The sequence below is a fragment of the Serratia silvae genome (assembly GCF_023282985.1).
GTDB classification, from domain to species: Bacteria; Pseudomonadota; Gammaproteobacteria; order Enterobacterales; family Enterobacteriaceae; genus Chania; species Chania silvae.
Genome location: NZ_JAGQDC010000018.1, coordinates 1 through 115,343, shown reverse-complemented (window position 1 = coordinate 115,343; position 115,343 = coordinate 1). Strand labels below are relative to the sequence as shown.

97 protein-coding genes and 3 tRNA genes are annotated in these 115,343 nt (G+C 54.8%); 65 read left to right on the top strand and 35 right to left on the bottom strand.

Translation table 11 applies throughout. The features are described from left to right. Positions 1–248 precede the first annotated feature (248 nt). Positions 249–1,901 carry a multidrug ABC transporter permease/ATP-binding protein gene (locus tag KAJ71_RS19360; RefSeq protein ID WP_248947169.1) on the top strand — a complete coding sequence of 551 codons (1,653 nt, stop codon included), beginning with the start codon at positions 249–251 and terminating at the stop codon, positions 1,899–1,901. A gap of 223 nt (positions 1,902–2,124) precedes the next feature. After that, complete coding sequence (locus KAJ71_RS19355) at positions 2,125–2,295, top strand: YciX family protein (protein WP_248947168.1); 171 nt, start codon at positions 2,125–2,127, stop codon at positions 2,293–2,295. Here KAJ71_RS19355 and KAJ71_RS19350 read toward each other — a convergent pair. Beyond that, positions 2,266–3,480, bottom strand: coding sequence for a CynX/NimT family MFS transporter (locus KAJ71_RS19350; protein WP_248947167.1), 1,215 nt, complete (start codon positions 3,478–3,480; stop codon positions 2,266–2,268). The two genes, KAJ71_RS19355 and KAJ71_RS19350, sit on opposite strands and share 30 nt — an antisense overlap. Positions 3,481–4,177: 697 nt before the next feature. On the opposite strand from KAJ71_RS19350, the gene agaR reads away from it, so the two are divergent. From agaR to agaF, 6 genes are read left to right on the top strand one after another with little or no spacing between them, the layout of a single operon-like run. Further along, positions 4,178–4,954 carry a transcriptional repressor AgaR gene (gene agaR, locus KAJ71_RS19345; RefSeq protein ID WP_248947166.1) on the top strand — a complete coding sequence of 259 codons (777 nt, stop codon included), beginning with the start codon at positions 4,178–4,180 and terminating at the stop codon, positions 4,952–4,954. Positions 4,955–4,974: 20 nt separating this feature from the next. Further along, positions 4,975–6,258, top strand: coding sequence for a D-tagatose-bisphosphate aldolase, class II, non-catalytic subunit (locus tag KAJ71_RS19340; RefSeq protein WP_248947165.1), 1,284 nt, complete (start codon positions 4,975–4,977; stop codon positions 6,256–6,258). Between the two features lies 1 nt (position 6,259). Further along, positions 6,260–6,736: a PTS N-acetylgalactosamine transporter subunit IIB gene (gene agaV, locus KAJ71_RS19335; RefSeq protein ID WP_248947164.1), complete on the top strand. Its 477-nt coding sequence runs from the start codon at positions 6,260–6,262 to the stop codon at positions 6,734–6,736. Positions 6,737–6,750: 14 nt separating this feature from the next. After that, the gene (agaW, locus tag KAJ71_RS19330; RefSeq protein WP_248947163.1) at positions 6,751–7,530 is read left to right on the top strand and encodes a PTS N-acetylgalactosamine transporter subunit IIC; all 780 of its coding nucleotides are present in this window, start codon (positions 6,751–6,753) and stop codon (positions 7,528–7,530) included. After that, positions 7,520–8,413, top strand: coding sequence for a PTS system mannose/fructose/sorbose family transporter subunit IID (locus KAJ71_RS19325; RefSeq protein WP_248947162.1), 894 nt, complete (start codon positions 7,520–7,522; stop codon positions 8,411–8,413). The genes agaW and KAJ71_RS19325 overlap by 11 nt, the downstream gene beginning before the upstream one ends. Before the next feature lie 10 nt (positions 8,414–8,423). Further along, positions 8,424–8,858 carry a PTS galactosamine/N-acetylgalactosamine transporter subunit IIA gene (agaF, locus tag KAJ71_RS19320; RefSeq protein ID WP_248947161.1) on the top strand — a complete coding sequence of 145 codons (435 nt, stop codon included), beginning with the start codon at positions 8,424–8,426 and terminating at the stop codon, positions 8,856–8,858. A gap of 64 nt (positions 8,859–8,922) precedes the next feature. Here agaF and KAJ71_RS19315 read toward each other — a convergent pair whose 3' ends face one another. The 3 genes from KAJ71_RS19315 to KAJ71_RS19305 form a co-directional block, all read right to left on the bottom strand. Continuing rightward, positions 8,923–10,650, bottom strand: a complete 1,728-nt coding sequence (locus KAJ71_RS19315) for an ABC transporter ATP-binding protein/permease (protein ID WP_248947160.1) — start codon at positions 10,648–10,650, stop codon at positions 8,923–8,925. 237 nt (positions 10,651–10,887) lie between these two features. Then, positions 10,888–11,526, bottom strand: a complete 639-nt coding sequence (locus KAJ71_RS19310; protein ID WP_248947159.1) for a DsbA family protein — start codon at positions 11,524–11,526, stop codon at positions 10,888–10,890. A gap of 20 nt (positions 11,527–11,546) precedes the next feature. Continuing rightward, complete coding sequence (locus KAJ71_RS19305) at positions 11,547–12,431, bottom strand: MBL fold metallo-hydrolase (protein WP_248947158.1); 885 nt, start codon at positions 12,429–12,431, stop codon at positions 11,547–11,549. Positions 12,432–12,540: 109 nt separating this feature from the next. On the opposite strand from KAJ71_RS19305, the gene KAJ71_RS19300 reads away from it, so the two are divergent. After that, positions 12,541–13,449 carry a LysR family transcriptional regulator gene (locus KAJ71_RS19300; protein WP_248947157.1) on the top strand — a complete coding sequence of 303 codons (909 nt, stop codon included), beginning with the start codon at positions 12,541–12,543 and terminating at the stop codon, positions 13,447–13,449. Here KAJ71_RS19300 and KAJ71_RS19295 read toward each other — a convergent pair. Next, a complete protein-coding gene (locus tag KAJ71_RS19295; protein ID WP_248947156.1) occupies positions 13,446–14,369 on the bottom strand; it encodes a LysR family transcriptional regulator in 924 nt (307 codons plus the stop codon). The two genes, KAJ71_RS19300 and KAJ71_RS19295, sit on opposite strands and share 4 nt — an antisense overlap. 122 nt (positions 14,370–14,491) lie before the next feature. Here KAJ71_RS19295 and lysA point away from each other — a divergent pair, with 122 nt between their 5' ends. Beyond that, on the top strand, positions 14,492–15,748 hold the full coding sequence (gene lysA, locus KAJ71_RS19290; protein ID WP_248947155.1) for a diaminopimelate decarboxylase: 1,257 nt from the start codon (positions 14,492–14,494) through the stop codon (positions 15,746–15,748). A 7-nt stretch (positions 15,749–15,755) separates the two neighbouring features. On the opposite strand, the gene KAJ71_RS19285 is transcribed toward lysA, so the two are convergent. Continuing rightward, positions 15,756–16,766 carry a LacI family DNA-binding transcriptional regulator gene (locus KAJ71_RS19285; protein WP_248947154.1) on the bottom strand — a complete coding sequence of 337 codons (1,011 nt, stop codon included), beginning with the start codon at positions 16,764–16,766 and terminating at the stop codon, positions 15,756–15,758. 182 nt (positions 16,767–16,948) lie between these two features. Here KAJ71_RS19285 and KAJ71_RS19280 point away from each other — a divergent pair, with 182 nt between their 5' ends. Continuing rightward, entirely contained in the window at positions 16,949–17,404 is a 456-nt protein-coding gene (locus KAJ71_RS19280) for a GNAT family N-acetyltransferase (RefSeq protein ID WP_248947153.1), read from the top strand. Here KAJ71_RS19280 and galR read toward each other — a convergent pair. Then, positions 17,401–18,420 (bottom strand): HTH-type transcriptional regulator GalR, encoded by a 1,020-nt coding sequence (galR, locus tag KAJ71_RS19275; protein ID WP_024485039.1) that lies wholly within the window; start codon positions 18,418–18,420, stop codon positions 17,401–17,403. The genes KAJ71_RS19280 and galR overlap by 4 nt on opposite strands. Before the next feature lie 467 nt (positions 18,421–18,887). Between galR and aas the strand changes: the two genes are divergently transcribed. Beyond that, positions 18,888–21,041, top strand: coding sequence for a bifunctional acyl-ACP--phospholipid O-acyltransferase/long-chain-fatty-acid--ACP ligase (aas, locus tag KAJ71_RS19270; protein ID WP_248947152.1), 2,154 nt, complete (start codon positions 18,888–18,890; stop codon positions 21,039–21,041). Further along, on the top strand, positions 21,041–22,231 hold the full coding sequence (gene lplT, locus KAJ71_RS19265; protein ID WP_248947151.1) for a lysophospholipid transporter LplT: 1,191 nt from the start codon (positions 21,041–21,043) through the stop codon (positions 22,229–22,231). The genes aas and lplT overlap by 1 nt, the downstream gene beginning before the upstream one ends. A gap of 36 nt (positions 22,232–22,267) precedes the next feature. Here the strand turns inward: lplT and KAJ71_RS19260 are convergent, their stop codons facing one another. From KAJ71_RS19260 to mutH, 3 genes are all read right to left on the bottom strand, one after another. Further along, on the bottom strand, positions 22,268–23,308 hold the full coding sequence (locus tag KAJ71_RS19260) for an NADP(H)-dependent aldo-keto reductase (protein ID WP_248947150.1): 1,041 nt from the start codon (positions 23,306–23,308) through the stop codon (positions 22,268–22,270). A 316-nt stretch (positions 23,309–23,624) separates the two neighbouring features. Then, entirely contained in the window at positions 23,625–23,843 is a 219-nt protein-coding gene (locus KAJ71_RS19255) for a YgdI/YgdR family lipoprotein (protein WP_021179865.1), read from the bottom strand. Positions 23,844–23,967: 124 nt separating this feature from the next. After that, the gene (mutH, locus tag KAJ71_RS19250) at positions 23,968–24,648 is read right to left on the bottom strand and encodes a DNA mismatch repair endonuclease MutH (RefSeq protein ID WP_021806136.1); all 681 of its coding nucleotides are present in this window, start codon (positions 24,646–24,648) and stop codon (positions 23,968–23,970) included. 696 nt (positions 24,649–25,344) lie between these two features. Here mutH and rppH point away from each other — a divergent pair. From rppH to recD, 12 genes are all read left to right on the top strand, one after another. Further along, complete coding sequence (gene rppH, locus KAJ71_RS19245; protein WP_021179868.1) at positions 25,345–25,872, top strand: RNA pyrophosphohydrolase; 528 nt, start codon at positions 25,345–25,347, stop codon at positions 25,870–25,872. A gap of 12 nt (positions 25,873–25,884) precedes the next feature. After that, positions 25,885–28,134: a phosphoenolpyruvate--protein phosphotransferase gene (gene ptsP, locus KAJ71_RS19240; RefSeq protein ID WP_248947149.1), complete on the top strand. Its 2,250-nt coding sequence runs from the start codon at positions 25,885–25,887 to the stop codon at positions 28,132–28,134. Positions 28,135–28,329: 195 nt separating this feature from the next. Beyond that, a complete protein-coding gene (gene lgt / locus KAJ71_RS19235) occupies positions 28,330–29,202 on the top strand; it encodes a prolipoprotein diacylglyceryl transferase (protein ID WP_248947148.1) in 873 nt (290 codons plus the stop codon). Positions 29,203–29,208: 6 nt separating this feature from the next. After that, a complete protein-coding gene (gene thyA / locus KAJ71_RS19230) occupies positions 29,209–30,003 on the top strand; it encodes a thymidylate synthase (protein ID WP_248947147.1) in 795 nt (264 codons plus the stop codon). Between the two features lie 214 nt (positions 30,004–30,217). Continuing rightward, the gene (locus tag KAJ71_RS19225; protein ID WP_248947146.1) at positions 30,218–30,715 is read left to right on the top strand and encodes a prepilin peptidase-dependent protein; all 498 of its coding nucleotides are present in this window, start codon (positions 30,218–30,220) and stop codon (positions 30,713–30,715) included. Next, positions 30,703–31,275, top strand: coding sequence for a prepilin peptidase-dependent protein (locus KAJ71_RS19220; RefSeq protein ID WP_248947145.1), 573 nt, complete (start codon positions 30,703–30,705; stop codon positions 31,273–31,275). Before KAJ71_RS19225 ends, KAJ71_RS19220 begins: the two co-directional genes overlap by 13 nt. 2 nt (positions 31,276–31,277) lie before the next feature. After that, on the top strand, positions 31,278–31,724 hold the full coding sequence (locus KAJ71_RS19215; RefSeq protein WP_248947144.1) for a YgdB family protein: 447 nt from the start codon (positions 31,278–31,280) through the stop codon (positions 31,722–31,724). Next, entirely contained in the window at positions 31,711–32,067 is a 357-nt protein-coding gene (locus KAJ71_RS19210; protein WP_248947175.1) for a prepilin-type N-terminal cleavage/methylation domain-containing protein, read from the top strand. The genes KAJ71_RS19215 and KAJ71_RS19210 overlap by 14 nt, the downstream gene beginning before the upstream one ends. Positions 32,068–32,252: 185 nt before the next feature. Continuing rightward, the gene (gene recC / locus KAJ71_RS19205) at positions 32,253–35,624 is read left to right on the top strand and encodes an exodeoxyribonuclease V subunit gamma (RefSeq protein ID WP_248947143.1); all 3,372 of its coding nucleotides are present in this window, start codon (positions 32,253–32,255) and stop codon (positions 35,622–35,624) included. Positions 35,625–35,914: 290 nt separating this feature from the next. After that, positions 35,915–38,806 (top strand): pitrilysin, encoded by a 2,892-nt coding sequence (gene ptrA, locus KAJ71_RS19200; RefSeq protein ID WP_248947142.1) that lies wholly within the window; start codon positions 35,915–35,917, stop codon positions 38,804–38,806. Then, positions 38,803–42,354, top strand: a complete 3,552-nt coding sequence (recB, locus tag KAJ71_RS19195) for an exodeoxyribonuclease V subunit beta (protein ID WP_248947141.1) — start codon at positions 38,803–38,805, stop codon at positions 42,352–42,354. The genes ptrA and recB overlap by 4 nt, the downstream gene beginning before the upstream one ends. Continuing rightward, positions 42,351–44,201, top strand: a complete 1,851-nt coding sequence (recD, locus tag KAJ71_RS19190) for an exodeoxyribonuclease V subunit alpha (protein ID WP_248947140.1) — start codon at positions 42,351–42,353, stop codon at positions 44,199–44,201. Before recB ends, recD begins: the two co-directional genes overlap by 4 nt. A gap of 120 nt (positions 44,202–44,321) precedes the next feature. Here recD and argA read toward each other — a convergent pair whose 3' ends face one another. Continuing rightward, positions 44,322–45,647: an amino-acid N-acetyltransferase gene (gene argA, locus KAJ71_RS19185; RefSeq protein WP_248947139.1), complete on the bottom strand. Its 1,326-nt coding sequence runs from the start codon at positions 45,645–45,647 to the stop codon at positions 44,322–44,324. Positions 45,648–45,875: 228 nt separating this feature from the next. Here argA and amiC point away from each other — a divergent pair, with 228 nt between their 5' ends. Then, positions 45,876–47,126 (top strand): N-acetylmuramoyl-L-alanine amidase AmiC, encoded by a 1,251-nt coding sequence (gene amiC, locus KAJ71_RS19180; protein ID WP_248947138.1) that lies wholly within the window; start codon positions 45,876–45,878, stop codon positions 47,124–47,126. Between the two features lie 104 nt (positions 47,127–47,230). On the opposite strand, the gene KAJ71_RS19175 is transcribed toward amiC, so the two are convergent. From KAJ71_RS19175 to KAJ71_RS19165, 3 genes are all read right to left on the bottom strand, one after another. After that, a tRNA-Met gene (locus tag KAJ71_RS19175) sits at positions 47,231–47,307 on the bottom strand. Positions 47,308–47,370: 63 nt separating this feature from the next. Beyond that, positions 47,371–47,447: transfer RNA gene (locus KAJ71_RS19170), tRNA-Met, on the bottom strand. Positions 47,448–47,512: 65 nt separating this feature from the next. Continuing rightward, a tRNA-Met gene (locus KAJ71_RS19165) sits at positions 47,513–47,589 on the bottom strand. Positions 47,590–47,826: 237 nt separating this feature from the next. Here KAJ71_RS19165 and mltA point away from each other — a divergent pair. Beyond that, positions 47,827–48,972, top strand: coding sequence for a murein transglycosylase A (mltA, locus tag KAJ71_RS19160; protein WP_248947137.1), 1,146 nt, complete (start codon positions 47,827–47,829; stop codon positions 48,970–48,972). Between the two features lie 85 nt (positions 48,973–49,057). Further along, positions 49,058–49,864, top strand: a complete 807-nt coding sequence (gene tcdA / locus KAJ71_RS19155) for a tRNA cyclic N6-threonylcarbamoyladenosine(37) synthase TcdA (protein ID WP_024484294.1) — start codon at positions 49,058–49,060, stop codon at positions 49,862–49,864. On the opposite strand, the gene csdE is transcribed toward tcdA, so the two are convergent. Then, entirely contained in the window at positions 49,855–50,289 is a 435-nt protein-coding gene (csdE, locus tag KAJ71_RS19150; RefSeq protein WP_248947174.1) for a cysteine desulfurase sulfur acceptor subunit CsdE, read from the bottom strand. The two genes, tcdA and csdE, sit on opposite strands and share 10 nt — an antisense overlap. A gap of 19 nt (positions 50,290–50,308) precedes the next feature. Further along, complete coding sequence (gene csdA / locus KAJ71_RS19145; protein ID WP_248947173.1) at positions 50,309–51,514, bottom strand: cysteine desulfurase CsdA; 1,206 nt, start codon at positions 51,512–51,514, stop codon at positions 50,309–50,311. A 193-nt stretch (positions 51,515–51,707) separates the two neighbouring features. Here csdA and KAJ71_RS19140 point away from each other — a divergent pair, with 193 nt between their 5' ends. From KAJ71_RS19140 to rlmM, 4 genes are all read left to right on the top strand, one after another. Next, a complete protein-coding gene (locus KAJ71_RS19140) occupies positions 51,708–51,932 on the top strand; it encodes a YgdI/YgdR family lipoprotein (protein ID WP_248947136.1) in 225 nt (74 codons plus the stop codon). Positions 51,933–52,456: 524 nt separating this feature from the next. Further along, positions 52,457–53,374, top strand: a complete 918-nt coding sequence (locus tag KAJ71_RS19135) for a transcriptional regulator GcvA (RefSeq protein WP_024484298.1) — start codon at positions 52,457–52,459, stop codon at positions 53,372–53,374. A 52-nt stretch (positions 53,375–53,426) separates the two neighbouring features. Then, positions 53,427–53,822, top strand: coding sequence for a DUF423 domain-containing protein (locus tag KAJ71_RS19130; protein ID WP_248947135.1), 396 nt, complete (start codon positions 53,427–53,429; stop codon positions 53,820–53,822). After that, complete coding sequence (rlmM, locus tag KAJ71_RS19125; RefSeq protein WP_248947134.1) at positions 53,815–54,918, top strand: 23S rRNA (cytidine(2498)-2'-O)-methyltransferase RlmM; 1,104 nt, start codon at positions 53,815–53,817, stop codon at positions 54,916–54,918. Before KAJ71_RS19130 ends, rlmM begins: the two co-directional genes overlap by 8 nt. 30 nt (positions 54,919–54,948) lie before the next feature. Here rlmM and xni read toward each other — a convergent pair whose 3' ends face one another. The 3 genes from xni to queF all read right to left on the bottom strand — a co-directional run bounded on the left by xni (position 54,949) and on the right by queF (position 58,337). Further along, the gene (gene xni, locus KAJ71_RS19120; protein ID WP_248947133.1) at positions 54,949–55,707 is read right to left on the bottom strand and encodes a flap endonuclease Xni; all 759 of its coding nucleotides are present in this window, start codon (positions 55,705–55,707) and stop codon (positions 54,949–54,951) included. A 235-nt stretch (positions 55,708–55,942) separates the two neighbouring features. Further along, complete coding sequence (ppnN, locus tag KAJ71_RS19115; protein WP_248947132.1) at positions 55,943–57,307, bottom strand: nucleotide 5'-monophosphate nucleosidase PpnN; 1,365 nt, start codon at positions 57,305–57,307, stop codon at positions 55,943–55,945. A 184-nt stretch (positions 57,308–57,491) separates the two neighbouring features. Then, positions 57,492–58,337: an NADPH-dependent 7-cyano-7-deazaguanine reductase QueF gene (gene queF, locus KAJ71_RS19110; protein WP_248947131.1), complete on the bottom strand. Its 846-nt coding sequence runs from the start codon at positions 58,335–58,337 to the stop codon at positions 57,492–57,494. Positions 58,338–58,400: 63 nt separating this feature from the next. Here queF and syd point away from each other — a divergent pair, with 63 nt between their 5' ends. Further along, positions 58,401–58,949: a SecY-interacting protein gene (gene syd / locus KAJ71_RS19105; protein ID WP_248947130.1), complete on the top strand. Its 549-nt coding sequence runs from the start codon at positions 58,401–58,403 to the stop codon at positions 58,947–58,949. Between the two features lie 619 nt (positions 58,950–59,568). On the opposite strand, the gene KAJ71_RS19100 is transcribed toward syd, so the two are convergent. Continuing rightward, positions 59,569–60,807: an MFS transporter gene (locus KAJ71_RS19100; protein WP_248947129.1), complete on the bottom strand. Its 1,239-nt coding sequence runs from the start codon at positions 60,805–60,807 to the stop codon at positions 59,569–59,571. 152 nt (positions 60,808–60,959) lie between these two features. Between KAJ71_RS19100 and KAJ71_RS19095 the strand changes: the two genes are divergently transcribed. The 4 genes from KAJ71_RS19095 to pbpC all read left to right on the top strand — a co-directional run bounded on the left by KAJ71_RS19095 (position 60,960) and on the right by pbpC (position 70,353). Continuing rightward, a complete protein-coding gene (locus tag KAJ71_RS19095; protein WP_248947128.1) occupies positions 60,960–61,286 on the top strand; it encodes a YqcC family protein in 327 nt (108 codons plus the stop codon). 136 nt (positions 61,287–61,422) lie between these two features. Next, positions 61,423–61,866 carry an inner membrane protein YidI gene (gene yidI / locus KAJ71_RS19090; RefSeq protein ID WP_248947127.1) on the top strand — a complete coding sequence of 148 codons (444 nt, stop codon included), beginning with the start codon at positions 61,423–61,425 and terminating at the stop codon, positions 61,864–61,866. 71 nt (positions 61,867–61,937) lie between these two features. Beyond that, complete coding sequence (locus KAJ71_RS19085; RefSeq protein WP_248947126.1) at positions 61,938–67,934, top strand: alpha-2-macroglobulin family protein; 5,997 nt, start codon at positions 61,938–61,940, stop codon at positions 67,932–67,934. 55 nt (positions 67,935–67,989) lie between these two features. Further along, on the top strand, positions 67,990–70,353 hold the full coding sequence (gene pbpC, locus KAJ71_RS19080; RefSeq protein ID WP_248947125.1) for a penicillin-binding protein 1C: 2,364 nt from the start codon (positions 67,990–67,992) through the stop codon (positions 70,351–70,353). On the opposite strand, the gene KAJ71_RS19075 is transcribed toward pbpC, so the two are convergent. Beyond that, the gene (locus KAJ71_RS19075) at positions 70,350–71,627 is read right to left on the bottom strand and encodes an alpha/beta fold hydrolase (protein ID WP_248947124.1); all 1,278 of its coding nucleotides are present in this window, start codon (positions 71,625–71,627) and stop codon (positions 70,350–70,352) included. The two genes, pbpC and KAJ71_RS19075, sit on opposite strands and share 4 nt — an antisense overlap. Positions 71,628–71,914: 287 nt before the next feature. Here KAJ71_RS19075 and truC point away from each other — a divergent pair, with 287 nt between their 5' ends. Then, positions 71,915–72,673 carry a tRNA pseudouridine(65) synthase TruC gene (gene truC / locus KAJ71_RS19070; protein WP_248947123.1) on the top strand — a complete coding sequence of 253 codons (759 nt, stop codon included), beginning with the start codon at positions 71,915–71,917 and terminating at the stop codon, positions 72,671–72,673. 33 nt (positions 72,674–72,706) lie between these two features. After that, entirely contained in the window at positions 72,707–73,156 is a 450-nt protein-coding gene (locus tag KAJ71_RS19065; protein WP_248947122.1) for a flavodoxin, read from the top strand. A gap of 50 nt (positions 73,157–73,206) precedes the next feature. Here KAJ71_RS19065 and KAJ71_RS19060 read toward each other — a convergent pair whose 3' ends face one another. From KAJ71_RS19060 to map, 5 genes are all read right to left on the bottom strand, one after another. Further along, on the bottom strand, positions 73,207–73,929 hold the full coding sequence (locus KAJ71_RS19060) for a 6-phosphogluconolactonase (RefSeq protein WP_248947121.1): 723 nt from the start codon (positions 73,927–73,929) through the stop codon (positions 73,207–73,209). A gap of 217 nt (positions 73,930–74,146) precedes the next feature. Beyond that, positions 74,147–74,536, bottom strand: a complete 390-nt coding sequence (locus KAJ71_RS19055; RefSeq protein WP_021179904.1) for a DUF3461 family protein — start codon at positions 74,534–74,536, stop codon at positions 74,147–74,149. Positions 74,537–74,782: 246 nt separating this feature from the next. Then, on the bottom strand, positions 74,783–75,607 hold the full coding sequence (gene dapD / locus KAJ71_RS19050; RefSeq protein ID WP_021179905.1) for a 2,3,4,5-tetrahydropyridine-2,6-dicarboxylate N-succinyltransferase: 825 nt from the start codon (positions 75,605–75,607) through the stop codon (positions 74,783–74,785). A gap of 42 nt (positions 75,608–75,649) precedes the next feature. After that, the gene (gene glnD, locus KAJ71_RS19045) at positions 75,650–78,313 is read right to left on the bottom strand and encodes a bifunctional uridylyltransferase/uridylyl-removing protein GlnD (protein ID WP_248947120.1); all 2,664 of its coding nucleotides are present in this window, start codon (positions 78,311–78,313) and stop codon (positions 75,650–75,652) included. A gap of 60 nt (positions 78,314–78,373) precedes the next feature. After that, positions 78,374–79,168, bottom strand: coding sequence for a type I methionyl aminopeptidase (gene map / locus KAJ71_RS19040; RefSeq protein WP_248947119.1), 795 nt, complete (start codon positions 79,166–79,168; stop codon positions 78,374–78,376). Positions 79,169–79,527: 359 nt separating this feature from the next. On the opposite strand from map, the gene rpsB reads away from it, so the two are divergent. The 22 genes from rpsB to KAJ71_RS18930 all read left to right on the top strand — a co-directional run bounded on the left by rpsB (position 79,528) and on the right by KAJ71_RS18930 (position 105,216). Then, positions 79,528–80,253 (top strand): 30S ribosomal protein S2, encoded by a 726-nt coding sequence (gene rpsB / locus KAJ71_RS19035; protein ID WP_021179908.1) that lies wholly within the window; start codon positions 79,528–79,530, stop codon positions 80,251–80,253. A 117-nt stretch (positions 80,254–80,370) separates the two neighbouring features. Beyond that, positions 80,371–81,225, top strand: coding sequence for a translation elongation factor Ts (gene tsf / locus KAJ71_RS19030; protein WP_024484315.1), 855 nt, complete (start codon positions 80,371–80,373; stop codon positions 81,223–81,225). 134 nt (positions 81,226–81,359) lie between these two features. After that, a complete protein-coding gene (gene pyrH / locus KAJ71_RS19025) occupies positions 81,360–82,085 on the top strand; it encodes a UMP kinase (RefSeq protein ID WP_021179910.1) in 726 nt (241 codons plus the stop codon). A 126-nt stretch (positions 82,086–82,211) separates the two neighbouring features. Then, positions 82,212–82,769, top strand: a complete 558-nt coding sequence (frr, locus tag KAJ71_RS19020; protein ID WP_024484316.1) for a ribosome recycling factor — start codon at positions 82,212–82,214, stop codon at positions 82,767–82,769. 158 nt (positions 82,770–82,927) lie between these two features. Continuing rightward, the gene (gene ispC, locus KAJ71_RS19015; RefSeq protein ID WP_248947118.1) at positions 82,928–84,124 is read left to right on the top strand and encodes a 1-deoxy-D-xylulose-5-phosphate reductoisomerase; all 1,197 of its coding nucleotides are present in this window, start codon (positions 82,928–82,930) and stop codon (positions 84,122–84,124) included. 370 nt (positions 84,125–84,494) lie between these two features. Beyond that, positions 84,495–85,253, top strand: a complete 759-nt coding sequence (gene ispU / locus KAJ71_RS19010) for a (2E,6E)-farnesyl-diphosphate-specific ditrans,polycis-undecaprenyl-diphosphate synthase (RefSeq protein ID WP_021179913.1) — start codon at positions 84,495–84,497, stop codon at positions 85,251–85,253. A 9-nt stretch (positions 85,254–85,262) separates the two neighbouring features. Continuing rightward, a complete protein-coding gene (gene cdsA / locus KAJ71_RS19005; RefSeq protein ID WP_248947117.1) occupies positions 85,263–86,111 on the top strand; it encodes a phosphatidate cytidylyltransferase in 849 nt (282 codons plus the stop codon). A gap of 32 nt (positions 86,112–86,143) precedes the next feature. Further along, on the top strand, positions 86,144–87,499 hold the full coding sequence (gene rseP / locus KAJ71_RS19000) for a sigma E protease regulator RseP (protein WP_248947116.1): 1,356 nt from the start codon (positions 86,144–86,146) through the stop codon (positions 87,497–87,499). Between the two features lie 35 nt (positions 87,500–87,534). After that, the gene (gene bamA / locus KAJ71_RS18995) at positions 87,535–89,958 is read left to right on the top strand and encodes an outer membrane protein assembly factor BamA (protein WP_248947115.1); all 2,424 of its coding nucleotides are present in this window, start codon (positions 87,535–87,537) and stop codon (positions 89,956–89,958) included. A gap of 164 nt (positions 89,959–90,122) precedes the next feature. After that, entirely contained in the window at positions 90,123–90,620 is a 498-nt protein-coding gene (skp, locus tag KAJ71_RS18990) for a molecular chaperone Skp (RefSeq protein ID WP_065684170.1), read from the top strand. Positions 90,621–90,624: 4 nt separating this feature from the next. Further along, a complete protein-coding gene (gene lpxD, locus KAJ71_RS18985; RefSeq protein ID WP_248947114.1) occupies positions 90,625–91,647 on the top strand; it encodes a UDP-3-O-(3-hydroxymyristoyl)glucosamine N-acyltransferase in 1,023 nt (340 codons plus the stop codon). A gap of 161 nt (positions 91,648–91,808) precedes the next feature. Further along, positions 91,809–92,264 (top strand): 3-hydroxyacyl-ACP dehydratase FabZ, encoded by a 456-nt coding sequence (gene fabZ, locus KAJ71_RS18980; protein ID WP_021179919.1) that lies wholly within the window; start codon positions 91,809–91,811, stop codon positions 92,262–92,264. Between the two features lie 3 nt (positions 92,265–92,267). Continuing rightward, the gene (lpxA, locus tag KAJ71_RS18975) at positions 92,268–93,056 is read left to right on the top strand and encodes an acyl-ACP--UDP-N-acetylglucosamine O-acyltransferase (protein ID WP_248947113.1); all 789 of its coding nucleotides are present in this window, start codon (positions 92,268–92,270) and stop codon (positions 93,054–93,056) included. 3 nt (positions 93,057–93,059) lie between these two features. Further along, complete coding sequence (lpxB, locus tag KAJ71_RS18970; protein ID WP_248947112.1) at positions 93,060–94,208, top strand: lipid-A-disaccharide synthase; 1,149 nt, start codon at positions 93,060–93,062, stop codon at positions 94,206–94,208. Next, positions 94,205–94,813: a ribonuclease HII gene (gene rnhB / locus KAJ71_RS18965; RefSeq protein WP_248947111.1), complete on the top strand. Its 609-nt coding sequence runs from the start codon at positions 94,205–94,207 to the stop codon at positions 94,811–94,813. Before lpxB ends, rnhB begins: the two co-directional genes overlap by 4 nt. A gap of 152 nt (positions 94,814–94,965) precedes the next feature. After that, positions 94,966–98,454, top strand: a complete 3,489-nt coding sequence (gene dnaE / locus KAJ71_RS18960) for a DNA polymerase III subunit alpha (protein WP_248947110.1) — start codon at positions 94,966–94,968, stop codon at positions 98,452–98,454. A gap of 12 nt (positions 98,455–98,466) precedes the next feature. Next, the gene (accA, locus tag KAJ71_RS18955; RefSeq protein ID WP_248947109.1) at positions 98,467–99,426 is read left to right on the top strand and encodes an acetyl-CoA carboxylase carboxyl transferase subunit alpha; all 960 of its coding nucleotides are present in this window, start codon (positions 98,467–98,469) and stop codon (positions 99,424–99,426) included. Between the two features lie 114 nt (positions 99,427–99,540). After that, positions 99,541–101,691 (top strand): lysine decarboxylase LdcC, encoded by a 2,151-nt coding sequence (locus KAJ71_RS18950; RefSeq protein ID WP_248947108.1) that lies wholly within the window; start codon positions 99,541–99,543, stop codon positions 101,689–101,691. 84 nt (positions 101,692–101,775) lie between these two features. After that, positions 101,776–102,165, top strand: coding sequence for a VOC family protein (locus KAJ71_RS18945; protein ID WP_248947107.1), 390 nt, complete (start codon positions 101,776–101,778; stop codon positions 102,163–102,165). A gap of 240 nt (positions 102,166–102,405) precedes the next feature. Further along, complete coding sequence (locus KAJ71_RS18940; RefSeq protein WP_248947106.1) at positions 102,406–103,299, top strand: RhoGAP domain-containing protein; 894 nt, start codon at positions 102,406–102,408, stop codon at positions 103,297–103,299. A gap of 266 nt (positions 103,300–103,565) precedes the next feature. Beyond that, the gene (gene tilS / locus KAJ71_RS18935; RefSeq protein WP_248947105.1) at positions 103,566–104,891 is read left to right on the top strand and encodes a tRNA lysidine(34) synthetase TilS; all 1,326 of its coding nucleotides are present in this window, start codon (positions 103,566–103,568) and stop codon (positions 104,889–104,891) included. Positions 104,892–104,901: 10 nt separating this feature from the next. Beyond that, the gene (locus tag KAJ71_RS18930; protein WP_121607655.1) at positions 104,902–105,216 is read left to right on the top strand and encodes a c-type cytochrome; all 315 of its coding nucleotides are present in this window, start codon (positions 104,902–104,904) and stop codon (positions 105,214–105,216) included. 51 nt (positions 105,217–105,267) lie between these two features. Here KAJ71_RS18930 and rof read toward each other — a convergent pair whose 3' ends face one another. Both rof and KAJ71_RS18920 read right to left on the bottom strand, forming a co-directional pair. Then, positions 105,268–105,525: a Rho-binding antiterminator gene (rof, locus tag KAJ71_RS18925; RefSeq protein WP_223499701.1), complete on the bottom strand. Its 258-nt coding sequence runs from the start codon at positions 105,523–105,525 to the stop codon at positions 105,268–105,270. Next, on the bottom strand, positions 105,518–105,718 hold the full coding sequence (locus tag KAJ71_RS18920; RefSeq protein WP_024529521.1) for a YaeP family protein: 201 nt from the start codon (positions 105,716–105,718) through the stop codon (positions 105,518–105,520). Before KAJ71_RS18920 ends, rof begins: the two co-directional genes overlap by 8 nt. 214 nt (positions 105,719–105,932) lie before the next feature. On the opposite strand from KAJ71_RS18920, the gene KAJ71_RS18915 reads away from it, so the two are divergent. The 3 genes from KAJ71_RS18915 to nlpE are packed head-to-tail and all read left to right on the top strand — an operon-like array spanning position 105,933 to position 107,626. Then, positions 105,933–106,481 carry a YaeQ family protein gene (locus tag KAJ71_RS18915; protein WP_021806096.1) on the top strand — a complete coding sequence of 183 codons (549 nt, stop codon included), beginning with the start codon at positions 105,933–105,935 and terminating at the stop codon, positions 106,479–106,481. A 3-nt stretch (positions 106,482–106,484) separates the two neighbouring features. Next, positions 106,485–106,898 carry an alternative ribosome rescue aminoacyl-tRNA hydrolase ArfB gene (gene arfB / locus KAJ71_RS18910; RefSeq protein ID WP_248947104.1) on the top strand — a complete coding sequence of 138 codons (414 nt, stop codon included), beginning with the start codon at positions 106,485–106,487 and terminating at the stop codon, positions 106,896–106,898. A gap of 41 nt (positions 106,899–106,939) precedes the next feature. Next, positions 106,940–107,626 carry an envelope stress response activation lipoprotein NlpE gene (gene nlpE, locus KAJ71_RS18905; protein WP_248947103.1) on the top strand — a complete coding sequence of 229 codons (687 nt, stop codon included), beginning with the start codon at positions 106,940–106,942 and terminating at the stop codon, positions 107,624–107,626. Positions 107,627–107,701: 75 nt separating this feature from the next. Here nlpE and KAJ71_RS18900 read toward each other — a convergent pair whose 3' ends face one another. From KAJ71_RS18900 to metN, 7 genes are all read right to left on the bottom strand, one after another. Continuing rightward, positions 107,702–108,568 (bottom strand): YaeF family permuted papain-like enzyme, encoded by an 867-nt coding sequence (locus KAJ71_RS18900; protein ID WP_283106831.1) that lies wholly within the window; start codon positions 108,566–108,568, stop codon positions 107,702–107,704. A 65-nt stretch (positions 108,569–108,633) separates the two neighbouring features. Next, the gene (gene proS / locus KAJ71_RS18895) at positions 108,634–110,352 is read right to left on the bottom strand and encodes a proline--tRNA ligase (protein WP_248947102.1); all 1,719 of its coding nucleotides are present in this window, start codon (positions 110,350–110,352) and stop codon (positions 108,634–108,636) included. A gap of 121 nt (positions 110,353–110,473) precedes the next feature. Next, positions 110,474–111,181, bottom strand: a complete 708-nt coding sequence (gene tsaA, locus KAJ71_RS18890; RefSeq protein WP_248947101.1) for a tRNA (N6-threonylcarbamoyladenosine(37)-N6)-methyltransferase TrmO — start codon at positions 111,179–111,181, stop codon at positions 110,474–110,476. Further along, the gene (gene rcsF / locus KAJ71_RS18885) at positions 111,178–111,582 is read right to left on the bottom strand and encodes an envelope stress sensor lipoprotein RcsF (RefSeq protein WP_248947100.1); all 405 of its coding nucleotides are present in this window, start codon (positions 111,580–111,582) and stop codon (positions 111,178–111,180) included. Before rcsF ends, tsaA begins: the two co-directional genes overlap by 4 nt. A gap of 117 nt (positions 111,583–111,699) precedes the next feature. Further along, a complete protein-coding gene (locus KAJ71_RS18880) occupies positions 111,700–112,515 on the bottom strand; it encodes a MetQ/NlpA family lipoprotein (protein WP_024485561.1) in 816 nt (271 codons plus the stop codon). 98 nt (positions 112,516–112,613) lie between these two features. Continuing rightward, positions 112,614–113,267, bottom strand: coding sequence for a methionine ABC transporter permease MetI (locus KAJ71_RS18875; RefSeq protein ID WP_021179942.1), 654 nt, complete (start codon positions 113,265–113,267; stop codon positions 112,614–112,616). After that, positions 113,260–114,291 (bottom strand): methionine ABC transporter ATP-binding protein MetN, encoded by a 1,032-nt coding sequence (metN, locus tag KAJ71_RS18870; RefSeq protein ID WP_021806092.1) that lies wholly within the window; start codon positions 114,289–114,291, stop codon positions 113,260–113,262. Before metN ends, KAJ71_RS18875 begins: the two co-directional genes overlap by 8 nt. A 186-nt stretch (positions 114,292–114,477) precedes the next feature. On the opposite strand from metN, the gene gmhB reads away from it, so the two are divergent. Next, positions 114,478–115,041 (top strand): D-glycero-beta-D-manno-heptose 1,7-bisphosphate 7-phosphatase, encoded by a 564-nt coding sequence (gene gmhB / locus KAJ71_RS18865; RefSeq protein WP_248947099.1) that lies wholly within the window; start codon positions 114,478–114,480, stop codon positions 115,039–115,041. Positions 115,042–115,343 lie beyond the last annotated feature (302 nt).

Below are 115,343 nucleotides of genomic sequence, written 5' to 3'. Positions count from 1 at the left end.
CGAACTCCAGGCTTGACCTAAATAACGGTAGTTTGATACTGAGCCACTTAAGCCTGAGTATGCAAGTTAGCCGAATGAAAGCGTGATTCGAGATCGTAGAAGAGGTTCACTGCGTTCTGCATGCACTATTTAGCATTGCCAGGCCAGGGCCTGCATCTAGTCACCAAACAAAATGAGAATTGTTATTGATATCACGCATTCGCCCACTACAATGCCCGCCAGTGCATGATTTCTGAATAGGGTTTCTCATGGAGTTGTTACGGGTGGTGTTCCAGCAGTATCGCTGGCCGTTTCTGGCGGTAATGGTGTTAACCATGGTCAGTGCGGCGTTGGGGATTGGCATCATTGCATTTATTAACGTGCAACTGATGGGCGCGGCGGGCAATCCGCTAGTGGTGTTGCCGCAGTTTCTTGGCCTGTTGGCCCTGTTGATGGCGGTAACGCTCGGCTCTCAGTTGGCGTTGACCACTTTGGGGCACTATTTTGTTTACCGGCTGCGTAGTCAACTGGTGAAGCGCATATTGGATACCCATATTGAACGGTTGGAGCAGTTGGGCAGTGCCTCACTGCTGGCTAGCCTGTCGAGCGATATCCGCAATATCACCATTGCTTTCGTCCGCCTACCGGAGTTGGTTCAGGGGGTGATCCTGACCCTGGGATCGGCTGCCTATCTGGGCTGGCTGTCGCCTGCCATGCTGGGCGTGACCGCGATATGGGTGACGGTAACTATTCTGGGGAGTTGGTATCTGGTCTCGCGGGTTTATAGCCACCTGAGCAGCGTGCGCGAAGCGGAAGAGCGCCTCTATCTGCATTATCAAGCGGCGATCGACGGGCGCAAAGAACTGGCTCTGAACCGTGATCGGGCAAAAATGCTGTTCCAGCAGGCTTACCAGCCTGATGCCAGTGACTACCGTTACCATATTATCCGTGCAGATACCTTCCACCTTAGTGCTGTGAACTGGTCGAATATCATGATGCTGGGCGCTATCGGCCTAGTGTTCTATATGGCAAACAGCTTGGGCTGGGCGAACACCACGGTGGCGGCGACCTATTCCCTGACCTTACTGTTCCTGCGTACTCCCTTATTGCAGGCGGTGGGAGCATTCCCGACGCTGATCGCGGCCGAAGTGGCCTTCAATAAGGTGAAGGCGCTCAAACTGGCGGACTATGATCCGGCATTTCCGCCTATACAGGCTCGCGCGTGGCAAACGCTGGAGCTGCGCGACGTGGCATTCCACTATGCGGCGGGTGAACAGCAAGCTGGATTTGCGGTTGGGCCAATCAATTTGACGTTACGGCGGGGCGAGCTGGTGTTCCTGATTGGCGGCAACGGTAGTGGTAAATCGACGCTAGCCATGCTGCTAACTGGGCTGTATGTGCCTGTTAATGGGCAAATCCTGCTGGATGGCCAACCAATTACGGTTGCCGATCGTGAAGATTATCGTCGCCTATTCTCTGCCATCTTCACGGATTTCCACCAGTTTCACCACCTTTTGGGGCCGCAAGGGGAACAACCGGACGCCGAACTGGTGGAAACCTGGTTGCAGCGCCTGAAAATGAAAAGCAAATTAGAGTTTGACGGTACACGCATCACCAATCCGCAACTTTCACAAGGGCAGCGCAAGCGCCTGGCCCTGTTGCTGGCGGTGGCTGAAAAGCGGGATATCTTACTGTTGGATGAATGGGCGGCGGATCAGGATCCCCAGTTCCGCCGTACTTTCTACCGTGAGTTACTGCCTCAATTGCGCGAAATGGGAAAAACCGTGTTTGCCATCAGCCATGACGACCATTACTTTGAGCATGCAGATCGCCTGCTGCAAATGCGAGATGGGCATCTGAGCGAACTGATTGGGGATGAGCGCGATGAGGCGAGCCGGGACTCCGTTAGCCAGCTTGATTGAATTGCTGAGCTTGTCGGGGCGCACATGTTCGCCCCGACATAGCGAGTCGGTTGAGAATATCTGTCGCCTCATAGGTTTAGGCTAGTTGAGTGATTGTTTATATCGATAATCAAAATCGCCGCCAATGATTTACTCTGTGTCTAGGGGAAAGCGGTACATGGCATTGCGCTCATGGTACAGTTTTCATTTGGAAGCAGGGTAGTTAGGGGGCAGGAACGCGCCGATGGACAGTCAATCACTCATTCCCACCACAGAAGCCCAACGAGCGGAAACGCTGAGATATCCGCCATCTTGGCAACTCAATGAGCGGCAACAGCGCTTTATCGAAGATCTTTGGCTGCCGGAAGATCATGTTGTGCCCGGCTCAGCCGATAATCTTGCGACGCCCGGCTAAGATGCCGAACAGCATCTGCAGCAGCGTTAACCCTAGCAAGATCGCCAACGGCACCGTCCAGCCTTGCGTCAAATCATGCACCAGGCCAAACAAGGTCGGGCCCAGCGCGGCCAGCAGATAACCGATGGATTGCGCCATCCCGGAAAGCACCGTCGCCTGATGATGGTGCTGGCTGCGCAGACCAAAGAATGACAGCGCCAGCACCAACGAACTTCCCGCTCCCAGTCCGGCAAATATCAGCCAGATAAGAGAGTGGGCAGGCAGTAATAGCAATCCGCCGACGCCAATAAAGATCAATAGCGAACTGACTAGTGCGATCCCCCGTTGGTCGCGTGCGCGTGGCAGTGCAAACACCATGACGAAGTTAGCAGCGATCGCCACGATCTGATAAACAAACAGCTCGAACCCTGCCTGCTGCGGTGAGGTACCGTGGCTGGCGGCAAAGGCGCTGAACCAACCGATAATAGTGTAGAAGGTGATGGATTGCAGCCCCATGAACAAGGCCACCTGCCAGCCCAGAGCGCTGCTCCAGGGGGAGCGAAAGGTCTCTGCGGCCACTGGTGTGCCGGTTCGGGTTACCGGGGTGGGCTTGCGCTTCAGTTGGGGTAGCCAGATCGCTAGTGCGATAAACGCCGGTAGGCTCCAGCACAGCAACGAAAAACGCCAGCCGTTATCGTTGAATGCCGCTAACGGCACCGCCATCCCTGAGGCGATAGCGGCCACCAGTGACATTACGGCTGCATAGGTACTGATCATCACCGCTGCCCGGTGAGGAAAATCGCGTTTTACCAGCGTTGGCAATACCACGTTGGCAAAGGCGATGGCAGCGCCGATCAACACCGTCCCCAACCACAGCATGCCATTCCACGCTTGCGAGCGCAGCACGATCCCGGCGACCAACAGCATCAGCGCCAGCCCAAGAGTGCGTTCGATCCCGATACGCTTGGCCAGCGCGGGAGTTAATGGCGATAACACCGCAAACAGGATCAGCGGCAGGGAGTTGAGTAACCCGGCGGCGGTGGCAGAAAGCATCAGTTGGCGCTGGATCTGTTCCAGTAACGGGCCTACGCTGGTTAAAGGGGCACGCAGGTTTGCGGCCACCAGCATGATGCCGGTCAGCAATAAGAAACGCGTCAAACGACTACGTTTAACAACACAATTAGCGGATGGTTCGGGCTGGGGCATGAGATCCTCACATCAGGCATGCAGCCAATCATTACTGCATGACGAGATGCGTTGATTGACGTTAACGCTTACGTACTGACAGGACTACCAGTATTTGTGTGCCAGTCTAGGAAAGATTGGCCGCTCTGACAAGAGGTTAAGGAAAACGCGATCGGCACTCGTCGGGTGACCCTGATCAAAACCAGGCCAACTAGTGCTGGCAGCCATGCCCATCATAACGGATAGTAACGGTAGTAAACTTATTATGAGGAATCGCTATGTCTTCTTTCTACAGCCCCCGCCGCATTGTGCTTTACACCGTTGCCGTGATCGTGATTTTAGTGATTGTCGGTCTGGTGACACACCTGGGCGTCGGTTGGCTTAACTGAACCAATTAACGGTTTTGTGATATTGATCACCTAAGGAAAGAAAAGCCTTTTCACTCCTGCCTGCCAACGCCGCTTTCATTGTGCCGTTTTTCACATACTCTTAACCTGCCGCCCTATCGGCCTGCGCCAGGTTTCACTTTTCTCGCGCCCGCCGAGAAAAAAGTTTCATTTCATTTCGATCTGAAAGCGTTTTACCCCCATTTGCTGCTAAAACTGCCCTGTAACCCCGATCACAATTTCATTACTTTCGCTTTGTTGTAATACCGCGGCAGTAGAAGCGAAAGCCATCATCTCCCGGCTCAAACCGGAAACCTGAGGACCTATTGCTCATGCCAGTGAACACCGCTAAACGACGTGAACACATCATCGATCTGCTCTGCGAGCACGGTAGCGTGCGGGTGGAACAGCTCAGTAAACAGTTTGCCGTTTCCACGGTGACGATCCGCAACGATCTGCGCTTTCTGGAACGCAAAGGCTGTGCGCTGCGAGCTTATGGTGGGGCCATGCTCAACCAGCAGTTTGCTTTCGACCGTCCGTTACACGACAAAGGACGTTTGAACCGTGATGTGAAATCGCAGATTGCCTGCCGAGCGGCAAGCTATGTGCAGGACGGCGATGCGCTGATCCTGGACTCCGGTTCCACCACGGCCCAGATCGTACCCTGGTTGAAACCGCGCCGCGATCTGGTGGTGATGACCAATGCGCTGAACATTGCCTATGAGCTTTCAGGTTACGACGGGGTGGAGGTGATGGTGTTGGGGGGAAGCGTCCGGCAGAACTCCTACTCGCTCTATGGCCCGGCTGCCGAGCAGCAATTGCGCCAGTACCGCTTCGACAAACTATTTCTGGGCGTTGACGGTTTCGACCTGGTTGCGGGGATCACTACGCCTCACCCCGGTGAGGCACACCTCAATCGTGTGATGTGCGAGGTGGCGCGCGACATTATCGCGGTAGCAGATGCCAGCAAGTTTGGTCGCAAGAGCTTTTGCATGATCCGCGAGGTCGGGCAAATTCATCGGCTGATCACAGATAGCCGTCTTCCACAAGATTATCAGCAGGCGCTCAGCGATTTAGGCGTAGATGTGGTGATAGCCGATCGCGAGTAGGGTGCCATCATGGGGGATTCATGCAGCAGTGGTTACAACTGGTAGCACAGCACAAGGCCGGCCAGCCTGTGGGGATATTTTCCGTTTGCTCCGCGCATCCTTGGGTATTGCAGGCCGCCTTGCGGCAGGCAAAGGCACGCGGCACACCGGTATTGATCGAGGCAACGTCAAACCAGGTTAACCAGTTTGGCGGCTACACCGGCCAGACCGCCACACAGTTTCGTGATGTGCTGTGGCAGATGGCGGATGACATCGGGTTGTCGAGGAGCGCTATTTGGCTGGGGGGCGATCATCTTGGCCCCAACGCCTGGCAAGATCGCCCGGCACAAGAGGCGATGGCACTATCAGAAACCCTGATTGACGACTATGTGCGCGCCGGATTTCGCAAGATCCACCTCGATTGCTCCATGTCCTGCGCTGACGATCCCACCCCGTTGGGAGATGACGTGGTGGCACAGCGTGCGGCACGCCTGTGTGCGGTAGCAGAACGGGCCTGGCAGCAAGCGGGTGGTGAAGCTCCGGTATATGTGATCGGAACCGAAGTACCGGTACCGGGCGGCGCGCAGGAAACGCTGCAAGGTATCCAGGTGACTACGCCACAGGCTGTCTCTGTCACGTTAGAGGCGCACCGTCATGCCTGGCAGCAGGCAGAGCTGGGCAGCGCCTGGTCACGAGTCATCGCCCTGGTGGTGCAGCCCGGCGTCGAGTTCGATCATCATAGCGTCGAGCATTACCAACCGCAGGCGGCGCAGGCGTTGAGCCGCTTTATCGAACGCCAACCGGGGCTGCTGTATGAGGCCCATTCGACCGATTACCAGGCACAGAAGGCTTATTCACAGCTGGTGCGCGACCATTTCGCCATTCTGAAAGTTGGCCCGGCGCTCACCTTTGCGCTGCGTGAGGCGCTGTTTGCCCTCGATCGTATCGAACGTGAATGGTTGGGGGAGCATCGTTCGGCCCAGCTGTGCGCCACGCTTGAACAGGTGATGCGCGAACAGCCGCAGCAGTGGAGCCGCTATTATCACGGCAGCCCGCATCAACAGTATCTGGATCGGCATTACAGCCTGAGCGATCGCGTGCGCTATTACTGGCCGCAGCCACAGGTCCAGAATGCCGTGGATGCACTGATGGACAACCTACGGCGTAACCCAATCCCGCTGGCCTTACTCAGCCAGTATTTACCCGATCAGGCGCGGGCCTTGAATGCCGGTGAGCTGAGCCAGGATCCGCAAGATTGGGTGATCCACAAAATTACCCAGGTGCTCGACGGCTACCACTCAGCCTGTTACCCGGAGGTGCGCTGATATGCCCAATATTCTGATGACCCGTATCGATAACCGCCTGGTGCATGGTCAGGTCGGGGTGACCTGGACCAATACGCTGGGTGCCAATCTGGTGCTGGTGGCTAATGATGATGCCGCCGCCGATCCGGTACAGCAAAACCTGATGGACATGGTGGTGGCTGAAGGCGTGCAGACTCGGTATTTCACTCTGCAAAAAACCATCGACGTGATCCATAAGGCGGCGGATCGGCAAAAGATTTTTCTGGTGTGCAAAACGCCGCAGGACGTATTGAAGCTGGTACAGGGCGGGGTGCCCATCACCTTTGTCAACGTCGGCAATATGCACTTCGCCGCAGGGAAACGGCAAATCCACAAGACGGTCTCGGTAGATGACGATGATATTGCCGCCTTTCGTGGGCTGGCGGCATTGGGCGTAGCCTGCGAGGTGCGCCGGGTGCCGGATGAAGCCGGTGAAGCGATAGGCAAACTGCTCGCTTGAGCGCAGGGGGAAGCATGTTAACTGACGCGTTATTGATTGCATTGCTGGCGGGGTTGGCCGGGGTCGATTTGTTCGACGGCCTGACCCACTTCCACCGCCCGGTAGTGATGGGGCCGCTGGTTGGCCTGATCCTGGGGGATGTCACCACTGGCTTGCTGGTGGGTGGGACGCTGGAGCTGGTGTGGATGGGCATGGTGCCATTGGCCGGTGCACAGCCGCCTAACGTGGTTATCGGTGGGGTGGTCGGCACGGCGTTTGCCATCCTCACCAAGGCCGATCCCAAGGTGGCTATTGGCGTGGCGGTGCCGTTTGCCATTGCGGTTCAGGGCTGCATCACGCTGCTGTTCACCGCGTTTTCACCCATGATGCACCGCTGTGATCGCATGGTACAGGAACTGAACTGGCGCGGCGTTGAACGGGTGAACTATCTCGGCATTAGCATCCTGTTTGTTTTCTACTTTGTAGTGGCGTTTTTACCCATTTACTTCGGTGCCGATGCGGCCAGCGCCATGGTGCAGAAAGCGCCGACCTGGCTGCTGGATGGGCTGGCGGTGGCGGGCGGCATGATGCCGGCAATCGGCTTCTCACTGCTGATGAAAGTGATGATGAAGAAAACCTACGTGGCGTATTTCATCCTCGGCTTTATTTCGGTGACTTTCCTGAAGCTGCCGATCCTGGCGGTGGCGCTGGGGGCATTGGCGCTCGCGCTGATCGATTTCTTTAACAGTCAACGGGCCGATGCGGACGTGACCAGAAAGCCTGTTCAACCGGAGGACGCCGAAGATGGCATTTAATGATTCTGACGATCTGCTGGCGCAAAAAGCAGCAAAACGCCTGGAGCAGGCATTGGCCACCAGCCAGGTAGAGCAGGATGACTATGTTGATAGCCAGCCAGCAGAAGCTCTGACGCGCAGTGATATCAACCGCATGGCCTGGCGCTCGCTGTTGTTGCAGGCATCGTTCAACTATGAACGTATGCAGGCCGGTGGTTGGCTGTATACCCTGATCCCTGGCTTGCGCAAGATCCACCGCAATCCTCAGGATCTGGCGAATTCGATGAAGATGCATATGGAGTTTATTAACGTGCATCCCTTCGACGTCACCTTCCTTTCGGGGTTGGTATTGGCGATGGAGCAAAACAAGGAAAAAGTCTCCACCATTCGAGCGGTGAAAGTAGCGTTAATGGGGCCGTTGGGAGGCATTGGTGATGCGCTGTTCTGGTTGACGCTGTTGCCGATCTGTGCGGGCATCGGGGCCTCTCTGGCGCTTGAAGGCAGCCTGTTTGGGCCGATAGTGTTCCTGCTGTTGTTCAACGTGTTCCACTTCGGGCTGCGCTTTGGGCTGGCACACTACGGCTATCAGGCGGGCACCAGTGCGCTGACGCTATTGAAAACCCATACCAAACGAATATCCCATGCGGCGTCGATCGTGGGCATGACGGTCATCGGTGCGCTGGTGGCCTCTTATGTACACCTTTCTACGCCGCTGATCATGCATGCCGGTAAAGCCACCGTGGCGTTGCAGACGGACGTTCTCGATAAGTTGATGCCCAACCTGTTGCCGCTGTGTTTCACGCTGCTGGTGTTCTTCCTGATGAAGCGCGGTTTCTCACCGGTGAAACTGATCGGTGTGACGGTGGTGATCGGCGTAGTGGGTAAATTTATCGGTTTGCTGTGAGGAAGAGAACATGCCAGGAATTGTCATTACCGGCCACGGCGGTTTCGCCAGCGGCCTGCTACAGGCGGTAGAACAGGTGGTAGGGGAGCAACCTGCCTGTATCGCGGTGGACTTCCCTGTCCATATGGGAACGGCGGAGCTGAAAGTGGCGTTAAGTGCCGCACTGCAAGCGGTGGCGCAGCCAGACGGCGTGGTATTTCTTACCGATATGCTGGGGGGATCGCCATTTCGGAGCGCATGTGAGTTGGCTGATGTGCATGGCAACTGTGAGGTGTTGACCGGGGTGAATATGCAGTTGGCTGCCGAAATGATGCTGGAGCGCGAAGGGTTGAGCCTGACCGAGTTCCGTGACATGGCGTTGGCCTGCGGCAAACGCGGCTTGACTAGCCTGTGGCACGAACGGCGTAAGGTGAAATGCGCCAACGCCGAGGCGGATGGGATTTAATCATGTGCCTTCTCACACCAACCCTTTGGAAGGGTTGGTGTGAGAGGAGCCATTGAGGCTAACTCTATATCGGCAACGGGCTAAGCGCCATCTGGGCCGGGCCATTTTCGTCACGGCTGAAACGCCAGCAGGTCTGATGATATTTCGCCACGCTGTTGCGGTGTGCCACGCTGACCAGCGTGACCTCCGGCAGTTCGTCAACCAGCAGGTAATACATCAATTGCTCGGTTTCATCATCCAACGCGCTGGTGGCCTCATCCAGGAACAGCACGTCCGGGCGGGTAAGGATCGCACGGGCAAATGCCAACCGTTGCTGCTCACCCGGTGAAAGGCGATGACTCCAGTTGGCGCTGGTATCCAGCCAGCGTTGCAGGTGTTTCAGCCGACAGTTTTCCAGAACCTTCAACAATTGCTCATCGCTGTAGCCTTTATTCTGATGCGGATAGCTCAGCGCTTCACGTAGCGTACCGATTGGGATATAGCTGCGCTGCGGCAGGAATAGCGTGGTGAGGTGGTTATCCAGCCTGATTTCACCAGAGCCGTAAGGCCAGATCCCGGCAATGGCCCGCAACAGCGTGGATTTACCACAGCCTGAAGGGCCAACGACCAACACACGTTCACCGCGTTTAAGCGTCATGGTTGCTGCCTTTAACAGCGGCTGTCCATCGGGCAGCGTCAGGCCAACATCGCGCAGCATCAGCGGTAAGTGGTCTTCCTGTTGCAGGCTGATACCGCGGATCTGGTTATGCACCTCGTCCACTGCCGCGTTAAAGCCAGCCAGACGGTTAACGCAGGCTTTCCAGGTGGCCAGATCGGTAAACGCGTCGATAAACCACGACAGCGCCCCTTGCACCTGGCCGAACGCGGAGGAGATCTGCATCAGCCCGCCCATCTGGATCGCACCGGAGAAATAGCGCGGTGCCGCCACCAGCAGCGGAAAGATAATGGCAAATTGGCTGTAGAAGTTACTGGCGATATTCAGCCGCCGGGTGATACGCATGATCGACCACCAGTTGCTGCGGATGGCCTCAAAGCGGTTACTTAGCTGCTGTTTCTCTCGCGGTTCACCGTGATATAGCGCAATGGCGTCGTTATTTTCACGGATACGGATCAGCCCGAAACGGAAGTTCGCCTCATAGCGCTCCTGATTAAAGCCGAGCCTAACCAGCGGCTTGCCGACCCACCAGATCAGCAAGGATCCCAGTACCGCGTACAACAGGGCAAACCACACCATATAGCCGGGCAGGGTAATGGCATGTTGGGCGATCACGAAGGTCATCGGCCCGCTGATATGCCAGAGAATGGTAATAAACGAACAAAGCGTCACCAGGCTGGAGAGCAGGCCGAGCGACAAAGATAAGGTGTACTGGGTCAGAACGTTGAGATCGTCAGAGATACGCTGATCGGGGTTATCGATAATCTGCTGTTGCTCGGTATGGTAATAGGCCTGGTGCGCCAGCCACTTACCCATAAACCTTTCCGTCATCCAGCGTCGCCAACGCATCTGTAGGCCTTGGGTCAGGTAGATCTTGTAGACCGCCAGCACGATGAAAGCCAACGCCAGATAGGTAAAGCGCCACAGCTGTGTTTTGAACACCGGGTAGTTTTTATTTTGTAGGGCATCGTAGAACACCTGGTTCCACTGGTTGATTAGCACGCTGATATAGACCAGCCCCAGGGATAGGCCCACGATGGCGATCAGCATTGCCCAGGCGCGCCATTTTTCTTCTGAAACCCAAAAGGGTTTGATCAACTGCCAGACGGCTCGTTTTTGTGTGGTGCTCGTGTTCATAAAAATCCAGAAGACATCGTTTTCTTCTAGCATGGGCATGAGGCTGGTAACAAACAAACCGCCACATGTAAGCAGTTTTGACGTGGCTCATTATTTGCAATACAGCGGAAATAAAACGAGCGCTAGTAACGTTGAGTAGCGTAAGGCGAGGGCGTCTTTGGCACGGCGGCAAATCACAACACAAAATGAAATTGTTACAACTACGTTCGGGGCGAACATGTGCTCGCCCCGACAGATTCATTTCACGGCATCTTTCAACAACGCCTTCCAGCCTTCAACATTCCCCAAATACTCCTGCACGGGGATCTGGGATAGCCGCCCTTGATTATCCTCCAGGGCAAAGGTTGGGAAGCCGTGCCCACGGACTTTGGCGAGCAGTGCGCGGCTGTCGGCAATATGCTGTGCCGTGGGCGCGCCGCTGTTAAAGCGCATCTCGGCAACAAAGGCAGCAGGATCAAGGCCCAATTCTTTCGCCAGCGCTTCCAACACCGGCGCATCGGCAATACGTTGCCCTTCCCGGTAGTGGGCTTCCTGAATGCGGTGCAGCATATCCAGACCCCGTCCGGCGAGTTGTTCAGCGGCCAGGATCGCGATGATCGGTGGCTCAGAATCCATCACCGCCGTGGTGTCACGCAGCAGCCCGTTGAAGTAGCCGTCGCCGAAGGGTTGGCCGGTCAGCTCGGCAATCCGCTTATCATGCGGCATCACGTAATTGCGCCATTGCTCGTTGATGGTTCGGCGGGCATTGCCCGTCATCATGCCACCGGCGTGCAGGGCAACGGTCAGGCCTGGAATAGCCTGCGCGGTCTTGGCCAGCGGTGCCGCACCGTAGCACCAGCCGCACAGCGGATCGAAAATATAATGCAAAGTGGTCATGGATCGGTTCTCCGGGCGCACTATTGCGGCCACTTCATCTCGCCTTTCAGCACCTTGGCGCTCAGCTCCAGGCTGGAACCATCTTGCAGTTTTGGATAGTGCTGCTGCATCGCCGCGATCAGTTCAGCGGAGTTCTTGGTTTTTGGCAACTCGCTTTCCAGCGTGGTCAGGTAATTGTGGGTAAAGGTCACTGACTCCAGCGTTTGTGCCGCACCTGGCAGGAAGTGCCCTGGAACCACCACCTGCGGTTTCAGCGCCTTGATGCTTTCCAGCGTTTGCTGCCAATGGGCACGTGACTCGACAGTCTGATTATCCGCAATCCACGGATGAATATTGTCACCGGCTACCGGCACACCACCCACCACGGCTTTCAACGATGGGATCCACACAAAGGTGCGATCTGGCGTTGGGCCATTGAGGCCTTTCACTTCGACCTGCTGGCCATCAATGCTAAAGCTGCTGCCCTGCAACGGCTGCGGCACGATCACGGTCTGCGGCGCATTCTCCTTCAGGATCGGCCCCCAATAGGCGAGTTTACCTGCCTGGGTTGCATTGATTGCTTTGATCGTTTCTGGTGAGGCAATGATTTTAGCCTGCGGGAAAGCGGCTTTGATCACGTCCAGGCCGAAATAGAAATCTGGATCCGAATGGCTGATATAGACCGTGGTCAGCTTTTTACCGGTGGCCTTGATCTTTTTCACCAGCTCCTGCGCGTCGTTACGCTGGAATTGGGCATCGATCAGCGCCACTTCGTGTGGGCCGCTGACAATCTCGGAAGAGACCGGGAAAACGCTCTTTTCGCCTGGGTTGTACACTTCCAGGGTCAGTGTGTTAGCTGCATTAGCGAAGGTGCTGAATGAAACTAAGCCGGTTACGGCCAGGGTCAGTAATGATTTCTTAAACATGTGCAGGTGCCTTTTGGGTGTTTGTTATCGTTGGTCAGATGATAGGTTGCATAGAACGGGAGAAAAACCGGATAATAAGCAATTATTCATTGCGTAAATCGAGCGAATCATGGATCGCATTACCGCCGCAGAGGTTTTTGTCACTATCGTCGAACGCGGCAGCATGATTGCGGCAGCGGATACCCTGGCGATGTCGCGGGCTATGGTGACGCGCTATCTGGCGCAGATGGAACAATGGGCCGGGGCGCGGCTGCTGCACCGTACTACGCGTCGGCTCAGCCTGACCGATGCCGGGGAGCGCACCTTGGAACGTTGCCGCCAAATGCTGGCGGTAGCGAAAGATATCGATCTGGTGGAAAACGAGCAGAGTGACGATTTACGTGGCCTGCTGCGCATCACCTGTTCGCAATCGCTTGGCCAAACGGCGCTGGTGGGGGCGGTGGCGCAGTACCTGAAACGTCATCCTCAGGTTGCGGTGGATCTGCAAATGGATAACCGGGCGGTCAATCTGGTGGAGGAGCGTATCGATCTGGCGCTGCGCATCACCAATGAACTGGAGCCTAATCTGATTGCCCGGCCGCTTTCCAACTGTGCTTCGGTGATCTGTGCATCTCCAGCCTATCTGGCCGCTCATGGTACCCCGCGTCACCCGCAAGATTTAGCCCTGCACAACTGCCTGACCTACTCCTACTTTGGTAAAAGCCTGTGGCACTTTGATGAGCAAGGCGTGAAGTCGGCGGTGGCGGTCAGTGGCAACCTCAGTGCCAACGAATCGGTGGTGCTATTGGCAGGAACGCTGCAAGGGGCGGGGATTTCCATGCAGCCTTACTATTCCGCTGCGCCACTGTTGGCAAAGGGGGAGTTGGTGGAACTGTTACCGGGGTATCTGTCGCAGACGATGGGGATCTACGGTATTTACACCTCACGCCGCCAAATGCCCGCCACGTTGCGTACCATGTTGGACTTCCTGGTGGAATGGTTTGCCACCGATCCTGGCTGGCGTGCCACGCTACGCTAGCGTTGGATCACCGAAGCCAGGCGGGCGGGCAACTGTTGTGCCTGCTGTTGCAAGTGCTGCACAAAGGTGGTGACCAGCGCAGAAGAGGGGCGGTGCAGCGGGCGGATCAGGCTCACGGTAAACGGCACCTCAACGCTGAAAGGCCGCACATGGACGCCATTATTGGCGTAATCCAACGCAGTCAGTGGATTGACGACCGAGATGCCCACTCCGGCCTTGACCATCGCACAGACCGAGGCGGCGCTGTGGGTCTCCATCACCATCCGGCGCTCGATACCTTGTTCATGGAACAGCGCATCCAGCAGTTGCCGATAGCTGTCAGTGATCGACAGGCTGATAAAGTTTTCTGCGTTGAAGTCCTGCGGCGTCAGCGTGCTTTTCGCAAGCAAAGGGTGCCCGGCAGGCAGCACACACACTTCATTCATCGTCATCAGGGTCATACGCTCGGTGCCAGCGGGCGTCAGGGTATTCTCCGTCAGGCCCAGATCGTGGCGCTGTGCCGAAAGCCACTCTTCCAGCAACGGTGACTCCTGCGGGATCACGCTGAAGCTCACTTCCGGATAACGATCGACAAAAGGTTTGCACACGGCAGGCAGCAGCGATTGGGAAAACACCGGCAGGCAGGCAATGGAAAGCTGCGCCTGTTGGAATTGCCGGATACCGGCGGCCGCATTCTTGATGCGATCCAGGCCGTAATAAGAGCGCTGCACTTCTTCAAACAGCCGTAAGCCTTGCACCGTCGGGTAAAGACGGCCACGCACACGGTCAAACAGTTGCAGCTGGATCAGCTTCTCGAAGCGGGCAAGTTCGCGGCTGACGGTCGGTTGTGAAGTTTGCAGCAGCGCCGCCGCTTCGGTCAGATTGCCGGTGGTCATCACCGCGTGGAAAATCTCAATCTGGCGCAGGGTAATGGCATACATGGCGAAGCTCCACGGAGAGAGAAAGCCATATCATAAATGAATAGACTATGGCGAAATAGATATTTTTCACACCGGAGCCGCTGCGGCATGATGGTGGAAAATTTGATTATGGGAACCGAACCATGCCACGCGCCTTGAACGATACCTCTACCGCCCTGAACGCCACCAATCTGCTGGCGCTGCCCCAACGCTTTGGTTGCCCGGTCTGGGCCTATGATGCGGCTATCATCAGCCAGCGTATCAGCCAATTGCAGCACTTTGACGTGATCCGTTTTGCCCAGAAAGCCTGCTCGAATATTCATATTCTGCGCCTGATGCGTGAGCAGGGCGTCAAGGTGGATTCGGTGTCGCTGGGGGAAATCGAGCGCGCGTTAAAAGCCGGTTTTGAGCCAGGTGGCGAAGATATCGTGTTTACCGCCGATGTGCTGGATCACGCCACGCTGGCGCGCGTCAGTGAATTGAAAATCCCGGTCAACGCCGGTTCCATCGATATGTTGGAACAGCTTGGCCAGGTGTCTGCCGGGCATCCGGTATGGCTACGCATCAACCCTGGTTTTGGCCACGGCCACAGCCAGAAAACCAATACCGGCGGCGAAAACAGCAAGCACGGTATCTGGTATGCCGATCTGCCGCAGGCGGTCGCCAAGGTGCAGCAATATGGCCTGAAACTGATCGGCCTGCATATGCACATCGGTTCCGGGGTGGATTATCAGCACTTGGAGCGCGTGTGTGATGCCATGGTGCAGCAGGTGATTGCCCTGGGGCTGGATATCACAGCGATTTCCGCCGGTGGCGGCCTTTCTATCCCTTATCAGCAAGGGGAAGAGGCGATCAATACCGAACACTATTACGGCTTGTGGAACCGTGCGCGTGAGCGGGTTGCCGCACATCTGGGCCACCCGGTGAAGTTGGAAATCGAGCCGGGGCGTTTCCTGATGGCCGAAGCTGGCGTGCTGGTGGCGGAAGTGCGTTCAGTGAAACAAATGGGCAGCCGCCACTTTGTCTTGGTAGACGCTGGGTTCAACGATCTGATGCGTCCGGCGATGTATGGCAGCTATCACCATATCTCCCTGTTGCCTGCCGACGGCCGCAATACTGATAACCAACCGCTGCAAGACACCGTGATTGCCGGGCCGTTGTGTGAGTCAGGTGATGTGTTTACCCAGCAAGCGGGTGGCGGTATTGAAACCCGTCCGTTGCCGCAGGTGCGGGTCGGTGATTATTTGGTATTCCATGACACCGGGGCCTATGGCTCGTCGATGTCCTCCAACTACAACAGCCGCCCGCTGCTGCCGGAAGTGCTGTTTGAAAACGGTGAGCCTCGGTTGATCCGTCGCCGCCAGACGATTGAAGAATTGATCGGGCTGGAGCTGCTTTAAGTTGAAATTAACGCGCGTAGGGGCCAGGTACCACGGACTCACGTAGTTTCAACTCCCCGACAAACGGCGTTAGCGGTTGCAGTGCTTCGCCGTTGATCAGACGCAGGGCTTGGGCTATCGCCGCTTCGATCATCGCGTCGATCGGCAGGTAGACGGTGGACAACGCCGGTTGCAGATAGGCGGCGCTTGGCTCATCGTCGAAACCAAACAGCGAAATGTCTTCAGGCAGGCGCTTACCAGCCTGGTACAGGGCCTTCATCGCGCCGATGGCCATATCATCGTTGCTGGCAAACAGCGCGCTGAATGAGTTGCCGCTAGCCAGCAGGGCCTTACAACTGAGGTGTCCGCCGGGTACGCTGCTGTCGCCGTTGTTGATCAGGGCATCATTGAACGCAATCTGGTGGTGTTCCAACGCCTGACGATAACCCGCCAAGCGGGATTGGGCAGTTGGTGTATCGATCGGCCCGGTGATGCAGGCGATCTCACTGTGTCCTTGACGGATCAGATAATCCACTACGTTGAAGGCGGCCTGTTGCTGTTCGAAGAACACGCAGCGTTCACGGGCCTGCGGCAGATCGCGGTTAATCACCATCACCGGAACCGGCAGGTCTTCCAGCAACTCCATCAGGGCGTTTTCGCTCATAAAGCGGGTGTACAGGATAATCGCGTCGCAACGGCGATCCGCCAGCAGCCGTACCGCTTGTAATTCATCTTCTGGCGTGTCGTGGCCGTCGGTGACGATCAGGTGCTTACCGCTGGCCTCGACCAGTTTGGCGGCCTGGCGCAGCAAACGGCCAAAGTAGGGGCCATCAAAATTGGATACTACCAGCCCAATGCTGTTGGAGCTTTTATTGGCCAGCGATTGGGCGAGAAAGTTTGGCCGGTAGCCCAGTTCATCCATTGCCTTAAACACCGCATCACGCGTGCTCTTCTTCACCTGGCCGGTGCCATTTAAAACGCGGGAAACCGTGGCTTTGGACACCCCCGCGCGCATGGAAACATCCAACATGGTGATCATCAATGGCTACCCTCTTTCAACGTCCGCTGCGGTAAATATTGCTGAGTCTAGCATAGGGTTAGATCGGCTCGAACATGTTCGCCCCCTACAAATTCAGCAACCTATGTTGTTAGGGCACCCATGTATTGATTGGCGTACACTGATGGTGCTGGCGTTTAAGGCATTTTTCAGAGGGGATTAGTGTGTTTCGTATCGTGCATCTGGCGGACTACCCGCAGCATCAACAACAGGTTATCGATTGGCAATGGCAGGCGTTTGGCAGTGAAAACAGCCGGGAATTCTTTGCCAGCGTGGTGGCCAGCAGTTTGCGCCATGAAGGTTTGCCGATCACTTTTATCGCCCTGTTGGATGACAAGCCGGTAGGCACTGTGGGGCTGTGGCGCTGTGATTTGATCAGCCGCCAGGATTTAACGCCGTGGCTGGCCGCGCTTTACGTTGAAGAGAGCCAGCGCGGCAGCGGGCTGGGGTTGCAGCTCCAGCAATACGTGCAGGAATACAGCCGCCGGGCCGGGTTCAAGGAGCTATATCTGTATGCCGATTTTAGCGGTTATTACGAACGCCATGGCTGGCAGCACATCGGCGAGGCGCTGGAGTACCCGGATCGCCCCGTGCGCCTATACCACCGCCGGCTAGATTAGTTCTGCTCGAAAGCGTTATTGATGCTGGCGACCGAATGGCGGCGTACCAGCGTCGGGCTGAACATATTGGTGATCTCCGGCAGCGGCTGGTTGTTGGCCAACGCTAATGCCAGCTCAGCCGCCTGCGTTGCCATCGCCACTACTGGGTAGCGGATGGTGGTCAGGCGTGGGCGCAGATAGCGTGAAATCAGCACGTCATCGAAACCAATCAGCGAAATCTGGCCCGGAACATCCACGCTGTTATCACTGAGCACTGAAAGTGCCCCGGCTGCCATCGGATCGTTATAGCAGGTGATGGCGGTAAACTGCTTACCACGGCCCAGTAGCTCGGTCATGGCCTGCTCGCCGCCAATCTCATCCGGCTTGCCGTAGGCAACCAGCTTCTCATCCACCGCAATACCGTGTTCTTCCAATGCATCCAGGTAGCCCTGCAATCGATCGGTAGCATCTGAAATCTGATGGTTGGAGCAGATGAAGGCGATCCGCTGGTGGCCCTGCTGGATCAGATGGCGGGTGGCCAGCCAGGCACCGTAGCGATCGTCAAGCGCAACGCAGCGGGGCTCAAACCCAGGCAGCGTACGGTTGATCAGCACCATGCCTGGGATCTGGCGCATCCAGACGGTTAGCTCATCGTCGGTCAGCTTCTTGGCATGCACCACCAATGCCGCACAGCGATGGCGTACCAGTTGCTCAATGGCTTGGCGCTCTTTTTCGGCATTATGGTAACCGTTACCAATCAGCAGAAAATTATGGGTGGCGTAGGCCACCTGCTCCACGGCTTTTACCATGGCACCAAAGAAGGGATCTGAAACGTCAGAGACAATCAGGCCCAGGGTTTCGGTGGATTGCTGTGCCAGCGCACGGGCATTGGCGTTGGGGTGGTACTGTAATCCCTCCATGGCGGCCAACACGGCGGTACGTGAACTTTCGCTGGCTTTAGGGGAGTTATTTATTACGCGGGATACCGTGGCGACGGAAACACCCGCCAGCCTGGCAACATCCTTAATCGTGGCCATATCTGCAACACTTCCTGGGTAATCGCTTACATCCCTCAGTCTTGCGGAAAAAATCGCGCGCCGCAAGGGCCGGTATTGCTAACTTGTGGTGAGCGTTGCATTTATGGTTTTTAAATTCACCTTTTCGGCCACGCTAATCCATCGTTGACGGGCGCGGCACTGAACCCAACGATCCGGGTCGGTTGAGGTTTTTCAATAGTTTCATAACCATGTCTATCAAAGGTAAAACTACATCGCTGGTTACACTTTGCGCCTGACTGTTGCGATTGGCCGCTGGCGAGAGTTTGGCGTGGCGGGGTAAATTGACTGTCCCAGAGGTATTGATTGGTGAGCAATCGACATACTCTGTATGTTGAAGCCATTTTCAATTGCACCAACCTACGCGGATGCGTAGGTTTTTTTTTGCCTGCCGTATAGTATCCTTCCTCAGACCATTTTTAAGGCCATCAACCCCGAGGGAGAGTGGGATGATATATACCGTGTTACGTGCACTGTTTCGCCTGATGTTTCGTGTTCGTGTCGAAGGCGACGCCAGGCATTTTGAGCAGCAGAAACTGCTGATCACCCCGAATCACGTTTCTTTCATGGATGGCGCGCTGCTGGCGTTATTCTTACCGATTAAACCGGTGTTTGCCGTTTACTCCAGTATTTCCGAACGTTGGTTTATGCGCTGGTTGAAGCCTTATATCGATTTCGTGCCCCTGGATCCCACCAAACCGATGGCCATCAAGCATCTGGTGCGCATGGTTGAGCAGGGCAGGCCAATCGTGGTGTTCCCGGAAGGGCGCATTACGGTGACTGGCTCATTGATGAAGATTTACGATGGGGCGGCATTTATTGCCGCCAAATCTGGTGCCACCATCGTGCCGATACGTATTGATGGCCCGGAGTTCAGCGTGTTTGGCCGTATGGCCGGAGTATTTAAACTCCGCGCCTTCCCACAGACCACCATCAGTATTCTGCCGCCAACCACCTTACCGATGCCGGATGCGCCAAAAGCCAGTCAACGCCGGCAGTTGGCCGGTGACAGGCTGCATCAGATCATGATGCAGGCGCGGATGGATACCCTCAAACCGCAAACCCTGTTCGGTGCGCTGTTGGCCGCACAGTATCGCTATGGCCGCTTCAAGCCCTGCATCGAAGACGTGGGTTTCAAGGAAGACAGCTATCATACGCTGCTCAAAAAATCGCTGGGCGTTAGCCGCATCCTGGAACGCTTTACCGCGCCGAAAGAGCATGTTGGCCTGCTGTTGCCGAATGCGACTATTACCGCTGCCGCCATCTTTGGCGCTTCATTGCGGGGCCGTATTCCGGCCATGCTCAATTACACCGCCGGTGTGAACGGGCTGAAAAGCGCGATGACTGCGGCCACCATTAAAACCATCGTCACCTCACGTCAATTCCTGGAAAAGGGCAAGCTGACGCATCTGCCAGAGCAGGTGCCGGAAGCCAACTGGGTCTATCTGGAAGATTTGAAAGATACCGTCACCCGGGACGATAAGCTGTGGATCCTGCGTCACCTGTTCCAGCCACAAAAGGCAATGGTGCCACAGCAGCCAGAGGATGCAGCGCTGATCCTGTTTACCTCCGGCTCGGAAGGCCATCCGAAGGGCGTAGTGCATTCCCATGCCAGCCTGCTGGCCAACGTGGAGCAGATCCGAACCATTGCGGATTTCACCCCGCGCGATCGCTTTATGTCCTCGCTGCCGCTGTTCCACTCTTTCGGCCTGACTGTCGGGTTGATCACCCCGTTGATGACCGGTAGCCGGGTATTCCTCTACCCAAGCCCGCTGCATTATCGCGTGGTGCCGGAGCTGGTGTATGACCGTAACTGCACCGTGCTGTTTGGTACAGCGACCTTCCTCAACAACTACGCGCGCTTCGCTCATCCTTACGATTTTGCCCGCCTGCGCTACGTGGTGGCCGGGGCCGAGAAGCTGGCAGAAAGCACCAAACAGATTTATCAGGACAAATACGGCATCCGCATTTTAGAAGGCTACGGCGTCACGGAGTGCGCCCCGGTAGTGTCGATCAACGTACCTCTAGCGGCCAAAGTTGGCACTGTAGGCCGCATTATGCCGAAGATGGAAGCACGTTTGATCAAAATGGCCGGGATCGATAACGGCGGCCGTCTGCAATTGAAAGGCCCGAACATCATGAAGGGTTACCTGCGGGTTGAGCGCCCAGGCGAACTGGAAGCTCCGGCAGCCGAGGACGAAAACGGTGTGCTGCAAGCTGGCTGGTACGATACCGGTGATATTGTCAGCTTTGACGAACAGGGTTATTGCACCATTCGTGGCCGCGTGAAACGCTTTGCCAAACTGGCGGGGGAGATGATCTCGCTGGAGAGCGTGGAACAGTTGGCGGTGCGCCTGTCACCAGAAGGGCTACATGCGGCCACGGTGAAAAGTGACAGCAGCAAAGGCGAAGCGCTGGTGTTGTTCACCAACGACGCCAGCATTACCCGTGATAGCTTGCTGCGGGTGGCTCGTGAGCAGGGCACTCCAGAACTGGCGGTGCCACGTGATATTCGCCTGGTGAAGGCGTTGCCGTTACTGGGCAGCGGCAAACCGGATTTCGTTACTTTGCGCCAAATGGCTGAACAGCCGGAGAATGCGTAATGAATGCAACTGATTCCCCATTGCTGTCACGTTCAATGATCGCGGTGATCTGTGCCCAGTTTCTTTCGGCCTTCGGCGATAACGCCTTGCTGTTTGCTACTCTGGCGCTGATCAAACAACAAATGTACCCCGATTGGAGCCAACCGATACTGCAAATGGCCTTCGTTGCCACCTATATCATCCTGGCTCCGTTTGTGGGCCAGATCGCCGACAGCTTCTCCAAAGGGCGGGTGATGATGGTAGCCAACGGTTTGAAGCTGGCCGGTGCACTGGTGATCTGCTTTGGGCTGAACCCGTTCTTGGGCTATACCCTGGTCGGCATAGGTGCTGCGGCTTATTCACCCGCGAAGTACGGCATCCTGGGTGAGATCACCAGTGGCGATAAGTTGGTGAAGGCCAACGGTCTGATGGAAGCTTCCACCATTGCCGCTATCCTGGTGGGTTCGGTAGCCGGTGGCCTGTTGGCAGACTGGCATATTGTGGCCGCACTGGCAGTGTGTGCCGTGGTTTACGGCGCGGCAGTCATCGCCAACCTCTATATCCCGCGCTTGCCTGCTGCTCATAAGGTGGTTTCTTGGCACCCACGCGTCATGGGGAGCACTTTCTTCAATGCCTGCGTGGTGCTGTGGCGCGATGGCCAAACCCGCTTCTCACTGATTGGTACCAGTCTGTTCTGGGGCGCTGGGGTCACTCTGCGCTTCCTGCTGGTGCTGTGGGTGCCGGTGGCGCTGGGCATTAGCGATAACGCCACGCCAACCATGCTCAATGCGATGGTGGCAATAGGTATCGTGGTCGGTGCCGGGGCGGCAGCCCGCTTTGTGACGCTGGAAACGGTTAAGCGCTGTATGCCTGCCGGGATCCTGATCGGGATAGCCGTAGCCTTCTTTGCCGTGCAAACCAGCATGCTGAACGCTTATGGCGTGCTGCTGGTGATTGGTGTGCTGGGTGGTTTCTTTGTGGTGCCGCTGAATGCGCTGTTGCAAGAGCGGGGCAAACGCTCTGTTGGGGCGGGGAACGCCATCGCGGTACAGAACCTGGGTGAAAACACCGCCATGCTGCTGATGCTTGGCCTCTACTCTTTGGTGGTCAAATTAGGCGTGCCGGTGATCGGCGTCGGGATCGGTTTTGGTGTCGTGTTCGGGCTTGCCATTACCGTGCTGTGGATATCTCAATTCCGCTCGAAAGCCTAAAAATATCAGGGCGCTGCTGGCAGCGCCCTGGATTTCTTATGGCGCTGGAATGGTGAAGCGGCTGTGGATCTCTTCCAGGGCCTGCAACACATCCTCGTTCAGTACCACATCAAAACTGTCGATATTCATCTTCAACTGCTCCAGCGTGGTAGCGCCCAGCAAGGTGCTGGCAACGAACGGCTGCTGGCGTACGAATGCCAATGCCATCTGTGAAGGGTCCAGACCGTGCTTTTTCGCCAGCGCTACGTATTCGGCGATCGCCGCCTGGCTTTGGGCTGAAGAGTAGCGGGTAAAGCGGCTGAACAGGGTGTTGCGCGCCCCGGCCGGTTTGGCTCCGTTGAGGTATTTACCCGACAGCGTACCGAAGGCCAGGCTGGAATAGGCTAACAGTTCGATGCCTTCATGTTGGCTGATCTCGGCCAAACCAATCTCAAAGCTGCGGTTTAACAGGCTGTAGGGGTTCTGGATCGATACGATGCGCGGGAGTTCGTGTTTTTCTGCCAGTTGCAGGTAGCGCATCACGCCCCATGGGGTTTCGTTAGAGACGCCGATATAGCGAATTTTGCCGGCACGAACCTGCTCGGTTAACGCTTCCAGGGTTTCCAACAGCGGGATGGTGGCTTTTTCATCGGTGTACTGATAATTGAGCTTGCCGAAACAGTTGGTGGTGCGTTGTGGCCAGTGTAGCTGGTAAAGATCCAGATAATCGGTATTTAACCGTTTCAGGCTGGTGTCCAGGGCTGCGCGGATATTTTTGCGATCCAATGCCTGCTGTGGACGAATGCCAGCGTCATTACCCCGGATCGGCCCGGAGACCTTGCTTGCCAGCACGATTTTGTCGCGGTTGCCGCGCGCCTTGATCCAACTGCCAATGTATTGTTCTGTCAGGCCCTGGGTTTCCGGGCGCGGCGGCACTGGATACATCTCTGCGGTATCAATCAGATTGATGCCAGCGGCTAATGCATAATCCAGCTGTGCGTGGGCATCGGCTTCGCTGTTTTGTTCGCCAAAGGTCATGGTGCCCAGTCCCAGCACGCTCACTTCTAAAGAACTGTGGGGAATACGGTGGTATTGCATTAACGGCCTTCCTTCAATGTTAGCGCTTACGGGCGTGATGCCCGCTAAAACAGAAGCCAGAGATCCAACGGCGTAACACGCCTTACTTGACTATAACTAAGCTAAGAAGATGGTGAAAGAGGATTATACCCGTCGTCTTTCAAGCTGCAGCGTTGTTACCTGCACTATCTCACCCCAGTCACTTACCCAAAAGTAAGCTCCTGGGGATGGGATAGCTTGTCGCCTAGCTGCAGCTTGAAATCCATAGGGTAATTAACTGACTGGCTAAACCCCTGATTGATAATCCGTCAGGGGTCAGGATGATGCGGGGCCGGGATTAACGCTCGATAACTTGCGAGACCTGATCGCCGTTAATCTGGCGCTGGTTGCCTTGCTCGTCCTGATAGCTGATCAGGCCGGTATCCTTATCGATTTTAGGCTTACCCTGCGTGAGGATCATATTGCCGTCTTTGGTGGCCATCACATAGTCGCTGGAACAGCCTGCTAATCCGGCGACCATCATCAGGGCGGAAATAGCCATTACCCACTTTTTCATGCCGAACACCTTATATACCTAGAATAATTGTCTTAATAGAGTAGCAAACTATGCCAAAGATGGTCTTCGGACGTATCCCATCTCTGTAAGGAGAAATGACAGTGAAAACAGGGAAGAGTATGAGTCAAAGCGTAAAGTGCCTGGCCAGTAGCGCCCTGGTAAAGTTTTTCTTTAGATAGAAGCCGCGCGGCAGCGTAAGGATCGGCTGGCCTTGTTCACCTGTGGCTTCGGTCAATGCCTTGTTGTTGGCCGCTTTTGGCCGCAGCTGTAGCACTTCGCCATGGCGGGCGGTGATCCGCTCGACCTGGCCGAGCACGATAAGATCCATCAGTTCTTCCCAATCCCGGCGCAGCATCTCGGTTTCTTCCTGATTGGGTTGCCACAGCAGCGGAGAACCTACGCGGCGCTGTGCCAACGGGATTTGTCGTTCGCCCTCAACCGGGATCCACAGCACGCGTGCCAGTTTGTGGCGTACGTGGCTGCTTTCCCAGGTCACGCCGCTATTGCCTGTAAGTGGAGCTACGCAGACGAAAGTGGTTTCCAGCGGGTTACCGGCGGCGTCGACCGGGATGGTTTTCAGCTCAATGCCCAGCTCAGGGAAATCCTGCTCAGGCTTGCTGCCCGCCATGGCACCCAAATACAACTCCAGCAGCATGCCGACCCAGCCTTTATCCCGCTTGAGATCCTTGGGAATGCTAACCTGTGCGCGAGCTGCCAGTTCGCCAAGGTTAAAGCCAGCCAGCGCCTGGGCACGGGCTAATAATTGCTGCTCGTTTTCTGGCGGCAGCGGGGATAAACACGCCATAAATCAGACCTATGCATTATGGTTAAAAAATGTACCGAATTTACTCACAGCCTTAAAAGGGAAAAGCAGGCTGGGGAAAACAACAATAGTAGCATGATTTTACATGACTTTTTGGCTACCAAATCGCTGTAGAAAGTTTTCAGTGCGGGGTTGTGCACCTGTAGCCACCGACAATAAACAGGATCTTACACCTATTTATCCACAGATTTCTGGGATAACCCAACTTTTTGCCGATCACTGGTTTGATTTACAGCCTTGACGCGGGGCGTTTTTTACGAATTTGGCGGTTTTATAGGTCACTGGGTATAATAATCTGTGGATAAAATCCGCATTGATGGATCTTTCGCCAGCGAAAGATCCAAAGCGTGCATAGATCACATTTTTACCCTGTTCATAACTGCTTTTATACAAGTAAGTTTATGTATTTAAAGTGATAATTAAAAATTAAAAATACGGCGCTTTTTAAGTTCAATTGAGTTTTCCCGGCTTATCCCTAGAGTTCTTCACACACCTATCCACAGAAAAAGTGAATAAAACCGCCCTCGAACCTCGTTACATGTTTATAACTTTGCCATTATCTGTGAGTTATCCCAATGTTATCCGAGCGACGGCGCTGCAAAGCAGTGGTTTACCGCCTGTGGCTTGTGTGAAACAATCAGGTTATCAATACGAATTTATGCTTATCGAGGTAGTCCGGTGATCGATGATGATGGCTACCGCCCGAATGTTGGTATCGTAATCTGTAATCGTCAGGGGCAGGTCCTATGGGCCCGCCGTTACGGTCAGCACTCCTGGCAGTTTCCCCAAGGGGGAATAAACCCTGGCGAAACGCCTGAGCAGGCGATGTACCGTGAGCTGTTCGAAGAAGTGGGGCTGAGTAAAAAGGATGTGCGTATCCTGGCCTCAACCCGCAACTGGTTGCGCTATAAATTGCCAAAACGTTTGGTGCGTTGGGACACAAAGCCGGTTTGTATCGGCCAAAAGCAGAAATGGTTTCTGCTGCAGTTAATGTGCAATGACGCGGATATCAACATGCAGCGCAGCAGTACGCCGGAGTTTGACGGCTGGCGTTGGGTGAGCTTCTGGTATCCGGTGCGCCAGGTGGTGTCGTTTAAACGCGACGTGTACCGCCGGGTTATGAAAGAGTTTGCCGCAACCGTCATGCCAATGCAGGAACTGGCAGCACAGCGGCAACCTCCTGCTTATCGCCGAAAGAGAGGTTAAGTCAAACCGACTATGCTCACGCGCTTGCGAGAAATTGTTGAGAAAGTGGCCGCGGCGGCCAGTCTGACAGATGCGCTGGATCTTTTGGTCAATGAAACCTGTCTGGCGATGGACACCGAAGTCTGCTCCATCTATCTGGCAGACAACGACCGCCGCTGTTATTACCTGATGGCGACGCGCGGGTTGAAAAAGCCCCGTGGGCGTACTATTGCCCTGGCCTTTGACGAAGGCATCGTCGGCCTGGTTGGGCGGCGGGCAGAGCCGATCAACCTGGCGGATGCCCAAAGCCATCCCAGCTTCAAATATATTCCGCAGGTCAAAGAGGATCGTTTCCGATCCTTCCTTGGCGTGCCGATCATTCATCGCCGCCAGCTGCTTGGCGTGTTGGTGGTGCAGCAACGTGAACTGCGCCAGTTTGACGAAAGCGAAGAATCCTTCATGGTTACCCTGGCCACCCAAATGGCCGGGATCCTCTCGCTATCACAGCTAAACGCCATTTTTGGCCAGTATCGCCAGACCCGCATTCGGGCGCTGGCTGCGGCTCCTGGCGTGGCAGTGGCGGAGGGGTGGTTAGATAGCAGCCAGCCTTCACTCGATCAGGTGTATAAAGCCTCCACGCTGGATACCGTCAGCGAGCGCGAACGCCTGACACAGGCATTGGAAGAGGCTGGGGCAGAGTTCCGCCGCTTCAGTAAGCGCTTTAGCGCCAGCTCGCAAAAAGAAAGCGCGGCGATCTTCGATCTCTATTCCCACCTGCTCAACGATGCCCGCCTCAAACGTGAACTGTACGCGGAGATCGATGCCGGTTCAGTGGCTGAATGGGCGGTAAAACAGGTAATTGAAGCCTTCGCTGCCCAGTTTGCGACTTTGCAAGATACCTATATGCGCGAGCGTGCCAGCGATCTGCGTGCGCTCGGCCAACGTCTGCTATTCCACCTCGACGATACCACTCAAGGGGCTAGCCAATGGCCTGCCCGTTTTGTGCTGGTCGCCGATGAACTGACGGCAACCCTGTTAGCCGAAGTACCGCAGGATCGCCTGGCTGGTGTGGTGGTGCGCGATGGTGCTGCCAACTCCCACGCCGCGATCCTGGTGCGGGCCATGGGCGTGCCAACGGTGATGGGGGCAGACATCCAGCCTGCGCTGTTGGCCCAGCGAATGCTGATTGTTGATGGCTATCGTGGTGAATTACTGGTCGATCCGGAACCGGTGCTGGTGAAGGAATATCAACGTCTGATCAGCGAAGAGCTGGAGCTCAGCAAGCTGGCTGAAGATGATGTTGAGCAGCCCGCAGAGCTGAAAAGCGGTGAGCGGATCCAGGTGATGCTGAACGCCGGCCTTAGCCCGGAACATGAACAACTGCTGGGGGCGCGCGTGGACGGCGTTGGCCTGTACCGCACCGAGATCCCGTTCATGCTGCAAAGTGGCTTCCCGTCGGAAGAGGAGCAGGTGGCGCAATATCAGGGCATGCTGCAACTCTTCTATCCGCACAAGCCGGTGACGCTGCGTACGCTGGATATCGGCGCTGATAAACAGCTGCCTTACATGCCGATCAGCGAGGAGAACCCGTGCCTCGGATGGCGGGGGATCCGCATTACGCTGGATCAGCCAGAAATCTTCCTGATCCAGGTGCGCGCCATGCTGCGTGCCAATGCGGGAACCGGCAATCTGGGGATCCTGTTGCCGATGATCACCAGTCTGGAAGAGATCGACGAGGCCAAGCGCCTGATCGATCGCGCCGGGCGAGAAGTGGAAGAGATGCTGGGATACGACATTCCCAAGCCGCGAATTGGCGTTATGCTGGAAGTGCCGTCGATGATCTTCCTGATCCCTTATCTGGCCGCACGTGTCGATTTTATCTCGGTGGGAACCAACGATTTAACCCAGTATCTGCTGGCGGTGGATCGTAATAATACCCGCGTTGCTTCGCTGTACGACAGCCTGCATCCAGCCATGTTGCAGGTGCTGAAATTGATCATCGAGCAGGGGACGGCGGCCGAGTTGCAAGTCAGCCTGTGCGGTGAGCTGGCGGGAGACCCGATGGGTGCTCTGCTGCTGGTGGGCATGGGTTACCGTAATCTGAGCATGAATGGGCGCAGCGTCGCACGTATCAAATATCTGTTGCGCCATATCGAACTGGAAGATGCGCAAGGGCTGGCCCAGCGGGTATTGAGTGCCCAGATGACGACCGAGGTTCGCCACCAGGTGGCGGCGTTTATGGAACGGCGTGGTATGGGGGGGTTGATCCGCGGTGGTCGTTGATTGGATGTAGCCCAACCCGTTAAGCGTTGACCGATTTTTTTACAGAACTTTTCCCTGCCGGCAAGCCCGGACGTGGTTAAGCCTATGTTATGATGCGCCATCTCAACGCGGTGCTCCCGTTGTACGGGCTTTGCACCGCATTTGGCACCTGCCGCCCCCGTTTGGGGATGAATAACAGACATATTGTGGTGATAGATGAGCACTAGCTATCTGGCGTTTCCAAAATTTGATCCGGTGATTTTCTCTATCGGCCCGGTCTCTTTGCACTGGTACGGTTTGATGTACCTGGTTGGCTTTGTTTTTGCCATGTGGTTGGCGGTACGCCGCGCAAACAAGCCCGGTAGCGGTTGGACCAAAGACGAAGTGGAAAACATGCTGTATGCCGGCTTCCTCGGGGTCTTTGTCGGTGGCCGTGTCGGTTATGTATTGTTCTACAACCTGCCGCTGTTCCTGGATAACCCGCTCTACCTGTTCAAAGTCTGGGATGGCGGTATGTCATTCCACGGTGGCTTGATTGGCGTGATCACGGTGATGCTGTGGTTTGCCCGCCGCACCAAGCGCAACTTCTTCCAGGTATCTGATTTTATTGCCCCGCTGATCCCGTTTGGTCTGGGAGCAGGCCGTCTTGGCAACTTTATCAACGGTGAGCTGTGGGGGCGTGTCACCACCGATACGCCTTGGGCGATGCTGTTCCCAAGCTCGCGTCCTGAAGATATCGCCATCGCTGCCGCTAATCCTCAACTGCTGCCACTGCTCAACGAATATGGCGTATTGCCACGTCATCCGTCGCAGCTGTATGAAATGGTGCTGGAAGGCATCGTGCTGTTTATCATTCTGAACCTGTTTATCCGCAAACCACGTCCGATGGGGGCCGTTTCGGGCCTGTTCCTGATTGGTTATGGCGCATTCCGTATTATCGTCGAAGCGTTCCGCCAGCCGGATGCCCAGCTTGGCTTGTTTGACGGGGTGATCAGCATGGGGCAAATCCTGTCCGTGCCGATGGTGCTCGCCGGTATTATTATGATGATCTGGGCGTATCGTCGTCGTCCACAGCAACAACAGTCGTGAGGAAAAATGAAACAGTATCTGGATTTGATGAACAAAGTGCTCGCCGAGGGCACCCCTAAAGCCGACCGTACCGGCACTGGCACGTTGTCGATTTTCGGCCACCAGATGCGTTTCAACCTGCAGGAAGGTTTCCCGTTGGTGACCACCAAGAAATGTCACCTGCGGTCGATCATTCATGAGCTGCTGTGGTTCCTGAACGGCGATACCAACGTAGCGTATCTGCGTGAAAACAACGTCAGTATCTGGGACGAATGGGCCGATGAAAATGGCGATCTTGGCCCGGTCTATGGCAAGCAATGGCGTGCCTGGGGCGCGGCGGATGGTCGCCAGATTGACCAGCTAAGCACCGTGTTGCAACAGCTGAAACAGGATCCGGACTCGCGCCGTATTATTGTTTCTGCCTGGAACGTGGGGGAGCTGGATCAGATGGCTCTGGCCCCGTGCCATGCCTTTTTCCAGTTTTATGTGGCGGACGGCAAACTCTCTTGCCAGCTGTATCAGCGCTCGTGTGACGTGTTCCTTGGCCTGCCGTTCAATATTGCCAGCTATGCGTTGTTGGTACATATGATGGCGCAGCAGTGCGATCTGGAAGTGGGCGATTTCGTCTGGACCGGTGGCGATACGCATCTGTACAGCAACCATATGGAGCAGACGCAGCTGCAATTAACCCGCGAGCCGCGTGCGTTGCCGAAGTTGGTGATCAAACGCAAGCCAGCCTCGCTGTTTGATTACCGTTTTGAAGACTTTGAGATTGAAGGCTACGATCCGCATCCGCCGATTAAGGCTCCTGTCGCTATCTGATTTGTCGAGGGCCGCATGCGGCCCTCACTCAACCGTTTTCCTATCCCAATTGTACGTAGGCGCTGCATTTAGCGTCCGTGCCGCATTGCCAAAAATGCGAAGCCGTACTCAATTTCCCCCAGTTTGTTACCTGCGAACTAAAAATTCTGCGCATCATTTTCCAGCCTGAGAAAAGGAGCCTTTCATCGAGCCTCTGGCTGATTACACTCGCCGTATGAACCGATATAAAAATAACCCCGAACACCAGCAAGGCCTGACGCTGATCGAACTGCTGATCGTGATGGTGCTGGCAGGGATGCTAACCTCTTGGGGGGTTAGCCAGTGGCATCATTATCAACAGGCGCTGCGGTTGGAGCAGACTGCCCAGCAGCTGCTGGCATTTTTAACGCGCTTACAGGCCGATGCCAATTGGCATAACCGCAATGCTCTATTGTGGTTTCGGCAGGGGAAAGTCTGGTGCGTGGGTAGTGGCCCGCAGGAGGCATCTTGTGCAGCCGACCGGGCCTTTATCCCAGAACATTTGGATGTGGAGTTACAAGGTTTTACCCAAAAGGAGATGGGATTTTATGGGGTGCGCAACAATGCACAGGCCGGGCATATCCTGCTGGGTAATCCGGCTGGCGGCATACGTCTGGTGCTGTCTGCCAAAGGGCGGCTGCGGCTGTGCAGTGAAGAAACCGCCATCCGGAGCTTGCCCTTATGCCAACCTTAGAGCAAGGATTTACCCTGCCAGAGGTGCTGCTGGCGATGACTTTCGGCAGCCTTATTGCATTGGCGGCGGCGAAAACCTTACCGATACTGCGTCAGCAGACGGTTGATGTGGGCCGTCATTATCGGTTGGATCTGGTGTTACGCCAGCTGGCTTTCGGGATTGAAAAAGACCTGCGCCGCAGCGGGTTTTGTGCCGGGCAGTGTCAGGGGCGTTCTCTGCTAATTGGCCATGCGGCGGGTGAAGCACCGGGCAGCTGTGTGATCGTGGCCTACGATCTTAACCGCAATGGGCGTTGGGAAAGCAGTAGCGATGCCGAGTATTTTGGTTATCGTCTGCGTGCCGGAGGGTTGGAGGGGCAAAGCGGCGTGACCCAGTGTCAGGGCAGCGGCTGGGAACGCTTGCTCGATCAGGAAGAGGTACGGATTGAGTCCTTTTCTGTCAGCCACATTGTGGGGCGTGATGGCAAGTCTTTGATGTTGTTTGCCTTAAGTGGCCGCTCAACGGTGCGTGCAAATATAGAACGCCGCCTGGAGTGGGCGGTCAGCATGGAGGCACCCTAAGGATGCATAGGCAGCAGGGGGGCAGCACATTGGCTGCGGTGATGTTGTTGCTGGTGATGGGGTTGATGCTGCTCACTGCCCAGCAGCGGCAATTGGACAGTGCGCTACTGCTGGCCGTTGATCAGCAGCGTTACCTGCGGGCCTATAACCAGGCGGCGTCGGCATTAAGCTGGGGGCTGGCGCAGCCGTGGCCAAGGGAGTCTCTACAGGCGACCCATTGGTCCTGCCAGCAGATGAGCGGTGAGGTTTTACAGGCCTGCGCCCGGCTCTCGGCTCGTACCGGCTTGGTGATGGTGCGCGGGGCTGGGGATATTGCGGGAGCGGAGCCTTTGTGGCTATACCAACTGGCTACACAACAAGGTGGGGCTGGTGACCACCTGCTGAAAGCGCAAAAAGGTGGCTGGCTGGATTTTTGCCCTGAAAAGCGGGAAAGCGATTGTGCTGAATAAACGGACAGGCTGGCGAACTCAACGGGGTTTCAGCCTGCCTGAAGTGTTGATCGCGGCATTGTTGTTCGCCGTCTCGCTGCTCGGGCTGTTACAATATCAGCAGGTGCTGTTGCAGGCTTTTCAACGACAGTGGCAATATCGACAGGCCTGGTCGCTGGCGCACCAACAGCTGGAAATATTCAGTGCCGGTGCCGAAATAAGTCCTGCCATATCGCTACCGCCTAATTGGCGCTACCAAGTCGAAACCCACCAGGCGCAAGGCTCATGTCTGCGGCGCACGGTGAAGATACAAACGCAGCAGCAGCAGCAGGTTGAACTCAGCCGCTGGTATTGCGGGCAGTAGCATGGGCACAGTATGCAACGCTACGTAGTAAGCCGGTTGAGGTTTGTCAGTCGTATTGATCGGTATCCCTCTCTATATTGGTCGAGGTGTTCTCGATCTGTTCCCTCTCCCTGTGGGAGAGGGTTAGGGTGAGGGGCCGTTTAGCCAGTAGTCGGTAATGCACTTTTTCGCTTCCAAGGAGCCTCATGTTTACGGTTTATCATTCCAATCAGTTGGACTTGCTGAAAACGCTGACCAGCGCGCTGATAGCCAGGGAACCTTTGGCCGATCCGTTTCAACAGGAAGTGGTGCTGGTGCAAAGCCCCGGCATGGCGCAATGGTTGCAGATGCAGCTGGCCGAGCAGTTTGGCATTGCCGCGAATATCGTTTTCCCGCTACCGGCGACCTTTATCTGGGACATGTTCACCAAGGTATTACCAGGCATTCCCAAAGAGAGCGCTTTTAGCAAAGATGCCATGACCTGGAAGCTGATGTGGCTGCTGCCAGGTATGCTGACACGGCCCGAGTTTGCTCCTTTACAGCATTACCTGACTGATGACGCCGACAAGCGCAAGATCCACCAGCTCGCCGGGCGCGTTGCTGACCTGTTTGACCAGTATTTGGTTTATCGCCCGCAGTGGCTGGAGAGTTGGCAGCGTGGGGAGGTGGTAGAAGGATTGGCAGAGGCGCAAAGCTGGCAAGCTCCCCTGTGGCATCGGCTAGTGGAATATACCCACGAGCTGGGCCAGCCCGAATGGCACCGTGCCAACTTATATCGCCGGTTTATTAGTACCCTGGAGAATGCCACTCAATGCCCTGCGGGGTTGCCGCCACGGGTGTTTATCTGTGGGATTTCCGCCTTGCCGCCAATCTACCTGGAAGCGCTGCAGGCCTTGGGTAAACATATTGATATCCACCTGATGTTTACCAACCCCTGCCGCTATTACTGGGGCGACATTCAGGATTACGCCTTTCTGGCCCGTTTGCAGAGCCGCAAACGCCGCCACTATCACCAGGCACGGGAGCAAGGCTTGTTCCGTCAGCCGGAACAGGCAGCCCAACTATTTGATGCTGAGGGCGAGCAACAGCTGAGTAACCCGCTGCTGGCTTCCTGGGGCAAACTAGGGCGCGATCATCTGTATTTACTGTCACAGATGGAGGCGGTGCAGGAGGTGGATGCCTTTGTCGAGATCCCGGCAGATAGTTTGTTGCACGCCATTCAGCACGACATGCTGGAGCTGGAAGATCACGCACTGATCGGGACTACGCCGGAAACTCTGGAGCGCAGTGACAATAAACGCCAGCTCGATCCGCAGGATCGCTCTATCAGTCTGCATGCCTGCCACAGCCCGCAGCGCGAAGTCGAGGTGCTGCACGATCGGTTGCTGACCATGCTGGCAGAAGAGCCCCAACTTACCGCGCGCGACATCATCGTGATGGTGGCGGATATCGACAGCTACACCCCGTATATTCAGGCGGTGTTTGGCAATGCCCCCGCCGGGCGCTATCTGCCGTTTGCCATTTCCGACCGCAAGGTCAGGCAAGCGCATCCGGCGCTACAAGCCTTTATTTCCCTGCTGGATCTGCCGCAAAGCCGCTTTACCTCAGAGCAGGTACTGGCGCTGTTGGACGTGCCCGCGCTAGCGGCGCGTTTCTCGATTCAGGAAGAGGGGCTAAGCCTGTTACGCCATTGGACTGGTGAATCCGGGGTGCGTTGGGGGCTGGATGATGACAATGTGCGTGAACTGGATCTGCCCGCAACCGGGCAGCATACCTGGCGGTTCGGTTTAACCCGGATGCTGCTGGGCTACGCCATGGACAGTAACGCTGGAGATTGGCTGGGTGTATTACCCTACGATGAGTCGAGTGGATTAGTGGCCGAGCTGGCTGGGCAATTGGCCGATCTATTGGCGCAACTCAGCCGTTGGCGGCAAATCCTCAGTGAAGAGCGGCCGTTAGCCGAATGGTTGCCGCTGTGCCGCCAACTGCTCAATAGCTTCTTTGAGACGGACAGCGAAACGGAAGAGGCGTTGGCGCTGATCGAAGAGCAGTGGCAGAAAGTGGCCAGCTTTGGCCTGGCGGCGCGTTATCCCGATGCCGTGCCGTTGACGCTGCTGCGCGATGAACTGGTCGCACGGCTCGATCAGCAACGTATCAGCCAGCGTTTCCTCGCCGGTCAAATCAACTTCTGTACCCTGATGCCCATGCGTTCCATTCCGTTCAAAGTGGTCTGCCTGCTGGGTATGAACGACGGTGTCTACCCTCGCACCTTGCCTCCGCTGGGGTTTGACCTGATGGCGCAGCAGATTAAGCGGGGCGATCGCAGCCGCCGTGACGATGACCGCTACCTGTTCCTGGAGGCGATCCTCTCTGCCCAGCAGCAGTTGTATATCAGCTTTATCGGCCGTTCCATTCAGGACAACAGTGAGCGCTATCCTTCGGTATTGGTCACTGAACTGTTGGAATATCTGCAGCAAAGCTACTGTTTGCCCGGTGATGAAGGGCTTGATGCGGACGGTAGCGCACGTAGAGTCGGTGAGCACTTGCTTAAACGCCATGCCCGCATGCCGTTTGCTGCCGAAAACTTCCTGCCGGGGAGCGAAGATCAAAGCTATGCGGCAGAATGGTTGGCGGCGGCCGATGGCCGTGGTGCCGCGCACCCGGAATTTAATCAACCGCTGGTGGCTGAAGAGAAAACCCAGGTTTCTCTTGATGAACTGCTCCGTTTTTACCGCCATCCGATCCGTGCCTTCTTCCAGCTACGTCTTGGCGTTAACTTTATTCTGGAAGAGACCGATCTACCGGAGGACGAGCCTTTTACGCTGGATAACCTCAGCCGCTATCAGTTCAACAGCCAATTGCTGAACACGCTGATCGAGGGGGCGGACGCAGGCAAGTTATACCAACGGGTGCGAGCTTCGGGGGGATTACCTTACGGGGCTTTCGGTGAGATTTACTGGCAAAAGCAGCAGGAAGAAATGACGGAGCTGGCCGAACGGGTACGTGAACAGCGCCAGGAGAATGGCAGCCTGGAGCTGGACATCGACGTTGCGGGTATGCGTATCACCGGCTGGCTGCATCAGGTGCAGCAGGATGGCTTGCTACGTTGGCGGCCTGCAACGCTTTCGGCCGTCGACGGTATCTTACTTTGGCTGGAGCACTTGGTGTATTGCTGCGTCGGGGGGGCTGGGGAAAGCCGCATGTTTGGCAGCAAGAATTCCGCCTGGCGCTTCGCTGCGTTTACGAGCGAGGAGGCCCATGAGCAGTTGGCGGAGCTAGTGGCGGGCTACCGCCGTGGCCTGTCGCAGCCGCTGATGCTGCTCAACAAAAGTGGCTGGGCCTGGTTGAGCCAGTGTTATCAGGCGCAAACGCAGCAGATAGATTGGGATGAAGAAGTCCAGGTCAAGGCGCGTGCCAAGCTGTTGCAAGCCTGGCAGGGCGATCAGCGGGTCCCTGGTGAAGGGGCAGATCCCTATACCCAGCGCGTTTTCCGCCAAATGGATAATGTTCACCTTGAACAAATCCTGAAAGAAACAGAGCGTTACCTGTTGCCCGTGGCGCGTAATAATCTTGGGTAACATTCCCTCGGTGGCACAGGTCGCAGTGAGGTGATAAAAATTTTATGGTTTTATACTCAACCATTGAGGTTAAGCCTGGTCTTACATAACGTATAGGCATATACGTTGTAGAGTGGGCGTAAACAGTGCTCCAACGATGTGGGCTATAGTGAGTTGAGTGTTTAAACCGTAATGCTTTGAGTTAGAAATTGAATTTCATTGGGCATCGCTTTCGGTTGTGTCATTTTGCACCGTGCTGTCAACGTCAGGGAGTTGGCGTGACAGCCAGAGAACAGGGGTTTATTTTGGATATGCGCAGACTGTTGACCCGCATTATCGGGTTGATGTTATTGGTTATGTTTTGGGCGCCGTTAAGCTGGGCCGCACAAGGCTGGCAACCGCTGGCGGAAAAGATCAACAAAAGCGATCACGATCCGCGTGAATATCAGGCTATCAAGCTGGATAACGGCATGACCGTGCTGCTGGTGTCTGACTCGCTGGCACCAAAGTCACTGGCTGCCCTGGCGCTGCCGGTAGGCTCGCTGGAAGATCCCAACAGCCAACTTGGCCTGGCTCACTACCTGGAACATATGGTGCTGATGGGCTCCAAGCGCTATCCAGAACCTGAGAACCTCTCCGAGTTTTTGAAAAAGCACGGTGGTAGCCACAATGCCAGCACCGCGTCTTACCGCACTGCGTACTATCTGGAAGTGGAAAATGACGCTTTAGAACCCGCTGTCGACCGCATGGCCGATGCCATTGCCGAACCTATTTTGGATCCCGGCAACGCGGACCGTGAACGCAACGCGGTGAATGCCGAGTTAACGATGGCGCGCTCCCGTGACGGTATGCGCATGGCGCAGGTCGGGGCAGAAACCCTCAATCCGGCTCACCCTAGCGCACGTTTTTCTGGCGGCAACCTCGAGACTTTGCAGGACAAACCAGGCAGCAAGCTGCATGAAGAACTCGTTGGTTTTTATCAGCGTTACTATTCGGCCAACCTGATGAAGGGCGTGCTGTACAGCAACCAATCCCTGCTTGAACTGAGGGCGCTGGCGGTTAAAACCTTCGGCCGCATTCCTAACCACGATGCGCACGTGCCGCCGATCACCGTGCCAGCGGTCACTTCGGAGCAGCAGGGCATCATCATTCATTATGTCCCTGCGCAGCCGCGCAAGCAGTTGAAGGTCGAGTTCCGTATCGATAACAACAGCGCCGAGTTTCGTAGCAAAACCGATACTTATATCAGCTATCTGATTGGCAACCGCAGCACCAATACGCTTTCTGACTGGTTACAGAAGCAGGGGCTGGCAGATGCCATCAATGCGGGTGCTGACCCGATGGTTGATCGCAACGGCGGTGTGTTCTCAATCAGCGTTTCCTTGACCGACAAGGGGCTGGCGGAGCGTGACCAGGTGGTGGCAGCGATCTTCAGCTATCTGAAAATGCTGCAGGGTGAAGGGATCAAACAAAGTTATTTTGACGAGATCGCCCATGTGCTGAATCTGGATTTCCGCTATCCGTCGATTACCCGCGACATGAATTACATCGAATGGCTGGTGGACACCATGCTGCGCGTGCCGGTAGAGCATACGCTGGATGCGCCTTACCTGGCCGATCGCTACGATCCTAAAGCCATTGCGGAACGCCTGGGTCAGATGACGCCACAAAATGCGCGTATCTGGTTTGTCAGCCCGAATGAGCCGCACAATAAAACGGCTTACTTTGTTGATGCACCTTATCAGGTCGAGAAAATCAGCGCGGAACGCTTCGCGAAATGGCAGCAGTTGGGTAAAGATATCGCGCTTTCTCTGCCGGGGCTGAACCCTTATATTCCGGATGATTTTACCCTGAACAAGCCCTCACATGAGTTTACCAAACCGGAAATGGTGGTGAACCAGCCAGGGCTGCGGGTGCTGTATATGCCAAGTCGTTATTTTGCCGATGAACCCAAGGCCGATGTGACGGTAGCTTTGCGTAGCGCCAAAACCATGGATTCAGCGCGTAATCAGGTGCTGTTCTCGTTGATGGATTATCTGGCGGGGATCTCGCTCGATGAGTTGAGCTATCAGGCCTCGGTGGGTGGGATTAGCTTCTCTACCACGCCCAATAATGGCCTGATGTTTAGCGCCAATGGTTTTACCCAGCGCTTGCCACAGTTGTTGACCTCATTGATTGAAGGCTACTCCAGCTTTACCCCAACGCAAGAGCAGTTGGAGCAGGCGAAATCCTGGTATCTGGAACAGTTGGATTCCGCCGAGAAGGGCAAAGCCTTTGAGCTGGCGATCCAGCCGGTACAGATGCTGTCCCGCGTGCCTTATTCCGAGCGCAGTGAACGCCGTGAAGTGCTGAAAACCATCACGTTGCAGGACGTGCTGGCTTACCGTGACAGCCTGATGGCCGGGGCTACGCCGGAGTTGCTGGTAGTAGGTAATATGAGCAAGCAACAGGTGGACACGCTGGCCTCTTCACTGAAGAACAGCCTGGGTTGTACCGGTGTGGAATGGTGGCATGGCGAAAACGTCGTGATTGCCAAAAACCAGTTTGCCAACTTGCAGCGCCCTGGCAGCAGCACTGATTCGGCGCTGGCAGCCGTGTATGTTCCAACGGGATATGACGAAGTCACTAGCATGGCATATAGCTCATTGCTGGGGCAGATCATCCAGCCGTGGTTCTACAGCCAATTACGTACCCAAGAGCAGCTCGGCTATGCGGTGTTCTCCTTTGCGATGCCGGTTGGCCGCCAGTGGGGCATCGGTTTCCTGCTGCAAAGCAACAGTAAGCAGCCAGCCTATCTCTACCAGCGCTATCAAGATTTCTATCCGAAGACGGAAAAACGCCTGCGTGAGTTGAGTGGCGCCGATTTTGCCCAATACAAGCAAGCGATGATCAATGAACTGCAACAGCGTCCACAGACTCTGGGTGAAGAAGCGGGCCGCTTCAGTAGCGATTTTGATCGCGGTAATTTCGCCTTCGATACCCGCGAAAAGTTGATCGCTCAGGTTCAGACTCTGACGCCTGCCAAACTGGCGGATTATTTCCATCAGGCCGTGATTAAGCCACAGGGGCTGGCATTGTTGTCGCAGGTGAGTGGCAGCAGCCAGCAGAAAGCTGACTTTGCTGCGCCGGGTGAGGATTGGGTGACCTATCCTAACGCCTCATCCCTGCAAAAAACGCTGCCTCGTAAAGTGGCGATGCCATGACGAAAGGCGTTCCTCAGCGGCTTGATCCACTGACGTTACCGCTGTTTGGTGAACGGCTGATCGAAGCTTCGGCAGGGACAGGGAAGACCTTCACTATCGGCGCTTTGTATCTGCGCTTGCTGCTTGGCTTAGGCCAGGCAGCGGCGTTTCCACGGCCGCTCACGGTAGAAGAGATCCTGGTCGTTACCTTTACTGAAGCGGCGACGGAGGAACTCCGGGGCCGCATTCGCAGCAATATCCACGGATTACGAATTGCCTGCGTACGCGGGCATAGCTCCGATCCGCTATTTGCCGCGCTGATGGCGGAAATTGGCAATCTGCCCGAGGCCGCAGCGCAATTGCTGGCTGCCGAGCGCCAGATGGATGAAGCGGCGATCTACACTATCCACGGTTTTTGTCAGCGAATGCTTACTCACAACGCATTCGAGTCGGGCATTTTGTTTGAACAAACGCTGGTGCAGGACGAACTGCCGTTGCGCCGTCAGGCCTGCGCCGACTTTTGGCGCCGTCACTGCTACCCATTACCACTGGGCGTTGCCCGGGCGGTTAGCCAGGAGTGGAGCGGCCCAGAGGCTTTGTTGAGCGATCTCTCGGGCTATCTGCATGGCGAAGCCCCCACTTTGCGTCAGCCACCGAAAGATGAAGAAACGGTGCTGATGCGCCATGAACAGATCGTTGCGCGGATCGATGCCCTCAAGGCGCAATGGCAGGCAGCGGCGGCCGATCTGGAAGCGCTCATCAGTCAGTCTGGCGTCGACAAACGTAGCTACAGCAGCAAACATTTACCCAACTGGCTAAATAAGGTGGGCGAATGGGCGGGGCAGGAAACCGAAGATTACCAGTTACCTAAAGAGCTGGAGAAGTTCCGCCAATCGGCGTTGCTGGAGAAAACCAAAAAAGGTGAAGCCCCGCGGCATCCGCTGTTTGTGGCGATTGATGAGCTGTTTGCCGAACCCTTGACCCTGCGTGACCTGATCATGGCACGGGCGTTGAGTGAAATACGTCTTTCTATTCAACAGGAAAAACGCCAGCGTGCCGAACTCGGTTTTGACGATCTGCTCAGCAGGCTGGATGCGGCACTGCAAAGCACCGGTGGTGAACAGTTGGCGCTGGCGATCCGTCAGCGTTATCCGGTGGCGATGATCGATGAGTTTCAGGATACTGACCCACAGCAGTACCGGATCTTCCAGAAACTGTATGTTGGCCGGGAAGAGTGTGGCCTACTGCTGATCGGGGATCCCAAACAGGCGATTTATGCCTTCCGTGGTGCAGACATTTTTACCTATATGAAGGCTCGCTCAGAGGTAAGTGCCCACTACACCTTAGAGACCAACTGGCGCTCATCACCGGCTATGGTAGGCAGCGTTAACCGCCTGTTTGCCCAAGTGGAAAAGCCGTTCCTGTTTGGCCAAATCCCGTTTATCGAGGTAGCGGCCGCAGCGAAGAATCAGGAGTTGGTTTTCGAGTGGCAGAATAAACCGCAGCCGGCCATGCAATTCTGGTTGCAACCTGGGGATGGAGCCGGAGTAAGTGATTACCAACAATTAATGGCGCGCTTGTGCGCCGCCCAGATCTGCGGCTGGTTGAGTGCCGGGCAGGCCGGAGAAGCCTGGTTGGTTAAAGGGGAGCAACGTCGGCCCGTACAGGCATCCGACATTACCATTCTGGTGCGTAGCCGCGCCGAAGCGGCGTTGGTGCGTGATGCACTCAGCGCGCTGGCCATCCCCTCTGTTTACCTTTCCAACCGTGATAGCGTGTTTGATACGCCGGAAGCCAAAGATTTACTGTGGCTGTTGCAGGCGGTGCTGGCTCCCGAACAGGAGCGAACCCTGCGCTGCGCTTTGGCCACTGGGCTGTTGGGGTTGGATGCCTTGACGCTGGACGAACTAAACCATAACGAGTCCGCTTGGGATGATTTGGTCAGCGAGTTTGATGAATATCGTAGCCACTGGTTGCGTCGTGGCGTGTTGCCGATGCTACGTGAAGTGATGGCCAAGCGGCATCTAGCTGAAAATCTACTGGCTAGCCCAGGGGGCGAGCGCCGTTTGACCGATGTCATGCACTTGGGGGAGCTGCTGCAGGAAGCTACGGCGCAGCTAGACGGTGAACATGCTCTGGTGCGCTGGTTGGCGCAGCAGATCGCTCAGCCGAATCGCCAGTCGGACAATCAGCAACTGCGACTGGAAAGCGACCGCCATCTGGTGCAGGTGATCACCATCCACAAGTCGAAAGGGTTAGAGTTCGATCTGGTGTGGCTGCCTTTTGTGGGGAATTTCCGCCAGCAGCAACAGGTGCTGTACCATGATCGTCAGACCTTTAAAGCCCTGCTGGATCTTAATGCCAACGAAGAAAGCGTGGCCTGGGCGGAAGAGGAACGGCTGGCGGAGGATTTGCGCCTGCTGTATGTAGCGCTGACCCGTTCGGTGTACCACTGTAGCATCGGTATTGCACCGTTGTTTCTCGGTACGCGCAAGAAGCAGGGCGATACGGATTTGCACCGCAGCGCACTGGGCTATCTGGTGCAGGCGGGGCAAGCAGGCGATGCGGCCTATCTGCAAACCTGCCTGCAGCAGTTGGCAACCCAAGGCATTGCGCTGTCGCTGGTGGATGCGCCGGGTGAACAGAGCTGGCAGCCGCAGATGGCAACCGCCGCAGAGCTGACGGCCAGGCAGTTTCCTCGCAGGATGCAGGACTTCTGGCGGGTAACCAGCTATACCGGCTTGCAACAGCATGGCTCAAGCCGGATGCAGGAGCTATTGCCGCGCCTGGACGTTGATGCCGTTGGCGAGGGCGACATAACTATACCACCAGCATTTACCCCCCATACTTTCCCGCGCGGTGCGGCTCCCGGAACTTTCCTGCACAGCCTGTTTGAGGCGCTGGATTTTACTCAGCCGTTAGATGAACAGTGGCTGTTGGCGCAGTTACAACAGCAAGGGCTGGAGGAGCATTGGTTACCGGTATTATCCGGCTGGATGCAGGTGCTGCTGAATGCGCCGCTTAATAGCAGCGGCGTCGCGCTTTCCGCCTTACCGGCGGAAACCAGGCAGGCAGAATTACAGTTCTATCTGCCAATCGGTGGCCTGCTGCAAGCGCAGCAGCTGGATGAGTTGGTAAAACGCTACGATCCTCTTTCTGCTGGCTGCCCGGCGCTGGATTTCCAACAGGTTCAGGGCATGCTGAAAGGCTTTATCGATCTGGTATTCTGCTGGCAGGGTAAATACTACCTGCTGGATTACAAATCCAACTGGCTTGGCGAAGACAGCAGTGCCTATACCCAAGATGCGATGGCGCGGGCGATGGCGGAACACCGTTACGATCTGCAATACCAACTCTATACCTTGGCACTGCACCGCTATCTGGGGCATCGTCTGGCAGATTACGATTACCAGCGCCATTTTGGCGGAGTGATTTATCTGTTTTTACGTGGGGTGGATGCCGAACATGCGGGGAACGGTATTTTTGCCTGCTGTCCAGAGTTCGCTCTGATTGAAGGAATGGATCGTCTGTTTAGCGGTGAAACTGTCGACGTTGAGGATGGGCAATGATTGAGATTTTGCATCAGGCGTTGGCACTGGGCGCCTTGCGCCCGCTGGACGTGCAATTTGCCCAGGTGGTCGCCAACGATGATGAACCGGATATCCTGCTGGCCGCCGCCTGCCTGAGCTCGGAGGCCGGTGCGGGCCACGTTTGTCTGTTGCTCGAACAGCTATTGCCGGAGAATCTGTTTGGTGGCCGCCAGCCGGGGTTGGCCTTGGCTGCCTGGCAGGCCTGCGGGCAACCGGACGTGGCGAGTTGGCAGCAGCGTCTGGCGGTCTCGCCAGCGATTAGCGATGGCAGTACCGCAACGCCAATGGTGCTGCAACAGCAGCGGCTGTATCTGCAACGCATGTGGCAGAGCGAAGGTGATGTCGCCACTTTTATCAGTAGCGACAGCGTGCCACAGGAACTTGAAGAGGCACAGCTACGCACTATTCTCGATCGGTTATTTGGCGCGGCTACGGATGAACCTGATTGGCAAAAAATTGCCGCAGCGGTAGCGGCCACGCGCCGCATCGCGATTATTTCCGGCGGCCCTGGCACCGGTAAAACGACCACCGTTGCCAAGCTGTTGGCGGCGTTGGTGCAGTTGGCGGACGGGGAGCGTCTGCGTATCCAACTTGCTGCGCCTACGGGTAAAGCAGCAGCTCGTCTAACCGAATCCTTGGGAAGCGCTAGCCGTCAGTTGGATTTAACTCCGGAGCAACGGGCCTTATTCCCTACGGAAGCGGCGACGTTACACCGCTTGCTGGGTGCCCAGCCAAACAGCCAGCGCATGCGCTATCACCGGGGGAACCCACTGCATCTGGATGTGCTGATAGTGGACGAGGCTTCGATGGTGGATTTGCCCATGATGGCGAGGCTGATTGCCGCCTTACCCCCCAAGGCGCGAGTTATCTTCCTTGGTGATCGCGATCAACTGGCTTCGGTGGAGGCTGGGGCCGTGTTGGGGGATATCTGCCGGTTTGCCGAGCAGGGGTATAGCGAAGCTCGTGCGGCACAGTTGGCGCGTCTGACCGGTTGTCCTTTGCAAGGACAGCCAGCGGAGACCGAGGCAGCGGTGCGCGACAGCCTGTGCCTCTTGCGCAAGAGTTACCGGTTTGATGCCAAATCCGGCATTGGTCAGTTGGCTTTGGCGGTGAATGCTGGCGATAGCAAGCGCGCCCTGGCAGCGTTGAACGGCAGCTATGCCGACGTGGCGGGTTATCCACTGGCAGAAACTGAAGATTATCAGCGGCTGCTGGATAGCTGCGTGGTGGGTTATCGCGACTATCTGCGGCTGGTGGCAGAAGGGGCGGGGGCTGTGACGATCCTGGATGCTTTTGGTCGCTACCAGTTACTATGCGCTCTACGCGAAGGGCCATTTGGCGTTGCCGGGCTGAATGAGCGTATTGAAAGCGGGCTGCAGCGTGCCGGTTTGATTCGGCGTAATCCTGGCCCCGCCGGGCGTTGGTATTTAGGGCGGCCGGTGATGATTGGCCGCAACGATAGCGCGTTAGGGTTGTTTAACGGCGATATTGGCATTGCCCTGCCCGGTGAGGGCGGCGAACTGCGCGTGCACTTCCAATTACCGGATGGCAGCATCAAATCGGTACAGCCTAGCCGCTTACCGGCGCATGAAACCGCCTATGCGATGACGGTGCATAAATCACAGGGTTCGGAGTTCGACCATACGGCGCTAGTGCTGCCGAATCATTTTCTGCCAGTGCTGACTCGTGAACTGGTCTATACCGCCATTACTCGTGCACGCCAGCGGCTTTCGCTGTATGCGGTAGACAAGGTGTTGGTAAGCGCTATCCGTACCCCTACGCAGCGCCGTAGCGGGTTAGCTGAACGCTTGCAGATTGGCAAGTAACAGCGGTGGGAGGAGCTTGTTTGCACCGCGATGCTAACGTAAAAAAACCTGACTGGTGAGGTCAGGTTTTTTTAGTGTTCCAGCCTAGAGGGTTAACCACACCCAGGCTGAAGCCCGCAGTCAAAGATCGGCCAACAGGATCTTCGAGCGGCGCTGGTAGTTATATAAAGCCTGTTTCTGCATCGGCAGCACGTCGACTTCTGCCGGTGTGAAGCCGCGCTCCTGGAACCAGTGGATGCTACGCGTGGTTAGCACAAACAGCTTTTGTAGCCCCATCTGGCGCGCCTGGCTCTCTACCCGTTGCAGCAGCATCTCGCCCCGCGATGAGCTACGGTAATCCGGATGTACCGCCACGCAGGCCATTTCACCAATCTTCTCTTCCGGGAATGGATAGAGTGCCGCGCAGGCGATGGTCAGGTTATCGCGTTCGATAATCGTGAACTTGTCGATTTCCATTTCTAACTGTTCACGCGAACGGCGCACTAAAATCCCTTGTTGCTCCAGTGGACGGATCAACTCAAGTATCCCACCGATGTCGTTAATGGTGGCCCGGCGTACCTGTTCGGCGCTCTCCATGACGATTTGGGTACCAATCCCGTCGCGTGAGAACAGCTCCTGTACCAGCGCACCATCCTCCTGATAGCTGATCAGATGGCTGCGGCGTACCCCGCTGCGGCAGGCCTTTACTGCGCCGCGCAGGAAGCGCACGGTGCCGGAATGGTAGTCACCTGCTTCTTCCAACTGCTCGATACGTTTTTGCGCATCGTTGGGGAACAGCTCGGAAAGGATATTGCCTTCCTCATCGGTCACCCCTTGTGATGAACAGAAGCCGATCATTTTCTCGGCCTTCAGCTTGATCGCCAACTGGGTGGCAACTTCTTCTGAGGTCAGGTTAAAGCTTTCACCGGTTACCGATACCGCTACCGGGCCAATCAGCACGATGGCCTTACTGTCGAGTTGGCGATGAATGGCTTCTTCATCAATACGGCGGATACGGCCGCTGTGGCAATAATCAACGCCGTCATCCACGCCCAGCGGTTGGGCGATAATAAAGTTGCCGCTCACTACGTTGATGTGCGCCCCTTGCAATGGGGTGTTATTCAGGCTCATGGAAAGCCGTGCGGTAATATCCAGCTGTAACAAACCGGCGGCCTGCTTGACCAACTCTAGCGTATGGGCGTCGGTTACCCGGGTATGCTTGTGGTAAATCGGTTGGTAGTTATGCTGCGCCAGATTGCTGTCAATCTGCGGCCGTGCGCCGTAGACCACCACCAAACGAATGCCCAGGCTATGTAACAGCCCGATATCGTTGACGATACTGGAAAAGTTTTCATGTTCAATAGCTTCGCCGCCCAGCATGACGACAAAGGTCTTGCCACGGTGAGTATTGATATAGGGAACTGAGTGACGAAATCCTTGCACCAGCTCTGTACTACGTTCCTTCACGGCAAGACCTCTTTTGCATATTTATACGGTATTTTTGTATTTTTATTCTTTTATAGCACCAAAGGCAAGCGGGAAATGAGAGGTTTTTTTCAGCCAAATGCGCTAACTGATTAATAAATTGAAAGATCATAAAAAGATTTTCTGATGACAGCGGTGAATGGATTGGGTAAAGTTTTTGCCATTGTTTTTTTTTGCTGTTTTTTTAATCGTTATTTTTACCGGAGCCGCATGCCTAACTCTAATCACAATCTGGGTCGCCGTCGTTTGTTGCAGGGGGTTGCCGCAACCTGGTTGCTGAGTGTGAGTCGCGTTGGTTTCGCCGCTGCTTCTCATGTGATTGCCGTCCGTGTCTGGCCTTCCTCGACCTATACCCGAGTCACGTTGGAATCCAATGTCCCATTGAAATACAAACAGTTTGCCCTGACCAATCCAGACCGCATCGTGGTGGATGTGGAAGGGGTACAGCTAAATAGCGTGCTTAAAGGTATTGCCGGGCAGGTGCGCAAAGAAGATCCCTATCTGCAACAGGCGCGGGTGGGTCAGTTTGATAAGAATACCGTCAGGCTGGTGCTGGAACTCAAGCAAAGTGTCAGCCCGAATATGTTTACCCTGGCACCCGTTGCCGAATACCGCAACCGTCTGGTGATGGATCTTTATCCTACCAAAGCGGGCAGCGGTGAAGAGTATGATCCGCTGCTGGCGTTGCTGGAAGATTACAATAAGGGCGATGTGGCGCGATCGTTACCGGCAGAAGCACCGCAGGCCGGTAAGGCTGGGCGCGATCGGCCTATTGTGATCATGCTCGATCCTGGGCACGGCGGTGAAGATCCGGGGGCCATCGGCAAAAATAAAACCCGTGAAAAAGATATCGTGTTGCAGATCGCCCGTCGTCTCAGTGCGCTGATCAAACGCGAACCAAACATGAAAGTGTTTATGACGCGCAATGAAGACGTGTTTATCCCATTAAAGGTGCGCGTAGCCAAAGCGCGTAAGCAGAGGGCCGATCTGTTTGTCTCGATCCATGCCGATGCCTTTACCAACGGTGCAGCCCGCGGTTCCTCGGTGTTTGCGCTTTCCACCAAAGGGGCAACCAGCAACGCCGCCAAGTTTCTGGCGCAAACCCAGAACGCCGCCGATGACATTGGCGGGGTCAGCAAGAGTGGCGATCGCTACCTGGATCACACCATGTTTGATCTGTTGCAGACCGCCACCGTTAATGACAGTTTGAAGTTCGGTAAGGAAGTGCTGAACCGGATGGGTAAAATTAACCGCCTGCACAAGAATCGTGTCGATCAGGCCGGCTTTGCCGTATTGAAGGCCCCGGATATTCCGTCGATCCTGGTGGAAACGGCGTTTATCAGCAATCTGGAAGAAGAGCGCAAGCTGCGCACCAGCCATTTTCAGCAGCAGGTGGCGGAGTCTATTCTGGCCGGGATCAAAGCCTATTTCGCCAACGGCGGCGCATTGGCAAGACGTTAAACCCAGCGTAGCCCAAGGAGGGGCTGCGGAGTAAATGGGTAAGGTAGGGGAAATTCAGATACAAAAAAACACCCGTTAAGGTGCTTGTCTGATGTTATCAAGATTGGTTGCGGGGGCCAGATTTGAACTGACGACCTTCGGGTTATGAGCCCGACGAGCTACCGGGCTGCTCCACCCCGCGTCCGTCTTGATACTGATATTATCGAACCAACCCTTCATGTGATACCGCCATTGCCGTATCGGTTGGTTGCGGGGGCCAGATTTGAACTGACGACCTTCGGGTTATGAGCCCGACGAGCTACCAGGCTGCTCCACCCCGCGTCCGTATAATACCTTTTCTTTCATCGAATCCAACACATTTTTGATACCGTTATCACAGTATCGGTTGGTTGCGGAGGCCGGATTTGAACCGACGACCTTCGGGTTATGAGCCCGACGAGCTACCAGGCTGCTCCACCCCGCGTCCGATGGAAGCGCACTATACTCTCCAGGCATTTTGTTGCAAACCCTTTTTGCATATAATTCATCGAAAGCCATTTTTATGCTGAATTAGTCCCCAATTTGCGTTTTTTTTCATCATAATCATCTGGCTGGGAATTTTTAGCGGTAGCGATTCCTTTATCTATAGCCGTTTGTTATCGTTCAGCCAGTTTACCCGTATCCATTGGGTATGGAACATATCAGTCTGAGAGAGTGTGCAATGAAAGGACGTTGGGGCAAATACCTGCTCGGTGGGTTAGTGGCTGCGGTACTGGCCGGTTGTTCGTCAAAACCGACTGACCGGGGGCAGCAGTATAAAGATGGTCATCTGGATCAGTCGCTGGAGTTGGTGAATCGCCCCAATGCCAGGGGGGCCCCGATCAACGGCCAGGATTACTCCAACCAGTTGATGGAGATTAAATACGCTTCGCCGTCGCTGTTTAACCGCAATAACTCTACCTATCAGGCGGTACAGAGTTGGATGGCGGCGGGGGCGGATACGCGCCAACTGAACCAGTTCGGCCTCAGCGCCTATCAGATGGAAGGCGTAGACAGCTATGGCAACGTCCAGTTCACCGGCTATTACACCCCGGTGCTGCAGGCGCGTTATACCCAACAGGGCGAATTCCGCTACCCGCTGTACAGCATGCCAGGCAAAGGTAAGCGCCGCCTGCCGGATCGTGCCGGTATTTACTCTGGGGCGCTGGATAGCCGTTACATCATCGCTTACACCAACTCCCTGATGGATAACTTCATGATGGAAGTGCAGGGCAGTGGTTATGTCGATTTCGGCAACGGCCAGCCATTGGTGTTCTTTGGTTATAGCGGCAAAAACGGCCACGCTTACCGCAGTATCGGCAAGGTGCTGATCGATCGCGGTGAAGTGGCCAAGGCTGATATGTCCATGCAGGCGATTCGTCAGTGGGCGGATACCCACAGCGAAGCTGAGGTGCGCGAACTGCTGGAGCAAAACCCGTCGTTCGTGTTCTTCCACCCGGTGCCTTTTGCTCCGGTGAAAGGGGCCAGCGCGGTACCGCTGATTGCCAAAGCCTCCGTGGCTTCCGATCGTTCCCTGATCCCGGCCGGGACCACGTTGCTGGCAGAAATCCCTTTACTGGACAACAAGGGCAAGTTCACGGGAAAATATGAAATGCGCCTGATGGTCGCTCTTGATGTGGGCGGTGCCATCAAGGGCCAGCACTTTGACATGTACCAGGGGATTGGCCCAGAAGCCGGCCACTCGGCTGGGTTCTATAATCACTATGGCCGGGTCTGGGTATTGAAAGGCGGCAACCCTGGGGCGCAGTTGTTCAGCGCCAATCAACCTTTGACCGCCTCGAGTGGTTCTCAGTTGGTTACCCGTTAGGTTAGATCGGGTGAACATGTTCCCTGACAAATTGAGGGCCGGATTTCCGGCCCTGATCGTTTGCAACCAAGGTAAGTAAAGCAAGATGAGCACAGCCTATTCAGAGGCCTATCTACAGCGTTTTGGCGGCACGGCACGCCTGTATGGCCAATCGGCATTGGCACTGTTTGCCCAGGCGCACGTTTGTGTGATCGGTATTGGCGGGGTGGGTTCATGGGCGGCTGAAGCGCTGGCACGAACCGGCATTGGCGCGATCACTCTGATCGACATGGATGACGTATGCGTCACCAACACCAACCGGCAGATCCATGCCTTGCGCCAGCATGTTGGCCAGTCGAAAACCGAAGTGATGGCAGAGCGGATCCTGGCGATCAACCCGGAATGCCGGGTGACCTGCGTAGATGATTTTATTACCCCAGATAACGTCGCTGAGTTGTTGAACCATAACTTCAGCTATGTGATTGATGCTATTGACAGCGTGCGGCCTAAAGCGGCGTTGTTGGCCTATTGCCGCCGCTTCAAGATCCCGGTGGTCACTACCGGCGGTGCCGGTGGGCAGATCGATCCTACGCAGATCGCCGTGGCCGATCTGGCAAAAACCATCCAGGATCCACTGGCAGCTAAACTGCGCGAAAGGTTGAAGAACGACTTTAACGTGGTGAAAAACAGCAAAGGCAAGCTGGGCATTGATTGCGTCTTCTCCACCGAGCCGCTGGTATATCCACAGCCGGATGGCTCAGTGTGCGCCTCACGCAGTACCGCAGAAGGGCCGAAGAGAATGGATTGCAGCGCCGGTTTTGGTGCGGCGACCATGGTCACCGCGACCTTTGGCTTTATTGCCGTATCCCACGCGCTGAAGAAGATGGTGGCAAAGGCGGCACGTCAGGCATAGCTGGCAGCAATGGCGTGCACCCTGGCGGCCAAGGCTGCCAGGCCGCTGGCTCGGGTGGCGCTGAGCTGGGCACGCAGCCCTAAGTTATCAAATAGGGCCAAGGGATCGATGGCTAAGACCTGCTGCGGCGTTTTGCCTTCGACTGCGGTCAGCAGGATCGCCAGCAGACCGCGCACAATGCGTCCTTCGCTGTCGCCATAAAAATGCAGCGTCCCATCAGCTAACAGTTGGTGCCCCAACCAGACCCGGTTTTCGCAACCGCTCAGCTCCATCTCCGTTTGCCGCAGATCTGCCGTCAGCGGTGGCAAGTGTTTCGCCAACATGATCAGTTGGCGGTAACGGTCTTCCCACAGCGCCAGCGCACTGAAGGTTGTTATCAGCGCCTCTGCGGTGATTTCACGGCCAAAAGGGTGAGGGGCAAGCATCGGTTCTCCGTTTTGCATCTTATTCCGCCAGCAATTCGATGGCGTTAACTAACGCTATTACCAGAGCATCGACGTCTTCCTGCGTATTATAAGGCGCAAACGACGCACGTAATGTTCCGCTGACCCCTAATGCGGCGATCAAGGGTTGGGCGCAGTGCTGGCCCGCGCGTACCGCGATGTTTTGTTCGGCTAACAGGGTGACGATATCGCTGTGGTGGATCCCGGCGATATCAAAGGCCAACAGGCTGGAGCCGGAACTGCGGAAGCTGCGAAAGCCAGGTAACTGCTGCAAACGCTGTTCGGCATTTTGCGCCAGGGCGCGGCTGTATTGCTCGGCGGCGGCCATATCCTGCGTTTCCAGCCAGCTCAATGCGGCGCCCAGCCCAAGTACTCCGGCAATGTTCGGCGTACCGGCTTCAAAACAGTGTGGCGGTTTTTGTGGCGTAAAGCCGTTGAAAGAAGCCTGCGTCAGCATTTTTCCGCCGCCTTGCCACGGCCCCATTTGGGCCAGCAACGCGGTTTTGCCATACAACGTACCAATACCGGTTGGGCCATAGAGTTTATGCGCGGAGAAGGCGTAGAAATCGATATCCAGCCGCTGAACGTCGGCAGGGCAATGCACAATGCCCTGTGCGCCGTCGATCATCACTACTGCGTTCACCGCATGGGCCAACTCAATAGCCAGCGCGATATCAGGGCAGCCTCCCGTGACGTTGGACATTTGCCCCAAGGCCAGAATGCGGGTTTTTTCGCATAACAGCGTAGGGAGCAGCGTCAAATCTGGCAGGCGATCGGGGCCAAGCGGGAGCTTCACTACTTCGGCACCGGTCTGTTCTGCCACCATCAACCACGGGATCAGGTTGGCATGATGTTCCGCCTCGCTAACCAGGATCTGATCCCCGGGCTGCAGGCGTGGGCGAGCATAGCTTTGCGCGACCAGATTGATGGCTTCCGTGGTGCCGCGCGTCCAGACGATATCGTCCGCACAAGGGGCATTAATCAGGGTGGCAACCTGCTGGCGTGCCTGCTCAAAGCGCTGGGTCAAATCCTGCGCCGCACGATGTTGGCTGCGGTGTACGGTGGCGGCATCTGCGCTGTAAAACTGCTGCGTGGCTTCGATCACCGCCTGCGGTTTTAGCGCGGTGGCGGCACTGTCCAGATAAATTCCCGCCTGTTGAAGGGCCGGGAACTGGCTGCGGAACAAGGTAGGTTCAAAAGGCTTCATCGGCTGATTTTCAGTGGCTTTGTCAGCCATTGATCCTGTCCTATTTTGCCGTCAGAGACAAGTTATCCCGATCAATTGTCGCCGTTTCCTGGAAATCTGACGGAAGTTTGTTATGCTGAATATTGGCATGCAAATGAGTTCCTTAAATAACAGAAATGAGTTTTACAGCATTTTTATCTGCAAGGAGTCAAAAATGAACAAGACAGCCACAGTTATCTCTGCCCTGATGCTTACGTTTACCCTAGCAGCCTGCTCAAGCAACTACGTCATGCATACCAACGATGGACGCACCATTGTCGCTGATGGAAAACCTAAAGTGGATGAAGATACCGGGATGATCAGCTACAAAGACGCCAACGGGGTTGAGCAGCAGATTAACCGTGCTGATGTGAAGGAAATGGTTGAAGGTGATCAGTGATTTTCAAGTAACACAGTAATTTTCAGGCAAAAAAAAGCACCGCAAAGTTGGCGGTGCTGCATAAAATCACTATGGACAGACAGGGTAAATGTACAGGAAGTGAAAAACAGTAGCCTAGCTACCATGTCCGAATTGGCGGACAAATTGCAAACACAACATCACAACCACAAGCCAAAAGTTCATCGGCGTCTTCGACACCCAATTCCTTTTCGTTCCGGCCCAGGAAGTGCCGCCACTATAGGTATTTACTGGCGCATGCTCAACGGACAATTTATAATGGATCGGATTAAAAAAACTAATGGCAATGGTTCACTCAAGTGGACTTATGGCGTTATGGATAGAGCTGCCAAGTCTATTATGCGAAATCATTCGACAAATGTTACATAAATGTAGCTATACCCAATGAATTTCAAGTGACAGGTAGGCGGCAAATGCGGGAATCCGCAGGAGCTTACTGAGGTAAGTGACTGGGGTGAGCGCATGCAGCCAACAACGCTGTAGCTTGAAAGACGAAGGGGATAGTCATGTCTAAACGTTTACCTCCACTTAATGCTCTGCGGGTTTTTGACGCGGCAGCCCGCCATTTGAGCTTTACCAAGGCGGCAGAGGAGCTGTTTGTTACCCAAGCTGCAGTCAGCCATCAGATCAAGTCTCTGGAGGATTTCCTGGGGCTGAAACTGTTTCGACGGCGTAACCGTTCGCTGCTGCTGACGGAAGAGGGGCAGAGTTATTACCTGGATATCAAAGAGATTTTCTCTTCGATCAATGAGGCAACACGCAAGCTTCAGGCGCGCAGTGCCAAGGGGGCTTTGACCGTCAGTCTGCCGCCAAGTTTCGCCATTCAGTGGCTGGTGCCACGCCTTTCCAGCTTTAACTCAGCTTATCCGGGAATCGATGTGCGTATCCAGGCCATTGACCGCGAAGAAGAAAAGCTGGCGGATGACGTTGACGTGGCGATTTTTTATGGTCGTGGCAACTGGCCGGGGGTGCGTACCGAGCGTTTGTATGCGGAATATCTGCTGCCGGTTTGTTCTCCCAGTCTGCTAATGGGCGATCATGCACTGAAAGTGCCGGGCGATCTGGCTTATCATACGCTTCTGCATGATACTTCACGCCGCGACTGGCTGGCATACACCCGCCAATTGGGGTTACAGCATATCAACGTGCAGCAAGGGCCGATCTTTAGCCATAGCGCCATGGTGGTGCAGGCGGCCGTTCATGGCCAGGGGATTGCGCTGGTGAATAACGTGATGGCGCAAACCGAGATCGAAGCCGGTCGTCTGGTTTGCCCGTTTAACGATGTGTTGGTAAGTAAAAACGCTTTTTATCTGGTATGTCATGACAGCCAGGCAGAACTGGGTAAAATAGCCGCCTTTCGCCAATGGATCTTGGCGCGTGCGGCCAGCGAACAGGAGAAGTTCCGCTTTCGCTATGAACAATAGGGCCGGCTGCGGTGATGTTGTGGCTGGTTAATCTCGATTAAGGTGAAAAATAATGAGTAGCCGTTCCATGCTGATTTTTGCTGCTATCAGTGGTTTTGTCTATGTTGCTCTGGGCGCCTTTGGTGCGCACGTATTGAGTCGTGCGCTTGGGGTCAATGAAATGACTTGGATCCGTACCGGGCTTGATTACCAGGGTTTCCATACTCTGGCGATCCTGGGTATGGCCGTTGCCATGCAGCGTCGGGTCAGCCTGTGGTTTTACTGGAGCGGAGCGTTGTTGGCGCTCGGCACCGTGTTGTTCAGCGGCAGCCTGTACTGTCTGGCGCTGTCTCACCAAAAGGTTTGGGTTTATGTCACGCCAGTGGGCGGGACCTGCTTCCTGATCGGTTGGGTATTGATGTTGATTGGCGCTTTGCGTCTGAGGAAAAAGGCCGAGCGCCATGAATAAGATCGCGTTGTACTGCCGCCAAGGCTTTGAGAAAGAGTGCGCGGCGGAAATCACCGACAAGGCCGCCCAGTTGGAAGTGTTTGGCTTTGCCAGAGTCAAAGACAATAGCGGCTATGTGCTGTTTGAATGTTACCAGCCGGACGATGCCGATCGCCTGGCGAAAGAAATCCCGTTTCGTGAGCTGATCTTTGCCCGCCAGATGCTGGTGGTGGGAGAACTGCTGCGTGATTTGCCGCCAGAAGATCGGGTTTCACCGATTGTCGGTATGCTGATGGGCGTGGTCGATCGCGGCGGTGAATTACGGGTAGAAGTGCCGGATACCAACGAAAGCAAAGAGTTGCTGAAGTTCTGCCGCAAACTGACGGTGCCGCTGCGTACCGCCATGCGTGAACAGAAAGTGCTGATGGCCCGTGAGAACGCCACTCGCCCGGTGGTACACGTATTCTTTATCGCACCGGGTTGTTGTTACGTAGGCTATTCCTACAGCAACAACAACTCCCCGTTCTATATGGGGATCCCACGCCTGAAGTTCCCGTCCGATGCGCCAAGCCGCTCTACCCTGAAGCTGGAAGAGGCTTTCCACGTTTTCATCCCGGCAGACGAATGGGACGAGCGTTTAGGCAGCGGGATGTTTGCGGTCGATCTGGGGGCTTGCCCTGGCGGCTGGACCTATCAGTTGGTCAAACGTAGCATGATGGTGCATTCGGTGGACAACGGCCCGATGGCCCAGAGCCTGATGGATACCGGGCAGGTGACCCATCATCGCGCCGACGGTTTCAGGTTCGAACCGACCACCAGCAAAAACTACTGGGTGGTGTGCGATATGGTGGAGAAGCCGGCCAAGGTGACCAGCCTGATGATCCAATGGTTGCTTAAAGGCTGGTGCCGTGAGGCGATCTTTAACCTGAAGCTGCCGATGAAGAAGCGTTACGAAGAGGTGGCTCAGAACCTGCAAAGTATCCACGAAGCCTTGGCCAACGAAGGGATTAGCGCAGAGATCCACGCCAAGCAACTGTACCACGATCGTGAAGAGATCACCGTGCACGTACGCCGCATGTGGTCGGCAATTCCTGGCCGCCGCGACGAGCGCGAGTAAGATGTAAGGGCGTTGCTGCTGGCAGCGCCCTTAATTTATTGGCAAACGTAGCTGTTGCAGATTGCCGTCTAGCGTCAGATCGGTACGCAAAGTGGCGACCTGCTTGCTGATATAGGCCAGTTCGCGGTGCTCTAACAGCTTGCCGTGCCACTTCTCCGGCACCTGCTCCAGGTGTTGATACAGACCATCCAGACTCCCCATTTGTTGCAACAGCAAGACTGCCGTTTTTGGCCCGATGCCGGCAACGCCTGGGATCTTGCTGCTACCAATTCCTGCCAGCCCCCAATAATCCGTGAGCTGTTGCGGTAACACGCCAAACTCTTGCTGCACAAATGGCATATCCAGCCAGCGTTTCTGGAAGTAATCACGGATCTGTACGCTGGGTGCCAGTAGTTGGCAGTAGCCTTTGTCGGTAGAGACAATCGTCACCTGGTGGCCGCTAGCGGCCAGTTTCGCCGTCAGGGTTGCAGCCAGATCGTCCGCCTCATTGCCTGCGGAATGCCAACTGGCAACACCAAGTTCGGCAAACGCTTCGCGCAGTTGCGGCATTTCCTGATGCAGGTTTTCCGGCATTGGCGAGCGCCCGGCTTTGTAATCAGGCAGAATTTGGTGGCGCCAGCTCTCGCTGCGGTCGTCTTCGTCGAACACCGCCACGGCGTGGGTGGGTTGGCTGTGTTGAATCAACTGCTGTAGCGCATGCTTGCAAGCGTTGACACAAGGGGAGCCCTGCACCGCATGAATGCGGCGGATTAGGTTCAGAGCATCGACAATCAGTAAATGTATAGGCATATACTCGTCGTCTTTCAAGCTGTAGCGTTGTTACCTGCGTGCGTTACTCGCCCCTTCGGGACCGCTGCGAACAGCGTTCAAATCTGTTCCCGACAGATTTGTCACTCCAGTCACTTAGCTTACTAAGCTCCTGGAGATGAACGCACTTGTCGCCTAGCTACAGCTTGAAATCCATAGAGTGAAGGCAACAACGTCAGAAAATAAGGGCGGCTATGACGCCGCCCAGAGGTGATGATCAGGCTACGATCTCGTAGCAAGGAACGTAGGCGGTTCCCGGCAGTTTCATCCGGTGCTGGGCGACAAAGCCCTGCAACAGACTGTCCATCTGCTTCATCATCAACGGATCGCCATGCAGCTTGTAAGGGCCGAACTGTTCGATGGCATGAATGCCGTTCTCCTTCACGTTACCCGCCACGATCCCTGAGAACGCACGGCGCAGGGCCGCAGCCAACTGTTCCGCCGGTTGATTCGGGTACAGGTTGAGATTGGCCATGTTTTCATGACTTGGCTCGAAGGGGAGTTGCAGGTCCGGTGCAATACGGATCGACCAGTTAAAGCTGTAGGCATCACCGGTATTGCGGCGGTTTTCTTTCACCAGCGGCATGGCTTTTTTCATCTGACGGGCCACTTCGGCCGGATCGTCGATGATGATGGTGTAATGACGGCGTGCTTCCTCGCCCAGCGTATTCATGATGAATTCGTCCAGCACGCGGAAGTAATCGGCGCTCTCTTTTGGCCCGGTGAGGATCAGCGGCAGGACTTGTTCGCTGTTTTCCGGATTCATCAGAATGCCCAACAGATACAGCAGTTCTTCCGCAGTACCGACACCGCCAGGGAAAATGATGATGCCGTGCGCGATGCGCACAAAGGCTTCCAGACGTTTTTCGATATCTGGCATGATCACCAGTTCGTTCACCAGCGGATTCGGCGGTTCGGCGGCAATGATGGAAGGTTCGGTCATACCGATAAAACGGCTGTTGTGGTAGCGCTGTTGAGCATGACCGACGGCAGCCCCTTTCATCGGCGCTTCCATGGCCCCTGGCCCACAGCCGGTACAGATATTCAGCTCGCGCAGACCCAACTGGCTACCGACCTTACGGGCATACAGATATTCGTTTTCATTGATCGAGTGGCCACCCCAACACACCACCATATTCGGATCTTCGTCCAGGTGCAGCGTGCGGGCATTACGCAGGATGGAGAACACCAGATTGGTGATATGAACGGAGTCTTCCAGATTCAGGTGTTGGAAGCGCCCGGCGCTGTCCATTTGGCCGTGGACAAACAGGATATCGCGCAGCACGGCAAACAGGTTGGCCTGCAGTGAGCGAATAATGCGGCCATCAACGAAAGCCTCTTCTGGCGGGTTCACTAGCTCGAGTTTTACGCCGCGTTCACGGCGCAGCACGTTGATATCAAAGTTTTCATAACGCGACAGCAGCTGTTTGCTGTTGTCGGTCTGGCTACCGGAGTTTAACACCGCCAGGGAGCAGTTGCGGAACAAACGGTACAGGTCGCTGCTGGCGGTACGCTTCAGCATGTCAACTTCCAGCTGCGACAACAAATCCATAGCGCCAAGTGGGCTGATATGTGTAATCAAGGTAACTCCTTTGCGCCCACTATGGGGCGATAATAATCCTTACCTGCCTCTCTGCGCACTGCGGTAAGAATTTTGTATTGCCTACTGGAATGCCTGAGCAAAAAGCGGGCACTCTTGATTTAACCTTACCGCCGTCTCCGGATTTTTACCAATACAAACCGCCTGTTAGCTCAGTTGTTGAGCATTATTGGCGGGCCAGACGGCCATGCGCCGGTTCGAACGCCACATTGCTGCGCCAAGGGTTGATATCCAGACCACCGCGCCGGGTATAGCGGGCATAAACACTCAATTGTTGCGGCTGGCAGAAACGCAGTAGATCGTTAAAGATCCGCTCAACGCACTGTTCATGGAATTCGTTGTGATGGCGGAACGAAACCAGATAGCGCAGCAGGGCTTCGCGGTTGATCTGTGGGCCGCGATAGCGGATCTGCACTGAGCCCCAATCGGGCTGGTTGGTGATTAGGCAGTTGGACTTCAACAGATGGCTGACCAACGTTTCCTCAACGATTTGGCTACCGGCTGCGCCTGTTAGGTAGCCCGTATCGAACTCGTAGTTATCAATGCTGATGTCTTGTTGGTCAAGGCATTCGCCATCCAACCGGGCGATTGGGCTGCCTTCAAGCCGCTCGACGCTGAACAGGCTCACGCTGACATCCCCTTGCGCGAAGGCGCTGAGATCGCGTTGCAGCGTGCTGCGCACCGTCTCCCAGTCCGGGAAGTGGGTTTGGTTAAAGCTGTTGAGATAGAGCTTGAAGCTTTTGGACTCAATCAGGTTCACGCTGTTGGCATTCAGGCTGATTTCTCCCACCGCGACCTGCGGCAGCCCCTTGGCATTGAGCCAGGAAAGTTCATACAACGTCCAGATATCGGCACCGTGGAATGGCAGGCTATCGGGATAAAGCCCCAGCGGTTCCCGGTTCATGCTGCGAGGAACCGCTTGTAGCAGTGAGGCATCGTAGTTGTCACGGTATGCGGTTGGCTTGCCCAGCGTCAGTGCCGCCAGAGCCTGATGATCTTGATAGGAGGACATGAGCTGTCACCTTGGTGTGAGATAGGTACAATAGGCACTAGTTTACCGTATGCGAGAAAAAATATGGACCATGATGTATCGCACGCCCTGCGTGAATTTACCCAGCGCTATGTCGACGAATGGCTACAGCAGTACGGCCATGCCCCAGCTAGCCAGGAACTGTACGGCGTGGCTTCCCCCTGTATTGTCGAAAATCGCGATGACACGGTGCTGTGGCTGCCGCAGCCTTTTACGCCAGCGGCTAGTCTGGAAAAAGTTGAGCAGGCGCTGGAACTGCAACTACAACCGGATATCCACACCTTCTATACCCAACAGTATGCCGGGGATATGAGTGCGCAGTTCGGCGAGCATCCGTTGACGCTATTGCAGGTCTGGAGTGAAGACGACTTTATTCGACTGCAGGAGAATCTGATTGGGCATCTAGTGACGCAAAAACGCCTTAAGCTCTCGCCTACGTTGTTCCTGGCGACTACAGAATCGGAAATGACGGTGGTGTCGCTGTGTAATGTCAGCGGCAACGTGCTGCTTGAGCAATTTGGCAGCAAAAAACGTACGCTATTAGCCGCCTGTTTGGGCGATTTTCTCAATGCTTTACGCCCAAGTGTTAATTAATCGGCGAATTTGCCTTTAGTGCGTGTGAGAGATCTCTTACAAAAGCTGTGAGAGATCGCTTTTAATTTTTTACTTTAGCTGGTCTATTTTTACTAATTAATCATATATATCAATTTATTATATGTTTATTCCGATGTGAGTTAAGTCAAATTTACTGTAATCCGTCCTACATGCCCTTGTGAACGGGAAGGAAATAAGCGATCTTATGTCTACCGGAAGGAAGCCGGATGGAGCAGGAAAGCGTCAGGATGATGCAGCTTCAGGAAGAAGAAAAGGATGCACTCAGGAAGAGTGGAAGGGATTGGTATCAGGATGATACACAGGATGTTTCAGGATTGAAACCAGGGACACCTCCAGGACGGAGATAGAGAGCCAACACAGGATTGTTGGTGGGTCAGGAAGGCCGAGGAACCGCGTCAGGATGATGCTAGAGGATTTTGCGAAGGATTGTTTTGGTCAGGATGGCCGAAAGGAAAAGTTTTCAGGGATTGAGCAGGGAGCACACTTGTAGCGGGATTAGCTATAAAACGAACCGGGGGCACTGTTAACGCAGTGCCCCCAACTTTTTGTCTGGAGCAAAGGCCAGACAGCAAATCCTGCCTGGCTTCCCCCTCAAGGTTTATCCTATTGCTCCCAACGTATCACCTGTGCTTTGTTTCTTCGGTAACAGGAACAGCGTGGCGAAAATATCCAACAGGTAAATAGCGGCCAGCAGGCTGATCGCGGCAGTAAAAGAAACCTGAGTGACCAGTGCACCGATCACCAATGGCCCAAGCCCACCGACGCCGCGCCCCAGGTTGAACAGGATATTCTGCGCCGTGGCGCGAGCCTGTACCGGATAGGTGTCAGAAATCAGCGCACCGTAGCCACCAATCATCCCGTTAACAAACACCCCCATCAGTGCCCCAGCAAACAGCATCAGCGTGGGATCGGTAAGTTGCGCATAGCTTATGACCATCACGACGGCACCAATCTGGTAAATGACAAAGATGATCCAACGGGGAAAACGGTCGGCCAATACGCCGAACAGCCAGATACCGAAGGTCATGCCGATCACTGTGACTCCCGTCCAGACGCCGGATTTGGTCAACGAGAAGCCAAAGTTTTTGGCCAGATAGGTCGGCATCCAGATCATCAGCCCGTAATAGCCAAAGTTTTGCACCGAGCAGAGGATAAAGATCCCCAGGCTGGCCTTGCTGGTGGCACGATCTTTAAATAGCAGCTTTAATCGTTGAGTAAAGGAGAGTTGCTGTTCACTGGTTTTTTGCTGCGTAAACTCTTTGGGTTCGCCCATGGTTCGGCGAATAAGGAAGGAAACCAGCGCCGGCAGCAGGCCAACCAGGAACATACCACGCCAGCCGATATAAGGTAGCAACAGCGGGGTGAGGAAGGCAGCGGCAAGCACGCCGAGCTGCCAGCCCATGCCCACATAGGCCGAGGCGCGGTTGCGTTTTTCTGCGGGCCAGGCTTCGGCGATTAACGCCATGCCAATACCGAACTCGCCGCCCAGCCCAATCCCCGCCAGGGTTCGATAGGCGAGCAAATCCCAGTAGCCGACGGCAACGGCGCACAGGCCGGTAAACAGCGAAAACATCAGGATAGTGATGGTCAGCACGCGGATACGGCCAAAACGGTCGCTGAGATGGCCGAAGATCACGCCGCCAATCACTGCGCCGATCAATGTCCAGGTCACCAGCGAACCGGCTTGCGATGAGGTGAGACCCAGTTCAGTGGTGATCACCGGCAGCATAAAGCCGAGTATCAACAGATCGAAGCCGTCCATAGCATAACCGGTTACCGAAGCCAGCATGGCTTTACCGGGCGTAGCGTGATTTTTATTGAGTGATGTTGCGGGCATGTCTTTTATCATGTGTGATTTTTGGGTGCGCGTATTGTGCCGTGCCAGGCGTGGTGCCACCAGATAAAATTGGGTGCTTTGGGCTTAAATGTTATGCTTTGCCGTTCTCAGCCACAGGCTGATTAACAAGCTTAAATAGATCGGGAATGTCGATGAGTATATCCAACCAGGTTCGCCATAATTTACAGGCGATTGAACAATCCATGCGTGATTTGGCGCTGTGGCAGCTTATGCCGCCGGAAGCTGAGGCTTTTGCCAGCACGGAACCTTTTTGCATCGACAGCATGCTGGCTGAAGAGTGGTTGCAGTGGGTACTGTTGCCAAGGATGCATGCGCTGCTCGATGCCAATGCGCCACTGCCAACGCGTTTTGCCATCACCCCTTATTTTGAAGAGGCGCTGAAGGATAAACAGCCGAGCTGCCTGCCGCTGCTGGTACTGCTGCAACGGTTGGATTCACTGCTCAACATCGAGCTGTAATCGCACTCTGCGTAGGGGCTGCATGCTGCGCCCGCAATGCACAATTCACGCTGCACAGCTAAAATAGAGTTTCCACCGACGTGTGAAATTAGTGGATAATGTGCACATTACCGCGAGTAACCAAGGAGGGTTTCTCATGCTCAGAAAAAATATATTCGGTTGGTCGGGGATCGCGCTAGGCGGTTTGGCACTGTTATTGGCGATAGTCCATTTCTATGCCGGGCCATTTGCCCCTCAGCAGACGTTGGAAAGCCTCGTTGCTGGCAAAGCCGTGGCCATCAAAGAATCACTGCTGGCCTCACTGGCTGGTCATAAAATCCCTGAAAAGGTCTCGCGGCCTCACTATGATGTCGATCGGATATTGAAGATCGTCACAGCCATATTGGCGGTTGGTGCCGTGATCCTTGGCACGATTGCTGGGGTGTGTAAGGAAAACCCACGCGCGGTTTCTGCTGCGGTAATGCTCGGTATTGGCACGTTAGCTTTCCAAATTGCTCTGTTTGCTTTTGGCGTGGTCATGGCCGCTATTCTTGTTTTTTTGGTGTTGTTACTGATTTTGGGAATAGGTGTGGCCTGTTAGCTGCCTCGGTTCCGGCGTTGGGAATGTTGTCTCTCTGGGTGTCTTTCACGGAATAAAAAGGTGCTGCAATCATGGATTTGCTGAAGTTTATCCTCCGTTTGCCTTTTACGTTGATAAAAGGCCTGTTCCGCCTGTTGGCCGTGATTTTTGGCCTGTTGGGGCGGCTGTTCAAGCCGGTGGTGGGCAACCTGAACTGGAATGCACCTGCCTGGTGGGCAGCGGTATCCGGCGGGGTGAAGCGTGGCTTCCTGCGGCTGGAAGGTGGGGTAGATAAATATCCCAAAGCCATTAGCCTGTCGTTGCTGGTGCTGTTGTGCGCCGCGGGTGTCGCCTTCTACGGGTGGCACTGGTGGCTGAATCGGCCACAGCCGATTGAACCGGCACCGATGGTGTACCAGGAAACCAGCGTGCGCGTATCCGATCCTGAACCGGTTAACTATGCCGTGCAGAAATCTGCGCCGCAGCAGGTCACCCTCACCTTTAGAAACTCCGTAGCACCGTTGGCCGATGCCGGAAAGGTCGTGGAAAAAGGTATCTCCATCAGCCCGGCACTTGAAGGGCAGTGGAAGTGGAATAACGCCTGGACCCTGGTCTTCACGCCGAAAAACCCATTGCCGATGGGCGGCAAATATGAGGTTAAGCTCGAGCCAGCCGTGCTGTTGGCCCCACAGATTAAACTCGCCAACACCAATTACAGCTTTAGTGCCCCGGCTTTTGACTATCAACTTGGGCAAGCCGAGTATTATCAGGACCCACAAGATCCGCAAAAGCGCAGCGCTATCTTCAACGTCAAATTCAATGCGCCAGTGGATGTGGCCAGCTTTGAAAAGCAGATCGCCATGGGGTTGATCGAAGCCAACGCCAAATCTGAAAAGAAACTCAATTTCTCCCTGGTCTATGATGCCAAGAAACTGAACGCCTGGGTGCATTCTGAACCGCTGAAAGCCCTGGATCACGGCGGTAAAGTGCATCTGGTGCTGGGTAAAGGCATCAAGTCGGTGGTGTCTGCCAATGCGATCACCCAATCGAAAGACAGCTGGGTATCGGTGCCAACGCTGTATAGCCTCACAGTGAAGGATGCCAGTGCTCAGGTGGTCGATAGCGATGGCACCAAAGGCCAGCGTGCGCTGATTGTCGCCTTCAGCGATGCGATCAAAGACAAAGATGCCGGGCGTGCGGTCAAGGCCTGGTTATTGCCGCAGCATAACCCTAACGATTCTGAAGCCAGCAACGAACCGGACGATTTTTATCAGTGGGGCGGGACTGAGAGCATCGAAAACAGCGTAATGGCCCAGTCTACGCCGCTGACGCTGACCTTGAATGAAGCGGAAGAGACCTATCAACCGCAGTTCAGCTTCAAGTTTGACGCACCGGCTCACCGCTTTATGCTGCTGGAAATCACCAACCTGATGACCTCTTCGGGCGGCTATAAAATGCCGGAGAAGGTCTACCGCATCGTCGAAGTACCAGACTTCCCGAAAACCTTGCAGTTTATGTCACAGGGTTCTCTGCTGTCGGTAAACGGTGACAAGCAAATCAGCGTGGCTGCGCGTAACGTGCCCGGTCTGCGGCTGGATATCAAACGGGTGATCCCAAGCCAGTTGCAACATATCGTTTCTTTCAAAAGCAGCGAATACTCTTCGGCTCAGTTCAACCAACTCAACGATGAATATTTTACCGAACACTTCAAATATCAAACGGTAATCAACAACGATCGGCCGGGTGAAGTGAGCTATAAGGGCATCGATCTCTCACGTTACCTGTCCACCAGCACGGATTCCCATCGCGGCGTGTTCCTGCTGACGCTGTCAGAATGGCAGCCGGAAAAGAAAAAGACGCAGGCCGCAGAGGATGAAGGCTATCAAGGGGAGCAGGAAGAGGACGACTCGCGCTCCGTCGGGGATTCGCGCTTTGTTGTCGTGACCGATCTGGGGATTATTGCCAAGCGCTCGCAGGATAAAACGCGCGATGTGTTTGTCCAATCTATCCACAGCGGAGCGCCAGTCAGCGGCGCCAAAGTCTCGGTGATCGCCAAAAACGGCGTAACGCTGCTCAACCAGGTGACCGATGCCAATGGGCACGTGCGTTTCCCATCGCTGGACGTGTATACCAACGAACGCCAGCCGGTGATGTTCCTGGTGGAAAAAGAGGGCGATGTTTCCTTCTTGCCAACCACTCGCTATAACGACCGCGGGCTGGATTTCTCCCGCTTTGATATTCAAGGCGAAGAAACCCCGATCGATCCACGCACCCTGAGCAGTTATCTGTTCTCCGATCGTGGCGTGTACCGTCCGGGCGATACCTTCAATATTGGTCTGATTACCCGTGCTACCGATTGGGGCGTAGCCCTGGCTGGCGTACCGGTACGTGCCGAGATCCGCGATCCACGCGACAAACTGATGACGACGGTGCCGCTGACTCTCGGTGGCAGCGGTTTCAATGAGTTGAGTTACACCACCGATGAGAACGCACCAACGGGCGAGTGGAACGTCTACCTGTATCTGATTGGCAAGAATAACGACACTTCCACCTTACTTGGCCATACCGCCGTCAACGTGAAAGAGTTTGAGCCAGACCAACTGAAGGTGAAGCTGGAGCTGACGCCGAACCGGCAGCAAGGGTGGGTGAAACCTTCTGAGCTGCAGGCGAACATCGATGTGCAGAACCTGTTTGGCACACCAGCCCAGGATCGTCGCGTCACCTCGAAGTTGACCCTACGGCCAATGTACCCAAGTTTTGATCGCTTCCCGGATTACGCCTTCTTTGAGAACCGCCAGAATAGCGATGGTTTTGAAACGGAACTGGAAGACCGCACCACCAACGAGCAGGGCGTGGCGAATATTCCGCTGGATCTGAAGTCCTATGCGGATGCCACCTATCAGCTGCAACTGCTGTCGGAAGCCTTTGTTGCCGGCGGCGGGCGTTCTGTTGCCGCCACCGCTCGTGTATTGGTTTCGCCATATGACTATCTGGTGGGCGTGAAGCCAGACGGTGATTTAGGCTACATCAACCGGGGGGCAGCGCGAAATCTGAACGTGATTGCCGTCGATCCTTCCTTGAAACAGATCGCACTCGCCGATCTGAAGCAGGTGCTGATCGAACAGAAATACATCTCGGTGCTGACCAAGCAGGATTCTGGCGTTTATAAATACCAGTCGAAAATGAAAGAGGTGCAGCTGTCCGAGCAGCCGTTGGCGCTGAGCGAGCAGGGTACCGATCTGACCTTGGCGACCGAAACCCCGGGTGACTTCGTTCTGGTGATCGAAGATGCGCAGGGCAAGGTACTCAACCGTATCGCCTATAGCGTGGCGGGCAACGCCAACCTCAGCCGTTCGCTGGATCGCAATGCCGAACTGAAGCTGAAACTGAACCAGGCGGAATATCAGCCGGGTGAAGAAATTGAAGTGGCGATCAACGCGCCATATACCGGCAGTGGTTTGATCACCATCGAAAAAGACCGTGTCTATGCCTGGCAGTGGTTCCACACCGACACCACCAGCTCGGTGCAGAAAATCCGGGTTCCGGCCGGGATGGAAGGCAACGGTTATATCAACGTGCAGTTTGTGCGTGACGTCAACTCCAGCGAGATCTTTATGAGCCCGCTGAGCTATGGCGTCATGCCGTTTAAAATCAGCACCAAAGCCCGGCAAAACGGCCTGGAAATAGTGACACCTGAGGTGATTAAACCGGGTGAAAACCTGACGATGACGGTGAAAACTGATGCCCCACAGCAGGTCGCACTGTTTGCCGTAGATGAAGGGATCTTGCAGGTAGCGCGTTACCGCCTGAAAGATCCGCTGGAGTACTTCTTCCGTAAGCGTGAGCTGAGCGTGGAAAGCTCGCAGATCCTCGATCTGATCCTGCCGGAGTTCAGCAAACTGATGGCGCTTTCGGCGGCACCGGGCGGTGATGCGGGTGAAGGGCTGGATCTCAACTTGAACCCGTTCAAACGCAAGCGCGACAAGCCAGTGGCCTACTGGTCTGGCATTACCGAAGTCAACGGCGAGAAGCAGTTTACCTATCCGGTGCCGGATTACTTCAACGGCAAGATCCGCGTGATGGCCATTTCGGTTACGCCAAGCAAAATTGGCAAGGCCCAAACCTCCGCGACGGTACGTGACAACTTCATCATGACGCCGAACGTGCCTTACATGGTGGCTCCGGGGGATGAGTTTGATGTCAGCGTCGGGGTTAGCAATAATCTCGAAGGGTTGAACGGTAAACCTGTGGCGATCGCCGTGCAGTTGACGCCACCGCCGCAGTTGGAAGTGGTGGGTAAGGCCGAGCAAAACCTGTCATTGGCGGAGAAGCGTGAAGGCGTGATCAACTTCCGCCTGCGTGCCAAGGCGGCACTGGGTGATGCTCCGCTGGTGTTTGAAGCGCGTTATGGTGATAAAACCAGCCGCCGTACCATTAGCACCTCGGTGCGTCCGGCAATGCCTTACCGCACCCAGACGGTGATGGGCCGCATGAGCGGCAGCAGCCAGAATATCGATAATTTGCGGCAGATGTTTGATGCCTATGCGCAGCGCAGCGCAGCGGTATCTCACTCACCGTTGGTGCTGACCAACGGTCTGGCGCAGTATCTGGCGGATTATCCGTATTACTGTTCTGAGCAGATCGTCAGCCGTTCTATTCCGCTGATCATGCAAAGCCAGCATCCGGAGATGAAAAGCAGCCAGAGCCAGGCCGAAGTCAGCAACCAGCTGAAAAACCTGCTCGGCGTACTGCGTTCTCGCCAGAACGACAGCGGGGCCATTGGTGCCTGGCGTTCATCGCCGGAAACCGATCCTTTCGTCACGCCATACGTGGTGCAATACCTGCTGGAAGCCAAAGCGGCGGGTTATGCCTTGCCGGTAGGGATGCTGGAAGATGCCAACGGCGCGCTGCGTGAGCTGGCAGCCAACCGTTATGAGGATATGTATCATCTGCGTCTGCGTACCTGGGCGGTCTACCTGCTGACCTTACAGGGCGAAATTACCACCAACTCGCTGGCCTCGGTGCAGGATACGTTGCAGAAACTGTATCCAGACAGCTGGAAAACCGATCTGAGCGCCCTGTATCTGGCATCGTCTTACCGTCTGTTGAAAATGGACGATGAGGCCAATGCCTTGCTGCAACCTAGCTGGAAGCAACTTAGTAAAGCCTATGACAAAGGCTGGTGGACGCAGAATTACTTCGATCCGCTGGTACAGGACGCGACGCGTCTGTATCTGATCACTCGTCACTTCCCGGAGAAGGTCTCTTCCATCCCTCCGCAGGTGCTGGAGAACATGGTCAAGGCGTTGAAAGAAGAGCGCTATACCACCTATTCTTCGGCGATGAGTATCTTGGCGCTGGAAAGCTATTCGGCTCAGGTGGCGGCGCAGGCTAATGCCACAGATTCGCTGACGATTGCGCAGCTCGGCAAGCAAGGTAACGCCGATCCGCAGGTGATTTCAGAGATGATAGGGCTGTTTGCCAAAGGCCAGTTTACTGCCGAGGCCAAGGCTATCCGCTTTACCAACAGCGCTGACGCTCCGGCCTGGTATGTGGTGACTCAGGCCGGTTACGATCTGGCTGCTCCACAGAAAGCCATTGCTCGCGGCTTGGAAATTACCCGTGATTACACCGATGAACAGGGTAAACCGGTCACTCAGGTAACGTTGGGGCAGAAGATCAACGTTCATCTGAAAATCCGCGCCAATTCGAAAGAAGGTCAGAGCAATCTGGCGATTGTCGATCTGCTGCCTGGCGGATTTGAAGTGGTGCAGCAAACGGCACCAGAGCCAGAATCGACCGGCGAAGACGGTGAAGCCAGCGAGAATACGGACGCAGGCTGGCAGTCACCACTGGCTGCCTCGGGCTCCACTTGGGCGCCTGATTACAGCGATATCCGTGAAGACCGGGTGATCATCTATGGTAGTGCCAGCACCGACGTGCAGGAGTTTGTCTACCAGATTAAAGCGACCAACACCGGTAGCTTTGTGATCCCTCCGGCTTATGGCGAAGCCATGTATGATCGTGAAGTGCAGGCCATGTCGGCCAACAGCGGTAAACTGGTGGTTGTACCGGCGGAAAGTCAATAAGCCATCGCGATGCCCCGCAGCGTTGAGCTGCGGGGTTCGTGGGTACCGAGACTCCATGAAAATCCTTCCTGCATCTGCTGTGGCAAAACGCTGGCTACAAAATATCTTGATGGCGGTATTTCTGCTGGCGCTGGGCCTGGTGGGGGCGCGGCTGTGGCCGCATCCTCCTCTTTCTCAGGGCGTGCCTTTCTCCACGGTTTACTATGATCGCCACGGGACGCTGATGCGCCTCACGTTGGCCAATGACGATCGCTATCGCCTGTGGACGCCGCTGGAAAAGATCTCACCGCTGGCGGTGCAGGGGATTTTGCTGCATGAAGATCGCTGGTTCTATTACAACCCCGGATTTAACCCCGTCAGCCTGCTGCGTGGCTTTTGGCGTAGCTACGTAGTCGGTGGCAAAATGCAGGGTGGTTCGACCATCACCATGCAGTTGGCGCGCATGCATTGGCATCTGAATACCCGCACACCTGGCGGTAAACTGACGCAGGTACTGCGGGCCGTTCAGTTGGAGCTCAGTTATTCCAAGCACGATATTCTGGAAGCCTATCTCAATTACGCCCCCTATGGCCGCAATATTGAAAGCATCGGTGCGGCCAGCCTGATCTATTTTGCCAAGGCACCGCAGGATCTGACTTTGCCGGAGGCGCTGACGCTCTCGGTGTTGCCGCAGTCACCGAGCTATCGCATCGACCCTAAAACCGGCGTATTGGGGCAAGCCCTGACGCAGGCCCGCAACCGCCTGTTTCAACGCTGGCAAGGCGTTTATAATACCGACAGCAGTCAGCGTGCCTTGTTTCAGCTCCCTTTGGCACTGCGCCAACCAGAACGGATGCCGTACCTTGCCCCACACTTTATCGAACAGTTGCGCCAGCAGACCCAACAGTTAGTGAAGCTGGATACCCGTGTGGACACCGAGCTGGATGCTGGGCTACAGCGGCTGATCGAAAGGCAGGTGAACGCGTTTATCGTCCGTAACCAGAGCCGGGGGATCCATAATGCCTCGGTGCTGTTGGTGGACAGCCGTGATATGGGGATAAGGGCGCTGGTAGGCTCTGCCGATTATTACAACCGCGAGATCCAGGGGCAGGTGAACGGAACCAATGCCAAGCGTTCCCCTGGCTCGACCCTCAAGCCCTTCATTTATGCCTTGGGGATGGAGCAGGGCGTGCTGCATCCGATGACCATCCTGAAGGACGTGCCTTCGTCTTTTGGCGCCTACGCGCCAGAGAATTTTGACCGCCGCTTCCTGGGGCCGGTGACGGCGACGGATGCGCTGAACTTCAGCCGCAACATTCCTGCGGTGTATGTGGCTTCGCAACTACGACAACCGACGTTTTATCAGTTTTTAAGCCTGTCTGGTATCGCCAACCTGGCCAGTGAGAACCATTATGGGCTGTCGCTGGTGTTGGGCGGTGGAGAAATCACCGCCCAGGAACTGGCGAAGCTGTATGCGCTACTGGCTAACCAGGGCGTATTGCGCCCATTACGGATGCAAAAGAGTGATGCCTATCCGCCCCCGATCCGTTTGCTCAGCGAAGAAGCCAGTTTCACTACGCTGGATATGTTGCGCCAGCATCGTCGGCCTGGAGACACTCTGGCGCAACGCTCGTCATCGCTGCCGGTCTATTGGAAAACCGGGACCTCCTGGGGCTTCCGCGATGCCTGGAGCGTAGGGATCTTCGGGCCTTACGTGCTGGTAGTCTGGGAAGGGAATTTCGACAGCAGAGGCAACAACGTGTTTGTGGGGGCCGATGCGGCAGCTCCGCTATTTTTCAATATTATCGACAGCATTAACGCCAGCTATCCGACCTTGCAGGAGCCGAAGCATCCCTTCCCGAAACAGTTGAAGCGGGTGGATATTTGCCTGGCCAGCGGCAACCTGCCGACGCAATGGTGCCAGCAGAAAGGTAAAACCTGGTTTATTCCCGGCAAGTCGCCGATCAAGGTCGATACCGTCTATCGCCCGGTGGTGCTGGATATTCACAGCGGTGAGGTGGCCTGCCCACCGTATGATGAAACGCAAACCCGTACCGAGGTGTTTGAGTTCTGGCCTTCCGATCTGGCTAACGTGTTTGCGCAGGCTGGATTACCCAAGCGAGCCCCGCCGGTAAGTCACTGCAAGGATAATGCGGTAGCGGTCACTGGCAGCCCGCCACGCATTACCTCGCCGCTGAAAAATACCACCTATACCTTGCGGCAATCGCAGCAGGGGCGTGACAAAATCTCCTTCAATGCGGTGACTGACGCGGACAGTAAAACGGTGTATTGGTTTGTTGATGATATTTATCTTGGCAGCAGCGCCAGTAAAACCGCCATAGATTGGCGGCCGGTCAACAATGGTCAGTATCGTATCCGGGCGGTGGACGATCATGGCCGTGTCGATAGCCGCCTGATCACCATTGAGTTGGTGAACTAAATGCCTGCTTCCTGCGCCATTGATTGCAGATGACCAAAAACATTACCGACGCGTAAGCCGTTATGCTCATACTCGTTGGTGATCCACGGCGTCAAATTACCGACTTGCTGCGCGGTCGCCAGCGAGAGTTTCAAATCGACATACATATCGCTGAAATAAACGGCGGCAAATACCGGAACCCGATTGTCGAGCAGGCGATCGCTGTTATACAGCGGTGACCACACGCGGCGTTCGGCCAACAGCTTAACTGGTTCATTGAAGGGGCGCAGGGCGGCGATATCGGTGAACATCCAGGGGTAGATCATCTCCCCGGTCAGGTAGAGAGGGCGCCGATCCCCGTCGAAAGCTTCGAAGCTGCCCCGTTGCCGTTCTGCCGCCCAGTTGGTGGCCTTATCCTGCGCGTAAATACTTTCATGCAGCGCGGCAAACAGCGGATTCTCCGCGTAGCTGGTCAGCGCCATCACCTGCGACAGGAAGGTATCACTGAATTCGCCGTCTGGGTTAAAGGCTTCGTCAAACAGCCAAAGCAACCGCTCGTAGCCTTCGCTCATGCCAAGATCGATCCCCAGGCTTTGCAGGCGGCGTACGGTCAGCCGGTCGCCATCGGGCAACAACACCTCTTCCTGCTCCAGCTTATCGGCAATCTGGCCGATCAGCGGCTCCAGATGTGGGTAGCGCTGATAGAAGATACGATTTTTGGCGACCACCTGCGGATAGGTATGAGCGTAGACTTCATCGGCATCGGGTTGCAGGCTGGCCAGGCCGCCGGTCATAAAGCAGCAGTGTAACCCCTCCGGTGCCTGAGAAAGGTAGGTCAGTGTGATAAAACCGCCATAACTCTGCCCCAGCGTGCTCCACGGGCGATCGCCAAAGCAGGTTTTACGCAGATATTCGGCATCGCTGACGATCGAGTCGGCGCGGAAGCAGGCCAGGTAATCTGCCGCCTGATGGGCGGTTAGCCCGGCCAGACTCTTACCTTCAATACGGGTGCTGCGCCCGGTGCCACGTTGATCGAGCAGGATCACCCGGTAACTTTTCAGGGCCTCGGCAATCCAGCTGCTGCGCGCCGTAGGGCGTGGGCTTTTTCCCCCTGGGCCACCTTGTAAAAACAACAGGCAAGGCAGTTGTTCATCACGGCGTAACGGGTCAACCAACTCACGGGCAAAGATCTCGATGGTGCGTGTATCCTGGTTATCGAACCAATTCAGCGGGACCTGGACCAGATGTTCACGTACCCAGATCGCGGGCAACAAATATTCACGTTCAACGCTCATATTATCTTTTCCTATTTGTTTGTTCTCTTCTTCCGGCAGGTAGTTTTATACTGCATCGCCATCTTACTGAACCGTTCTAAGGATTGTCCCAATTCCTGAAAAAATGACTCATTGTATTGAAAGCCAAGATGAATCTTATGTTTCAGCGTAGCGAATAACCAGCATATCAGGGACGTGGTGATTAAAAAATAACCTTTAACGGTAGGAAATTGTAGTGAAAGGCAATTATTAGTAACGTATGTTTATTATTCAATGCGTTAGTGATCTTCATCGAGAGTTGGAAAGTTATGAAAGTTTTGTACCAGGACGAACATCTGATCGCCGTTAACAAACCCTCAGGTTGGCTGGTGCATCGTAGTTGGCTGGATCGTCACGAGACGAAGTTTGTGATGCAAACCGTGCGCGACCAGATTGGCCAGCACGTATTTACCGTGCACCGTCTGGATCGCCCAACTTCCGGCGTATTGCTGATGGCTCTGTCCAGCGAGGTGGCTCGTACACTGTCGCAACAGTTTGAACTGCATCAGGTGCAGAAGACTTATCACGCGGTGGTACGGGGTTATGTTTTAGAGGGCGGGACCGTTGACTATGCGCTAACGGAAGAGCTGGATAAGTTGGCCGATAAACATGCCAACCCGGACAAAGGCCCTAAAACGGCCGTGAGTCATTACCAGCCGTTGGCAACGGTAGAGATGCCGGTGGCGATTGGCCGCTATGGCACCTCGCGCTATAGCCTGGTTGAGCTGAAACCGGAGACCGGGCGTAAACACCAGCTGCGCCGTCACATGGTGCATCTGCGCCATCCTATTATTGGCGATACCGCTCACGGCGATCTGCGGCAAAACCGGGGGATGGCCGAACATTTTGGTTGTTCACGTCTGATGCTGCACGCCAGCCATCTTCAGCTTATTCATCCGGTGAACGGTCAACCGCTGCATATTTCCGCACCCTGGGAGGCGGATTGGCAAGGTGTCATGTCACAATTTGGTTGGCATGACGTGTTGCCAGAACTTGAGTTTCCTCAGGCTAACGGTCAGGATAGCTAATCATTTTTTAACGGTAATAAAGGAGCAGCAACGATGGCTCAGGTCGGTATTTTCGTCGGAACGGTCTACGGTAATTCTTTGTTGGTGGCGGAAGAGGCAGAAAATATCCTGCAAGAACAGGGCCATGAGGTCAAAGTGTTTGAGGAAGGGACGCTGGCAGAGTGGCAGTTTTACCGTCAGCATTATGCGCTGGTCGTGACTTCCACTACCGGGCAAGGGGACTTGCCTGACAGCATCGCACCACTGTTCCAGGCTATTCGCGACCAGGTGGGCTATCAGCCTGAGCTGCGCTATGGCTTGATTGCTCTGGGTGATAGTAGCTATGACAACTTCTGTGGTGCCGGGCGTACCTTTGATGCTTTGCTGCAAGAGCAGGGGGCGACGCGCGTAGGTGAAGTGCTGGAGATCGATGCGATCGAGCAACCTGAACCGGAAGTGGTGTCCTGCCCGTGGGTAGAGCAGTGGGGCGCATTGCTGAAATAGTTTCCTGATGCCTGGCGGTGAGCAACCAGGCTCCATTTCCAATCAACCCTTCAGGCCGTAAGTCGTGATGCTGCCGCAAAGTCAGCCAACAGGGTGCATGCCGGGTGAAAACGCAGCAGAGAAGCCGGGATGCTTTCTGTCAGCGGCCCTTCCAACGCCTGCTGCAGTATCGCTGCCTTGTTCTCCCCACCGACCAGCAGCAGGATATTTTTGGCCTGCATGATGCTTTTAAGTCCCAAAGAGAAATAAGCGTTGGGGACGAATTCCATCCCGCCCACCTCCTTGGCCAATACCGCCATCAGTTCGGGGTTGGCGCGGTCGACGGCAATCCGGTGCGCCTCAGTGTCAAAAGGTGTTCCAGGCAAGTTGGCGGCAAGATGCCCGTCACTGCCTAGCCCGAGGATCAGCAGATCTATCCCACCTTCGACGGCTATCTGGCGATCGGCCTGACGATAGCTGCTGCCGTTCAGCGGATGAATACGCTCATCGGGCACGCCTGCCGGATGGAACAGGTGGCGTTGCAGATGGCGATAAATGGCCCCGGTCTGGTTTTCATGGGGATGGAAAGGCACTTCATCCTGCGTGTAATAATGCACGTGCTGATAGCTTGGGTTATCACGCAAATGTGGAATTAACAGCTGATACAAGGCTAACGGGGTTGCACCACCAGTGGGGGCAAAGTTGAAGTGCGTTCGCTGCTGCATGGCCTGCAAGATATGCGTGGCGGCCTGCTGGTTAAGCTGTTCCATGTCGGGGAATAATTCTATCTTCATCAGTATCTTCCAGAAGGTGATGTGGTGAATTCAGAGCAAAAAAAAACCTAATCCCTTAAGCACTCAAGGCCGCAGCCATCAAGCGTTAAAGAATTAGGTTTTGCCTGCCGGAGCAGTAACAACCCTATCGATTACCGATTTACCCTATCACACAGAAAACCGGCAAAATGTGAACCCGCTGGCACACAGGCGATCAAATTATCGCCGAGGACTGCTGTTATTTACCGCGCGTCAGTTTTTCCAGATCGGATTCGATCTCGGCAATCTTGTTGGTGACTACGTTTTGCAGATGCTGCAGGTCATCGAGGATCTTGCGTTTCAGATCCACTTCCACCTGATCGCGCTGGCAGAGTTGATCCAGTTCATCGATCACATAGCGCAGGTTGGGGTTGATCTCATGGATCTCTTTGTAACCCTGGCCAGCATTGTCTGCCACCACGGTTTTGCGCTGGCGCGGATACTTGAACTTCACGCTCTTGGCAAAGAACTCGCCCTTATCTTTGCGGAAGTAAATCTTGAGGATGTCGTTATTGGCCTCCTGACGCAGGCTATAGCGATCGATATCTTCCGGTTGATTGATACCCAAGCTTTTCAGGTTGTCATACATAATTAGCGCCACCTTTTAATCAACTAAGCCCGTCGTCTTTCAAGCTGCAGCGTTGTGACCTGCACTTGATATCTATAGGGCTATATATTCCCCTGAACGTGCAATATGCAGTGTTGTAAGCTGCAAATCGAAACACATCAGGAATATTCCACTGCCAGAGAGTATGGCGAAAACGCCCGTCACAGACTGTGACGGCCCGCGTATTGAAGGCAAAAAAATGGCGGGTGATGCACCCGCCGTTCAAGCTTAGTCGATAGTGCGCAATAACTCATTAATCCCGACTTTACCACGGGTTTTGGCGTCCACTTTCTTGACGATCACTGCGCAATACAGGCTGTAGGAACCGTCTTTGGACGGCAGGTTGCCGGATACGACCACGGAGCCCGCAGGCACGCGGCCATAGTGCACTTCACCGGTTTCACGATCGTAGATACGGGTGCTTTGGCCCAGATAAACGCCCATGGAGATTACGGAACCTTCTTCGACGATCACGCCTTCAACCACTTCTGAACGCGCGCCGATAAAGCAGTTGTCTTCGATGATGGTTGGGTTGGCCTGCAACGGCTCCAGCACGCCACCGATACCGACGCCGCCGGACAGGTGAACGTTTTTACCGATCTGCGCACAAGAACCAACGGTGGCCCAGGTATCGACCATGGTGCCTTCGTCGACGTAGGCACCGATGTTGACGTAAGAAGGCATCAGTACGGTGTTACGAGCGATAAATGCCCCCTGACGCACGGTAGCCGGTGGTACGACGCGGAAGCCTTCCTTCTGGAAGCGAGCTTCATCGTAGTCAGCGAATTTCATCGGCACTTTGTCGTAATAGCGGGTTTCTGCACCGTCCATTACCTTGTTGTCGTTGATACGGAAAGACAGCAGGACGGCTTTTTTCAGCCACTGATGGGTAACCCATTGCCCCTCGATCTTCTCGGCAACGCGCAGGGCGCCGCTGTCTAGCAGGGCGATCACCTGGTTTACCGCTTCACGCGTTACGGTGTCTACGTTGGCCGGGGTAATATCCGCACGGCGTTCGAAGGCGCTTTCAATAACGTTCTGTAATTGCTGCATGCTGTTCTCTGTCCTGATTTTATTTATGAAAGGTTACTTCTATCACATTTTATCGGTTGGATTGAGTGCCTCTGTCAACCGTTGTTCTAATTTTCTGCGTGTTTGCGGATCCAGCGCCCGGCGATCGGCATCGGCCAAAATAAACAAATCCTCGACCCGTTCGCCGATGGTGGAGATACGTGCGCCGTGTAGCGACAGGCCCAGATCGGCGAAAACTTCCCCCACGCGTGCCAGCAGGCCGGGCTGATCGAGGGCGATCAATTCCAGATAGCTGCGGCGATCGGTGTGGGTTGGCAGGAAGCTGACCTCGGTCGGTACGCTGAAATGGCGTAGCTTGGATGACGGACGCCGCGTGCGCGGCGGTTGATAATCTCGCTGGGTGATGGCTTGCTCCAGCGCATGACGGATCGCCGCGTGACGATCCTGGGCCAGCGGGCTGCCATCCGGCTCCAGCACGATAAAGGTGTCCATGGCCATGCCGTCGCGGTTGGTGAAGATCTGGGCGTCGTGCACGCTGAGATTGCGCCGATCCATTTCTCCGGCAACGGCGGCAAACAGGTAAGGACGATCCGGGCTCCAGATAAAGATCTCGGTGCCGCCGCGCGTCGCCTGGTGGCTGACCAGTACCAGCGGTTTGGTTGAATCATGGGCCAGCAGATGGCGGGCGTGCCAGGCGAGTTGATTCGGCGAGTGGCGCAGGAAATAGTCGGCGCGGCAGCGGCTCCAGATATGGTGCAGCGCCTCTTCATCGATATTGTCCATGCGCAACAGTGCCAGCGCCTGTAAACGATGGTGGCGCACCCGCTCGCGCAGATCCGGGCTGTTCTGCATACCACGGCGCAGTTGCTTCTCGGTGGCGAAGTACAGCTCACGCAACAGGCTCTGTTTCCAACTGTTCCACAACGTCTCGTTGGTGGCGCAGATATCGGCTACCGTCAGGCAAACCAGGTAGCGCAGCCGGGTTTCGCTCTGCACTTCACTGCTGAACTGCTGGATCACGGTCGGGTCTTGAATATCACGCCGTTGCGCGGTAACCGACATCAGCAGGTGGCAGCGTACCAGCCAGGCAACCAGCTGCGCTTCGCGCGAGTTCAAGCCATGTAATGCAGCAAACTCCAGGGCGTCTTGCGCGCCTAAAATGGAGTGATCGCCGCCGCGTCCTTTAGCGATATCGTGGAACAGTGCAGCCAGCAGCAGCAACTCAGGGTGAGGCAGGCGAGGGTAGAGCTCCACGCACAGCGGATGGCGTGGGCGGGTCTCTTCATCGGCGAAGCTTTCCAGCTTTTGCAGCACGCGAACGGTGTGCTCATCGACGGTATAGGCATGAAACAGGTCGAACTGCATCTGGCCGACGATGCTACCCCATTGCGGCATATAGGCCCACAGTACGCTGTGGCGATGCATTGGCACCAGCGCCCGTGAAACCGCACCAGGGTGTCGCAGAATGGCCATAAACAGCTCTCTGGCCTCGGGAATGTTGCACAGTGGCTGTTTCAGATGGCGGCGCGCATGGCGCAACTGGCGCACGGTGGTGGAGTAGATGCCTTTGATTTCACGGTTGCGTACCATCAGGTAGAACATGCGCATGATGGCTTCAGGTTGGCGAATAAATAGCGTTTCGTCGCGCAAATCGATCAGATCGCCACGCAGTTGAAAATCATCGTTCAGCGGGCGCGGCTTTTCCGTAGCGTCCAATGCCAGTATCGCTTCATCAAACAGCTGTAGCAGCATGTGGTTCAACTCGCCGACGCGGCGCGTCATGCGATAGAAATCCTTCATCATGCGCTCTACCGGTTCATTGCCTTCCCCCTCGTAGCGCAACAGTTGGGCCACGCTGAGCTGGCGATCAAACAACAGGCGGTTGTCATAACGCGGTAGCGCCAGGTGCAGGGCAAAACGAATACGCCACAGGAAGCTTTGGCATTCGTTCAATTCGTTGCGTTCGGCCTGGGTCAGGAAGCCAAAACCGACCATCTCATCGAGCGAGGTGGCACCGAAATGGCGGCGGGCTACCCACAGCAGCGTATGGATATCACGCAGGCCGCCGGGGCTGCTCTTGATATCCGGCTCCAGGTTGTAGCTGGTACCGTGATAGCGCAGGTGGCGTTGCTGTTGCTCAATCAGCTTGGCATCAAAGAATTTGGGTGAAGGCCAGAAGCCATCGCTGAAAATGTGCTTCTGCATTTGCAGGAACAGAGCGACATCGCCGCAGATCATGCGGGACTCGATCAGGTTGGTGGCAACGGTCAGGTCCGCCAAGCCTTCCAGCAGACACTCTTCCAGCGTGCGCACGCTGTGGCCGACTTCCAGCTTGAGATCCCACAGCAGGGTAATGAATTCACCGACGCGAGCGGCCTGTTCATCGTTCAGGCGAGTCTGGCTGAGCACCAGCACGTCGATATCAGACAGTGGATGCAGTTCACCACGGCCATAGCCGCCGACGGCCAGCAGTGCCGTTTCGGGGATAGTGTCAAAGCCGTAAAACAGCCACAGCCGCCGCAATAGCCGATCGATAAACTTGCTGCGCGCCGCCACCAGGCTTTCGGCACTGGCACCGGCATTGAAGGCCGCTGCCAGCCACTGCTGAAACTGCTCAAGCCGCTGTTTGAGGGCCAGGCAATTGATCTCTTCATCGCCATAGGTGCTGGGAGCATCCGGCTTCTTGGGTACGGCCGGGGTCTCTAGCTCACGATAATTTTCAGACATGTTTCGCCGCCCATAAAAAAAGCCGGCATAGGCCGGCTTGTCACAAGAACCCTGTGGTTCTTACATCTCGTGCGTAATGATGTTGGGGATGGTGTCATCCTTGCGCAACGTCATTATCTCGCAGCCGTTATCAGTCACCACAATAGTATGCTCATACTGTGCCGACAAGCTGCGATCTTTGGTTTTCACCGTCCAGCCATCTTTCATGGTGCGAATGCGGTAATCACCGGCGTTGACCATTGGCTCGATAGTGAAGGCCATGCCGGCCTGCAGCACCACACCGCCGTCATCGGCATCGTAATGCAGCACCTGCGGCTCTTCGTGGAAACCTTCGCCGATGCCGTGGCCGCAATATTCGCGCACTACGGAGAATTTCTCTGCTTCAACAAACTGTTGGATGGCTTTGCCAAGAGTGCGCAGGCGGATACCCGGTTTGACCATCTTCAAGGCCAGATACAGGCTTTCCTGGGTGATGCGGCACAGGCGCTCGCCCAGAATGGTCGGTTTACCAACGATGAACATTTTGGAGGTATCGCCGTGGAAGCCATCTTTGATCACGGTCACGTCGATATTGACGATATCCCCGTCTTTCAGCACCTTGTCGTCACTTGGGATGCCGTGGCACACCACTTCGTTCACCGAGATACAGACCGATTTCGGGAAGCCGTGATAACCCAGGCAGGCCGAGATTGCCTGCTGTGCATTGGTGATATGGTCGTGACAGATCCTGTCCAGCTCGCCGGTGGTGACGCCGGGTTTAACGTGGGGCTCGATGATTTCCAGCACTTCTGCGGCCAGGCGGCCCGCAACGCGCATTTTTTGAATGTCATCAGGTGTTTTAATTGAAATTGCCATGAAAGTTAGTCCGCAGGTGTCGTTATGGTCGACAAGGTAGAAAGATAAGGCATTGAGTTATGGTATCAGCCCGGCTTGAGGCTGCCAAATTTCATTTGTGAAGGGCCAGGCCAACAGCAACAAAAGTTGGTGTCTGGGGCGGGTTTATGGTATAAAGCGCGCCGGCAGATCCGCATTCGGCCTTAAGTGCCAGTGAGGAAATGACCGAAGTAGTTCAACTGCACTCACATTGTGTAAATAACACACACGTATCGACACATCCGCCGGGGTGCCTTGAGATGACTCACGTCATTGTCCGGGTCGGCGTTATGGGATACGTGGAGGCATAACCCCAATCAACTCTAATAGAGGTTTTAATCATGGCAACTGTTTCCATGCGCGACATGCTCCAGGCTGGTGTACACTTTGGTCACCAGACCCGTTACTGGAACCCGAAAATGAAGCCTTTCATCTTCGGCGCACGTAACAAGGTTCACATCATCAACCTGGAAAAAACCGTACCAATGGCCAACCTGGCTTTGGCTGAACTGACCAAGATCTCTTCCCGTAAAGGTAAGATCCTGTTCGTTGGTACCAAGCGCGCAGCAAGCGAAGCGGTAAAAGAATATGCTAACGGCTGCGATCAGTTCTTCGTGAACCATCGCTGGTTGGGCGGCATGCTGACTAACTGGAAAACCGTTCGTCAGTCAATCAAACGTTTGAAAGATCTGGAAATCCAGTCCCAAGACGGCACCTTCGACAAGCTGACCAAGAAAGAAGCGCTGATGCGCACTCGTGAACTGGCCAAGCTGGAAAACTCCCTGGGTGGTATCAAGGACATGGGTGGTCTGCCAGACGCTCTGTTTGTTATCGATGCCGATCACGAACACATCGCGATCAAAGAAGCCAACAACCTGGGTATCCCGGTATTCTCTATCGTTGATACCAACTCCGATCCAGACGGCGTTGACTTCATCATCCCTGGTAACGACGACGCAATCCGTGCAATCAAATTGTACCTGACCGCCGTTTCTGCCGCCATCCGTGAAGGTCGTTCTCAAGATCTGGCCGTTCAGGCGGAAGAAAGCTTCGTAGAAGCTGAATAATAAGGTCAAGCCCTTATTAACCAGGTATTGAATATGTTGGTTAGGGGGGCCTTTAAGGGCCCCCTTTGCTTATCTGAATGAGAACTATCTCCGAGCGAGATAACCGAGGAAAAAGAAATGGCTGATATTACCGCTGCCCTGGTAAAAGAACTGCGTGAGCGTACCAGCGCAGGTATGATGGATTGCAAAAAAGCGCTGATCGAATCTAATGGCGACATCGAGCTGGCAATCGAAAACATGCGTAAATCTGGCGCGATCAAAGCGGCGAAAAAAGCAGGCAACGTAGCTGCTGACGGCGTGATCAAAACCAAGATCGAAGGCAACTTCGGCATGATCGTGGAAGTTAACTGCCAGACCGACTTCGTTGCTAAAGACGGCGGTTTCCAGGCTTTCGCTGACAAAGTGTTGGATGCGGCTTTTGCTGGCAAAATCACTGACGTTGACGTGCTGAAAGCGCAGTTCGAAGAAGAGCGTGTTGCGCTGGTGGCAAAAATCGGTGAGAACATCAACATTCGCCGCATTGCTTCCCTGGAAGGCGACGTGTTGGGTAGCTACCTGCACGGTGCTCGCATCGGTGTTCTGGTTGCCGCTACCAAAGGCGCGGATGAAGAGCTGGTTAAGCAGCTGGCAATGCACGTTGCCGCTAGCAAGCCTGAATTCGTCAAGCCTGAAGACGTGTCTGCTGAAGTGGTAGAGAAAGAGTACCAAGTTCAGTTGGACATCGCCATGCAGTCTGGCAAGCCGAAAGAAATCGCAGAGAAGATGGTTGAAGGCCGCATGAAGAAATTCACCGGCGAAGTCTCTCTGACCGGTCAGCCTTTCGTGATCGAACCAAGCAAGAGCGTTGCTCAGGTGCTGAAAGAGCACAACACTGACGTAACCAATTTCATCCGCTTTGAAGTGGGTGAAGGCATCGAGAAAGTTGAAGCTGACTTTGCTGCTGAAGTTGCAGCAATGAGCAAACAGTCTTAATGCTGTTAATGGAGCCGCCGCGAGGCGGCTCCATTTTATCCAGCCAGAGAAACGCCGATGGTGGGCCCCACGTGCCCAGGCTAATCGGTTGAAAACCCCAATACTATTACTACTGCTTCTTAGGACAGAACACCATGGCAACCAATGCAAAACCCGTTTATCAGCGTATCCTGCTCAAACTGAGTGGTGAAGCCCTGCAAGGTGCAGAAGGCTTTGGGATCGACGCTAGCGTTTTGGATCGCATGGCTCAGGAAGTAAAAGAGCTGGTCGAGCTGGGCATCCAGGTCGGTGTAGTTATTGGCGGTGGCAATCTTTTCCGTGGTGCAGGTCTGGCACAAGCCGGCATGAACCGCGTAGTGGGCGACCACATGGGAATGCTGGCTACCGTGATGAACGGCCTGGCTATGCGTGATGCACTGCACCGTGCCTATGTGAACGCCCGCCTGATGTCTGCCATTCCGTTGAATGGCGTATGTGACAACTACAGCTGGGCAGAGGCGATCAGCCTGCTGCGCAACAACCGCGTGGTGATTTTCTCCGCCGGTACGGGTAACCCGTTCTTTACCACGGATTCTGCGGCCTGCCTGCGCGGCATCGAAATTGAAGCCGATGTGGTATTGAAAGCGACTAAAGTGGATGGTGTATACTCCGCTGACCCGGTGAAAAACCCGGACGCAACGCTGTACGAACAGATCACCTACCAGGACGTGTTGGAGCGTGAGCTAAAAGTGATGGATCTGGCGGCGTTTACGCTGGCTCGCGACCATGGCTTGCCGATCCGCGTATTCAACATGAACAAGCCGGGCGCACTGCGTCGCGTGGTGATGGGTGAGAACGAAGGTACTCTGATCACCAAATAACGGCTGTTTGGCCAAATTTCGCAGGAGCGGGTAACGCCAGGCGTTGTGTGCTTCTGATAAGTAAAATTCACGGGCTATACTTTTCAGTACAGCCTGCCAAGTAACCAGCTTCCAAGGGTTCGCAACGTGATTAATGAAATCAGAAAAGATGCTGATTCACGCATGGAAAAAAGCGTCGAAGCATTCAAAAACCAAATCAGCAAGATCCGTACTGGCCGTGCTTCTCCAAGCATCCTGGACGGCATCATGGTGGAATACTACGGTGCAGCAACGCCGCTGCGCCAACTGGCCAACGTCACGGTAGAAGATTCCCGTACGCTGGCGATCAACCTGTTTGACCGTTCTCTGGGGTCGGCAGTAGAAAAAGCCATTATGTCTTCCGATCTGGGCCTGAACCCAAGCTCGGCTGGCACCGTGATCCGCGTTCCGCTTCCTCCGCTGACGGAAGAGCGCCGTAAGGATCTGATCAAGGTCGTACGTGGCGAAGCCGAGCAGGGCCGTGTGGCCGTGCGTAACGTGCGCCGCGATGCCAACGATAAAGTGAAGGCACTGCTGAAAGACAAAGAGATCAGCGAAGATGAAGATCGCCGTTCACAAGACGATATCCAGAAAATGACCGATGCCTACATCAAACTGCTTGATGCGGCATTGGCCGATAAAGAAAAAGAACTGATGGATTTCTAATCTCCATCGCCTTGAAATAGAGCGTCGCCTTGGCGGCGCTTTATTTTTTGTGGTGCAGATCTCGTTTTATCGTACGCACAGAGCGTAAACCAGCCGTGATGCAAGTTACACTGTGGTGTACCTCCGATCTCATCACGCAGTAGATTCAGAGCGATCTCATGAAGCAACTGACAATTCTGGGCTCCACCGGTTCCGTGGGCACCAGCACCCTGGCCGTGGTCAGGGAAAATCCCGACCTTTTCGCGATCAAGGCACTGGTGGCTGGCCGCAATGTGGCGGTCATGGCGCAACAGTGCATTGAATTCCGTCCGAGCTATGCGGCAATGGCCGATGAGCAGGCCGCCAATGAGTTACGCGCCGTGCTGGCAGAAAACGGTGTGAAAACCGAAGTGTTGGCCGGTGAACATGCGGCCTGCGAGCTGGCCGCATTAGACGACGTCGATCAGGTGACGGCTGCTATTGTAGGGGCCGCGGGGCTGTTACCCACCCTGGCCGCTATTCGTGCCGGTAAGCAGGTGCTGCTGGCGAATAAAGAGTCTCTGGTTACCTGTGGCCGCCTGTTTATGGATGCGGTGCAGAAGAGTCAGGCACAGCTGCTGCCGCTGGACAGCGAGCACAACGCCATCTTCCAGAGCCTGCCAGAAAGCATCCAACGTCACCTGGGATACAGCTCGCTGGAAGCCCACGGCGTTTCGCGCATCGTGCTGACCGGTTCTGGTGGCCCATTCCGTACTACGCCAATGGAACAGTTCGCCACCATGACGCCGGATCAGGCTTGTGCTCATCCCAACTGGTCGATGGGGCGCAAGATCTCGGTGGATTCCGCTACCATGATGAACAAGGGGCTGGAGTATATCGAGGCTCGCTGGCTGTTCAACGCTTCGGCAGAGCAAATGGAGGTCATCCTCCACCCGCAGTCGGTGATCCATTCCATGGTGCGTTATGCCGATGGTAGCGTGCTGGCTCAACTGGGTACGCCGGATATGCGCACGCCTATCGCCCATGCTATGGCCTATCCGCAAAGGGTCAGTTCCGGGGTAGCAGCATTAGATTTCTGCCGTATCGGGGCGCTGACCTTCTCTGAGCCGGAGCGTGAGCGCTATCCTTGCCTGTATTTGGCGATTGAAGCCTTCGACGCAGGCCAGGCGGCGACCACTGCACTCAACGCGGCCAATGAAATTGCCGTGGCGGCATTCTTACAGCAACAGATTCGTTTCACTGATATCTCAGCCGTGAACCAACAGGTTGTTGAATGTATGGCGCTGCCGGAGCCAACCAGCATTGAGATGGTGCTGGAGGTCGATCGCCAGGCGCGTGAGGTGGCTAGCGGTTTAGTTCGTAACATGCGGGTTTAATCACTTGAGCGGGGTATGCCGCAGGCAAATTCGGCTCTGCTACATTGTCTGAATTTGCTTGTAAACTAGCCAGGCTACCGTGGGGCCGTTTGTTCAGGCTTCACGGAGGTGTTATAGTCTGCGCCATAATTACCGGTTATACCGTTGAATAATGGCCGGATTGGTAGCCCTTTTTACCCGACAAACGCGGCCAATAGGGCCGTGCCAAGCCAGAAGACGGGTAAAACTTACGCCAATCCTTGCCGAGAGCTCCCTGGGGCATAAGGCAGGCAGACTGAAAAGCTGTGTCAGGCACACGGCTTTTTTTGCGCGTAAGGTTCGATATTCCGGCGAGGCTATGGTGTTTCTACCGAGGAAATAAGTACGAGTTATGTCGTCCGCAAACCAACAAGAAGCTAATCTTTCTGCTCATGGGCCACGTCATGTCGCGATCATTATGGACGGCAATGGGCGTTGGGCTAAACGCCAGGGCAAGTTACGTGTCTTCGGTCATAAAGCAGGGGTGAAATCGGTACGCCGTGCGGTCAGTTTTGCCGCCAGTCACCATTTAGATGCACTCACGCTTTATGCCTTCAGCAGCGAAAACTGGAACCGCCCGGCGCAGGAAGTCTCCGCGCTGATGGAGCTTTTTGTCCGCGCACTGGACAGCGAAGTAAAAAGCCTGCATAAACATAATGTCAGATTGCGAGTGATCGGCGATGTCAGCCGTTTTAGTGCACGTTTGCAAGAGCGTATCCGCCGCTCGGAGCAACTGACAGAAAATAACGATGGCCTGACGCTTAACGTTGCCGCCAATTACGGTGGCCGTTGGGATATTATTCAGGGAGTGAAGGATCTGGCCGAGCAAGTGCAGCAGGGTACGCTGTGCGTCGATCAGATCAGCGAAGAGTTACTGGGCGAGCGCGTCTGCATGAGCGATCTGTCTCCGGTGGATCTGGTGATCCGTACCGGCGGCGAACACCGCATCAGTAACTTTTTGTTGTGGCAAATTGCTTACGCCGAGCTTTACTTTACTGATGTACTCTGGCCAGATTTTGATGAACTTGTCTTTGAAGGTGCGCTGAATGCATTTGCACAACGCGAGCGTCGCTTCGGAGGAACAACACCTATCGACGCTAATGCGTCCTAGGGGGAACTTTTGCTGAAGTCTCGCATCATAACGGCTCTGATTTTAATTCCGATTGTTATCGCAGCGCTGTTCTTGCTGCCACCGATGGGCTTTGCCCTGGTAACACTCGCTGTGTGCATGTTAGCCGCCTGGGAGTGGGGGCAGTTGGCTGGCTTTACTGCCCGCCCCCAACGTATCTGGCTGGCGATATTATGCGGCTTCCTATTGGCGCTAATGATGCTCAGCGTGCCCGCCTACCCTCAGTCTGTTCACCAATTGCAGATTGCTGGCCCGCTGTGGCTGTCGCTGGGTTGGTGGTTGGTGGCTCTGCTGCTGGTGCTGTTCTATCCTGGCTCGGCGACGCTGTGGCGTAATTCGCGCTCCTTGCGGCTGGTCTTTGGCCTGTTGACCATCGTGCCGTTTTTCTGGGGCATGTTGGCATTGCGTCAGTTCGGCTATGAAGAGAATCATTTTACCGGTGCCTGGTGGTTGCTGTACGTTATGCTGCTGGTGTGGGGCGCAGATTCCGGTGCCTACATGTTCGGCAAGCTGTTTGGCAAACACAAACTGGCACCGAAGGTCTCTCCGGGCAAAACCTGGGAAGGGCTGATCGGCGGTCTGGTAACGTCTGCCGTGATTTCGTGGCTGTTTGGCCGCTATGCGCCGCTGAACGTGGTACCTATGACCCTATTGGTCTGCTCGGTGATTGCGGCGTTGGCTTCGGTGCTGGGCGATCTGACGGAAAGCATGTTCAAACGTGAAGCCGGTATCAAGGACAGTGGTCATCTGATCCCGGGGCACGGTGGTATTCTGGATCGTATCGATAGCCTGACCGCAGCGGTACCGGTATTTGCCTGCTTGATGCTGTTAGTGTTTTAATCCGTCATCGGCGGGGGGAGTAAAGGGATTCTATGGTCAGCGTACTCTGGAACTTGGTCGCGTTTATTATCGCTCTGGGTATATTGATCACCGTGCATGAGTTCGGGCACTTTTGGGTGGCCCGCCGCTGTGGCGTCCGTGTGGAGCGTTTCTCTATCGGCTTTGGCCGTGCGCTATGGCGCCGCACCGATCGCCAGGGCACCGAATATGTTGTCGCCATGATCCCCCTTGGCGGCTATGTCAAAATGCTCGATGAGCGCGTCGAAACGGTCGCTCCAGAGTTGCGTCATGAGGCGTTCAACAATAAAACCGTTTGGCAGCGCGCGACGATTGTCAGCGCTGGCCCCATTGCCAATTTCCTGTTTGCCATTCTTGCCTATTGGATCGTCTTTATCATCGGTGTGCCGAGCTATCGCCCGGTTATCGGCGAAATTGCTCCGCAATCTATTGCTGCCGATGCTGAAATTTCTCCGGGAATGGAACTTAAGTCCGTTGACGGTATCGAAACGCCTGACTGGGAATCCGTTCGTCTGGCGTTGGTGACCAAAATCGGTGATGCGCAAACCGAGGTAGAAATTGCTCCGTTTGGTTCTTCACAAAAGGTGAGCAAGACTCTGGATTTACGCCACTGGAGCTTTGAGCCGGACAAAGAAGATCCCGTGCGTTCTCTAGGCATGATACCGCGAGGCCCACAGATTGAATCCGTGCTGGCAGAAGTCCAGGCCGGGTCGGCTGCGCAAAAGGCTGGTTTACAAGCGGGGGACAGGATCGTTAAAGTCGATGGTCAGCTACTTGGCCGTTGGGTTACGTTGGTTAAACGTATCCACAATGCGCCAGGGCAACCGCTGGTTTTAGAGATCGAAAGAAACGGTGCCCCCTTGTCTTTAACGCTGATACCAGATACAAAGCCGGTGGGAAAAGACAAAGCGGTGGGGTTTGCCGGGATTATACCAAAAGTTATCCCTCTGCCGGATGAGTACAAGACCATCCGTCAATATGGGCCGTTCTCTGCGCTTTATCAGGCGGGGGACAAAACCTGGCAGCTGATGCACCTTACGGTCAGCATGGTAGGTAAATTAATTACTGGTGATGTGAAGCTGAACAACCTGAGTGGCCCGATTTCCATTGCACAGGGAGCAGGGGCATCAGCAGAGGTGGGTTTTGTGTATTATATGATGTTTCTGGCGTTGATTAGCGTCAACCTGGGCATCATCAACCTATTCCCATTACCGGTATTAGATGGTGGGCATCTTCTCTTCCTGGCGATAGAAAAGCTGAAGGGGGGGCCAGTTTCTGAGCGAGTACAGGACTACAGCTACCGCATTGGTTCGATCTTGTTGGTATTGCTGATGGGTCTTGCACTTTTCAATGATTTTTCTCGTCTTTAGGGGCGGGGACAGGTTAGGAAGAACGCATAACAACGATGGCGATGAAAAAGTTGCTCATAGCGTCGCTGCTGTTTGGCAGCGCCACCGTATACGGTGCAGACGGGTTCGTAGTGAAGGATATTCATTTCGAAGGCCTGCAGCGAGTCGCCGTCGGTGCGGCGTTACTCAACATGCCGGTTCGCGTAGGCGATACCGTCTCTGATGATGATATCGGTAACACCATCCGTGCCTTGTTTGCCACTGGCAACTTCGAGGACGTTCGCGTACTGCGCGATGGTGATACGCTGATTGTTCAGGTTAAGGAACGCCCTACCATTGCCAGCATCACTTTCTCCGGTAACAAATCGGTGAAAGATGACATGCTCAAGCAAAACCTGGAAGCCTCTGGCGTCCGGGTTGGTGAAGCACTCGACCGCACCACCTTATCCAGCATTGAAAAAGGGTTGGAAGACTTCTACTACAGCGTCGGTAAATACAGTGCCTCGGTGAAAGCCGTTGTCACGCCGTTGCCGCGTAACCGTGTTGACCTGAAACTGGTGTTCACGGAAGGGGTTTCCGCCAAGATTCAACAAATCAACATTGTCGGCAACCATGCCTTCACTAACGATGAGCTGATCGCGCACTTCCAGTTGCGTGATGATGTGCCGTGGTGGAACGTGGTGGCCGATCGCAAATACCAGAAGCAAAAGCTGGCGGGGGACCTTGAGAGCCTGCGCAGCTTCTATCTGGATCGCGGCTATGCCCGTTTCAATATCGATTCGACACAGGTCAGCCTGACGCCAGATAAAAAAGGCATCTATATCACCGTTAACATCACCGAAGGCGAACAGTACAAGCTTTCCGGCGTGGTGGTGAATGGCAACCTGGCCGGACATTCGGCAGAAGTGGCCCAGTTGACCAAGATTGAGCCGGGTGAGCTGTTTAACGGCACCAAAGTGACCAAAATGGAAGATAACATCAAGAAGATGTTTGGCCGTTATGGTTATGCCTATCCTCGCGTACAGACTCAGCCTGAAATCAACGACACGGATAAAACCGTGAAGCTGAACGTCAACATCGACGCGGGTAACCGTTTCTATGTGCGTCGCATCAAGTTCGAAGGCAACGACACCAGTAAAGATTCCGTTCTGCGCCGCGAAATGCGCCAGATGGAAGGGGCGTGGCTGGGTAACGATCAGGTCGAGCAGGGTAAAGAGCGTCTGAACCGTCTGGGTTACTTCGAGACGGTGGATGTTGAAACCCAGCGCGTACCGGGTTCTGCCGATCAGGTTGATATCACCTATAAGGTGAAAGAACGTAACACCGGCACGCTGAACTTTGGCGTGGGTTACGGTACTGAAAGTGGCATCAGCTTCCAGGCGGGTGTTCAGCAGGATAACTGGCTGGGTACAGGCTACTCTGTTGGCATCAGCGGCACCAAGAACGACTACCAGACCTATGCCGAGCTGTCGGTGACCAACCCGTACTTCACCGTTGACGGTGTGAGTCTGGGCGGCCGTATCTTCTATAACGACTTTAAAGCGGATAACGCCGATCTGTCCGACTATACCAACAGCAGCTACGGTATCGACGGCACGTTGGGCTTCCCGATCAACGAGAACAACTCGCTGCGTGCAGGCTTGGGTTACGTCCATAACTCCCTGTCAGAAATGCAGCCGCAGATTGCCATGTGGCGCTATCTGAACTCGATGGGCGATTATCCTAACTATATGGATCGCGCCAGCTTCAAAGCGGATGACTTCACGCTGAACCTGGGTTGGACCTATAATAATCTGGACCGTGGCTACTTCCCTACCCAGGGTAACCGCACCACGTTCAATACCAAGGTGGCCATACCGGGTTCCGACAACTCATACTACAAGATGACGTTGGATACCGCGCAGTATATGCCGCTCAACGATGACAAGACCTGGGTGTTGCTGGGTCGTGGTCGTCTGGGTTATGCCGATGGGTTGGGCGGTAAAGAAATGCCGTTCTATGAAAACTTCTATGCGGGTGGTTCAAGTACCGTACGTGGCTTCCAGTCCAACACCATTGGTCCAAAAGCCGTGTACTACAACTCCAACTCGTATTCTTGCCAGTACGCGCCGGGAACCACTACCTCTCAGCCGATTTGTAGCTCGAACGATGCGGTGGGCGGTAACGCCATGGCTGTGGCAAGTATGGAACTGATCACGCCTACGCCGTTCCTCAGCGAGAAATACGCCAACTCGGTGCGGACTTCGCTGTTTATCGATGCTGGTACCGTGTGGGATACCCACTGGGAAAATACCAGTGATACGCAGTTGTATGGGGTGCCAGACTACAGTAAGGCGAGCAACATTCGCGTGTCTGCCGGTCTTGCGCTGCAGTGGATGTCACCACTGGGGCCGTTGGTCTTCTCCTATGCGGATCCGATCAAGAAATACGACGGCGACAGGTCTGAGCAGTTCCAGTTTAACATTGGTAAAACCTGGTAATAGCCGGTTTAACCTGTGGGCATAACGGTTATAAGAATCGCAAATGCCAGGCTTAAATCAGCTCATAGCGAGAGAAATCTCATTGTGTAATGCGCTAAGTCTGGCAGATTGTGTACTTTCAAAAGTGTCATGTGACACAAACGGGTGATGGTAAGGAGTTTATAGTGAAAAAGTGGTTATGTGCCGCAGGCCTCGGTTTAGCAATGGCTGCTTCTGCAGGCGTTCAGGCAGCTGACAAGATTGCTGTTGTTAACGTTTCTAGCATTTTCCAACAGCTGCCAGCTCGTGAAACCGTAGCCAAGCAATTGGAAAGCGAATTCAAAGGCCGTGCAAGCGAACTCCAGAACATGGAACGCGATCTGCAAACCAAAATGCAGAAATTGCAGCGTGATGGTTCTACCATGAAAGCCAGTGATCGCACCAAGATGGAAAAAGACGTGATGGCTCAGCGTGAGCAGTTCTCTCAGAAAGCGCAGGCTTTCGAGCAGGACAATCGTCGTCGCCAGATGGAAGAGCGTAACAAGATCCTGAGCCGTATTCAGGATGCTGTGAAAGCCGTTGCCAGCAAAGAAGGCTATGACGTTGTCATCGACGCCAACGCTGTTGCTTACGCAGGTTCTTCAAAAGACATTACTGCAGACGTGCTGAAACAGGTTAAATAACGACATGCCTTCAATTCGACTGGCTGATTTAGCGCAGCAGTTGGATGCACAATTGCACGGTGATGGCGATCTCGCCATCACCGGCATTGCTTCTATGCATTCCGCACAGCCTGGCCAAATCACGTTTTTGTCAAACAGCCGCTACCAAGAGCAGCTGGCTTCCTGCCAGGCGAGTGCCGTGGTACTCACCGAAGCAGACCTACCACACTGCCGTAGCGCAGCGCTGGTGGTTAAAAACCCTTACCTTACCTATGCGCGTATGGCGCAGTTGATGGACACCACGCCAGCACCCGCAGCAGATATCGCGCCAAGTGCGGTGATCTCTCCTGAGGCCAAGCTTGGGCAGAACGTTGCCGTTGGGGCGAATGCGGTTATCGAATCCGGTGTTGAACTGGGCGATAACGTGGTCATCGGCCCAGGTTGCTTTATTGGCAAGCAGGCACGCATCGGCGCAGGTACGCGTCTGTGGGCCAACGTGACGATTTATCACGAAGTGGAAATCGGCCAGCACTGCCTGATCCAATCGGGAACGGTGATTGGTGCAGACGGTTTCGGCTACGCCAACGAGCGTGGCAACTGGATCAAGATCCCGCAGCTTGGTACGGTGATCATTGGCGATCGCGTTGAGATTGGTGCCTGTACTACCATTGATCGCGGCGCGTTGGATAACACCCAGATTGGGAATGGTGTTATCATAGATAACCAGTGTCAGATCGCACACAACGTAGTGATTGGCGAAAATACTGCCGTCGCGGGTGGTGTGATCATGGCAGGTAGCCTGAAGATTGGGCGCTATTGCCAAATTGGTGGCGCCAGTGTGATCAATGGTCACATGGAGATTGCTGACCAGGTAGTTGTCACCGGGATGGGAATGGTTATGCGACCAATCACCGAACCTGGGGTATACTCCTCTGGCATTCCGTTACAACCCAACAAAGTTTGGCGTAAAACCGCGGCGTTGGTGATGAATATCGATGAGATTAGCAAGCGCTTGAAAGCTGTCGAACGAAAAGTCGGAAAAGACTAATCACCACGGCCCGTGATGCTGGGTATAAAACGAAACGCGTTGGCAATGATGCCAAAAGCGCAAAGAGTTGTTAATTTGCGGCCTGCCTGATGATCTCCTTTTTGGGGTCAACGCAGGCCGTGTTGTTGATGCCATCAGTTTTTAGAGACAGGAAGAGTATTTTGACTACTGACACTCATACTCTAGATATTGCAGAAATTCTGGAACTGCTTCCTCACCGTTATCCATTCTTGTTGGTTGACCGTGTATTGGATTTCGAAGAGCATAAATATCTGCGTGCAGTGAAGAACGTATCCGTTAATGAGCCGTTTTTCCAGGGGCATTTCCCTGGTAAACCGATTTTTCCAGGCGTGCTGATTTTGGAAGCTATGGCTCAGGCCACGGGTATCCTGGCATTTAAGAGCGTGGGTAAACTGGAACCGGGCGAGCTGTACTATTTCGCCGGTATTGACGAAGCTCGCTTCAAGCGCCCTGTGGTGCCTGGCGATCAGATGATTATGGAAGTCACTTTCGAAAAAACCCGTCGTGGTCTGACCCGCTTTAAAGGCGTGGCGACCGTTGATGGAAAAATTGTCTGCGAAGCAACCATGATGTGTGCCCGCAGCCGGGAGGCATAATCCGTGATTGATAAAACCGCCTTTATCCACCCTAGTGCGATCGTTGAAGAAGGCGCCGTCATTGGCGCTGGTGCGCATATAGGTCCCTTCTGCTACGTCGGCTCCCAGGTGGAAATCGGCGCGGGTACGGTCCTCAAATCGCATGTGGTGGTGAACGGTATCACCAAGATTGGCCGCGATAACGAGATCTATCAGTTTGCCTCTATCGGCGAAGTGAATCAGGATCTGAAATACGCTGGCGAACCGACTAGAGTTGAAGTCGGCGATCGCAACCGCATTCGTGAGAGCGTCACCATTCATCGCGGTACCGCACAGGGAACGGGCCTGACCAAAGTCGGTAATGACAACCTGCTGATGGTCAACGTGCACGTTGCTCATGACTGCGTGGTAGGCAATTCCTGCGTGTTGGCCAACAACGCCACGCTGGCTGGCCACGTGGAGATCGACGATTTCGCCATCATTGGCGGCATGACCGCGATCCACCAATTCTGTGTGATTGGTGCCCATGTAATGGTCGGTGGTTGCTCCGGTGTGGCTCAGGACGTACCGCCTTTTGTCATCGCGCAGGGTAACCATGCGACGCCATTTGGCGTGAACGCCGTTGGCCTGAAACGCCGTGGTTTTGATAAGGATGAGATGCAGGCGATCCGTAATGCCTACAAAATCCTCTATCGCAGCGAGAAGACCTTCGACGAGGCTAAAGCAGAGATCGAAGCCCTGGCGCAACAGCAGCCAGTGGTGCAGCAGTTCCTCGATTTCTTTGCGCGTTCTACCCGTGGGATTATTCGCTGAGTTATGCCAAATCGTCCATTGACTATCGGATTGGTCGCCGGGGAAACCTCCGGTGATATTCTGGGTGCCGGATTAATTCGTGCGCTTAAGACGCATTACCCAAGCGCCCGCTTTGTCGGTGTCGCTGGCCCGTTGATGCAGGCCGAAGGGTGTGAAACCTGGTACGAAATGGAAGAGCTGGCGGTGATGGGCGTGGTAGAGGTGCTTGAGCGTCTGCCACGCCTGTTGAAGATCCGTAAGGATCTGACCCGCCGGTTCAGTGAGCTGAAGCCTGACGTGTTTGTCGGTATCGATGCGCCAGACTTCAATCTCACGCTGGAAGGCCGCCTGAAGCAGCGCGGTATCCGCACTATTCACTATGTCAGCCCGTCCGTATGGGCCTGGCGTCAAAAACGCGTTTTCAAAATTGGTAAAGCGACCGACCTGGTGTTGGCCTTCCTCCCTTTCGAAAAAGCGTTTTATGATCGTTTCAACGTCCCTTGCCGCTTTATCGGTCATACCATGGCCGATGCCATGCCATTACAGGCGGATAAGCTGGCCGCACGCGCTACGCTGGGCATTGACCCTAGCGCCCGCTGTTTGGCATTACTGCCTGGCAGCCGCAATGCCGAAGTGGAAATGCTCAGTGGCGACTTCCTGCGTACCGCCCAACTGTTACGCGAGCACTATCCCGATCTGGAAGTGGTCGTGCCTTTGGTCAATGCCAAGCGCCGTGAGCAGTTTGAGCGCATCAAGGCTGAGGTTGCACCAGAGCTCAAGGTTCACTTGCTTGATGGCAAAGGGCGTGAGGCGATGGTGGCCAGCGATGCGGCACTGCTGGCTTCCGGCACCGCAGCGTTGGAGTGTATGTTGGCAAAATGCCCGATGGTGGTGGGCTACCGCATGAAGCCATTTACCTTCTGGCTGGCGGAGCGGCTGGTGAAAACCCCGTATGTCTCACTGCCTAACCTGCTGGCGGGGCGTGAAATCGTCACCGAACTGCTGCAACACGATTGTGTGCCGGATAAGCTGGCCGCAGCGTTATTACCACTGCTGGAAGACAGCCCGCAAGCGGAGTTGTTGAAACAGACCTTCCTTGAACTGCATCAGAGCATTCGCTGTGGTGCCGATGAACAGGCCGCTCAGGCTGTGTTGGAGCTGGCAAAAGCATGATGGAACCCTTTGTATACCCTGCTGCCAGGCTGTTTGCCGGTGTGGATGAAGTGGGCCGTGGGCCGTTGGTAGGGGCCGTAGTGACTGCTGCGGTGATCCTCGATCCTGCACGGCCGATTGTTGGTCTGGCGGATTCTAAAAAGCTCAGCGAGAAACGTCGCCTGGCGTTATACGACGAGATCGTGGAAAAGGCGCTGTCCTGGAGCCTGGGGCGGGCTGAGCCGGTCGAAATCGACCAACTGAATATCCTGCATGCCACCATGCTGGCGATGCAGCGTGCGGTAGCGGGTTTGCATATTGCACCGGACATGGTGTTGATTGACGGCAACCGTTGCCCAAAATTGCCGATGCGCTCGTTGGCGGTAGTGAAAGGGGATAACCGGGTGGCGGAAATCAGTGCCGCATCGATTCTGGCGAAGGTGACCCGCGATCGCGAAATGACCGAGCTGGATGCGATCTTCCCAGATTACGGCTTTGCCCAACACAAGGGCTATCCCACCGCGTTCCATCTGGAAAAGCTGGCCGCATTGGGCGCCACCGAGCATCATCGCCGCAGCTTTGCCCCGGTAAGACGGGCGCTGGAGTCTGGCTCGTCAGCTAAGTAACCAAGCCGCATAGTTCACACGATGCTTAAAATTACGCCCCCTCTCCTTTTGGGTGAGGGTCGGGGTGAGGGGAAATGGCTACGGTGATCTTCCCTACACCCTAATGTAACCCCGGTTCAGTTTGCTGAACCCCAACACGTTGGTATCTGGATATGGCCGAACCTCGTTTTATTCATCTGCGCGTCCACAGTGACTACTCCATGATTGATGGATTAGCCAAGATCGGCCCGTTGGTGAAAAGAGCTGCCGCGTTAGCCATGCCAGCCTTGGCCGTCACCGACTTCACCAATATGTGTGGTCTGGTGAAGTTTTATGGCAGTGCGCACGGCGCCGGGATCAAACCGATCATCGGTGCGGATTTCCATGTGCAAAGCGAAGAGCTGGGCGATGAGCTGGCGCAGCTTACCGTGCTGGCAGCCAACAACGAAGGCTATCAAAACCTCACCTTATTGATCTCCAGAGCGTATCAGCGTGGCTATGGCGCGGCAGGCCCGGTGATCGATCGCGATTGGCTGATAGAACACCGTAGCGGCTTGATCCTGCTTTCCGGTGCGCGTATGGGTGACGTCGGCAAGTTTCTGCTGCGTGGCAACCAGGCCCTGGTCGATCAATGCCTGGAGTTTTACCAGCAACATTTCCCGGACAGCTATTATCTCGAACTGATCCGCACTGGCCGTGGGGATGAAGAAAACTATCTGCATGCCGCAGTGGCCTTGGCGACCGAGCGTGGGTTGCCGGTAGTCGCTACCAACGACGTCCGTTTTCTGGTGGAAGATGACTTTGACGCCCATGAGATCCGCGTAGCGATCCATGATGGCTTCACGCTCGACGATCCCAAACGCCCGAAAAACTACAGCCCGCAACAGTACATGCGCAGCGAAGAGGAGATGTGCGAGCTGTTTGCCGACATCCCGGAAGCGCTGTTAAACAGCGTGGAAATTGCCAAGCGCTGTAACGTCACCATCCGTCTGGGCGAATATTTCCTGCCGCAGTTCCCAACCGGCGATATGACCACCGAAGATTTCCTGGTGCTCAAGTCCAAAGAGGGGTTGGAAGAACGCCTGGAATTCCTGTTCCCGGACCCAGAGGTACGTGCCGAGCGCCGTCCTGAGTACGATGAGCGTCTGGATCTGGAACTGGGAGTGATCAACCAGATGGGATTCCCTGGCTACTTCCTGATCGTCATGGAATTCATCCAGTGGTCGAAAGATAACGACGTGCCGGTAGGCCCGGGGCGTGGTTCCGGTGCCGGTTCACTGGTGGCCTATGCGCTGAAAATTACCGATCTTGACCCGCTGGAGTTTGACCTGCTGTTCGAACGCTTCCTGAACCCGGAACGTGTCTCGATGCCCGACTTCGACGTCGACTTCTGCATGGAAAAACGCGATCTGGTCATTGAGCACGTGGCGGAGATGTATGGCCGTGAGGCGGTATCGCAGATCATCACCTTCGGTACCATGGCGGCGAAAGCGGTGATCCGTGACGTGGGGCGAGTGCTGGGCCACCCTTATGGCTTCGTCGACCGTATCTCCAAGTTGGTGCCGCCCGATCCGGGCATGACGCTGGAAAAAGCCTTTGCCGCAGAGCCGCAACTGCCAGAAATTTATGAGGCAGACGAAGAGGTCAAAGCGCTGATCGACATGGCGCGTAAGCTGGAAGGTGTGACGCGAAACGCCGGTAAGCACGCCGGGGGCGTGGTGATTGCGCCAACCAAAATCACCGACTTTGCCCCGCTCTATTGCGATGCCGAAGGGAACCACCCGGTCACCCAGTTTGACAAGAACGACGTGGAATATGCCGGGCTGGTGAAGTTCGACTTCCTCGGTCTGCGTACTCTGACCATCATCGACTGGGCATTGGAGATGATTAATGCCCGTCGCGCCAAGACCGGGCTGGAACCGATAGATATCGCGGCGATTCCGCTCGATGACAAGAAAAGCTTCGATATGCTGCAACGCTCGGAAACCACTGCGGTATTCCAGCTTGAATCGCGCGGCATGAAGGATTTGATCAAACGTCTGAAGCCCGACTGCTTCGAAGACATGATCGCACTGGTGGCGCTGTTCCGTCCCGGCCCGTTGCAGTCTGGCATGGTAGATAACTTTATCGACCGTAAGCACGGGCGTGAAGAGATCTCCTATCCTGATATCCAGTGGCAGCATGAATCGCTGAAACCGGTGTTGGAGCCGACCTATGGCATCATCCTGTATCAGGAACAGGTGATGCAGATCGCCCAGGTGCTGGCTGGCTATACGCTAGGCGGTGCGGACATGTTGCGTCGTGCGATGGGTAAAAAGAACCCGGTCGAGATGGCCAAGCAGCGCGGCGGTTTTGAAGATGGTGCCAAATCGCGCGGCATTGACGGCGAACTGTCGGTAAAAATCTTCGATCTGGTAGAGAAGTTCGCGGGTTACGGCTTTAACAAATCGCACTCTGCTGCCTATGCCTTGGTGTCTTACCAGACGCTGTGGCTGAAGGCCCACTATCCGGCCGAGTTTATGGCCGCGGTCATGACCGCCGATATGGATAACACCGATAAGGTGGTGGGGCTGGTGGATGAGTGCTGGCGCATGGGCCTGAAAATCCTGCCGCCGGACATCAACAGCGGGCAGTATCATTTCCACGTTAATGACGAAGGCGAGATCGTCTATGGTATCGGTGCCATCAAGGGCGTGGGGGAAGGGCCGATCGAGGCGATTATCGAAGCGCGTAATTCCGGTGAGCAGGGGTATTTCAAAGATCTGTTCGACCTGTGCGCTCGCTCCGATATTAAAAAGCTCAACCGCCGTATTCTGGAAAAGCTGGTCATGTCTGGGGCGTTTGATCGCCTGGGGCCACACCGCGCCGCCTTGATGAACTCTCTGGGGGATGCGCTTAAAGCGGCCGATCAGCACGCCAAAGCCGAAGCCATCGGCCAGGCGGATATGTTTGGCGTGTTGGCGGAAGCGCCGGAGCAGGTGGAGCAGTCCTACGCCAACGTTCCCCCTTGGCAGGAACAGGTGGTGCTGGATGGTGAACGGGAAACGCTGGGGCTGTATCTTACCGGCCATCCCATCACCCAGTACCTCAAGGAAATCGAACGTTATGCCGGTGGCCAGCGCCTGAAAGATATGCATCCGACGGATCGCGGCAAGATGACTACCGCCGTCGGGTTGGTGATCGCCTCCAAGATCATGATGACCAAACGCGGCAACCGCATCGGTATTTGTACGCTGGATGACCGTTCTGGCCGTCTGGACATCATGTTATTCACCGATGCTTTGGAAAAATACCAGCATTTGTTGGAAAAAGACCGTATCCTGATCGCGACTGGACAGGTCAGCTTTGATGACTTTAACGGCGGGCTTAAAATGACCGCTCGTGAATTAATGGACATCAGTGAAGCCCGTGAAAAATACGCTCGCGGGCTTGCTATCTCGCTGACGGACAGGCAAATTGATGACCAGCTTTTGAACCGTCTCCGTCAGTCTTTGGAACCCCATCGCTCGGGGACGATTCCAGTGCATCTCTACTATCAACGGGAAGATGCACGGGCAAGATTGCGCTTTGGTGCAACTTGGCGCGTGACGCCGACCGACCGCTTGTTAATTGATTTGCGGACCTTGGTAGGTAATGAGCAGGTGGAACTGGAATTTGACTAAAATAGGAATGTTATGAGTCTGAATTTTCTTGATTTTGAACAGCCGATTGCAGAGCTGGAAGCGAAAATTGACTCGCTGACCGCAGTCAGCCGTCAAGACGAAAAATTAGATATTAATCTGGACGAAGAGGTTCAGCGCCTGCGTGAGAAGAGCGTTGAGCTGACGCGCAAGATTTTTTCCGATCTTGGGGCCTGGCAGATTGCCCAATTGGCACGCCACCCGCGCCGTCCTTATACCCTGGATTATATCGAACACATCTTTACCGACTTTGAAGAGCTGGCAGGTGATCGTGCCTATGCCGATGACAAAGCCATTGTCGGTGGTATTGCGCGCCTCGATGGCCGCCCGGTGATGATCATTGGTCATCAGAAAGGGCGTGAAACCAAAGAGAAAATCCGCCGCAACTTCGGTATGCCGGCACCAGAAGGCTACCGCAAAGCGCTGCGCCTGATGGAAATGGCTTCCCGCTTCAAGCTGCCATTGATCACCTTCATCGACACCCCGGGTGCTTATCCTGGCGTGGGAGCGGAAGAGCGTGGCCAGTCTGAAGCGATTGCCCGCAACCTGCGTGAAATGTCTCGCCTGAATATTCCGGTGATTTGTACCGTGATCGGCGAAGGCGGCTCCGGTGGTGCATTGGCGATCGGTGTGGGTGATAAAGTGAACATGCTGCAATACAGCACCTATTCGGTGATCTCTCCGGAAGGCTGCGCCTCGATCCTGTGGAAAAGTGCCGATAAGGCACCGATTGCCGCAGAAGCGATGGGCATCACTGCGCCACGTTTGAAAGAGCTGAAGCTGATCGATTCTGTGATCCCAGAGCCTTTGGGCTCCGCTCACCGCGACGTACCGGCAATGGCGGCTTCGTTGAAAGCCCAACTGTTGGCGGATCTGGCGGATCTGGATGGCCTGAACAACGAAGAGTTGCTCAACCGTCGCTATCAACGGCTGATGAACTACGGTTATTGCTGAGTTTGTACGCCTGATGACTAACCGCCTTTCGGGGCGGTTTTTTTATGCGTGTAAGACAGCCCCGGCTTTTTATGTTGTTATAAGCTATTGGTAGTTAACTAAAGGATAGCTGCGATGAATATCATTGCGATCATGAGCCCGATGGGCGTTTATTACAAAGACGAGCCTATCCGCGAGCTGCACGTGGCACTGGCCTCAATGGGCTTCCAACTGGTGTTCCCGAAGAACAGCGGTGATCTGCTCAAGCTGATTGAACACAATGCGCGTATCTGCGGGGTGATCTTCGACTGGGACGAATACAGCCTGGAGCTGTGCAGCGAAATCAACGAGCTGAATGAATACCTGCCGCTGTATGCGTTTATCAACACCCACTCCACCTTCGACGTCCACCTGCACGAAATGCGTATGGTGCTCTATTTCTTTGAGTATGGCCTGAATGCCGCCGACGATATCGCCCAGCGTATTCGCCAGTATACCGATGAGTATATGGACACCATCACCCCCCCGCTGACCAAGGCGCTGTTCACCTATGTGAAGGAGGGGAAATATACCTTCTGTACGCCGGGCCATATGGCGGGCACCGCGTTCCAGAAAAGCCCGGTGGGCTGCCTGTTCTACGATTTCTTTGGTGCCAACACCCTGAAGGCGGATATTTCCATCTCGGTGACGGAACTCGGCTCGCTGCTGGATCATACCGGCCCGCATCTGGAAGCGGAGGAGTACATTGCCCGCACGTTCAACGCGGAGCAGAGCTATCTGGTGACCAACGGTACCTCTACCGCCAACAAGATTGTCGGCATGTATTCGGCTCCTGCCGGTAGCACGGTATTGATTGACCGTAACTGCCATAAATCGCTGTGTCACCTGCTGATGATGTGTGACATCGTGCCGATTTACCTGCGCCCGTTGCGTAACGCGTACGGCATTTTAGGCGGCATTCCTCAGCGTGAATTTACCCGCGACAGCATTGCCAAGCGGGTGGCAAGCACTGCCAACGCCAGTTGGCCGGTACATGCGGTGATCACCAACTCCACCTATGATGGCCTGCTGTATAACACCGATTACATCAAGCAAACGCTGGACGTGGCATCGATCCACTTCGATTCGGCCTGGGTGCCTTACACCAATTTCCATCCGATTTATGACGGCAAGAGCGGCATGAGTGGCGATCGCATCCCGGGCAAGGTGATCTATGAAACTCAGTCGACCCACAAGCTGCTGGCGGCGTTCTCTCAAGCTTCGATGATCCACATTAAAGGGGATTATGACGAGAACACCTTTAACGAAGCCTACATGATGCACACCACCACTTCGCCGCATTACGGCATTGTGGCTTCGATGGAAACCGCTGCGGCGATGCTGCGTGGTAATCCAGGGCGGCGCATGATTAACCGCTCCGTGGAGCGAGCCCTGCATTTTCGCCGTGAAGTGCAACGCCTGTGTGCCGAGAGTGACACCTGGTTCTTCGATATCTGGCAGCCGGAAGAAATTGACGAGGCACAGTGCTGGCCGTTGAACCCGGACGACAACTGGCATGGCTTCGGCCAGACCGACAGCGATCATATGTATCTGGATCCGATCAAGGTCACCATTTTGACGCCGGGGATGAACGAACTGGGTGAGCTGGAAGAAAGCGGGATCCCTGCCGCGCTGGTAGCGAAATACCTGGATGAGCGCGGGATCGTGGTGGAGAAAACTGGCCCATACAACCTGCTATTCCTGTTTAGCATTGGCATCGACAAGACCAAGGCGATGAGCTTGCTGCGCAGCCTGACGGATTTCAAACGTGCTTACGATCTTAACCTGCGGGTGAAAAACATGCTGCCGGATCTGTATGCTGAAGATCCGGACTTCTACCGCAATATGCGCATTCAGGATCTGGCCGCCGGGATCCACCAGCTTATCCGCCAGCACGATTTACCGGGCCTGATGCTGCGTGCGTTTGACGTCCTGCCGGAGATGAAGCTGACGCCTTATGAGATGTTCCAGCAGCAGGTGCGCGGTAATGTGGAAACCTGCGAGATTGACCAGTTGGTCGGCAAGGTAGCGGCGAACATGATCCTGCCTTATCCGCCGGGTGTGCCGGTCGTGATGCCGGGGGAGATGATCACCGAAGAGAGCCGGGCGGTGCTCGATTTCCTGCTGATGCTGTGCTCGATAGGCGAACACTATCCAGGTTTTGAAACCGATATCCACGGGGCCAAACTGACCGAGGATGGGCGCTATCTGGTGAAGGTGCTGAAAACCTCACAGGTTGACTCCTGAACCTGATTACGGTTCTGAATCAGCTCCCTCTCCTTTTGGGAGGGTTGGGGTGAGGGGTCACTAAATAACTTACGGAGTCCATCCATGTTGGCATTACGACAGGTTCACCATATAGCGGTGATTGGTTCTGATTACGCCGCCAGTAAGCACTTTTACTGCGATATCCTGGGGTTCACCCTGTTAGCGGAATATTACCGCGAAGAACGTGACTCCTGGAAAGCCGATCTGGCGCTGAATGGCCAATACGTCATTGAACTGTTTTCTTTCCCATCTCCTCCAGCCAGGCCGAGCCGCCCGGAAGCCTGTGGCCTGCGTCACCTGGCATTCAGCGTAGAGGATATCGAGGCATCGATAGCGCATTTACAGGCGGCAGGGGTCGTTTGCGAGCCAATTCGGGTCGATCCCTATACCCAATCCCGCTTTACCTTTTTCAGCGATCCTGATGGCTTACCGCTTGAGTTGTATGAATTATGAATGCTTTATCTTAAGAAGACGGCCTAGGTGATAGGCCGTTATGCCACCTCACCGTTCGGTTACGAATCTGCACGGTATGGCAGGATCGTTTACCTAGGGTCAGTCCACAACCTTCGTCGGTATATAACCACACAGAAATGTCATGGCATGTTGGGGTTTCTACTTACATGCTCATTTTATGAAAGTCAGTGAGGGGTTAAAATGTTTTACTACATAGAATAAAAACAGGAGAATGGCTATATGTTGCTCATAATTCCAGAAATATTTTTAAAAATACCTAAACCACTAGTAAATGAAGGTGAAAGTACTACCCCATCAACTAAAAAAGGAGGGCCTCTTAGCGAAATAAAGAGGGTTTTTAACGTATTCAATTTTTCTCGACCTTCCGTGAAAAAATCAAAATCGACTTTCATACATACTCCACAAATAAATAAAGGTGAAAGCGCCACCTCATCAACTGAAAAGGTAGGGGGTATTGGGATGGTAAGGAGAGTTATTAATAAAATAAATTTTATTTCTCCTTTCTCGCATTTAAAATCGAAATCAGATATGCCAGAAACAGTTATGGATACAAATTCGGCAGAGCAGATGCTGAAATTTAATACACTTATCTCATATGCTAATAGAAACGAAGCTTTGTTAAATGAGGAGGGTATATTTAGGTTGTCGATTACTTTGTCTGAACGCAGTGATATTATGGGGCATGTTGATACGTTTGAACTCGATAAAGCAGAAGGTGTTACCGGGGTGCAAATTGGTGCCTTAATAAAACAACAATTCAGGAGTGCATTAACAGATGATGACAAAAATATAATATATGAGCTTGTGAAACAGAATGAAAAATCGCCGAATAAGTTATCGCCACTGAACTATGGTCAACTCCCTGACGCTCTGAAAATATTAATTCCTTTGTTGGTGAAGACAGCGTTGCAAGAGGGGAGAAATAGAATGAGTGCTCGCTGTTTGGGGGTGGTATTCGGCCCGAATATGATGAAGGATATGGACATTGGTATCGTTACACAGTCAACAGCACTAGGTTACAATAAACTTTTAGAAGACCTCATTACTATAGAAATGAAGAATGAGGAAATCGCGAGGGCGGCGAAGATAGAAGCGCGTAACCAGTTTCATTAACGGCAGATATCGCATAAGGCACTTTTGCAATTCGTAATTCAGCTTTAGCGACTTAAAACACCATTGATTTGATGGTGTTTCCCGCGTGTATGACCCCATGTCAGGGCGTTACCTGGCCTTTTCGCAACGCCTGTATCAATTCGGGAGTCGCAGGCTGTGTCGCCGTGGTGGGGAATGACCCGGCGCAATGATAGCGCGGTTAATGCTTGATTGATGGCGGTGGGCTGGTTAACGTGCAGCTATGTAGATGTCACTAAGCCCAATTAATGAAGACCCACCACCTCCTGACACAAATTGCCGACCACCTAGGGGCTGAACGCCAACTACTGCTGGCGTTTAGCGGCGGCCTGGATTCCACCGTGCTGCTGCACCTGCTGGTGCAGTTGCGCCAGCAACAACCGGACATTGCCCTGCGCGCGGTGCATGTCCACCATGGCCTGAGCCGTTTTGCCGATGATTGGGTGGCACATTGCCAGCAGCAATGCGAACGCTGGCAGGTACCGCTGGTGGTACAACATGTACAGCTTGAGGGACGGCCAGGGGGCATTGAGGCGGCGGCCCGTTCTGCCCGCTACGCCGCTTTCGCAGAAACGTTGGCCGTAGATGAGGCTTTGCTGACGGCACAGCATCTTGACGATCAATGTGAAACCTTTTTGCTGGCCTTAAAACGGGGCAGCGGCCCTGCGGGGCTGTCTGCCATGGCAGCACAAACCCTGTTGGGTAATAATCCGTTATTGCGCCCGCTGTTGGGAATATCACGCCAGCAGTTGGAAGCCTACGCACAACAGCATCAACTGCAATGGATCGAGGATGACAGCAATCAGGATCCTCGTTTTGAACGCAACTTCTTACGTCTGAACGTTCTGCCGATATTGAATCAGCGTTGGCCGCATTTTGCGGCAGCCACCGCGCGTAGCGCTGAATTATGTGCCGAGCAGGAGCAACTGCTGGATGAGCTGCTGGCCGAGCAATTAACCCAACTGCTGGATAACGAAAACTCGCTCGCTATCGCCGAATTGGCTACCTGTTCTGCGGCCAGGCGCTATGCTTTGCTGCGACGCTGGATTGGGCTGTTTGGCGTCACCATGCCCGCGCGCGATGGCTTGTATCGGCTCTGGCAGGAGGTTGCGTTAAGCCGGGAAGATGCCGAACCGCAGCTGCAACTCGGGAACTACCAGATCCGCCGTTTTCGCCAGCGCTTGTACCTGCTACCGCTGCTGGCTGACCTGAGCGGCACACAATTGCCTTGGCCTAATGAGGCTCCACTGGCGTTACCCGACGGACTGGGTACTCTGTACGTGGGCGAAGGTGAATGCCAGATACGCGCCCCTTTAGAGCATGAGTCGGTCAGCGTGCGTTTTACCGCCAAGGGCAGGGTGCGGATTGTTGGCCGTGCCGGTTCACGTCCGATCAAAAAACTGTGGCAAGAGTTGGCTATTCCACCGTGGCAGCGTGAACGAATTCCTTTGGTCTACTATGATGAGCTGTTAATCGCTGCCGTGGGCGTATTTATTACTGAGGAAGGGCAAGCGTCTTCGGGGCAACCGGCTTGGCGGCTTGGCTGGAAAAAAAATAATAACAATCTTCTGTGAGGAGTGGACAATGAAATTGGTGAGCGTAATGGTAGTGATGGCCGGCGTGCTGAGTTTTTCCGCCATGGCGGCGGGGGATGCGGCGGCAGGGAAGAATAAATCGGCCAGCTGCATGGCCTGCCACGGCGCGGAAGGCAAGGTTTCGGTACCGATGTACCCGAATCTGGCCGGGCAGAATCAAATGTATCTGGAGCACTCTTTGCAGGCTTACAAGAAAGGGGAGCGCTCTGGCGGGCAGGCGGAAGTAATGAAGGCCTATGTCTCGGGTTTGTCGGATGAGGATATTGCCGACCTGGCGGCCTATTACGCCAGCCTTAAGCCTTAAATGACGAGGGCAGCCCTTGGGCTGCCCTGTGGAGATGGCGTTACCGCTATATCAGTCTGACAGGCTGACAACCACGGTACCGATTTCCGGATGACTGAAACTGAGGATGTGATCCAGACGCAAGCTGAGAGCACTACCGGCCTGGTCGACAATCAGGTATTCAACGCCCTTGGTAAATTTCAACTCGGTGGCAATGCCTTCGAACTTCTCTCCGTCGCGTAACTCTAGCTTCAGAATGTAGTTATGCTGACAGGCGAGTTCCAGGCTTTCATAGTCATCGCAATTGATGGATTGGTACTCATCATTCATCAACATGGTCGCTCACCAATAAGTTAGCGGCGGCAAATGCCGCCTGTTCCCTAACGGAGGACGGTAGCTCGCTATTCGCGGCAACCTCGTCCAATGCCTTTAACACACATGCTAGTGCATCCGGCACGTAGCCTAGATCTCCACTGCCGATCTGAGCGTAAAAACGTCGTACTAACTCACAGTATTGTTGCACAATGGCCTCCCTTTAGGATCTCTGCATTATCGCCACGCAGGCTGCAATAAGGCACAGACACTCGGGGTTAAATCCTATCTAAAGGACTATAGCACAGGTGTTGGGGAGTTATTAGCTCCTCTTTAGGGGCATCAGCCCACTCCTGACGCTCTCCGCGCTGGCTGTGGGCTGCCCTGATCAAGTACAATGTGGCCTGCTAATAATGAGGTTACCCATGGCGCTGAAAGCAACAATTTATAAAGCCACGCTCAATATCGCTGATATGGATCGTCACTTTTACTTTGATACCACACTCACCCTGGCCCAGCATCCTTCAGAAACCGAACAGCGCATGATGCTGCGCCTGCTGGCCTGGATCTGCCATGCCGATGAACGCCTGGTGTTTACCAAAGGCCTGAGTGCGGAAGACGAGCCGGAAATCTGGCGGCGTAATGACCATAATGGGCTGGAAATGTGGATAGAGCTGGGGCTGCCGGACGAGAAACGCATCAAGAAAGCCTGCAATCAGTCACCTCGGGTGGTGCTTTACGCCTATGGCGATCGCGCCGGGCATGTCTGGTGGCAGTCTATGCAGAGCAAGGTGGCCAACCACAAGAACCTGAGCATTCGTTTTCTTGATGATGAACAACTGTCCCGCCTGACTGCGTTAGCCAGCCGCAATATGACGCTACAGGCCACGTTGCAGGAAGGCACCATCTGGCTGTCAGACCTTCAGAATAGTCTGGAAATTCAATTTGCCGAATGGCAGCAGGCGCAGGTATAAGCGGTGCTGGAACTGTCAAGAAACGTAGCCATACCGGACAACGAAATAGAATTAACGGCGATCCGCGCGCAGGGTGCGGGTGGCCAGCATGTGAATAAAACCTCAACGGCGATCCATTTGCGCTTTGACATTCGGGCGTCCAGCCTGCCAGAGTACTATAAAGAACGGCTGCTGGCGCTTAACCATCATCTAGTGACCGCCGATGGGGTGGTGATTATCAAAGCGCAGGAATATCGCAGCCAGGAAATGAATCGTGAAGCGGCACAGGCCCGGTTGGTGGCGCTGATCCAACAGGCGATGGTGGTCGAAAAGACGCGTAGGGCAACCAAACCCAGCAAAGGGGCCAAATTACGCCGTCTTGAAGGCAAGGTGCGCAAAGGTGCCACCAAGGCACTGCGCGGCAAGGTTCAGCCTTAGCCTACGCCGTGGATATCAATGGATGACAACAGGAGAATAACTTGAAGCAAATAACTATCGCCCTGTTTTTAGCGGCAGGAGCCCTTTCATTGCTGGGATGTAACAATCAATACCAGCCAAAAGAACAAGCGCTTCAGCCGATGCAGCAGAGCTATCAGGGCTTATTGCCTTGTGCGGACTGCACTGGGTTGGACACCTCACTGTTCCTCGATGAGGACGGCACCTTTGTGTTGCAGGAAACCTATCGTGGCGCTAAAGGTGGCGATCAAACCTTTGCCAGCTACGGCACATGGGCTCGTACGGCAGATAAGCTAGTGCTGACCGAAAGCAACGGTGAAAAACGCTATTTCCACCCGGAAGGCAAGCAATTGAGAATGCTGGACCGCAGTGGTGCACCGATTGTGTCTCAGCTTAATTATGTGCTGTCACCGGTGACCAAAGCCTTGCCGAAAACGCCGATGCCATTGACCGGGTTGTATACCTATATGGCCGATGCGGCGGTATTCCAGGATTGTGCCACGGGTAAAACCTTCCCGGTAGAGAATAATATCGCGCTGGAGCAGGGCTATCTGAAGGCTCAGCGGGCGCCGGGCGAACCGGTATTTCTGATGTTGAATGGGCATTTCAGCGTACAACCTTCCATGGAGGAAGGACAGATGGAAAAAGCGCTGATCCCGGAGCCGGGTGGCAAAATCGCTTTCGACAACAGCAAGAGCTGTGCAAACTGACCAACGGCGGCTAGCTCACTTTGTAGGGGCGCTGCATGCTGCGCCCGCTTAGTTTTGTTATCAATTTGAGCCTCTTCATTTTATGAGGGGGCTGCTAATTTGATCTGTTGATGAGGGCAGGTCTGTTGCGATTGGCTGGTTTTTTGCCAGCGTCCGCGAACGTAAATAGATCCCCGGCTTAATATGGCCAACGTAAACCAGCGCTTTGCTAGGTGCCAGCGTAGCAATATCCCCTTCGCGCATATGCAGTAAATCACCCGGGCTGACCCAGCCTGGGGCGGCCAACGTCAGCGGATGCCCGGCGTTTTCAAACGCGGTAATCACAAACTCCGAGCAAAAATAGGACGACTCTGCGCCGGTCGGCGACTTGAGCTGGGCTGCGGCCAACCCTTGGACACATTGCTGGCGGAAATCGGCAGAGAAGGGGTTCAGCGAACACAGTTGCTTAGTCATCATAAAGGGCACCATCTCGGCAATGCCCAGATAGTTATACCGGCTGCCAGCCTTTTGGCTGGCGAATTGGCGGATCTGGCTAGCCTGCTCCGGTGTCAGATCGGGGATGCGCAAAGCAAACATCTTGTCGCTATGGGTCAGCGCGTCTTTCAGGCTGATAATCTGCACGCCTTCCCCTACCGCTTCGGCAACCTGGCCTTCGCCAATATACACAGCCACATGGCTGACTGACGAAGTACTCAAGATACGGATCCCGAGTGATTTCAAACCAATCGTTGAGGAGAACAGCAGGTCTCCCTCTTGCAGGTCGGCCTGATTGATTTCGCGCAGCGTTTTTCCTGGGGCGGAACTTAACGATTGGAACTGAACGTTGACGGGATTGATGGGGTGTTTTTCACGGTCGGATAAGCCTACGTCCATAGTGCAACCGGTCAAAAACACCGAAAGCAAAGCAAACAGGCGGGTAGCCGAGGGGCTGCGCAATGGCATAAGTTAATCCTTTAACAACAAAATCCATTAATAAAGCCCCCCGTCTGGGGGGCTTTGTCTAGCGATTAGCGTTGGATCTGGCCCAGCAGGAAATCAACGATTACGCCGGTTTTGATCATCTGCTTCTCGCCAACACGGCGGTTTTTGTACTCAATTTCTTCGCTGTCGAGGTTACGATCGCCGATCACGATGGAGTGAGGCACGCCGATCAGTTCCATATCGGCAAACATCACGCCCGGGCGCTCTTTACGATCGTCCAGGATCACGTCGATGCCGTGTGAACGCAGGATATCGTACAGTTCCTCAGCCAGTGCCTGCACGCGGAATGATTTGTGCATATTCATTGGCAGAATGGCTACCTGGAACGGGGCAATCGCGTCCGGCCAGATAATGCCACGGTCATCGTGATTCTGCTCAATGGCGGCAGCCACCACGCGTGTCACGCCGATGCCGTAGCAACCCATGGTCAGTACCTGATTGCGGCCATCTTCACCCTGTACGGTGGCTTTCATTGCTTCCGAATACTTGGTACCCAGTTGGAAGATGTGGCCCACTTCGATACCGCGCTTGATCAACAGCGTACCTTTACCGTCTGGGCTGGCATCGCCTTCCACCACGTTACGGATATCGGCGCTCTGTGGCAGCGGCAAATCACGCTCCCAGTTGATGCCAAAGTAGTGTTTGCCATCGATGTTGGCACCGGCACCAAAGTCGCTCATAGCGGCTACGCTGCGATCAACAACCACTGGGATCGGCAGGTTGACTGGACCAAGGGAGCCTGGGCCTGCGCCGACGATTGCACGGATTTCTTCTTCCGTGGCGAAAACCAGTGGAACCGCGACCTGTGGCAGTTTCTCGGCCTTGATTTCATTTAGTTCGTGATCGCCGCGCACCAGCAGAGCAACCAGCTTGTGGCCACTCTCTTCACGGGCGTGCACCATCAAGGTTTTCACCGTTTTCTCTATTGGCAGTTGGAATTGCTCTACCAGTTCGGCAATGGTTTTGGCGTTTGGCGTATCGATGATGCGCAGTTCTTCGGTTGCCGCAGCACGTGGCTGAGCAGGGGCAACCGCTTCGGCCAGCTCGATGTTGGCGGCATAGTCGGAACCGGTTGAGAACACGATATCGTCTTCACCGCTTTCTGCCAGCACCTGGAATTCGTGCGACGCGCTGCCACCGATGGAGCCGGTATCGGCCAGCACCGGACGGAAATCCAGACCCATACGGTTGAAGATCTTGCTGTAGGCCTCGTACATCGCGTCGTAGGTGACCTGCAAGGATTCCTGGGTGGTGTGGAAGGAATAAGCGTCCTTCATCAGGAATTCACGTGAGCGCATCACGCCAAAACGTGGGCGAACCTCGTCACGGAACTTGGTCTGAATCTGGAAGAAGTTCAGCGGCAGCTGCTTGTAAGAGCTGATTTCATTGCGGATCAGATCGGTGATCACTTCTTCATGGGTTGGACCAAGCACAAAGGGACGATCGCCGCGATCGACAAAACGCAGCAATTCCGGGCCATACTGCTCCCAGCGGCCGCTTTCCAGCCAGAGGTCTGCGGGCTGAACAACCGGCATGGAAACTTCGATCGCGTTAGCATTGTTCATTTCTTCGCGAACGATGTTTTCAACCTTCTTCAGAACGCGCAGGCCGGTCGGCAACCAGGTGTAAAGACCGGAGGCCAGCTTGCGGATCATCCCGGCGCGTAGCATCAGCTGGTGGCTGATCACTTCGGCGTCGGCAGGTGTCTCCTTCAGTGTGGAGAGCAGATATTGGCTTGTACGCATGGTGTTTTGGTTCCGTTAGAACTGCAAATTGCATCGGGCTGCCAGGGTTGGCCGCCAAAATTTTCAAAAGTGGTTTAGTTTACCAGCGCAAGCCGGTTGTCAAAAGAGAGCGGGCGGAATTTTAACGGGCGTCGAGCGACAACACTTCGCTTTGACTATCAACGATCCGCCAGCGTACGTTGAACTCCAACAACCATACCGCATATTCGCGCCCGCTGGCTTCTTCTTTTCGATAGGCGGGGCGAGGATCTTGCGCCAGAACCTGAGTGATAAAACGGCGCAGGTTGGGGTAGCGCCGCAAATGTTGCTGCAGCTGTTGTTCCGCTTCGGGCGAGAAATACACCGGCATATCACCAGCCGGAGCCGCCTGAGCAAACCCGGCTCGCGCTTGCGGATGGCTTTCGGCAAACGGTAAATAGGGTTTGATATCGACCACCGGCGTACCGTCGACCAAATCCAGGCTGCCCAGCTCCAATACCACCTCGCCCCCTTGAGTCCGTATGCCTTTCAGTTCGATCAAGGACATACCCAACGGGTTAGGGCGAAAGGTCGAACGGGTGGCGAACACGCCCATACGCGCATTGCCGCCCAGACGAGGAGGCCGCACGGTAGGACGCCAGCCTCCTTCCATGGTTTGATGAAACACAAACATCACCCACAGATGGCTGAACTCGCTGAGGCCACGTACCGCTTCTGCCTGATTGTAAGGCGGCAGCAACAACAGTTCACCGCCGCCGTCTTCAACTAGCCCAGGCTGACGGGGAACCGCGAATTTCTCTTTATAGGGAGAACGGATGGTGCCGATCTGCTCAAAAACAAACTCGGTCATTTGGCTGAGACGTTAAGCGCAGAGCCTTGGCAGATGGCTTGCTGGTAACAGCCGGCGACGCCGCTGACAATCTGACAGTCATGCAGTAGCACCGCATTGGCCTTCATGTAGGAAGCTCGGGTCTGCATACGCTTACGTGCGGTATTCAGATTTGGCGGAGAGTCCTGAACCGTGGTCTGACAGGATTCGCCAGAAACCTCCCCTAAATCGCGGAAAGGCTTGCCGACCAGTTCTTCTGCACTCTTGTACAGTTTAACCGGGGCCGGGCGGGCTGCTGGAGTGGCTTTTACCGGAGCGGGAGCGGCCGTAGTTGTTGTGCTGTTTGTTGTGGATGGATCCGTGTGCTGCGTTGAGCATCCAGTCAGCGCGAGCGCTAACAAACAGAGAGGTAAAACACGCATTGAGAGTCCCTGCCATTTTATAATCAAAGTGGCGCTATTGAAGCAATCTCTGGCGCAAATAACAAGACGGGCTGTAGCCCGTCTTGCAATTATCGGAATAAAATGGCTATTGAATGATTACCAGCCTTTTACTGCGCCACCGTTAAAGATCTTGTTGGCCGCTTCGTTAACTTCGTCAGACTGGTAAGCCTGAACGAATTTCTTCACGTTTTCCGCGTCTTTGTTATCTTCACGGGCAACCATGATGTTGACGTAAGGTGAGTCTTTATCTTCAACAAACAGACCGTCTTTGGCAGGCGTCAAACCAATCTGGCTGGCGTAGGTGGTGTTGATGATGGCCAGAGCGATTTGCTGATCGTCCAGTGAACGTGGCAGCTGTGGCGCTTCCAGTTCAACCAGCTTCAGGTTTTTCGGGTTCTCGGTCACGTCCAGCACGGTTGGCAGCAGGCCAACACCGTCTTTCAGCTTGATCAGACCCTGTTTTTCCAGCAGTAACAGTGAACGCCCCAGGTTGGTTGGATCGTTAGGCAGTGCTACCTGTGAACCTTCTTGCAGCTCATCAATGGATTTGATCTTTTTGGAGTAACCGGCAATCGGGTACACGAAGGTGTTACCCACCGTAACCAGTTTATAACCACGATCCTTGATCTGCTGATCCAGGTAAGGCTTGTGCTGGAAGGCGTTGACATCGATATCGCCTTTGCTCAGGGCTTCATTTGGCAATACGTAGTCGTTGAAGGTGACCAGCTCAACGTCCAGGCCATACTTATCTTTTGCCACTTTTTGTGCCACTTCAGCCACTTGCTGTTCAGCACCGACAATAACGCCCACTTTGATATGGTTTGGATCTTTTTCATCCTGGCCACAACCGGCCAGAGCCAGAGTACCGATCAGTGCGCCGATTGTTGCGATGGATTTAAATTTTAACGACATATCCCTTCCTCAATTAGACTCGCATATGAAATACGCCTTACTCTTTATCCTGCCAGATGCAGCAAAGCTATCGAGTAGATGTCAGCGCGTGGGTAAAGTTATTTGTGGGTAACGGCCTTCACGATACGGTCGCCACCAAACTGGATCAGATACACCAGCACCACCAGTAATATTAATACCGTATTCATCACGGTAGCGTTATAACCAATATATCCATACTGATAACCAATTTGACCTAAGCCACCGGCACCGACGGCACCGCCCATTGCAGAATAGCCCACCAGGGTGATCAGCGTGATGGTAGCGGCGTTCACCAAACCTGGCAGCGCTTCAGGCAACAGCACTTTGGTGATGATTTGCATTGGGGTCGCACCCATGGCACGAGCGGCTTCAACCAGACCTGACGGAATTTCCAACAGCGCGTTTTCTACCATACGGGCAATAAAGGGAGCCGCGCCTACCGTCAGTGGAACGATAGCCGCCTGCAAACCGATAGAGGTGCCAACGATCATGCGAGTGAACGGGATCATCCAGACCAGCAAGATAATGAACGGGATGGAACGGAAAATGTTCACTAACCCGGACAACACCTTATAGACGGTGTTATTGGCAATGATTTGCCCAGGGCGGGTCACATATAACAGTACGCCAACCGGTAAGCCAAGAACAAAGCCAAAGAAGCCGGAGACAAAGGTCATCGTAACGGTTTCCCACACGCCACGTGCCATTAACCACATCATTGCCTCAGACATAACCCAGAACCTCTACTTTTACCTGATTTTCTTGCAGGAACTTAATCGTTGCCTGTGCATCTTCATCGGAGCCGTGCAGCTCAGCCAGCATCACGCCGAACTTCACGCCGCCAGCGTAATCCATTTGTGCACTGATAATATTGTTGTTCACGTTAAAGCGGCGGGCCGCTTCTGACAGTAAAGGTGCATCGACCGAGCGGCCGGTAAACTCCAGGCGTAACAGCGGTTGACGGCCTCCGGTACGCTCAGGCACCAGGCGCGCGGCGTAGTCGTCCGGGATATCCAGATGCAGCGTAGCTTGGATAAACTGCTGTGCCAGTGGCGTTTTGGGATGTGAGAACACTTCGCTGACGCTGTCTTTCTCAATCAACTGGCCCTGGCTGATCACCGCAACCTGATCGCAGATACGCTTCACCACATCCATTTCATGGGTGATCAGCAGGATGGTCAGTCCCAGACGGCGGTTGATGTCTTTCAGCAGTTCGAGAATGGAGCGGGTGGTGGCGGGATCCAGCGCACTGGTCGCTTCGTCGCACAGCAGCACTTTAGGATTGCTAGCCAGCGCACGGGCGATGGCCACACGCTGCTTTTGGCCACCTGACAGATTGGCAGGGTAGGCATCGTGCTTGTCAGACAGACCAACCAGCTCCAGCAGCTCGACCACGCGTTTTTTGATTTCCGCGCGTGGGGTGTTGTCCAACTCCAACGGTAGGGCAACGTTACCGAAGACCGTACGTGAAGAGAGCAGGTTAAAGTGTTGGAAGATCATGCCAATCTGGCGGCGTGCGCGAGTCAGCTCGCCTTCAGACAGGGAAGTCAGATCCTGGCCATCAACCAGAACGGTACCTGACGTTGGGCGCTCAAGCATGTTGGCGCAGCGGATCAGTGTACTCTTACCGGCGCCTGAGGCACCGATGACGCCATAAATCTGTCCGGCAGGAACGTGAAGAGTCACGTCGGAGAGTGCGCTAATGGAACGCGACCCCTGCTGGAACACTTTGGTGATGTTGGAAAGTTTAATCATATTCTTCTTATTTTTAGCTTGGTTGCCGTGGCCTAATAAAGAGAGACCTTGATCAGCGCCAAGGTCTGGATCAGATGTTAAGGCGTCTAGACGTCTAAGTCAACGTTAACGCTATTCTTCATCATTCTCAGTCTCGGCGAAAACATGCGATACTGTGGCGGTTTTCAGGCTTTCAGGAGCATACCGGTGACACAACGCGTTCCAGCAATTTTCTTAGATCGTGACGGCACGATTAATATCGATCATGGCTACGTCCATGAAATAGATGATTTCCAGTTTATCGATGGCGTGATTGACGCCTGTCGTGAACTGAAAAGCATGGGCTTCGCCCTGGTGCTGGTCACCAACCAGTCTGGCATTGCCCGTGGCAAATTTAGCGAAGACCAGTTTATGCGTCTGACAGAATGGATGGACTGGTCGATGGCCGACCGCGATGTCGATCTGGACGGCATCTATTTCTGCCCACATCATCCTGAAGCAGCAATAGAAGAGTATCGTCAGGTTTGTGATTGCCGCAAACCTCAGCCGGGCATGTTGTTACAGGCGCAGAAAGAACTGAATATCGATTTGGCCGCTTCTTATATGGTTGGCGACAAAATCGAGGACATGCAGGCAGCCGCGGCGGCAGGGGTAGGCACTAAAGTATTGGTGCGTACCGGCAAGCCAGTCACTGAAGAAGGTGAGAAAGCGGCGGATTGGGTGCTAAACAGCCTGCAAGAGCTGCCTGCAGCGATTAAAAAGCGGGTTTAAGCAGCGTTATGCATGAATAGTGAGCGGTCGGAAGAAAAGTGCATATTATCCCTTGTCATTCTGAACCAGCTCCCTATAATGCGCCTCCATCGACACGGAACATGTGAACAACTTCACAGAGTCTCCGGGGTCGCAGAGAAAAAACCTGAAATTAAGGTTGACTCTGAAAGAGGAAAGCGTAATATACGCCACCTCGAGTTAGCAAGCGAAAGCACGCAACTCACTGCTCTTTAACAATTTATCAGACAATCTGTGTGGGCACTCACAAGACGATATCCAGCTACTTCGGTAGCAAAAAAATA

Excerpts from the sequence above, each read along its gene's own strand:
- KAJ71_RS19360 (WP_248947169.1), top strand. The coding sequence starts at position 249 with ATGGAGTTGTTACGGGTGGTGTTCCAGCAGTATCGCTGGCCGTTTCTG.
- KAJ71_RS19355 (WP_248947168.1), top strand. The coding sequence starts at position 2,125 with ATGGACAGTCAATCACTCATTCCCACCACAGAAGCCCAACGAGCGGAA.
- KAJ71_RS19350 (WP_248947167.1), bottom strand. The coding sequence starts at position 3,480 with ATGCCCCAGCCCGAACCATCCGCTAATTGTGTTGTTAAACGTAGTCGT.
- agaR (WP_248947166.1), top strand. The coding sequence starts at position 4,178 with ATGCCAGTGAACACCGCTAAACGACGTGAACACATCATCGATCTGCTC.
- KAJ71_RS19340 (WP_248947165.1), top strand. The coding sequence starts at position 4,975 with ATGCAGCAGTGGTTACAACTGGTAGCACAGCACAAGGCCGGCCAGCCT.
- agaV (WP_248947164.1), top strand. The coding sequence starts at position 6,260 with ATGCCCAATATTCTGATGACCCGTATCGATAACCGCCTGGTGCATGGT.
- agaW (WP_248947163.1), top strand. The coding sequence starts at position 6,751 with ATGTTAACTGACGCGTTATTGATTGCATTGCTGGCGGGGTTGGCCGGG.
- KAJ71_RS19325 (WP_248947162.1), top strand. The coding sequence starts at position 7,520 with ATGGCATTTAATGATTCTGACGATCTGCTGGCGCAAAAAGCAGCAAAA.
- agaF (WP_248947161.1), top strand. The coding sequence starts at position 8,424 with ATGCCAGGAATTGTCATTACCGGCCACGGCGGTTTCGCCAGCGGCCTG.
- KAJ71_RS19315 (WP_248947160.1), bottom strand. The coding sequence starts at position 10,650 with ATGAACACGAGCACCACACAAAAACGAGCCGTCTGGCAGTTGATCAAA.
- KAJ71_RS19310 (WP_248947159.1), bottom strand. The coding sequence starts at position 11,526 with ATGACCACTTTGCATTATATTTTCGATCCGCTGTGCGGCTGGTGCTAC.
- KAJ71_RS19305 (WP_248947158.1), bottom strand. The coding sequence starts at position 12,431 with ATGTTTAAGAAATCATTACTGACCCTGGCCGTAACCGGCTTAGTTTCA.
- KAJ71_RS19300 (WP_248947157.1), top strand. The coding sequence starts at position 12,541 with ATGGATCGCATTACCGCCGCAGAGGTTTTTGTCACTATCGTCGAACGC.
- KAJ71_RS19295 (WP_248947156.1), bottom strand. The coding sequence starts at position 14,369 with ATGTATGCCATTACCCTGCGCCAGATTGAGATTTTCCACGCGGTGATG.
- lysA (WP_248947155.1), top strand. The coding sequence starts at position 14,492 with ATGCCACGCGCCTTGAACGATACCTCTACCGCCCTGAACGCCACCAAT.
- KAJ71_RS19285 (WP_248947154.1), bottom strand. The coding sequence starts at position 16,766 with ATGATCACCATGTTGGATGTTTCCATGCGCGCGGGGGTGTCCAAAGCC.
- galR (WP_024485039.1), bottom strand. The coding sequence starts at position 18,420 with ATGGCCACGATTAAGGATGTTGCCAGGCTGGCGGGTGTTTCCGTCGCC.
- aas (WP_248947152.1), top strand. The coding sequence starts at position 18,888 with ATGATATATACCGTGTTACGTGCACTGTTTCGCCTGATGTTTCGTGTT.
- lplT (WP_248947151.1), top strand. The coding sequence starts at position 21,041 with ATGAATGCAACTGATTCCCCATTGCTGTCACGTTCAATGATCGCGGTG.
- KAJ71_RS19260 (WP_248947150.1), bottom strand. The coding sequence starts at position 23,308 with ATGCAATACCACCGTATTCCCCACAGTTCTTTAGAAGTGAGCGTGCTG.
- KAJ71_RS19255 (WP_021179865.1), bottom strand. The coding sequence starts at position 23,843 with ATGAAAAAGTGGGTAATGGCTATTTCCGCCCTGATGATGGTCGCCGGA.
- mutH (WP_021806136.1), bottom strand. The coding sequence starts at position 24,648 with ATGGCGTGTTTATCCCCGCTGCCGCCAGAAAACGAGCAGCAATTATTA.
- ptsP (WP_248947149.1), top strand. The coding sequence starts at position 25,885 with ATGCTCACGCGCTTGCGAGAAATTGTTGAGAAAGTGGCCGCGGCGGCC.
- lgt (WP_248947148.1), top strand. The coding sequence starts at position 28,330 with ATGAGCACTAGCTATCTGGCGTTTCCAAAATTTGATCCGGTGATTTTC.
- thyA (WP_248947147.1), top strand. The coding sequence starts at position 29,209 with ATGAAACAGTATCTGGATTTGATGAACAAAGTGCTCGCCGAGGGCACC.
- KAJ71_RS19225 (WP_248947146.1), top strand. The coding sequence starts at position 30,218 with ATGAACCGATATAAAAATAACCCCGAACACCAGCAAGGCCTGACGCTG.
- KAJ71_RS19220 (WP_248947145.1), top strand. The coding sequence starts at position 30,703 with ATGCCAACCTTAGAGCAAGGATTTACCCTGCCAGAGGTGCTGCTGGCG.
- KAJ71_RS19215 (WP_248947144.1), top strand. The coding sequence starts at position 31,278 with ATGCATAGGCAGCAGGGGGGCAGCACATTGGCTGCGGTGATGTTGTTG.
- recC (WP_248947143.1), top strand. The coding sequence starts at position 32,253 with ATGTTTACGGTTTATCATTCCAATCAGTTGGACTTGCTGAAAACGCTG.
- ptrA (WP_248947142.1), top strand. The coding sequence starts at position 35,915 with ATGCGCAGACTGTTGACCCGCATTATCGGGTTGATGTTATTGGTTATG.
- recB (WP_248947141.1), top strand. The coding sequence starts at position 38,803 with ATGACGAAAGGCGTTCCTCAGCGGCTTGATCCACTGACGTTACCGCTG.
- recD (WP_248947140.1), top strand. The coding sequence starts at position 42,351 with ATGATTGAGATTTTGCATCAGGCGTTGGCACTGGGCGCCTTGCGCCCG.
- amiC (WP_248947138.1), top strand. The coding sequence starts at position 45,876 with ATGCCTAACTCTAATCACAATCTGGGTCGCCGTCGTTTGTTGCAGGGG.
- mltA (WP_248947137.1), top strand. The coding sequence starts at position 47,827 with ATGAAAGGACGTTGGGGCAAATACCTGCTCGGTGGGTTAGTGGCTGCG.
- tcdA (WP_024484294.1), top strand. The coding sequence starts at position 49,058 with ATGAGCACAGCCTATTCAGAGGCCTATCTACAGCGTTTTGGCGGCACG.
- csdE (WP_248947174.1), bottom strand. The coding sequence starts at position 50,289 with ATGCTTGCCCCTCACCCTTTTGGCCGTGAAATCACCGCAGAGGCGCTG.
- csdA (WP_248947173.1), bottom strand. The coding sequence starts at position 51,514 with ATGAAGCCTTTTGAACCTACCTTGTTCCGCAGCCAGTTCCCGGCCCTT.
- KAJ71_RS19140 (WP_248947136.1), top strand. The coding sequence starts at position 51,708 with ATGAACAAGACAGCCACAGTTATCTCTGCCCTGATGCTTACGTTTACC.
- KAJ71_RS19135 (WP_024484298.1), top strand. The coding sequence starts at position 52,457 with ATGTCTAAACGTTTACCTCCACTTAATGCTCTGCGGGTTTTTGACGCG.
- KAJ71_RS19130 (WP_248947135.1), top strand. The coding sequence starts at position 53,427 with ATGAGTAGCCGTTCCATGCTGATTTTTGCTGCTATCAGTGGTTTTGTC.
- rlmM (WP_248947134.1), top strand. The coding sequence starts at position 53,815 with ATGAATAAGATCGCGTTGTACTGCCGCCAAGGCTTTGAGAAAGAGTGC.
- xni (WP_248947133.1), bottom strand. The coding sequence starts at position 55,707 with ATGCCTATACATTTACTGATTGTCGATGCTCTGAACCTAATCCGCCGC.
- queF (WP_248947131.1), bottom strand. The coding sequence starts at position 58,337 with ATGTCCTCCTATCAAGATCATCAGGCTCTGGCGGCACTGACGCTGGGC.
- syd (WP_248947130.1), top strand. The coding sequence starts at position 58,401 with ATGGACCATGATGTATCGCACGCCCTGCGTGAATTTACCCAGCGCTAT.
- KAJ71_RS19100 (WP_248947129.1), bottom strand. The coding sequence starts at position 60,807 with ATGCCCGCAACATCACTCAATAAAAATCACGCTACGCCCGGTAAAGCC.
- KAJ71_RS19095 (WP_248947128.1), top strand. The coding sequence starts at position 60,960 with ATGAGTATATCCAACCAGGTTCGCCATAATTTACAGGCGATTGAACAA.
- yidI (WP_248947127.1), top strand. The coding sequence starts at position 61,423 with ATGCTCAGAAAAAATATATTCGGTTGGTCGGGGATCGCGCTAGGCGGT.
- KAJ71_RS19085 (WP_248947126.1), top strand. The coding sequence starts at position 61,938 with ATGGATTTGCTGAAGTTTATCCTCCGTTTGCCTTTTACGTTGATAAAA.
- pbpC (WP_248947125.1), top strand. The coding sequence starts at position 67,990 with ATGAAAATCCTTCCTGCATCTGCTGTGGCAAAACGCTGGCTACAAAAT.
- KAJ71_RS19075 (WP_248947124.1), bottom strand. The coding sequence starts at position 71,627 with ATGAGCGTTGAACGTGAATATTTGTTGCCCGCGATCTGGGTACGTGAA.
- truC (WP_248947123.1), top strand. The coding sequence starts at position 71,915 with ATGAAAGTTTTGTACCAGGACGAACATCTGATCGCCGTTAACAAACCC.
- KAJ71_RS19065 (WP_248947122.1), top strand. The coding sequence starts at position 72,707 with ATGGCTCAGGTCGGTATTTTCGTCGGAACGGTCTACGGTAATTCTTTG.
- KAJ71_RS19060 (WP_248947121.1), bottom strand. The coding sequence starts at position 73,929 with ATGAAGATAGAATTATTCCCCGACATGGAACAGCTTAACCAGCAGGCC.
- KAJ71_RS19055 (WP_021179904.1), bottom strand. The coding sequence starts at position 74,536 with ATGTATGACAACCTGAAAAGCTTGGGTATCAATCAACCGGAAGATATC.
- dapD (WP_021179905.1), bottom strand. The coding sequence starts at position 75,607 with ATGCAGCAATTACAGAACGTTATTGAAAGCGCCTTCGAACGCCGTGCG.
- glnD (WP_248947120.1), bottom strand. The coding sequence starts at position 78,313 with ATGTCTGAAAATTATCGTGAGCTAGAGACCCCGGCCGTACCCAAGAAG.
- map (WP_248947119.1), bottom strand. The coding sequence starts at position 79,168 with ATGGCAATTTCAATTAAAACACCTGATGACATTCAAAAAATGCGCGTT.
- rpsB (WP_021179908.1), top strand. The coding sequence starts at position 79,528 with ATGGCAACTGTTTCCATGCGCGACATGCTCCAGGCTGGTGTACACTTT.
- tsf (WP_024484315.1), top strand. The coding sequence starts at position 80,371 with ATGGCTGATATTACCGCTGCCCTGGTAAAAGAACTGCGTGAGCGTACC.
- pyrH (WP_021179910.1), top strand. The coding sequence starts at position 81,360 with ATGGCAACCAATGCAAAACCCGTTTATCAGCGTATCCTGCTCAAACTG.
- ispC (WP_248947118.1), top strand. The coding sequence starts at position 82,928 with ATGAAGCAACTGACAATTCTGGGCTCCACCGGTTCCGTGGGCACCAGC.
- ispU (WP_021179913.1), top strand. The coding sequence starts at position 84,495 with ATGTCGTCCGCAAACCAACAAGAAGCTAATCTTTCTGCTCATGGGCCA.
- rseP (WP_248947116.1), top strand. The coding sequence starts at position 86,144 with ATGGTCAGCGTACTCTGGAACTTGGTCGCGTTTATTATCGCTCTGGGT.
- bamA (WP_248947115.1), top strand. The coding sequence starts at position 87,535 with ATGGCGATGAAAAAGTTGCTCATAGCGTCGCTGCTGTTTGGCAGCGCC.
- lpxD (WP_248947114.1), top strand. The coding sequence starts at position 90,625 with ATGCCTTCAATTCGACTGGCTGATTTAGCGCAGCAGTTGGATGCACAA.
- lpxB (WP_248947112.1), top strand. The coding sequence starts at position 93,060 with ATGCCAAATCGTCCATTGACTATCGGATTGGTCGCCGGGGAAACCTCC.
- rnhB (WP_248947111.1), top strand. The coding sequence starts at position 94,205 with ATGATGGAACCCTTTGTATACCCTGCTGCCAGGCTGTTTGCCGGTGTG.
- dnaE (WP_248947110.1), top strand. The coding sequence starts at position 94,966 with ATGGCCGAACCTCGTTTTATTCATCTGCGCGTCCACAGTGACTACTCC.
- accA (WP_248947109.1), top strand. The coding sequence starts at position 98,467 with ATGAGTCTGAATTTTCTTGATTTTGAACAGCCGATTGCAGAGCTGGAA.
- KAJ71_RS18950 (WP_248947108.1), top strand. The coding sequence starts at position 99,541 with ATGAATATCATTGCGATCATGAGCCCGATGGGCGTTTATTACAAAGAC.
- KAJ71_RS18945 (WP_248947107.1), top strand. The coding sequence starts at position 101,776 with ATGTTGGCATTACGACAGGTTCACCATATAGCGGTGATTGGTTCTGAT.
- KAJ71_RS18940 (WP_248947106.1), top strand. The coding sequence starts at position 102,406 with ATGTTGCTCATAATTCCAGAAATATTTTTAAAAATACCTAAACCACTA.
- tilS (WP_248947105.1), top strand. The coding sequence starts at position 103,566 with ATGAAGACCCACCACCTCCTGACACAAATTGCCGACCACCTAGGGGCT.
- KAJ71_RS18930 (WP_121607655.1), top strand. The coding sequence starts at position 104,902 with ATGAAATTGGTGAGCGTAATGGTAGTGATGGCCGGCGTGCTGAGTTTT.
- rof (WP_223499701.1), bottom strand. The coding sequence starts at position 105,525 with ATGAATGATGAGTACCAATCCATCAATTGCGATGACTATGAAAGCCTG.
- KAJ71_RS18915 (WP_021806096.1), top strand. The coding sequence starts at position 105,933 with ATGGCGCTGAAAGCAACAATTTATAAAGCCACGCTCAATATCGCTGAT.
- KAJ71_RS18900 (WP_283106831.1), bottom strand. The coding sequence starts at position 108,568 with ATGCCATTGCGCAGCCCCTCGGCTACCCGCCTGTTTGCTTTGCTTTCG.
- proS (WP_248947102.1), bottom strand. The coding sequence starts at position 110,352 with ATGCGTACAAGCCAATATCTGCTCTCCACACTGAAGGAGACACCTGCC.
- tsaA (WP_248947101.1), bottom strand. The coding sequence starts at position 111,181 with ATGACCGAGTTTGTTTTTGAGCAGATCGGCACCATCCGTTCTCCCTAT.
- rcsF (WP_248947100.1), bottom strand. The coding sequence starts at position 111,582 with ATGCGTGTTTTACCTCTCTGTTTGTTAGCGCTCGCGCTGACTGGATGC.
- KAJ71_RS18880 (WP_024485561.1), bottom strand. The coding sequence starts at position 112,515 with ATGTCGTTAAAATTTAAATCCATCGCAACAATCGGCGCACTGATCGGT.
- KAJ71_RS18875 (WP_021179942.1), bottom strand. The coding sequence starts at position 113,267 with ATGTCTGAGGCAATGATGTGGTTAATGGCACGTGGCGTGTGGGAAACC.
- metN (WP_021806092.1), bottom strand. The coding sequence starts at position 114,291 with ATGATTAAACTTTCCAACATCACCAAAGTGTTCCAGCAGGGGTCGCGT.